Genomic DNA, 115343 nt, shown 5'->3' with positions numbered 1-115343 from the left:
TGGCATCGACAACTCTTCCTTGGCGGTGATCACGTCTACCAGCACCGGACCGTCATGGGCGAACGCCTGTTGCAGCGCGCCATCCAGCTCCGAGGCTTTTTCCACGCGGATCCCTTTGATGCCGCAGGCGGTGGCGATGGCGGCGAAGTCCGGGTTCTCCAGATCGGTGCCGTCGGTGAGATAGCCACCGGCTTTCATCTCCATTGCCACAAAGCCCAGCACGCTGTTATTGAAGATCACCAGCTTCACCGGCAGCTTAAGCTGCGCCAGCGAGATGAAATCGCCCATCAGCATGCTGAAGCCGCCATCGCCGCACAGCGCAACCACCTGACGCTGTTTATCAATGGCCTGTGCGCCAAGCGCCTGCGGCATGGCGTTGGCCATCGAACCGTGGTTAAACGAGCCGAGCAGACGGCGCTTGCCGTTCATTTTCAGATAGCGCGCTGCCCACACCGTTGGCGTGCCGACATCACAGGTAAAGATAGCGTCATCGGCCGCATAGTGGCTGATCTGCTGGGCCAGATACTGCGGGTGAATCGCCTGCTTATCGTTGGCGGTCGCCAGATCGTCCAGCCCTTTGCGCGCATCCGCGTAGTGCTCCAGTGCGCGATCGAGGTGATGACGGTCGCTGTGGCTGGTGAGCTGCGGCTGCAGCGCCTGCAGCGTGGCTTTGATGTCACCCACCAGCGCCATGTCGACGTGACTGTGCGCGCCGAGGCTGGCCGGATTGATATCAATCTGAATAATGCGCGCGTCCGCCGGGTAGAACGGGCGATAAGGGAACTGGGTGCCGAGCAGCACCAGCGTGTCGGCGTTCATCATGGCGTGATAGCCGGATGAGAAGCCGATCAGCCCGGTCATGCCGACATCATACGGGTTGTCGTACTCGAGGTGCTCTTTGCCGCGCATGGCGTGTACCACGGGTGCTTTCAGCGTTTCGGCCAGCTTTACCACTTCCGCATGGGCACCGGCGCAGCCGCTGCCGCACATCAGGGTGATATTTTTCGCTTCATTGAGCGTTTCTGCGAGGCGCGTCAGTTCACTGACCGACGGCACCACCTGCGGCAGCTGCGGCGGATACCATTCGCTGCGCGCATTCTCCGGCGCCGCCTGCAGCGCCACGTCACCCGGCAGCACAATCACCGACACGCCGCGATTGAGGATGGCTTTACGCATCGCAATGCCGAGCACCTGCGGCAGCTGTTCCGGATTGGAGACCAGCTCGCAGTAATGGCTGCACTCGCGGAATAACTCCTGCGGATGGGTTTCCTGAAAATAGCCGCTGCCGATTTCGCTGGAAGGAATGTGCGCGGCAATCGCCAGCACCGGAACATGGTTGCGATGGCAGTCAAACAGGCCGTTGATCAGATGCAGGTTGCCAGGGCCGCAGGAGCCGGCGCACACCGCCAGCTCACCGCTGATTTGTGCTTCCGCCCCGGCGGCAAAAGCGGCCACTTCTTCATGGCGCGTTGGCATCCATTCAATGGTGCCCATGCGGTTGAGGCTGTCGTTCAGCCCGTTGAGGGAGTCACCGGTTACGCCCCAAATGCGTTTTACGCCGGCGCTCTCCAGCGTTTTGGCCAGCAGGGCCGCCACTGTTTGCTTCATCGTTCGCTCCTTTCTGGTGTCGGCCATCCAGTCGGATGGCAAAAAACGTGTCAGAGAGAAAGCGTAGACGAAGCCGCAGCGCAGCGGGCGTGAAAAAATGCGCTGCGCGTCAGGCGGAAAACAGGGCGATGAGGATAGGTGCCAGCAGGTTCATGATAAAACCGTGCACGATGGCCGCAGGCACAATCTCCATTCCGCCGGCACGCTGCAGAATCGGCAGGGTGAAATCCATCGACGTGGCACCGCTCAGCCCAAGTGCCATACTGCGGTAGCGGTTGACCAGCACCGGAATCAGCAGCACCGCAGCCAGCTCGCGCAGCAGATCGTTAAAGAAGGCGGCGCTGCCGATCACCGGGCCGTACGCTTCGGTCATCAGAATGCCGGACAGCGAATACCAGCCGAAGCCGCTGGCCAGCGCCAGTCCGGTTGACAGCGAAACGCCGAGCAGCCACGCCGCCAGCACGCCGCCGCCCAGCGAGCCGCACAGGGATACCAGCGCTACCGTCATGCCACGCCGGTTCAGGGTGATCTGGCGTAGCGTCATGCCGCTGCCGCGCAGCTGCACGCCAACCAGGAACAGCAGCACGATGAGCGCGATTTCGCTGAGGGTCGATGCATGGCGCAGCGGCGCCCACTGGGTTAATCCCAGCAGGAAACCGGCCAGCACCGCCACGCACAGCTTGAGCGATTCCAGCACCATGTGCCAGCGCGATGGCAGATCCTGCTGGCGATGCTGCTGACGCCACGGCCAGCGGCGATCCAGCAGCCACAGCGCCAGCAGTGAGCAGCTGAGAATGGCACCTGCAGCAATCAGCGCGGTTTTAAACACGATCAGCAAGTTGGTGCCGAGATTGTCGAGAAAGGCGAGGCTGGTACCCATAAAAAACAGAATGGCGTAAATCAGCAAACTCAGCAGGCGGTTAACGCGCTGCAACAGCGCAGGCTGATGCCACGGCAGCAAATAGCCCACCATCAGCGGCACCAGAATGATAAGCAGTCCGGTATACATGAAAAATGACGTCCTTTTTTGCGAGACGCCACGCTAATGGAAAACGCCTGAAGTGTAAACCTTTTCTCCCGCTGCCGACTTGACCAACGCAGCGCGGCGGACCATGCTCTGGCAAAGCACGGAGGGACTGCGCGATGATTCTGGAACATATCGATATACACGGCTTTCGCGGCATTAACCGGTTGTCGCTGCCGCTGACCGACACCAACCTGCTGATTGGGGAAAACGCGTGGGGTAAATCCAGTTTGCTGGATGCGCTAACGCTGCTGCTGGCACCGGCCGCTGAGCCCTATATGTTCACGGAACAGGACTTCCATTTCCCGCCCGGTGAGGTGGAAGCACGCCTATATAAGTTGCAGCTGGTGTTTCGCTTTCGCGCGCAGGGCGATGAGCATGAAGCGCTGTTTGCGCCGTTCTGGCAGCAGGATGACGCGGGGCGCTATCTGCGCTTCAGTACGCTGGCGACGCGCCAGGGTAACGAGGTCAAAACCCGCTGGCGCTTTATTGACGCGCGTGGCGAGGTGCTGCCGCTGGCGGGCACCGACGCCGCGCTGGCGCAATTGCGCGCGTACTATCCGGTGCTGCGCCTGCGTGATGCGCGCTTTGGCCGGCGGTCGCGCCATAACGACAACGACACCCAGCGGCGCGCTGATACGCTGAGCGCGCTGGCGCAGGAGATGCATAGCCTGACGCGCGATCTGGTGGCGCGGCCGCAAACCCTGAGCGACGAGCTGTTGCGCCAGGGATTGCACACCATGCAGCAGCTGATGGCGCACTATTTTCTGGTACAGCAACCGGACACGGGCGCCGCGCGGGTTGCGCCGGAGCTGCGTGACGGCAGTCAGGGCTGGCGTTCGCTCGATCAGCTCAATCAGCTGATCGCCGGTACCGAATCGCGCAGTCGCCAGGTGATTCTGCTGCGCATGTTCTCGCTCCTGCTGCAGGCGCACGGCAGCGATGCGCTGCCCACAGGCGCGCGCCCCTTGCTGCTGGTAGAGGATCCGGAAACCCGGCTGCATCCCATCATGCTGTCGGTGGCGTGGAATCTGCTGGCGCTGATGCCGCTGCAAAAAATCGCCACTACTAACTCCGGCGAGCTGCTGTCACAGGTGGCGCTGGAGCAAATCTGCCGACTGGTGCGCGAACCCGATCGCGTGGCGGCGTGGCGTATCGGGCCGGAAGGATTAAGTGCCGAAGAGGCGCGCCGTATCGGCTTTCATATCCGCGTCAACCGTCCGTCGGCGCTGTTTGCCCGCTGCTGGTTGCTGGTAGAGGGTGAAACCGAAGTGTGGATCATCAATGAGCTGGCGCGGCAGCGCGGCTACCATTTTGCCGCGGAAGGCGTGAAGGTGATTGAGTTTGCGCAGTCCGGGCTTAAGCCGCTGCTGAAATATGCGCGCCGCATGGGCATTGCCTGGCACGTGCTGACTGACGGCGACGAGGCCGGAAAAAAATATGCCGCTACTGCGCGCAGCCAGCTACAGCCGCATGAGCAGGAGAGCGACCATCTCACGCAGTTCCCGGCGCCCGACATCGAACACTTCCTTTATAAGCAGGGCTTTAGTGATGTCTATCACCAGATGGCGCACCTGCCGTTAAACGTGCCGATGAACGCGCGGCGTATTATTACCAAAGCCATTCATCACAGCTCGAAGCCGGAACTGGCGATTGCGGTGGCGATGGCAGCGGCCGAACGCGGGCCGCAGGCGATTCCGCCGTTGCTCGATCAGCTGTTTGGCCGCGTGATGTGGCTGGCGCGCGGTCGGGCAGAGTAAAACTGCCGCGGGACGCCAAAGAAAAATGCCAGCGTCTGTGGCTGGCATTTTTTTTCGGGAGTGGTCAGAATGAGAGCAGACGCGCGCCCGTCAGGAGAGTGACGATGCTTCACAGGGCACAATCAGACTGGCATGGTTGCCTTTCGGCCCTTCATGGACATCGAACTGAACGTGCTGGCCCGCTTTCAGCGTTCTGTATCCCTCCATCTGAATCGTGGAGTAGTGTGCGAAGATATCGTCGCCGCCGCCAATCGGACAGATAAAGCCGAAGCCTTTGGCGTTGTTGAACCATTTAACAGTACCCGTCTCCATGCTTTTACTTCCCTCGCAAGACATTTTGATAAGTAGGTGAGGTCATTGAAGCTGTGAGTCGAGTTTGTTTAAAACTCAATCAGCTTGTGTAAGTAGAATGTAGAGAAACGGACCTTATCGTCAAGCAAACGGCCCTGGCGCACGGGGAGAAATTCATCAAAATTTGAGGCAGTTAACGCTATTGCAAATTTTGTGATACAGGTCGCGCATGCGCTTTCAGGACCGATTTTTGCCACAGGAAAAGCGGCTTGACAGGCGTGTTAAACTTGAGGTGAGAGCACAGAAATGTGCGCTACCGTAACGCAGAATTTCAACGGAACATTATGGCAAACACAAACGACTGGCTTAACTTTGAACATCTGGCCGAAGACAAAGTACGCGAAGGGTTAAAGCCGCCTTCAATGTATAAAGTCATTCTGAATAATGACGATTATACACCTATGGAATTTGTTATTGACGTTCTGCAAAAGTTCTTTTCTTATGATGTTGAACGTGCAACGCAACTGATGCTGAAAGTTCACTACCATGGAAAGGCAATCTGTGGTGTATTCACTGCAGAAGTGGCGGAGACCAAAGTCGCCCAGGTGAACAATTACGCGCGGGAAAATCAACATCCGTTGCTGTGTACGCTGGAAAAAGCCTGAAGCTGTCTCCATATAGGATTCAGTCCGTCAGAGCGATAATTGGGGGAGGTGCCAAATGCTCAATCAAGAACTGGAACTCAGTTTAAACATGGCTTTCGCCAGAGCGCGCGAGCACCGTCACGAGTTTATGACCGTCGAACATCTGTTGCTGGCGCTGCTCAGCAATCCGTCGGCCAGAGAGGCACTGGAAGCCTGTACGGTGGATATTGCGGCTCTGCGTCAGGAACTCGAAGCCTTCATCGAACAAACCACGCCGGTGCTGCCTGCCAGCGAAGAGGAGCGCGACACTCAGCCGACGCTCAGCTTCCAGCGTGTGCTGCAGCGTGCGGTCTTCCATGTCCAGTCATCCGGTCGCAGTGAAGTTTCCGGTGCGAACGTGCTGGTCGCCATTTTCAGCGAGCAGGAGTCGCAAGCGGCTTACCTGCTGCGCAAACACGAAGTGAGCCGCCTTGATGTGGTGAACTTCATCTCCCATGGTACGCGTAAAGACGAACCGGGCCAGCCGCAGAACAGCGCGGAAAATCCGGTTAACGAAGAGCAAGCAGGCGGGGAGGAACGTATGGAAAACTTCACCACCAATCTTAATCAGCTTGCTCGCGTCGGCGGAATTGACCCGCTGATCGGCCGCGATAAAGAGCTGGAACGGGCCATTCAGGTGCTGTGCCGTCGTCGCAAGAATAACCCGCTGCTGGTGGGCGAATCGGGCGTCGGTAAAACTGCGATTGCGGAAGGGCTCGCCTGGCGCATTGTGCAGGGCGACGTGCCGGAAGTGATGAAAGAGTGCACCATCTACTCGCTGGATATCGGTTCGCTGCTGGCCGGTACCAAATACCGCGGTGATTTTGAAAAACGTTTTAAAGCGCTGCTTAAACAGCTGGAACAGGATAACAACAGCATTCTGTTCATCGACGAGATCCACACCATTATCGGTGCCGGTGCGGCATCGGGCGGCCAGGTGGATGCGGCGAACCTGATCAAGCCGTTACTTTCCAGCGGTAAAATCCGCGTGATGGGTTCCACGACCTATCAGGAGTTCAGCAATATCTTTGAGAAGGATCGTGCGCTGGCGCGCCGTTTCCAGAAAATTGATATCACTGAGCCATCGGTTGAAGAGACGGTACAAATTCTTAACGGGCTGAAGCCGAAGTACGAAGCGCATCACGATGTGCGCTACACCGCCAAAGCGGTACGTGCGGCGGTTGAGCTGGCGGTGAAATACATCAATGACCGTCATCTGCCGGACAAGGCGATTGACGTGATCGATGAAGCCGGCGCGCGTGCGCGTCTGGTGCCGGTCAGCAAGCGCAAGAAAACCGTCAACGTGTCGGACATCGAATCCGTGGTGGCACGCATCGCGCGTATTCCGGAGCAGAGCGTTTCGGCCACCGATCGCGATACGCTGAAAAATCTCGGCGACCGTCTGAAAATGCTGGTGTTTGGTCAGGACAACGCGATTGAAGCGCTGACTGAAGCTATTAAGATGAGCCGTGCGGGTCTGGGGCAGGAGCGTAAGCCAGTCGGGTCGTTCCTGTTTGCAGGTCCGACCGGGGTCGGTAAAACCGAGGTCACCGTGCAGCTGGCGAAGGCGCTGGGCATTGAACTGCTGCGCTTTGATATGTCCGAGTATATGGAGCGTCACACCGTCAGTCGTTTGATTGGTGCGCCTCCGGGCTACGTCGGCTTTGATCAGGGCGGTCTGCTGACCGATGCCGTCATCAAGCATCCGCACGCGGTGGTGCTGCTGGATGAGATCGAGAAAGCCCATCCGGATGTCTTCAACCTGCTGCTGCAGGTGATGGACAACGGAATGCTGACCGATAACAACGGCCGCAAAGCGGACTTCCGCAACGTGGTGCTGGTGATGACCACCAACGCCGGGGTGCGCGAGACCGAGCGTAAATCCATCGGCCTGATTCAGCAGGACAACAGCACCGACGCGATGGAAGAGATCAAAAAGATCTTTACGCCGGAGTTCCGTAACCGTCTCGACAATATTATCTGGTTCCGTCACCTTGATACTCAGGTGATCCATCAGGTGGTGGATAAATTTATTGTTGAGCTGCAGGCACAGCTGGATGCGAAAGGTGTGTCGCTGGAAGTCAGCGATGATGCGCGCGACTGGCTGGCCGAAAAAGGTTACGACAAAGCGATGGGCGCGCGTCCGATGGCGCGTACTGTGCAGGAAAACCTGAAGAAACCGCTGGCTAACGAGCTGCTGTTTGGCTCGCTGGTGGATGGTGGATCGGTGTCGGTTGGACTGGATAAAGAGAAAAACCAGCTCACCTACCACTTCATGAGCGCGGAAAAACGCAAAACCGAGGGCACCGTGCATTAAGCGGGTGCGCAGATAAGAAAAAGGCCGGATTAAAATCCGGCCTTTTTTTTCGCGCTTAGTTTACATCAGCAAACGCGAGGCGAGTGCAACAACTTAGCGACTACGGAAGACAATGCGGCCTTTGCTCAGGTCGTACGGGGTCAACTCGACAGTCACTTTGTCGCCCGTCAGGATGCGGATGTAGTTTTTACGCATTTTACCGGAGATATGAGCGGTAACCACGTGCCCGTTTTCAAGCTCTACGCGGAACATGGTGTTAGGTAACGTATCCAGTACGGTACCTTGCATTTCAATATTGTCTTCTTTGGCCATCGAATCCTCTGGGTGAACTACCAAACTGTTGAACCGGCAAGATAATGCCGAATTCCATGATTTATGTAAAGAAACGTTGGCTGTTTTTGCCAACGCTTCGCCGTGCGTCGCGCCGCTGCGCGTGCATTACGGATAAATTCGGGTGTTTTTGACGTCTGCGGGGGATTAGCGGGCTAAGAATCTGCAGCAATCGGCATCGGGTGCGCAACTGAAACAGCTTCGGGAACAGGGTGAGATTCCCAGCCTGGCAATTCCGGCTCGCCACAGCGAAGCGCGGACGACATACCAAACTCGCTTATTGTATCACTTTTGTCGGGAATTGTGTGCAAAACATCTGCGGGGACAGTCAAAAAAGGGTTTGTGTTTGCCAGCAGCCGGTCTGCACCGGTTGCCACGCCAGCGTTTGCACGTATTGCAGATAATCGACGCGCGGAATTTCAACTGCGCCCAGCGAGGCGGTATGCGGATTCAGCACCTGACAATCGATCAGCCGTCCCTGATGCGCAATAAAGTGCTGTGAGAAAACCCACAGCGCGGTTTTAGAGGCGTTTTCCGCCCGGCTGAACATCGACTCGCCGCAAAAAATCTGTCCGAGCGCCAGACCATACATGCCGCCAACCAGGCGTTGATCCTGCCAGACCTCAATTGAGTGCGCATGGCCCAGCTCATACAGGCGCAGCCAGGCGCGTTTCACTTCAAAGGTGATCCAGGTGCCTTCCTGACGCCCGCTGGCGCAACCTTCCACCACCTGAGCAAAGGCGTGATTCATGGTGACGCGATAGGGCGAACGGCGATGGAAGCGCGCCATGCTGCGGCTGAGATGAAACGACTCCGGCAGCAGGACCGCGCGTGGATCTGGCGACCACCATAAAATTGGATCGCCGGGCGAAAACCACGGAAAAATCCCGCGCTGATAGGCATTCATCAGGCGGGCAGGGGAGAGATCGCCGCCCATGGCCAGCAGGCCGTTTGGCTCACGCAGCGCCATCTCCGGCGGCGGGAAATTGAGCGAATCCCGGGAAAGTTGTACCAGTCTCATGGCGTCGGTCACCCTCAGGCTAAACGCATAGACTATAGCGCAAAGCGCTGCTGGAAACGCCAGTAGCGTCCCGCTTTTGAGATTAATTCGTCATGGCTGCCGGATTCGATAATCTGCCCACCGTCAAGCACACAGATGCGATCCATTTTTTCCAGTCCGCTCAGGCGATGCGTCACCATGATCAGCGTTTTTCCCTGGCTAACCTGCTGTAGTAACGTGAGAATCTGCTGCTCGGTCGCGGCATCCAGACCTTCGGTCGGCTCATCCAGCAGCCACAGGTCGCCATCGTTCAGCAGCGCACGGGCAATCGCCAGCCGGCGCAATTCACCACCGGACAGCGGCCGGCCGCCTTCACCCATCCATGTATTTAGCCCTTCGCTGTGCTGCGTCAGATGCGCCAGCCCAACCCGCTGCAATACGTCAATCAGCTGTGCATCGCTGGCCTGTGGTGCTGCCAGCAGCAGATTAGCGCGCAGCGTCTGGCTGAACAGATGGACGCGCTGTGTGACAACGCTGATGCGCTGACGCAGGCTGGCTTCGTCCCACGCCGCCAGATCAATCCCGTTCAGGCGAATCGTGCCGCGCTGCGCTTCCCAGCCGCGCGTGATCAGCGCCAGCAGGCTGGATTTTCCGCAGCCGGTCGGACCCAGCAGTGCCAGATGTTCACCGGCTGCTAACGTCAGGGAGAAATTGTGCAGCACCGCTTCTGGCCGCTGCGGATAGCTGAAGTCGATCTGCTCCAGCGTCAGGCTGAGGCCGCGCTGCGTCGCAACCGGTTGTGTCGGGAAGTGAATGGCTGGCGGTTGATCGATGATCTCCTGCACGCGCTGCGCCGCGTGCGTCACCTGCGCCAGTGGCAGAAATGCGCCGGCCACCGGTGCCAGCGCTTCAAACGCGGCCAGCGCGCAAAACACAAACAGGGCAATCAGTGCACCCGGTGTGCTATTGGTGCCGACCCCGCTGGCGGCCAGCCACAGCAGCAGCGTAACGGTACTGCCGGCGATCAACGTAAGCAGGCTCTGCGCCACCGCCTGCAGCCGGTGTTGCTGCTGCTGCGCCTGTTGCCACGCACGTTCTTCCTGATCCAGCCGCTGTCGCCACAGCGCCGCCGCGCCGTAAATCTGCAGCTCGGCCAGTCCGCTGAGCCAGTGCGTCAGTTGCAGGCGCCAGCGAGCCTGGTAACGGGCAATGTGCGCGCCGGTGCGCGCGCCGAGTCGCCAGAAAAGCGGCGGCATCAGCAGCAGCGTCAGCAACATGATCGCCCCAAGCAGCAGCGCCAGTCGCATATCGAGTAGCGCCAGGCCACAGGTCACCACCACAATCACCACCGCCGCACCCAGCAGTGGAGAAATAACGCGTAAATAGAGATGGTCGAGGGTATCAACATCGCTGACAAATCGGTTCAGCAGTTCGCCGTGACGAAAGCGCGCCAGCTGCGCCGGTGCCAGCGCCATCAGCCGGCTGAAGGTAAAGACGCGCAGATGCTGCAGCACGCGGAAAGTGGCGTCGTGGCTCACCAGCCGTTCAAAATAGCGCGCGGCGGTGCGGGTGATTGCCGCGCCACGCACACCAGCTGCGGGCAGCATGTAATTGAAGCTGTACAAGCCGGCGACGCCAGCCAGCGAAGAGGCAGCAAGAAACCAGCCGGACAGCGTCAGCAAGCCGATGCTGGCGAGCAGCGTGACAATCGCCAGCACCACGCCAAGACCTAAACGCCACGGATGGCGGCGATACAGGCGCAGGAAAGGCAGTAACGTGCGCATCAGGCAATCTCCTTCTGACGATGCTGCGCCAGCTCGCGCAGCGGGCCGGCTTCAGCGATCAGCTGTTGCCAGTGGCCCTGCTGCACCAGTTGTCCGGCCTGCATCACCCACACCTCATCCCATTGGTCGAGGGCGTGCAGCTGATGGGTAATCATTAACGTAGTTTGCTGCTGTGCGGCCTGCTGTAGCGCGCCCATCACGTGCTGCTCACTCTGGCTGTCGAGCCCGGATCCCGGTTCGTCCAGCAGCAGCAGGCGGGCCGGTTTCAGCAGCGCCCGCGCAACGGCGATGCGCTGTGCCTGCCCAACGGACAGGCCGATGCCGCCATCGCCAACTGGCGTATCCAGCCCCTGCGGCAGACTCGACAAAAATTCGCTGACGCCAGCGCGCTGCAGCACGGCGGTCAGCGTGGCCTCGTCCACCGGCGTGTCAGTGAGCTGGAGATTGTCACGCAGCGTCGCCGCCGGCAGCTGCGGATTTTGTCCTACCCAGGCCAACTGCTGCTGCCAGCTGCTGCGGCTGATGTCGCGCAGTTCCTGGCCGTTAATGCACAGTGAACCCTGGTAGGGCAGAAAACCGAGCAGGACATTCATCAGCGCACTTTTTCCGGCGCCGCTTTGCCCGACCAGCGCCACGCGCTGACCGGGAGTAAGGCTGAAATTCAGCGGCTGTGACAGCGCCTCGCCGGTGGCGGTCATGATCACCAGATCCTGCGCCCGTAGGGAGAGTGGCGCGTCAGCACCCAGCGTCTGCGTGGCCGCCTGCGGCGCGCGCTGGGGCGTTTCGCGCAGGAAGGTATCCAGCGCGTCTGCGCCGCCCACCGCCTGCGCTTTGGCATGGTAAAAGGTGCCAAGATCGCGCAGCGGCTGGAAAAATTCGGGGGCAAGAATCAGCGCGAGGAAACCGGCAAACAGCGTCACGCCGGTGCCGTAGTGGCCAAAATTGAGTTCACCCAGGTACGAGAAGCCGAAATAGACCGCGACCACGGCAATCGCCAGCGAGGCGAAAAACTCCAGCACCGCAGAGGAGAGAAAGGCGAGGCGCAGCACTTCCATGGTGCGCTGACGAAAATCCTGCGTAGTGGCGGCAATCGCCTGCTGCTCAGCGTCCGCGCGGTGAAACAGGCGCAGCGTTTCGCGTCCGCGCAGACGGTCATAGAAATCGCCGCTCAGACGCGCCAGCGCAAGAAAATTACGCCGGTTGGCATCGGCCGCACCCATGCCGACCAGCGCCATAAACAGCGGAATCAGCGGCGCGGTCGCCAGCAGAATCAGTCCGGCAGCCCAGTTTATAGGGAAAATGGCGATCAGGATGGCGCAGGGCACAAACACCGCCAGCGACATCTGCGGCAGATAGCGCGCGTAATACTCCTGCATCTCTTCAATCTGTTCCAGCAGCAGCGTTGCCCAGCTCCCGGCCGGTTTGCCCTGAATCCAGGCCGGACCGAGCGCGTTCAGCCGGTCCAGCACCTGTTGCCGCAGTGCACGGCGAATCGCCACGCCAGCCCTGAAACCGGCCATCTCACGACCATAGTGCAGCGCGGCGCGCAGTGCGAAGCACAGCAGTAGTAACAGGAAATCACTCACCAGTTCAGCGCGGGGTTGCTGTTCCACCAGCAGTTTTTGCAGCAGGGAGGCCAGTAGCCAGGCCTGGGCGATGAGAATTAACGCCGCAGCAAAACCTGCCAGCGAGGCCAGTCGCAGGCTGCGTGCGCCATGATGACGTTGCTGGCGTAACCAGCGCAGCAGTTCGTGTTGCCGTGATTTGTTCATGCGAAGCCGTTTGATCACCGTGACGAGAGGCAAAATCCGACGCTAAATGCCGGACAGACGGGTGGCAGAACTGTAGCACGCAGGCGATAAAAAAGGCGACCAAAAGTGGCCGCCTCAGTGCAATTATGATCAGATAATTAACAACTTACTTATCGTTTTTAACCAGACCATCCAAATAACGTTCCGCATCCAGCGCGGCCATACAGCCGGTACCGGCAGAGGTAATGGCCTGACGATAGATGTGGTCCATTACGTCACCGGCAGCGAACACGCCCGGCACGCTGGTCTGCGTCGCATTGCCCTGCAGGCCGGACTGCACTTTGATATAGCCGTTTTCCAGATCCAGCTGGCCATCGAAAATCGCCGTGTTCGGACTATGACCGATGGCGACAAACAGGCCCGCCACTTCCAGCGAGATCGGAGCTTCACCTTTGGTTGACGAAAGTTTCAACCCGGTGACGCCCATCTGATCGCCTACCACCTCGTCCAGCGCGCGGTCAGTGTGCAGCACGATGTTGCCGTTACGCACTTTCTCCATCAGGCGGTCAATCAGGATTTTCTCAGCGCGGAAGCTGTCACGACGGTGAATCAGGTGCACTTCAGAAGCGATGTTCGCCAGATAGAGCGCCTCTTCAACGGCCGTGTTACCGCCGCCAATAACCGCGACTTTTTGGTTGCGATAGAAGAAACCATCACAGGTGGCGCAGGCCGATACCCCTTTGCCTTTGAATGCCTCTTCTGACGGCAGGCCAAGGTAGCGCGCTGAGGCACCGGTCGCGATGATCAGCGCATCCGCCGTGTATTCGCCGCTGTCGCCGGTCAGGCGGAACGGACGGTTCTGCAAATCAACCGTGTGAATATGGTCAAAGATGATTTCGGTGTTGAACTTCTCAGCATGCTCCTGCATGCGTTCCATCAGCGCAGGGCCGGTCAGATCGTGCGGGTCGCCCGGCCAGTTTTCGACTTCAGTCGTGGTGGTGAGCTGGCCGCCTTTTTCCAGTCCGGTAATCAATACCGGGTTCAGGTTAGCGCGGGCGGCATAAACCGCTGCGGTGTAACCGGCAGGGCCGGAGCCCAGAATGAGCAGCTTACTGTGTTTGGCCGTACTCATGCGTTCCTCAGTGTGTGTCTGACAACATAGTTTTCGATTGTAGGGAAATTACTGTCGCAAAAAAAGGTTTCAGCAATTTTGTTAACAATCACTGCAAGCGGCGTAGACGATGAATGGCAATTCTGCACGCGCGCTGCGCCAAAAGGGGGCATTGCTCGGCAATTTGTGGTGCAGCTGTATAAAAATTCTCATTTAAAAACAGCAACCCAGTACGCTGTCTGGCATCTTGTACTGAATTTGGATGTTTTACTTTGACAATCGCCTGCGCTTTTGCGAAAACATTGTCAGAAGCAGAGAAAATTTAGCGGTTCGAAACAGAATTTCAGCTCTGTTTTGCGCAATTTCGCCAAATAAACTCAGCCTGACATTGGTAATGACGCATGATGTGGACAGACAGCATGCGTCATACGGATGGTCGCGTTACTGCACAGGCTTAAAGACTTCACTTCAGTAAGGCCCTGAACATTGAACGTTTTCAGGGTTTGGCAGGTAAAGGGAAGGAATTAAGAGAGACAATAATAATGGTAGACAACAAGAAACGCCCCGGAAAAGATCTGGATCGGATCGACAGAAATATTCTGAATGAACTGCAGAAAGACGGTCGTATTTCCAACGTTGAGCTTTCAAAACGTGTCGGCCTCTCGCCAACACCTTGTCTTGAACGCGTACGTCGCCTGGAACGTCAGGGTTTCATTCTGGGCTACACCGCGCAGCTGAACCCGCACTATCTCGATGCTTCACTGCTGGTATTCGTTGAGATTACTCTGAATCGCGGCGCGCCGGATGTGTTTGAACAATTTAACGCCGCCGTACAAAAACTTGAGGAAACTCAAGAATGTCACCTCGTTTCCGGTGACTTTGACTACCTGTTGAAAACCCGCGTGCCGGATATGTCCGCCTACCGTAAACTGCTGGGTGAGACCTTGCTGCGCCTGCCGGGCGTCAACGACACCCGTACCTATGTGGTGATGGAAGAGGTCAAACAGAGCAATCGTCTGGTGATTAAGACCCGGTAACGCAGGGCAGGTGCAAAGCTTGCAGGATTTCGGTACACTCCTGTGAATTCATACAGGACCAGCGTCAGGCAAGCCTGGCGCTGTTGCCTTCTTAATTTACAGGCACCTGGAGAGTTCTCTTGAGCCAGGAATATACAGAAGATAAAGACGTTTCATTACAACCACTGAGCAGCGGACGTCGGCTGCTGGAAGCGTTGCTCATCCTGGTGGCCTTGTTTGCCATCTATCTGATGGTGTCGCTGGTTAGCTTTAATCCCTCCGATCCCAGCTGGTCACAAACCGCCTGGCACGAGCCGATCCACAATCTGGGCGGCAGCGTGGGCGCATGGCTGGCCGATACCCTGCTGTTTATTTTTGGTGTGATGGCCTACGCCATTCCGCCAGTGATTATTGGTCTGTGCTGGATTACCTTCCGTCAGCGCGATCGTCAGGATTACATCGACTATTTTGCGGTGGGCCTGCGGCTGATTGGCGTGCTGGCGCTGGTAGTGACTACCTGCGGACTGGCTGCGCTGAACGTGGACGATATCTGGTATTTTGCCTCTGGCGGCGTAATTGGCAGCCTGGTGAGCAATGCGATGGCGCCGTGGTTCAGCGGTGCCGGTGGCACGCTGACGCTGCTGTGCGTCTGGGCGGCGGGTATCACGCTTTATACCGGCTGGTCCTGGCTGGCGATTGCCGAGAAGATCGGCAGCGTGGTGATGGGCGTGCTGACCTTTGCCAGCAACCGCTCGCGCCATGATGAACCCTGGCAGGAAGAAGACGACTACGACGAGGCGCACCCCGACGACGCGGTTCCGCCACTGCGCGCTGCGCCGGCTCAGGACGACGAAGATGACGTACTGCTGGCTAAGCCCCGACAGGTAGCGGAACCTGTGGCTGAAGTCGCCAGCGACGATCCCCTGCTGGCGAAAGCCAGTGCGGCTACCGCGGCTGCGCTGGCCGCCACCAGTGACGCCGCACGTCAGGTGCCGTCCGTCGCTGCACCTGAGCCATCCGCACCGGCGGTAAACGTAGCTCCACAACCTGCGCCGTCACAGCTGGCTGCGGCTGCTCCGGCATCGATATCTGTTGCCAGCGCGCCTGCGGCGCCAGCTATTCCGCCAGCAGAGCCCGCGACAGCGGCTCCTCCGTTATACCGCTTCGAAGTGCCTGCTTCACCGGCCGCCGACGCCTTCTCGCTCGCTGAAGAAGACGATGGCCCGCGCATGGGTAACTGGCAGAGTGCCGATCAGGCCGCCACACCGCTGAATACGGCAGCCGCTGCCGCACTCGGTTCAGCGACGGCCGCCGCTGCTGCCCGCTCTGCGGCTTACACGCCAGCCTTTGATGTGGTGCCGGAGCGCGATTACAATCCGCAGGTGAAACAGGGTATTGGTCCGGAACTGCCGCGTCCTAACAAGGTTAAGCTGCCAACCCGGCGTGAGCTGGCCTCATACGGTATCAAACTGCCATCGCAACGCATGGCAGAAGAGAAGGCACGTGAAGAGGCCGACCAGCAGCAGCCGGAAATCAGCGCCAGCTGGCAAGTGCCACAGCCGCACGATGATGATAATGCTGCGCTGCAGGAAGCCCAGTTGCGCGAAGCGTTCCATTCGCAGCAGCAGCAGCGGTACGGCGACAGCTGGCAGCAGCAGCCGGCAGAGGAAGAAGATGAAGAGGCGCTGCAGCAGGCCCAGCTGGCGCAGCAGTTTGCTCAGCAGCAGCAACAGCGTTACAGCCAGCCTGAGCAGGAGAGCGCGCCGGTATTTAATCTGGATACCTCAGCCGCGTTTGATTTCTCTCCGATGAAAGATCTGGTTGATGACACGCCGAGCGAACCGCTGTTTACCATTGCCGCCACGCCAGAGCCGGACGTTCCGGCCCAGTGGCAGCAGCCAGCGGCACCTGAGCCGGCGGTACCCGCATCGCTGAGTGAGGAAACCAGCCCGTGGTCAACGCCAGACGACGAGGTTTACGCCGCGCCGGCTGAAACGCCGAAGCCTGTCGCCCCTGCGCAGGACAGCCTGTTCCACCCCTTCCTGGTGCGTCACGAACAGCCGCTGGAGAAACCTTCCACGCCGCTGCCGACACTGGATCTGCTGACGTCGCCGCCGGCCGAAGAGGAACCGGTGGATATGTTCGCACTGGAACAGACCGCGCGTCTGGTTGAAGCGCGTCTGGCGGATTACCGCGTAAAAGCCGAAGTGGTGGGCATCTCTCCGGGGCCGGTAATCACCCGCTTTGAACTGGATCTGGCGCCGGGCGTCAAGGCCGCTCGTATTTCTAACCTGTCGCGTGACCTGGCACGTTCGCTCTCTGCCGTTGCGGTGCGCGTGGTTGAGGTGATTCCGGGCAAGCCTTATGTCGGCCTCGAACTCCCCAATAAACATCGTCAGACCGTCTATCTGCGTGAGGTGCTGGACTGCGATAAGTTCCGCGACAACCCTTCGCCGCTGTCGGTGGTGCTGGGTAAAGATATCTCTGGTCAGCCCGTGGTGGCCGATCTGGCGAAGATGCCGCACCTGCTGGTGGCCGGTACCACCGGTTCCGGTAAGTCGGTTGGCGTCAACACCATGATCATCAGCATGCTGTATAAAGCCACGCCGGAAGAAGTGCGCTTTATCATGATCGACCCGAAAATGCTCGAGCTGTCAGTGTATGAGGGCATTCCCCATCTGCTGACGGAAGTGGTCACCGACATGAAAGACGCGGCCAACGCGCTGCGCTGGAGTGTGGTCGAAATGGAGCGCCGCTATAAGCTGATGTCTGCGCTGGGCGTGCGTAATCTGGCCGGCTATAACGAGAAGATCGAGCAGGCTGCCGCAATGGGCCGGCCAATTCCGGATCCGTTCTGGAAACCGGGCGACAGCATGGACACCACGCCGCCGGTGCTGGAAAAACTGCCGTACATTGTGGTGTTGGTTGATGAGTTCGCTGACCTGATGATGGCGGTGGGCAAGAAGGTCGAAGAGCTAATCGCGCGCCTGGCACAGAAAGCCCGTGCGGCAGGTATTCACCTGGTGCTGGCTACCCAGCGTCCGTCAGTGGATGTGATTACCGGCCTGATTAAGGCCAACATTCCGACGCGCATCGCCTTTACTGTGTCCAGTAAAATTGACTCGCGTACCATTCTCGATCAGGGCGGTGCGGAATCCCTGCTGGGTATGGGTGACATGCTCTACATGCCACCTAACTCCTCCATGCCGGTACGTGTTCACGGCGCCTTTGTGCGTGACCAGGAAGTGCATGCGGTGGTGCAGGACTGGAAAGCGCGTGGGCGGCCGCAGTACATCGACAGCATTACCGCCGGTGAAGAGAGTGAAAGCGGTGGTGGCGGCCTGGACGGCGATGAAGAGCTGGATCCGCTGTTTGACCAGGCGGTGGCGTTCGTGGTGGAGAAACGCCGCGCGTCGATATCCGGTGTGCAGCGCCAGTTCCGTATTGGCTACAACCGCGCGGCGCGGATTATCGAACAGATGGAGGCGCAGGGCATTGTCTCGGAGCCGGGCCACAACGGTAACCGTGAAGTGCTGTCACCGCCACCTCACGAAATGTAAGACTTTTCTCCGCAGTGTTATACCGGGCCAGTGTAAACTGGCCCGTTGTTTATCTGTGGTCCGATCCCCATATCATTGGGAGCTTTCGGCTTTTTCTCCTGTCGAACTGACGGAGCGGCGACTACGGTTAATGCAGTAAGTGTCAGGAAACCATGAATAAGGAATCGTATCAGATGAAATTTCGCGTTATTGCCTGTGGCCTGCTGGCCGGTTTTGTTGCTTCTTCTGCCCTGGCGGATGCTTCCAGCGATCTGCAGCAGCGCCTTAATAAAGTGAACAGCTTCCATGCCAGCTTCAGTCAGAAGGTGACTGACGGTAGCGGCGCAAATGTGCAGGACGGCGAAGGCGAACTGTGGGTAAAACGTCCGAGCCTGTTTAACTGGCACATGACTGCACCGGACGAAAGCGTGATTATCTCCGACGGTAAAAATCTGTGGTTCTATAATCCTTTTGTGGAACAGGCGAGCGTTAGCCTGCTGCAGAATGCCACCAGCAACACGCCGTTTATGCTGATTGCGCGTAACCAGCCCTCTGACTGGCAGCAGTACAACATTAAGCAGCAGGGGGATAATTTTGAGCTGACGCCTAAAAGCAGCGATGGCAACCTGAAACAGTTCACCATCAATGTCACTTCCGCAGGCACCATCAATCAGTTCAGCGCGATCGAGCAGGATGGACAGCGCAGCAGCTATCAGCTGAAGAGCCAGAAAAACGGCGCTATCAGCCCGGATAAATTCACCTTTACGCCGCCAAAAGGGGTAACGGTGGACGATCAACGTCAGTGAGGTGAGGGTGAGTAACCTGTCGCTGGATTTTGCACCGTCAAATGAGTTCAGACCGCTGGCTGCGCGTATGCGGCCAGCGACGCTGCAGCAATATATTGGTCAGCAGCATCTGCTCGCGGCCGGTAAGCCGTTGCCGCGCGCTATTGAAGCGGGTCAGCTGCACTCCATGATCTTATGGGGACCGCCGGGTACCGGTAAAACCACGCTGGCGGAGATCATCGCGCATTACGGCAAAGCCGATGTCGAACGCATTTCAGCGGTGACTTCCGGCGTTAAAGAGATCCGCGAGGCCATTGAGCGCGCGCGGCAGAATCGCCAGGTGGGGCGTCGCACTATTCTGTTTGTTGATGAGGTGCATCGCTTCAATAAGAGCCAGCAGGATGCGTTTTTGCCACACATTGAAGACGGCACCATCACCTTCATTGGCGCAACCACGGAAAATCCTTCTTTTGAACTGAACTCGGCACTGCTGTCGCGCGCCCGCGTTTATCTGCTTAAATCGCTGACCAGCGCGGATATTGAACAGGTGCTGGATCAGGCGATGCAGGATAAAACGCGCGGTTACGGCGACAGCGATATTCTGTTACCGGACAATACCCGGCGCATGATCGCTGAACTGGTCAATGGTGATGCACGACGCGCACTGAATACGCTGGAAATGATGGCCGATATGGCTGAGCTCAATGCGCAGGGACAGCGGGAGCTAACGCCACAGCTGCTGAATGAAGTGTCGGGTGAACGCGCGGCGCGTTTCGATAACAAAGGCGACCGCTTTTACGATCTCATCTCGGCACTGCACAAATCGGTTCGTGGTTCAGCCCCGGATGCGGCGCTTTACTGGTACGCGCGCATCATCACTGCCGGTGGCGATCCGCTGTACGTGGCGCGGCGGCTGCTGGCGATTGCTTCGGAAGATGTCGGTAATGCCGATCCGCGCGCCATGCAGGTAGCAATTGCCGCGTGGGACTGTTTTACCCGCGTCGGGCCTGCGGAAGGGGAACGTGCAATTGCCCAGGCAATTGTTTATCTGGCCTGTGCGCCAAAAAGCAATGCTGTTTATACCGCCTTCAAAGCGGCGATGCGTGATGCGCGTGAGTTCCCGGATTACGATGTGCCGGAACATCTGCGTAATGCACCGACGAAGCTGATGAAAGAGATGGGCCTCGGCAAAGAGTACCGTTACGCGCATGACGAACCCAATGCCTATGCGGCCGGCGAGGTGTTTTTCCCGCCGGAAATGGCGCAGACCCGCTACTATCAACCCACCAATCGTGGCCTTGAAAGCAAGATCGGTGAAAAACTCGCCTGGCTTGCTGAACAGGATCAAAATAGCCCGATAAAACGCTACCGCTGATAAACGCGTTACGGTAAGGTGAGCAAGGATTTCAATGCATTCCGGTGGAATGCATCCCTCCATTCGTTCAATCAACCTTTTATTACACAGGATAAGCATGCTCGATCCCAATCTGCTGCGTAATGAGCCAGACGCAGTCGCAGAAAAACTGGCACGCCGGGGATTTAAACTGGATGTGGATACGCTGCGCTCCCTCGAAGAGCGTCGTAAGGTTTTGCAGGTAGAAACTGAAAACCTGCAGGCTGAGCGTAACTCCCGCTCCAAATCCATCGGTCAGGCCAAAGCACGTGGGGAAGATATCGAGCCGCTGCGTCAGGAAGTGAACGCGCTGGGCGAACGCCTGGATGCGGCGAAAGCAGAGCTGGATACCCTGCAGAACGAAATTCGTGACTTTGCGCTTGCGCTGCCTAACCTGCCGGCCGATGAAGTGCCGCTGGGTAAAGATGATAGCGAAAACCAGGAAGTGAGCCGCTGGGGCCAGCCGCGCCAGTTCGATTTCCCGGTGAAAGATCATGTTGAGCTGGGTGAAGCGGTCAAAGGGCTGGATTTCGCCTCGGCGGTGAAACTGACCGGTTCGCGCTTTATCGTGATGCAGGGCCAGATTGCCCGTCTGCATCGCGCGCTGAGCCAGTTCATGATCGATCTGCACAGCCAGCAGCACGGTTATCTGGAAACTTACGTGCCGTATCTGGTGAACCACGAGACGCTGTACGGTACCGGTCAGTTACCAAAATTTGGTGAGGATCTGTTCCATACCAAACCGCTGGGCGAAGAAGCAGGCAGCAGCAACTATGCGCTGATCCCGACCGCCGAAGTGCCGCTGACTAACCTGGTGCGCGATGAGATCGTTGAAGAGGAATCTCTGCCGATCAAACTCACTGCCCACACGCCTTGCTTCCGTTCCGAAGCCGGTTCTTACGGCCGCGACACGCGCGGTTTGATCCGTATGCACCAGTTTGACAAAGTGGAGATGGTGCAGATCGTCGCACCGGAAACCTCCATGGACGCGCTGGAAGAGCTGGTCGGCCATGCGGAGAAAGTGCTGCAGCTGCTGAACCTGCCGTACCGTAAAGTGCTGCTGTGCACGGGTGACATGGGCTTCGGCTCAGCCAAAACCTATGACCTGGAAGTCTGGCTGCCGGCGCAGGACACCTACCGTGAAATCTCCTCCTGCTCGAATATGTGGGATTTCCAGGCGCGCCGCATGCAGGCTCGCTGCCGCAGCAAAACGGATAAAAAACCGCGTCTGGTGCACACGCTGAATGGTTCAGGCCTGGCGGTGGGGCGTACGCTGGTAGCCGTGCTGGAAAACTATCAGCAGGCGGATGGTCGCATTGCAGTGCCGGACGTGCTGCGCCCGTATATGGGCGGGCTGGAATATATCGGCTAATTTGCACTCATGCACTAACCCGGCTCAGGCCGGGTTTTTTATTTCTTAAGCGCGTCAGTCATTATTTTTTAACCGGAATTAATCAGAAATAAACGTTATCGTCATCGCTGCGCGTCAAACCATCAAAAATGTATAAATTCATGTAGATAGATTCAGATATAAGACCTTTCTGTAGTCCTGTAACCCGCTGAAGATAAAAATAATAAATTGTTCAGCAGCAAAATGTGCGGCGCTGTTTTTTTGCACATTGACTTTGCCATCGCCAATGGCAAACTGCGCGCAAATCTGTTCATTTCTTTTGGTTTTATTCCCTATGTCAACCTGGTCGCGCCCCGTCCTGCTGCTGCTTTGCGGCTTAATGCTGATGACGGTGTCTATTGCTGTGCTTAATACGCTGGTGCCGCTGTGGCTCACCCATGATCAACTGCCGACCTGGCAGGTGGGCATGGCGAGCTCTGCTTATTACACCGGTAACTTACTGGGCACCTTGCTGGCGGGCTGGTTGATTAATCGCTATGGCTTCAACCGCTGCTTTTACCTTGCCAGCGTGTTGTTCGCGCTGGCAACCATGGGCATGGTGCTGCTGGACGGCTTCTACAGCTGGACGTTGCTGCGCTTCACCGCGGGCGTAGGCTGTGCACTGATTTGGGTGGTGGTTGAGAGTGCACTATTGTGCAGCGGTACCGTGCGCAATCGCGGTCAGCTGCTGGCCGCTTATATGATCATCTATTATCTTGGCACCGTTGCCGGTCAGCTGCTGGTGAGCCGTGTCTCGACAGAGCTGCTGCAGGTCATTCCCTGGGTGAGCGCGCTGATCGTCTGCGCCGTGCTGCCCGTGGTGTTTGTGCAGGTCAACGCTGGTGCGGCTACTGAAGAAGCTTCAACCGGGCGTATCTGGAGCATGCTGCGCCGCCGCAGCTCGCGGTTAGGTATCAACGGCTGCATTATCTCCGGTATCGTTCTCGGTTCGCTTTACGGCCTGATGCCGCTTTATCTTTCGCATCAGGGCATGAGCGATGCCACCGTGGGTTACTGGATGGCGCTGCTGGTCAGTGCCGGGATTGTCGGTCAGTGGCCGGTAGGGCGTCTTGCCGACCGCTTTGGTCGCCTGATGGTGCTGCGCGTGCAGGTATTCGTGGTGATTCTGGGTGCGATTGCTATGCTGAGCGGAACGGCAATGGCACCGGCACTGTTTGTGCTGGGGCTGGCTGGCTTTACGCTTTATCCGGTGGCGATGTCCTGGGCGTGTGAAACGGTGGCGCATCATGAACTGGTGGCGATGAATCAGGCGCTGCTGTTCAGTTATACCGTTGGCAGTCTGGTCGGGCCGGGGATGACCGCGATGCTGATGCAAAACTATTCCGATCGCCTGCTGTTTGTGATGATTGCGGTGGTGGCGCTGGTCTATCTGGTGATGCTGCTGCGTAAAGCCGATCAGCACGCAACACCGGTGGCGCATGCCTGACGGCGGTGCTTAAACGGGACATTCGCAACCTGTCGCAAATGTCCCGGCGGTTACGCCTCTGTTTCTTGCCGGCGAGGCCTTAGCTACAGGCCAACCGTCTTAATACATGACGTTATGGCCGTAACCGGCAAGAATATTTTTCACCCGCTCCATGGTCTCTTTCGTTGGCGGCTTCACGCCTTCCAGCTTGTACTCTTCACCCATCGCAATCCATTTATGCTTGCCGAGTTCGTGATAAGGCAGCAGCTCGATCTTCTCAATGTTAGTCATGTCTTTAGAAAATTCACCGAGGCGATGTACCGAATCGTCATCGTCCGAATAACCCGGCACCACCACATAGCGAATCCAGGTCCTTTTACCGCGCTTTTGCAGATAGCGGGCGAAATCCAGCGTGCGGTGGTTTGACACGCCGACCAGAATCTCATGAATATCATCGTTGATCTGCTTGAGATCGAGCATCACCAGGTCAGTTGCATCAAGCAGTTCATCGATTACCGGATCGTAACGGCGCACAAAGCCGTTGGTGTCGAGGCAGGTATGGATGCCCTCGGCCTGGCAGGCGCGAAACCAGTCGCGCACAAATTCAGCCTGCAGAATGGCTTCACCGCCGGATGCTGTCACGCCGCCACCAGACGCATTCATAAAGTGGCGATACGACAGCACATCCCTCATCAGCTCATCGACGGTGATCTCCTTACCGCCGTGAGTGTCCCAGGTATCGCGGTTGTGGCAGTACAGGCAGCGCATCAGGCAGCCCTGGAAGAAGGTGATAAAACGGATGCCGGGACCGTCAACGGTGCCGCAGGATTCAAACGAGTGGATACGACCGATGGTTGACATTGCGATGTATTCTCCGGTTCAGCCTGGCGTGCAGGCGGCACAATCTGTGTTGTGCTCTGAGGATGTAAGTCGGTTTTGCCAGACTGCCTGCAAAAGCAGACTGGCAAAACTGGCTTGTGGAGAAAAGGCTCCCGCAGGAGCCTTTCGATTACAGTGAGGAGGATTACAGCGACTGAGTAAAGGTACGGGTAATCACATCCTGCTGCTGCTCTTTCGTCAGCGAGTTGAAACGTACGGCATAACCGGAAACGCGGATGGTCAGCTGTGGATATTTCTCAGGGTGCTCCATGGCATCCAGCAGCATTTCACGGTTCATGACGTTAACGTTCAGGTGCTGGCCGCCCTCGATACTGGCTTCGTGATGGAAGTAACCATCCATCAGGCCAGCAAGGTTGGTTTTACGCACGTTATCATCTTTGCCCAGCGCATTCGGTACGATAGAGAAGGTATAAGAGATACCGTCTTTGGCGTAGGCAAATGGCAGTTTGGCCACGGAAGTCAGTGAAGCGACAGCACCTTTCTGGTCACGGCCATGCATTGGGTTGGCACCTGGTCCAAATGGCGCACCGGAGCGACGACCATCCGGGGTGTTACCGGTTTTCTTACCGTATACCACGTTGGAGGTGATGGTCAGTACCGACTGCGTTGGCACCGCATTACGGTAGGTCTGCAGTTTCTGAATTTTCTTCATGAAACGTTCAACCAGGTCACAGGCCAGGTCATCCACGCGCGGATCATTGTTACCGAACTGCGGATATTCACCTTCAATTTCGAAGTCCACTGCCAGACCATCGGCGTCCCGGACAGGTTTCACTTTGGCATATTTAATCGCTGAAAGTGAGTCCGCGGCGACTGACAGGCCCGCGATACCACACGCCATGGTACGATAAACGTCACGGTCGTGCAGTGCCATCAGCGCGGCTTCATAACTGTACTTATCATGCATGTAGTGGATGATGTTGAGTGACGTGACGTACTGTTTTGCCAGCCAGTCCATGAAGTGGTCCAGACGCGCCATCACGGTGTCATAATCCAGCACATCGTCAGTGATTGGCGCTTCTTTCGGGCCGACCTGCATTTTCAGCTTCTCGTCCACACCGCCGTTGATTGCGTACAGCAGTGTTTTAGCCAGGTTGGCACGTGCGCCGAAGAACTGCATTTGTTTACCGACAATCATCGGGCTCACGCAGCAGGCGATGGCGTAGTCATCATTGTCAAAGTCCGGACGCATCAGGTCATCGTTCTCATACTGCAGCGATGAGGTGTCGATGGAGACTTTTGCCGCATACTTTTTGAAGTTAACCGGCAGTTTCTCAGACCACAGGATGGTCATGTTTGGTTCCGGTGATGGACCCATGGTGTACAGCGTGTTCAGGAAGCGGAAGGTGCTTTTCGTCACCAGCGTACGACCGTCAACGCCCATACCTGCCAGTGATTCAGTGGCCCAGATTGGGTCGCCAGAGAACAGCTCATCGTATTCCGGCGTACGCAGGAAGCGCACCATACGCAGTTTCATCACCAGATGGTCAATCAGTTCCTGTGCCTGCTCTTCGCTCAGTTTACCGGCTTTGATATCGCGCTCGATGTAAACGTCAAGGAAGGTGGACACGCGACCAAACGACATCGCGGCACCGTTTTGTGATTTCACTGCTGCGAGGTAACCGAAGTAGGTCCACTGTACTGCTTCCTGCGCGGTGGTGGCTGGCAGGGAGATATCAAAGCCATATTTGGCGGCCATCTCTTTGATCTGGCCCAGTGCGCGGTGCTGTTCAGAAATCTCTTCACGCAGGCGAATGGTGGCTTCGAGATCAACGCCATTTTCCATGTCACTCTGCAGTGAGTTGAACTGAGCCACTTTGTCTTTCATCAGGAAGTCGATGCCGTACAGCGCGACGCGACGGTAGTCACCGATAATACGACCGCGGCCATACGCATCTGGCAGACCGGTCAGCACGCCGGATTTACGGCAGCGCAGGATATCCGGGGTGTAAACGTCAAACACGCCCTGGTTGTGGGTTTTGCGGTAATCGGTGAAAACTTTCTTCAGCGCCGGGTCCAGCTCGCGGCCGTAAACTTTACAGGAGCCTTCCACCATTTTAATGCCGCCAAACGGGATAATGGCGCGTTTCAGCGGGGCTTCAGTCTGCAGACCAACGATGGTTTCCAGCGATTTGTTAATATAGCCCGCATCGTGTGAGGTGATGGTAGACGCTAAATCAGTGTCGAAATCAACCGGTGCATGGGTACGGTTTTCAATTTTGATGCCTTCCAGCACGCTGTCCCACAGTTTGGTGGTGGCTGGCGTCGCGCCGGCGAGGAATGCTTCGTCACCTTCATACGGCGTGTAGTTTTTTTGGATGAAGTCACGGACGTTGACGCTGTTCTGCCATTCACCGGCGCTAAATCCTTCCCAGGCTGACGCCATTTTTTCATTCAGTTCGGACATGATATACCTGCCTTATTTAGGGAGACTGTAACGTATGGCGCGCTGCTCAGCACGCCCGTACTTAATGACTCAGTGCGCGGACTCACCGTCGCGCAGATAGATAACCCAATAGGTCAACCCGACTAACAGACCGCCGCCAATGATGTTGCCGATGGTCACGGGAATCAGGTTATTAACAATAAAATCGCCAATGCCCAGTGCAGGAAATTGCGCCGCGCTGGCACCGGTCATTTGCCAGAATTCCGGACTGGCAAAATCGCGAATCATGATGGCCATCGGGATCAGGAACATATTGGCGATGCTGTGCTCAAAGCCGCTGGCTACGAACATCGCAACCGGTAAAATCATCGCTACCATTTTGTCGAGCAGGCTACGGCCGGAGTAGCTCATCCACACCGCCAGACACACCATCAGGTTAGCCAGTGTACCGAGGCTTACCGCTTCGATAAACGTATGATGCATTTTGTGGTCGGCGGTCTGTAAGACATTCAATCCCCAGGCACCATTTGCGACCATATGCTCACCGGCCAGCCAAATCAGCGCCACAAAAAACAGCGCGCCGCACAGGTTGCCAACGTAGACATTGAGCCAGTGACGACCCAGTTGCAGCCAGGTAATGCGTCCGCTGGCTTTAGCCACCACAATCAGCACCGTTGAAGTAAACAAATCAGCGCCACAGACGACAACCAGCATTAAACCCAGTGAAAAGCAGATGCCACCGATCAATTTGGCCATGCCATACGGCATAGTGCCGCTGCCGGTGGTGGCGGTGATATAAAACACAAAGGCAATGGAAATAAAGACGCCAGCAGTGATAGCCAGAAAGAAGGTGGTTAAGGGATGTTTAGTCGCTTTATAGACACCGGCATCTTCTGCGACTTTTGCCATCGCCGCCGGTAATAATGAATTAAAAGGGTTGTCAGCTTTCACACTAACGCTCTCCAGAAATTGTCTGTAAAGATACTAACAAAGGAGTATAGGTCAGGAGTTGATGTGGATCATATTTGCCGAAACGGCAGGGTTAAGCAAAGCCGTAAAATGGCCAAAAATTCAAGTAATCTATTGAAATTTATTAAATAAATAATTTTTAATTTATGCAAAATAAGTTGAAGTCGCGGCTGGCTTAAGGGCTATTTTGTTAAATGCTGTTTATCAATGATAGTGAATTGTTATTTATTATTTTCTGCGCCCGATGAATTTTCAGCGGCATAAAAAAAGGGCACTGGATACTGCCAGTGCCCGTTAATTTTCAGGCTAATTGGTCACAGACAAAATGCGCCGATTTATTTCGCAGACCAGTAACGACGTTTTGCCGCCTGTAATTTTTCATACGCGGCCAGCAGTGCCTGATGCGCCGGAAACGCGTGCATATCGCGGTCAACCACCTGCAGACCGTAGAATGGTGCCTCACCGCTGATGGCAGCCGAAGCGGCGTCAACGGCGGCTTCGCCATACATGCGCACAAAGGCGCGATGATACTGCAGCGGATCGCGATCTTCTTCCATCGCCAGCAGCAGCAGAGTCTGCAGGCAGCGATAGTAGTTGGCACGCTCAGGGCTGAAGATCGACTGGTTGAACTCCATGGTCCATTCCGTCCAGATCAGCGCCTGATCCAGATCGCCACCGGCCAGCGCCAGCATCGCTTTCAGCTCGCCAATACGCAGCGTGAACCAGCCGTTGTCCTTCCCGGTCGCCAGCCCCAGCAGTTCACGCACGCGGGTGAAGTCATCATGACCTTCTTCATCCAGCTGTTCGATCAGAGCCAGATACTCCTCGGGTTGCCACTGGGTTGCCGGCAGGGACAACAGCGTTTCACGCAGTGATGCACCCATGTTGTTGTTAGCCAGCAGCAGGTCTTCGGCAGGGTAAATATCAGACATGCCTGGTACGATAATGCGGCAGGCGTAAACGCCGAGGTGTTCGTAGTCGGCGATATACACTTCTTTATCTTCCGCGCGGAAGATCGCCATCAGCGTATCGAACTCTTCATGGGTGGTGCCGGCAAAGCTCCAGTCGACAAAGGGATAGTCGGCATCGTCTTTGAACATATCCCAGGAGATCAGACCGCTGGAATCAATGAAGTGGGTTTCAAGGTTAGCGTGTTCAGCCACTTCTTCATCATCGAAGGTGGGCGGGGTAAACACGTCGAGATCTTTCAGGCCGCGGCCCTGCAGCAGTTCGGTGACGGTACGTTCCAGCGCGACACCAAAGTCCGGATGGGCGCCAAAAGAGGCAAAACAGGTGCCGTTAGCCGGGTTGAACAGCACCACACAGATCACCGGATAGTTGCCGCCCAGCGAAGCGTCATAGGAGAAAATCGGGAAACCTTCCGCTTCAAGACGATTGATAGCCTCCACCACGCCAGGATAGCGCTGCATCACCGCTTCAGGAATTTCCGGCAGGCTGATGGATTCCGCAATAATGCGGTTTTTAATATGGCGCTCAAACACTTCGGATAAGCCCTGTACGCGCGCTTCATTGGCGGTGTTGCCAGCGGACATGCCGTTAGACACATACAGGTTGCCGATGATGTTCATCGGAATGTAAACAGTTTGCTGATCGGACTGGCGGGTAAATGGCAGGCCGCAAATACCGCGATCGGCATTACCAGACTGCAGATCCACCAGGTCAGACGCGCTCAGGCTCTGTTCCGGATCGTAAAACTTACGCAGGCGTGCATCCAGAATGCCTTCCGGCAGGCTGTCATCGTCGGTCAGCGGGAACCATTTCTCGTTCGGGTAGTGCACGAAGTCGCCGTTAGCGATGGTTTCGCCCAGCCAGAAATCGGCAAAGAAGTAATTGGTTGAGAGGCGCTCAAAATATTCGCCCAGCGCTGAGGCCAGCGCCGCTTTTTTACTGGCGCCTTTACCGTTAGTAAAACAGAGCGGGCAGTCGCGGTCGCGAATGTGCACAGACCAGACGTGCGGCACCGGGTTCAGCCAGGAAGCTTCTTCAATGTTGAAACCCAGATCCTGCAGTTTCTGCTGGAAGCGTGCGATGGAGTCTTCCAGTGCGGCGTCTTTACCTGGAATAAACGTTTGCGTCATGGTGGCGCTCTCTCAAGTCGATGGTTGGGCGTAAAGCGCGCAATAATACGGGTTTTGCGCCTGCTTCGCTATTGCTCCGCCAAATTTCTCAACGCATTGTTACGGCTTTTTCGCGCTCTGGCAGCTGTCTGATTTTACTTCACCGCGCTGCCTCACAAAATTCCGTGGCTTATTACATTTGTGACATAAGCTGCGGTGGAGCGGGATCTGGAAATGTGATCGCTGCCGGATAAATGATTGCAGCCATCCGGAGGCAATGATAAAACCGATGGGGTATTCATAACCGTTCGATATGACAATGGTGAGGGGAAATGGCGCAGGTTTATAATTTTAGCTCCGGACCGGCAATGCTGCCGGTGGAAGTGCTTCGTCGTGCAGAACAAGAACTGACAAACTGGCATGGCTTAGGCACCTCGGTGATGGAAATCAGTCACCGCAGCAAAGAGTTTATTGAAGTCGCGGAAGCGGCGGAGCAGGATTTTCGCGATCTGCTGAAAATCCCGGCCAACTACAAAGTATTATTCTGCCATGGCGGCGCGCGTGCGCAGTTCGCGGCAATCCCGGGCAACCTGCTGGGCGATGCCAGCCGCGCGGATTACATCGACGGCGGCTACTGGGCGCACAGTGCTATTAAAGAAGCAGAAAAATTCTGCTCGCCGAACGCCATTGACATCAAAACCACCCGTGAGGGTAAACGCGCACTGTTACCGATGCGTGAATGGCAGCTCAGCGATGATGCTGCTTATGTGCATTTCTGCCCGAATGAAACCATCGACGGTATTGCCATCGATGAAGAGCCAGACTTCGGCGATAAAGTGGTGGTGGCCGATCTCTCTTCGACCATCCTGTCCCGCCCACTCGACATCAGCCGCTACGGCGTGATTTATGCCGGCGCGCAGAAAAACATCGGTCCCGCTGGCCTGACGCTGGTGGTGGTGCGTGATGACCTGCTGGGCAAAGCGCAGCGCTGGGTGCCCTCCATTCTCGACTACAAAGTGCTGGCCGAAAACGATTCGATGTTTAACACGCCGCCGACGTTTGCCTGGTATCTCTCCGGCCTGGTGTTCAAATGGCTGAAAGAGAAGGGCGGTGTAGCAGAGATGGACAAGGTTAATCAGGCGAAAGCCGATCTGCTGTACGGCGTGATTGATAGCAGCAGCTTCTACCGTAACGACGTCGCCAGTGAAAACCGTTCCCGGATGAACGTGCCTTTCCAGCTGGCCGATGCTGCGCTGGATAAGGTGTTCCTTGAAGAATCACTGAAGGCGGGCCTGCATGCGCTGAAGGGGCACCGTGTGGTTGGCGGTATGCGTGCCTCGATCTACAATGCGATGCCGCTGGAAGGCGTTAAAGCGCTGACCGAATTCATGGTCGACTTCGAACGTCGTCACGGTTAATTATCTACTTTAGTGCCAGCCTGCCCGGCTGGCATCAGACCCTGTCACTGGACAGGGTCTCGTATTTCTGGAGATTTGGTTTCACATGCAGGACTCCCTGACTTTACAGCCGATTGCCCGCGTTGACGGCACGGTAAACTTACCGGGCTCAAAAAGCGTATCAAACCGCGCCCTGTTACTGGCCGCGCTGGCGAACGGCACCACGCGCCTGACCAACCTGCTCGACAGCGATGATGTTAAACACATGCTTAATGCGCTGCAGGCGCTGGGCGTCAGCTATACCCTGTCAGCCGATCGCACCGTGTGTGAAGTGGTCGGCAATGGTGGACCGCTGCGTGCCGAACAGCCGCTGGAATTGTTCCTGGGCAATGCCGGAACCGCGATGCGTCCGCTGGCGGCAGCACTGTGCCTCGGCGAGCAGTCGGTGGTGCTGACTGGCGAACCGCGCATGAAAGAGCGTCCGATCGGCCATCTGGTCGATGCGTTACGGCAGGGCGGCGCGCGCATTGATTACCTCGAACAAACCGACTATCCGCCGCTGCGTCTGAACGGCGGATTTACCGGCGGCGAAGTCAGTGTCGATGGCAGCGTTTCCAGCCAGTTCCTGACGGCGCTGCTGATGACCGCGCCGCTGGCACAGAACGACACCACGATCACCATCAAAGGCGAGCTGGTTTCCAAACCCTACATTGATATCACTCTGCACCTGATGCGTTGCTTTGGCGTGGACGTTGATAATCAGCACTACCAGCGCTTTGTGGTGAAAGGTCAGCAGCAGTATCAGTCGCCGGGTGATTATCTGGTGGAAGGCGATGCGTCGTCAGCGTCCTATTTCCTTGCCGCTGCGGCAATTCGCGGCGGTACGGTGCGGGTTACCGGCATTGGCCGCAATAGCGTGCAGGGCGACATCCGTTTTGCCGATGTGCTGGAGAAGATGGGAGCAGTGATCGAGTGGGGCAACGATTATATTGCCTGCACGCGTGGTGCGCTGAACGCCATTGATATGGACATGAACCATATTCCGGATGCGGCAATGACAATCGCTACCACCGCGCTGTTTGCTGAAGGCACCACGCTGATGCGCAACATCTATAACTGGCGCGTAAAGGAGACCGATCGCCTGGCGGCCATGGCGACCGAGTTGCGTAAAGTTGGTGCGGAAGTGGAAGAGGGGCACGATTTTATTCGCGTCACACCGCCTGCGCAGTTACAGCACGCCGATATCGGCACGTACAACGATCACCGTATGGCGATGTGTTTCTCGCTGGTTGCGCTGTCCGACACGCCGGTAACCATTCTCGATCCCGGCTGTACGGCGAAAACCTTCCCGGATTACTTCCAGCAGCTGGCAAAAATCAGCCACGCATCCTAATCCGCCAGCCCGGTACCGCTGTGCCGGGCTTCTGAACCCTCTGCTGGCCTCACTGGCGGGAAATTGTTCTGAAACTGTCGAAATTTCTGGCGCTGTCTACGCTAAAGGGTAACCAAGCGGACGCGGGCAGCGTATAATGCCGCGCAATCCAGACAGCCAAGAAGGCTGATCATCAGCACGCAGCAACAGGAGAGAACAATGACGGCAATCGCCCCGGTAATTACCATTGATGGCCCAAGCGGCGCGGGTAAAGGGACTTTATGTAAAGCGATGGCGGAGTCGTTGCAGTGGCACCTGCTGGATTCAGGGGCTATTTATCGCGTACTGGCTCTGGCCGCGCTGCATCATCAGGTGGATATCGAGTCGGAAGAAGCGCTGGTGCCCATGGCGGCGCACCTTGACGTGCGTTTTCTGTCGGTAGACGGTGAAATGCAGGTAGTGCTGGAAGGTGAGGATGTCACCGGCGAAATCCGCACCCAGGAAGTGAGCAATACGGCGTCGCGCGTGGCGGCATTTCCGCGCGTGCGTGAAGCCTTGCTGCGCCGACAGCGTGCTTTCCGCGAGGAGCCGGGTTTAATCGCCGATGGACGTGATATGGGCACCGTGGTTTTCCCAGACGCGCCCGTTAAAATTTTCCTCAATGCCAGCTCCGAAGAGCGTGCGCATCGCCGTATGCTACAGTTGCAGGAAAAGGGCTTTAGTGTTAACTTTGATCGCCTTTTATCCGAGATAAAGGAACGCGACGACCGCGATCGTAACCGCGCCATCGCGCCTTTAGTGCCAGCCGCTGATGCTCTGGTGCTGGATTCAACCAGCATGACCATTGAGCAAGTGATTGAAAAGGCACTAGATTATGCCCGCCAGAAGCTGGGCATTTAATCTTTTCGGCGACCGAATTATTGTAGTAACCCTGTGCCAGGGAAGCGGTGCAGGGCATGTGAAACAACCCCATCCGACAATGACGTCAGGTGGACGTTAAATTGAAGAATCCTAAGATTATCAATATGACTGAATCTTTTGCTCAACTCTTTGAAGAGTCCCTGAAAGAAATCGAAACCCGTCCGGGTTCCATCGTTCGTGGCGTCGTTGTTGCTATCGACAAAGACGTCGTGCTGGTTGATGCGGGTCTGAAATCTGAATCTGCTATCCCTGCAGAACAGTTCAAGAACGCAGCCGGCGAACTGGAAATCCAGGTGGGCGACGAAGTTGACGTTGCTCTGGATGCAGTAGAAGACGGCTTCGGTGAAACCCTGCTGTCCCGTGAGAAAGCTAAACGTCACGAAGCTTGGATCACGCTGGAAAAAGCTTACGAAGACGCTGAAACTGTTACCGGTGTTATCAACGGCAAAGTTAAAGGTGGCTTCACAGTTGAGCTGAACGGTATTCGTGCGTTCCTGCCAGGTTCACTGGTTGACGTTCGTCCGGTCCGCGACACTCTGCACCTGGAAGGCAAAGAGCTTGAATTCAAAGTAATCAAGCTTGATCAGAAGCGTAACAACGTCGTGGTTTCTCGCCGCGCGGTTATCGAATCTGAAAACAGCGCTGAGCGCGATCAGCTGCTGGAAAACCTGCAGGAAGGCATGGAAGTCAAAGGTATCGTTAAGAACCTCACTGACTACGGCGCATTCGTTGACCTGGGTGGCGTTGACGGCCTGCTGCACATCACCGATATGGCGTGGAAGCGCGTTAAGCATCCAAGCGAAATCGTCAACGTGGGCGACGAAATCACTGTTAAAGTGCTGAAGTTCGACCGCGAGCGTACTCGTGTATCTCTGGGCCTGAAACAGCTGGGCGAAGATCCATGGGTCGCTATCGCTAAGCGTTATCCGGAAGGTACCAAACTGACCGGTCGCGTGACCAACCTGACTGACTACGGCTGCTTCGTTGAAATCGAAGAAGGCGTTGAAGGCCTGGTACACGTGTCTGAAATGGACTGGACCAACAAAAACATCCACCCATCTAAAGTTGTCAACGTAGGTGATGTGGTTGAAGTTATGGTTCTGGACATCGACGAAGAGCGTCGTCGTATCTCCCTGGGTCTGAAGCAGTGCAAATCTAACCCATGGCAGCAGTTCGCAGAGACCCACAACAAAGGCGATCGCGTTGAAGGTAAAATCAAGTCAATCACTGACTTCGGTATCTTCATCGGCCTGGACGGTGGCATCGACGGTCTGGTTCACCTGTCTGACATCTCCTGGAACGCGACTGGCGAAGAAGCCGTTCGTGAGTACAAGAAAGGCGACGAAATCGCTGCCGTTGTACTGCAGGTTGACGCAGAGCGTGAGCGTATTTCTCTGGGCGTGAAGCAGCTGGCTGAAGATCCATTCAACAACTACATCACCCTGAACAAGAAAGGCGCAATCGTGACGGGTAAAGTCACTGCAGTTGACGCTAAAGGTGCTACAGTAGAATTAGCTGACGGCGTAGAAGGTTACCTGCGCGCTTCTGAAGCTTCTCTGGACCGCATCGAAGACGCCACTCAGGTTCTGAGCGTAGGCGACGACGTTGAAGCGAAATTCACCGGCGTTGACCGTAAGAACCGCGTTGTGAGCCTGTCTGTTCGTGCTAAAGACCAGGCTGACGAGAAAGAAGCTATCAACACTGTTAACACCAAACAGGAAGATGGCAACTTCTCTAACGCAATGGCTGAAGCGTTCAAAGCGGCTAAAGGCGAGTAATCGACCCGAAGCACCGGACGATGAAAATCGTCCGGTTTCGGTAAAAGCTGTCATACCTTTCCAAACAGGGATTAACCGGAGGTTACATGACCAAGTCAGAACTGATTGAAAGACTTGCTGGCCAGCATACTCATATCCCGGCGAAAGTCGTTGAGGATGCGGTCAAAGAGATGCTCGAGCACATGGCCACTACGCTGGCCCAGGGCGAGCGCATTGAAATCCGGGGATTCGGCAGCTTTTCTTTGCACTACCGCGCACCGCGCACTGGTCGTAACCCGAAAACGGGTGACAAAGTGGAACTGGAAGGTAAATACGTTCCCCACTTCAAGCCAGGCAAAGAATTGCGTGACCGTGCAAATATCTACGGCTAAGCCGTTACCGAACGATAAAAACGACACCTGCAGGTGTCGTTTTTTTTTGCCTCGCATTCAGGTTTGCGATCCTGCTTCCATGTTGCTGTTCATTTCCTGCAACCACCATAAACTGCGCGTAATCCCTCTCTGAAATCGACATTTAGCCGCATGCTTTTGCCTCTGCCAGCGCGCACAATGCGCGGCAATGACAGAAGAGGGCGTGCGCGTGACAATAACAGTGGTAGCCAGAATGATGCTCCTCGCGGCGCTGCCGCTGGGTATGCTGCCGCACATCCCCGCTTACAGCACCATTGTGCTGCTGTTAATAAGCGCACTGTTGCTGGCGTGTACGTCAGTAATGCTTTTACGCTACGCCGGACTGGGCTTGCTGCTATTGAGCTGGGCACTGATCGAGGCGCGTCAGACGGTCGATACCCTTGAGCAACTGACCGTGGCACCGGTGGCGGCTACGCTTCAGATAACTGCAGTGAATCTCGCGAAGAACCAGCTCACGGCGCAGGTAATCCGGGCAGGTGACCGCTACGTCTTTCCACCGTTGTTTGTCAGGCTGCGTAATGTCAGCGATGAGGTCGTCTGGTGTGCGGGACAGCGCTGGCAGATGCAGCTGCGGCTACGCGCGGTGCACGCCCGGCTCAACGAGGGCGAATTTGATCTGCAGCGTTTTGCCATTGCTAACCACAGCGCGCTGCAGGGGCGTATAGTCAGCCAGCAGGCTGAGTCTCTGCGCTGCAGCTGGCGGACGCGTTTTATCAATCATCATCTGGCGCGTTTCACCGGGTTAACGCAGCCCGCGATAGTACAGGCACTGGCCTTTGGCGTGCGTGATGCGATGACCCCGGCCCAGCGAGCCTTGCTGCGCGAAACCGGTACCGCGCACCTGATGGCCATCTCCGGCATGCATATCGCGCTGGGGGCCAGCGTAGGCTGGCTACTGGCGCGCATCATTCAGTTAGTGTTACCTGCCAGGCGAATCGGCTATCTGATGCCGCTGCTGATCAGCGGGTTAACAGCGGCAGCCTATTGCTGGATCTCCGGCAGTCATCCGCCGGCACAGCGCGCGATGCTGGCGTTGACGCTGTGGCTGGCGACGCGTATAGCTGGCTGGCAGCTGAGCAACTGGCAGGTATGGACGCTCTGCGTAGGGAGTTTGTTATGGCTTGATCCGCTGACGGTGCTGTCTGAGAGCTTCTGGCTGTCGGCGCTGGCCGTGGCGATGCTGATACTGTGGTTTCAGTGGTTTCCTCTGTCGCCACGTTTCCGCCAGCCGCGCCGCTGGCTCATGCTTCGACTGCTGCACCTGCAATTGGGCATGATGATTCTGATGGCGCCGCTGCAGATCTTTCTGTTCCACGGGCTCAGCCTGAGCGCGCTAGTAGCCAACCTGCTGGCAGTGCCAGTGGTGTCGCTGATTACCGTGCCGCTGATTCTGCTGGCGATGCTGTTGCCGCTACCTGCAATCGCCGTTCCGCTATGGCAGCTGGCCGATCTGTCGGTCAGCCTGGTGATGCATGGGCTGGCGTGGCTGCCCGCCGGCTGGTGGCGCTGGAGCGATACGCTGCCGGCGGTGCTGCTGCTCTGGGCCGGGTTGGCGCTGTGGCGCAGCGGCTTGTTCGCGAAGGCGCTGCTGCCCTGCTGCGCGCTGTTGCTCTCGCTGTGGTTCTGGCGCAGTAATGCCCAACAGGACGACTGGCAGATTGACATGATCGATATCGGACATGGTCTGGCGGTGGCGATCAGCCAGGGAAATGAGGTGATGCTGTATGACAGCGGACCCGGCTGGGCAGAGGACAATGCAGGCGTGCGGGTTTTGTTACCCTGGCTGCACTACACCGGGCGCCAACTGCGAGGAGTGATCCTGAGCCACAAGCATCTCGATCACCGTGGTGGATTAGCCGCGCTGCAACAGGCGCAGCCTGGTCTGCGGGTACGCAGCGCGCTCGGCGAGCCCGGGCATCTGCCGTGCTATCGCGGCCAGCAGTGGCAGTGGGGGCGTTTGCACTTTCACGCGCTATGGCCGCCGCGCGCGCAGACCGCCGGGCAAAATAACGACTCCTGCGTAGTGCGCGTGGATGATGGTCAGTTTAGCCTGTTACTGACCGGGGACATCGAGCTGGAGGCGGAGCGCAAGCTGGTCGCCCTGGAAAAGGGCGGCTTACAATCTACGGTTATCCAGGTGCCCCATCATGGCAGCCGGAGCTCCTCCGGCCCTTTACTGTTACGGAGTGTTGCCGGGCAGGCGGCGCTGGCTTCGCTGGCGCGCTATAACGCCTGGCGTATGCCCGCCATCGCCGTGGTCCAGCGTTACCGCGAGCAGGGCTATCGCTGGTATGACACTGCGCAATCAGGCCAGATTCACATCGCGATACGGCAGGGTCGCTGGCAGATTAAGGGGTTAAGAGAGCAAATAATCCCCCGCTGGTATCATCAGTGGTTTGGCGTCAAACGCGATTCCAGGTAGAATGAGCGGCTATTTCAAACAGCGTGAATAAATAATGCATCAAGACAAAGACCTCTCAACGTGGCAGACATTTCGCCGACTCTGGCCGATGATTGCACCGCACAAGGCTGGCCTGATTGTGTCCGCCGTGGCGCTGATACTCAATGCGGCAGGCGACACCCTAATGCTCTCCCTGTTGAAACCTTTACTGGATGATGGTTTCGGCAAAGCCGACAAATCCGTTCTGCTGTGGATGCCGCTGGCGGTCATCGGCCTGATGCTGATCCGCGGCGTAACCAGTTATATCTCCAGTTACTGCATCTCATGGGTCTCCGGCAATGTGGTGATGAACATGCGCCGTCGCCTGTTCGGCCACATGATGGGCATGCCGGTTGCATTCTTTGACCAGCAGTCTACCGGTACGCTGCTGTCGCGGATTACCTACGATTCTGAACAGGTGGCCTCTTCCTCCTCCAGCGCGCTGGTGACGGTGGTACGCGAAGGCGCATCGATCATTGGCCTGTTCATCATGATGTTCTACTACAGCTGGCAGCTGTCACTGATTTTGATCCTGCTGGCGCCGCTGGTCTCTTTTGCCATCCGCACCGTATCCAAACGCTTCCGCAGCATCAGCAAAAATATGCAGAACACCATGGGGCAGGTAACCACCAGTGCTGAGCAGATGCTGAAAGGGCACAAAGAAGTGCTGATTTTTGGCGGACAGGAAGTGGAAGCTGAGCGTTTTTCGCAGGTGAGCAATAAAATGCGCCAGCAGGGCATGAAACTGGTCTCGGCCTCTTCGATTTCCGATCCGGTGATCCAGCTGATCGCATCGCTGGCGCTGGCTTTTGTACTGTATGCGGCCAGCTTCCCGAGCGTGATGGATACCCTGACTGCCGGTACCATTACCGTGGTGTTCTCGTCGATGATCGCCCTGATGCGCCCGCTGAAATCACTGACCAACGTCAATGCCCAGTTCCAGCGCGGCATGGCGGCCTGTCAGACGCTATTCACCATTCTGGATAGCGAGCAGGAGATCGACAACGGCAAGCGCGAAATCACGCGTGCGAAAGGGGACGTTGAATTTCGCAACGTGACCTTTACCTATCCGGGCCGCGACATTCCGGCGCTGCGTGATATTAATCTCACGCTGCCCGCGGGTAAAACCGTGGCGCTGGTGGGCCGTTCCGGCTCGGGTAAATCCACCATGGCCAGCCTGCTGACGCGTTTTTACGATATCAACGAGGGCGAGATTCTGCTGGATGGTCACGACCTGCGGGAATACACCCTGCGATCGCTGCGTAATCAGGTGGCGCTGGTCTCGCAGAATGTCCATCTGTTCAACGACACCATTGCCAATAACATCGCTTATGCGCGCAACGGTGAATACACCCGCGAGCAAATCGAGCAGGCGGCGACCATGGCGCACGCCATGGACTTCATCAACAAGATGGATAACGGTCTCGATACGGTCATTGGCGAAAACGGCGTGCTGCTGTCTGGCGGCCAGCGTCAGCGTATCGCCATTGCCCGTGCGCTGCTGCGTGACTGCCCGATTTTGATTCTCGACGAAGCCACTTCGGCGCTGGATACCGAATCCGAACGCGCCATCCAGTCGGCACTGGACGAGCTGCAGAAGAACCGCACGTCGCTGGTGATTGCGCACCGTCTCTCCACCATTGAAAAGGCCGACGAAATCGTGGTGGTCGAGGATGGGCGTATCGTTGAGCGCGGCACCCATGAGGTGCTGCTGGCGCAGAAAGGCGCTTACGCGCAGCTGCACAAACTGCAGTTCGGTCAATGATTGAACGTATCTGGAGCGGACGCTCGCCGCTGTGGCTGCTGTTGTGGCCGCTGAGTCTGCTGTATGGCGCTATCACCTGGCTGATTCGCCTGAGCTATCAGCGCGGCTGGCGTACCCGCTGGCGCGCGCCCTGTCCGGTCATTGTCGTTGGCAACCTGACCGCAGGCGGCAACGGTAAAACACCGCTGGTGATTTGGCTGGTGCAGGCGCTGCAACAGCAGGGGCTGCGTCCGGGGGTGGTGTCGCGCGGTTACGGCGGTAAAGCGGAACGCTATCCGCTGCTGGTCAATCAGGATAGCGCGACGGAACAGGCTGGTGATGAACCGGTGCTGATCGCCCAGCGCACCCAGGTGCCGGTGGCAGTGGCACCGCAGCGCCGGCTGGCAATCGAGGCCCTGCTGGCGGCGCATCCGCTGGATGTGATTGTGACGGATGATGGCCTGCAGCACTACGCGCTGCAGCGCGATCGCGAAATCGTGGTGGTGGATGGCGTGCGCCGCTTTGGCAACGGCTGGTGGTTACCGGCCGGACCGATGCGTGAACGCGCATCGCGGCTGGCGCAGGTAGATGCCGTGGTGGTCAATGGGGGCAGCGCACAGGCTGGCGAGATCGCCATGACGCTGCAGCCGGGTCTGGCGGTCAATCTGCTGACCGGCGAACAGACTGCGCTGACGCAGCTGCCGCCAATTGTCGCGATGGCCGGCATCGGTCATCCGCCGCGTTTCTTCACTACGCTGCAGCAGCAGGGCGTGCAGCCGGTGGCAGAGATAGCCTTTGCCGATCACCACGCTTATAGCGAAGAAGAGTTACGCAGCCTGACTCAGGATGCACAGTGCCTGCTGATGACGGAAAAAGACGCGGTCAAATGCCGCCATTTTGCCCGCGCTAACTGGTGGTATCTGCCGGTGGATGCGCATCTGGCGGGCGCGCCGCTGGCCGCATTGCTGGCCGATCTGACGCAACTCTGTACGGCTGCGCGCGACGCCCGGTCGCGCTAACCATTCAAAGGGACGACGTAATGACCAGCACGCATTCCCTCTCTCTGCAAACCGCCCGCAATCTGCACCTCTCTGCCCAGGGCCTGCTACGCCCGCCGCGCCGTCAGGCGCGTTTTGCCGATATTCACGCCTGTGTGCGGCAGATGTCGCTGCTGCAAATCGATACCATTAATGTGGTCGCGCGCAGTCCGTATCTGGTGCTGTTCAGCCGCCTGGGCGCTTTTCCTGCTGAGTGGCTGGAGCAAACGCTGGCGGCGGGCGCGCTGTTTGAATACTGGGCGCATGAAGCCTGTTTTATCCCTTTTGAAGATTATCCGCTGCTGCGTCACCGCATGCTGGCTCCGCAGCGCCTGGGCTGGAAATACAATCAGCAATGGGTGGATCAGCATCAGCAGGAGATCGCCGATCTGCTGCAACATATCGCCGCCACCGGTCCGGTTCGCGCCGCTGATTTTGCCAGTGACAAGCACACCAAACCCGGCTGGTGGGCGTGGAAGCCGCACAAGCGACATCTGGAGAACCTGTTTAGCGCCGGTGAGCTGATGGTTGTCGGGCGCCGTAACTTCCAGCGCGTCTACGATCTGCGTAGCCGGGTGATGCCGCACTGGCGCGACGAGCAGCATGCGCTGAGCGAGAACGAGGCGGTGATGCAGATGCTGGATCACAGCGCGCGCAGCCTCGGCATTTTCCGCGCCAGCTGGCTGGCCGATTACTACCGGCTGAAACGTGCGCCCATCGCACTCTGGCTGGCGCAGGCCGCTGAGCAGGGAGTGATTCAGCGCGTCGAGGTTGAGCAACTGGGTGAGATGTGGCTGCACCATACACTGCTGCCGCAACTTGCGCAGCCGCAGGCCGCCACGCACAGCGCGCTGCTGTCACCGTTTGATCCGGTGGTATGGGATCGCCGCCGCGCGCTTGAGTTGTTTAATTTTGATTACCGCATCGAGTGCTATACGCCGGAGCACAAACGTAAATACGGCTACTTTGTCCTGCCGCTGCTGCACCGCGGCGTACTGAAAGGGCGCGTCGATGCCAAAATGGATCGCCAGGCGCAGCGCCTGATTCTGCGAGCCTTCTGGCTGGAGCCCGGCGTGCGGATGAGCCAGCAGTTTCTCGCCGATGTGCATAAAGCCATTAACCGCTTCGCCGCCTGGCAGGGCGCCAGCGAAGTGGTGCTGGAAAACGCGCCTGATGAGCTGCGGGCCGCCTGGTCCACGCGCTGGCACGTCAGCATATAAGCCGATGGCGGCGCGCCGTCCCTGATTGCGCTATGGTATGCTAATCCTCTGACGTATCGGTCCTGAAAGGAGAAAAGTATGGATCACCGTTTACTTGAGATTGTGGCCTGTCCGGTCTGCAACGGAAAACTGTATTACAACAAAGAGCAGCAGGAGTTGATCTGCAAACCCGACGGCCTGGCGTTCCCGGTGCGTGACGGTATTCCGGTATTGCTGGAAGTAGAAGCGCGCACCCTGTCCGTTGAAGAGATTCATCCATGAGTTTCGTGGCGATTATTCCGGCACGCTACGCCTCCACGCGCCTGCCGGGCAAACCGCTGCTGGATATTCACGGTAAACCGATGGTGGTGCACGTGATGGAACGTGCACGCGAGTCCGGCGCCGAGCGGGTGATTGTGGCCACCGATCATCCTGACGTGGCGGCGGCGGTGACCGCTGCCGGCGGGGAAGTCTGCATGACGCGCGCCGACCACCAATCTGGTACCGAGCGTCTGGCCGAGGTGATTGAAAAGTATCAGTTTGCTGACGATACCATCATCGTGAACGTGCAGGGCGACGAGCCAATGATTCCGGCCGAGATTGTGCGTCAGGTTGCGGACAATCTGGCCCAGGCGGATGCCGGCATGGCCACGCTGGCGGTACCGATTCACGAGGCAGAAGAGGCGTTCAATCCCAACGCGGTAAAAGTGGTCACTGATGCCAGCGGCTATGCGCTCTATTTTTCACGTGCGACCATTCCGTGGGATCGCGAACGTTACGCGCAGTCGCGTGAGCAGATTGGCGACACGCTGCTGCGCCACATCGGTATCTATGCCTATCGCGCCGGTTTCATCCGTCGCTATGTGGCATGGCAACCCTGTGCGCTGGAGCAGATCGAGTTGCTGGAGCAGCTGCGCGTGCTGTGGTACGGCGAAAAGATCCACGTGGCGGTAGCGGCCACCGTGCCGAGCGTCGGTGTGGATACGCCTGACGATCTGCTGCGCGTGCGAGAAGCGATGCAGGTATAATCGTCAGCGGCCAGCGACCCGGCTGGCCGCAAAGTTTGATCTGGCGCTAAGTTTCGCGCCGTCATGACCTCCAGGATGGTGCAATGAGTTAACTCCGGAGGACTCTTCCATGGAACAACTCCGTGCAGAACTGGCGCTGGTGCTGGGCGAAGGCGTCAGCCGGCTGGAAACCATCAGCGAACAGGCACAATCGCGTCTTTACGCCCTCTATGATGACCACGGTAAGCCGATGCCGCTGGTGGCCAAATATTTTCGTCATCAGGGACGCGCCGCGCTCGAAGCGAAAAAACTCACCATGCTGGCGCATGAAGGGCTGATTACGCTGCCCACGGTGTACGGCCTGGTTTTGAGTCAGCAACCGCCGGCGCATGAAATGCTGCTGCTGGCGCGCTTAAATGGCGTATCGGCCGAAGCGCCGGCGCGCACGGCAGCGCGCTGGGAGCAGCTGTGTGAACAGATTGTCGAAGGGCTGCTGGCGTGGCACCGCATTGACAGCCATGGCCTGGTCGGCAGCGTTGACAGCGTGCAGGAAAATCGCTGGCCGGCATGGTATCGCCAGCGGGTGGAAGTGCTGTGGTCCACGCTGGGCTATCTGTCGCCCCCTCGATTTACCCACGCCGATCGCCAGATTCTGTTTCGCAGTCGCGAACAGCTGGCGCAGCTGTTTGCCGGCTTTGACGACCCGTGTGTGCTGATGCACGGCAATCTGCGTCTCGCCAGTATGCTGAAAGACCCGCACAGCGATCAGCTGGTGGCGATGACCCAGCCGGGCACCATTTTGTGGGCACCGCGTGAGTATGAGCTGATGCGCCTGGCGGAAAACGGTGCTGAAGCATCGCTGCTGCAGCACTATTTACAGCGTGCGCCGGTGGATGAGGGTTTCGTCTGGCGCCGCTGGCTCTACCAGCTGTGGGATTGCGTTGACACGCTGGTCAGCAGCGGCCAGTTTGACCGGCCGCGCTTTGACCATGCCCGCGCACAGCTACTCCCCTGGCTCGGCTGAAGGTTCGCCACTGCCGCGCAGCCGCTGCCAGATCAGCCCCAGCGTTTCGTACACCGCGCGCTGGCTATGGCTGAGCCACAGCGGCGAGGGCAGTGTGCGATCCCAGACGCTGATCGGTGAGGTGATCGCCAGCTGGTTAGCCGGTGCCGGTAGCGGATTCAGGCCGGCGCTCTGGAAAAAGTGCATGGCGCGTGGCAGATGGTTGGCAGACGTCACCAGCAGAAACGGATGCTGCCCGATGGTCTGCTTCACCGCCAGCGCTTCTTCGCCGGTGTCATGCGGCTGATCCAGCACGATGATGGCATCGTCGGGCACGCCAAGGCTGCGCGCCACCTCAGCGGCAACGCTGGCGTTACTGCGCGGATTGTAGCCCGCAGCGGCACCGGTGAAGATCATTTTGGCCTGAGGATAGCGTCGCCACTGGCGAACGCCTTCGGTCACGCGCGGCAGGCTGTTGTTCAGCAGGTTGGAGCTTGGTGCCCACTGCCGGTTATAGGTGTAACCCCCGCCCAGCACCACGATATAGTCCACCGGCTCGCTGCCATTCCACGTGGCATACTGGTTTTCCAGCGGGGCCAGCAGCCGATCGGCCACCGGTTGCAGGCTCAGCAGTAACAGCATCAGCCAGCTCAATGAGATAAGGATTTTGCCGCTTTTTTGCCAGCGGCTGAACCAGAGCAGTAAAAGTCCTGCCGCCATAAGCGTTAACAGCAATGGCAAAGGCAGTAGCATCGCGCCAATCCATTTTTTTAAGGCAAAAAACATCGAAAACGTCTCCTTTTGTCCGAAAAAACAGCAGCCAGACAGTTACTGCGGCATGAAAGGTTCATTCTTGTCGAGCCTGTGACAAAATAGCACAAGTTGAATGCAGCAAAGCGGAGCCATCACCATGCAGGATCGTAACTTTGACGATCTGGCGGATAAATTCTCGCAAAATATTTATGGCACCCGTAAAGGCCAGGTGCGTCAGGCGATCATCTGGGATGAGCTGAACGCCATTCTGCCGACGCTGCCCGCTGGCCCGCTGGCGGTGCTGGATGCCGGTGGTGGTGTCGGTCAGATCTCCAGCGGTCTTGCTGCGCAGGGACATCAGGTACTGCTGTGCGACCTGTCGGGCGAGATGCTTAAGCTGGCCGCCGCCCATGCGCACAGCGCAGGTGTGAGCCACAACATGCAATTCAAACAAATTAGCGCGCAGCAGGTTGGCGAACATTTGGATAAGCCGGTGGATCTGGTATTGTTTCACGCTGTGCTTGAGTGGGTAGCGGATCCGCTGGCGGTGCTGCAGGCGCTGTGGCATACGCTGAAACCCGGTGGTGTGCTGTCGCTGATGTTTTATAACGCGCACGGCCTGACGTTCCGCACCCTGACGCTCGGCAATTTCGGCTATCTGCGCGCCAACATGAACAAGCGCAAAAAACGCACGCTGTCACCGGATTTCCCCCGCGATCCTGACGATGTACAGCGCTGGCTGACGCAGTGCGGATTTATCACCGAGCAGCGTGCCGGTATCCGCGTGTTCAGTGACTACATGAAGCCGCAGCCCGGCGCCGGGAAGAGCGTTGAGGAAATTATTGAGATGGAACGGCGCTACTGTCGTCAGGAGCCCTTTTTGAGCTTAGGGCGCTATATCCACGTGACTGCGCGCAAACCCAGGTAGAAGGATCAACTATGAGCGAATTTTCCCAGACGGTCCCCGAACTGGTGGCATGGGCGCGCAAGAATGACTTTTCCCTTGCGCTGCCGGTAGAACGTCTGGCGTTTTTGCTGGCCATCGCCACCCTCAACGGGGAGCGCATGGACGGCGAGATGAGTGAAGGTGAGCTGATTGACGCCTTTCGTCACGTCAGCAAAGCGTTTGAACAAACCCACGAAACCGTTCAGGTCCGTGCCAACAACGCCATCAACGACATGGTGCGTCAGCGCCTGCTTAACCGCTTTACCAGCGAGCTGACCGAAGGTCACGCCATCTATCGTCTGACGCCACTGGCGATCGGCATCACCGACTATTACATTCGCCAGCGCGAATTTTCCACGCTGCGCCTGTCGATGCAGCTGTCGATTGTCGCGCAGGAGCTGAAGCGCGCCGCCGACGCCGCCGAGGAAGATGGCGACGAGTTTCACTGGCATCGCAACGTCTTTGCGCCGCTGAAATATTCGGTCGCGGAAATCTTCGACAGCATCGACATGACGCAGCGCCTGATGGATGAACAGCAGCAGGCGGTAAAAAGCGATATCGCCGATCTGCTGAATAAAGACTGGCGCGCGGCCATCTCCAGCTGTGAGCTGCTGCTGTCGGAGACCTCCGGCACGCTGCGTGAACTGCAGGATACGCTGGAAGCGGCAGGCGACAAGCTGCAGGCTAACCTGCTGCGGATTCAGGACGCCACGCTGAGCAGCCCGGATCTGGGCTTTGTCGACAAGCTGGTGTTTGACCTGCAAAACAAGCTTGATCGCATTATCAGCTGGGGCCAGCAGGCTATCGATCTGTGGATCGGTTACGACCGCCACGTGCACAAATTTATTCGTACCGCCATCGACATGGATAAAAACCGCGTGTTCGCGCAGCGTTTACGCCAGTCGGTGCAGAACTATTTCGATCAGCCGTGGGCGCTGACCTACGCCAATGCCGACCGTCTGTATGACATGCGCGATGAAGAGATGACGCTGCGTAACGACGAGGTGATGGGCGAGCTGCCGCCGGAGATGGAGTACGAAGAGTTTAACGAAATCCGCGAGCAGCTGGCGGCGATGATTGAAGAAGCGCTGCAGATTTATAAGCAGCAGCAGAAGCCGCTGCATCTCGCCACGGTGATGCGTGACTATCTGGCGCAGTATCCCCGCGCGCGCCACTTCGACCTCGCACGCATCGTCATCGATCAGGCGGTGCGACTCGGCGTGGCCGAAGCCGATTTAGCCGGTCTGCCTGCGGAATGGCAGACCATCAATGATTACGGAGCCAAGGTGCAGGCACATGTCATCGACAAATATTGAACAAGTGATGCCGGTCAAACTGGCGCTGGCACTGGCAAACCCGATTTTTCCCGCGCTTGATAGCCAGTTACGCGCCGGCCGCCACATTGGTATTGAAGAGCTGGATAATCACGCTTTTCTGATGGATTACCAGCCGTTCTTAGAAGAGTTTTATGCGCGCTACAACGTTGAGCTGATCCGCGCACCGGAAGGGTTTTTCTATCTGCGTCCGCGCTCAACCACGCTGATCCCGCGCTCGGTGCTGTCCGAGCTCGACATGATGGTGGGTAAAATTCTCTGCTATCTCTACCTGAGCCCGGAGCGGCTGGCCAACGAGGGCATTTTCACCCAGCAGGAGCTGTACGACGAGCTGCTGTCGCTGGCGGATGAAAGCAGGTTGCTGAAGCTGGTTAACCAGCGTTCCACCGGGTCGGACCTGGATCGCGCCAAACTGCAGGAGAAGATGCGTGCGTCGCTCAGCCGTCTGCGCCGTCTCGGCATGGTGTGGTTTATGGGCAACGACAGCAGCAAGTTCCGCATCATGGAGTCCGTTTTCCGCTTTGGTGCGGATGTGCGCAGCGGTGACGATGCACGTGAAGCGCAGCTGCGTCTGATTCGTGACGGTGAAGCGATGACGCTGGAGAACGCACCGGTCGCCAGTGAGAGCGACGAGGCAGAAAATGACAGCGAACACGACGCGAGCGAGCGCGCGGAGGATGAACAGGCATGATTGAACGCGGTAAATTTCGATCGCTCACGCTGATCAACTGGAACGGTTTCTTTGCCCGCACCTTTGATCTGGATGAGCTGGTCACCACGCTGTCCGGCGGTAACGGTGCCGGTAAATCGACCACCATGGCGGCGTTTGTTACGGCACTGATTCCGGACTTAACCCTGCTGCATTTCCGTAACACCACCGAAGCCGGTGCCACATCCGGCTCGCGCGACAAGGGTCTGCACGGCAAACTGCGCGCGGGCGTCTGCTATGCGGTGCTGGACGTGGTCAACTCGCGCCATCAGCGCGTGGTGGCTGGCGTGCGCCTGCAGCAGGTGGCCGGACGCGATAAGAAAGTCGACATCAAGCCTTTCAGTATTCACGGCCTGCCGAGCGATACGCTGCCAACCGATATGCTGACCGAAATTCTCGGCAGCCGTCAGGCGCGCGTGCTGCCGCTGGCAGAAGTGAAGGAGCGGGTGGAAGCGCAGGAGGGCGTGCAGTTCCGCCAGTTCAGCTCGGTCACGGACTACCACGCCATGATGTTTGAGCTCGGCGTGGTGCCGCGTCGTCTGCGCACCGCCGGCGATCGCAGCAAATTCTACCGTCTGATCGAAGCCTCGCTGTATGGCGGTATCTCCAGCGCCATTACCCGCTCGCTGCGTGATTACCTGCTGCCGGAAAACGGTGGCGTGCGTAAAGCGTTCCAGGATATGGAAGCGGCGCTGCGCGAAAACCGCATGACGCTGGAAGCGATTCGCGTCACGCAGTCGGATCGCGATCTGTTTAAGCATCTCATCTCTGAAGCCACCAGCTACGTTTCTGCCGACTACATGCGCCACGCCAACGAGCGTCGCATCCATCTCGACGGTGCGCTGCAGCTGCGTAACGAGCTGTTCACCAGCCGCAATCAGCTGGCATCGGAACAGTATCGTCACATCGAAATGGCGCGCGAACTCTCTGAGCACAACGGCGCAGAGAGCGATCTGGAAACCGATTATCAGGCGGCGAGCGATCACCTTAATCTGGTCCAGACGGCGATGCGTCAGCAGGAGAAGATCGCGCGTTACGACGCCGATCTGGAAGAGCTGACTTATCGTCTCGAAGAGCAGAATGAAGTGGTGGCCGAAGCGCGTGAGGTGCAGGAAGAGAACGAAGCGCGCGCTGAAGCGGCGGAAATTGAAGTCGACGAGCTGAAAAGCCAGCTGGCCGATTTTCAGCAGGCGCTTGATGTGCAGCAAACCCGCGCCATCCAGTATCAGCAGGCGTTGCAGGCGCTGGAAAAAGCGCGGGCGCAGTGCCAGCTGCCGGACCTCACCATCGACAACGCCGCAGAGTGGCAGGAAACCTTCCAGGCGCGCGAAGAAGAGGCCACCGAACGGCTGCTGCGCCTGGAGCAGAAGCTGAGCGTGGCGGAAGCGGCGCACAGCCAGTTTGAACAGGCGCTGGCGCTGGTCACCAGTATTGCTGGCGAGGTAAGCCGGCAGGATGCGTGGCAGGTCGGGCGCGAATTGCTGCGCGATGCCGCTAACCAGCGCCATCATGCCGAACAGCTCTCTTCGCTGCGTCTGCGTCTCAACGAACTGGAAACCCGCCTGCGCGAGCAGCATGACGCCGAACGTCTGCTGGCCGACTTCTGTAAACGTCAGGGCCAGCAGTATGACGCTGACGCGCTGGAAGGCCTGCAGCGTGAACTGGAAGCGCAGATAGAACAGCTGAACGAAAGCGTGGCCGACGCCGGTGAACGCCGCATGCTGATGCGCCAGGAGCTGGAGCAGCTGCGCGAGCGTATCACTGCGCTGACCGCACGGGCACCGCACTGGCTGGCGGCGCAGGAGATTCTTACCCAGCTGAGCGAGCAGACCGGCCAGACGCTGAGCAGCAGCCAGCAGATCACCGAATATATGCAGCAGCTGCTGGAGCGCGAGCGTGAAACCACCGTTGAGCGTGATGAAGTGGCGGCGCGCAAGCGTGAAGTCGAGCAGCAGATTGCGCGACTGAGCCAGCCGGGCGGCGCGGAAGATGCGCGCCTGACTCAGCTGGCGGAGCGGTTTGGCGGCGTGCTGCTGTCAGAAATTTACGATGACGTGACGCTGGATGATGCGCCGTACTTCTCCGCGCTGTATGGCCCGTCGCGTCACGCCATTGTGGTGCCGGACCTGTCGCTGGTGCGCGAGATGCTCGACGGCCTGGAAGAGTGTCCGGAAGATCTCTATCTGATCGAAGGCGATCCGCAGTCGTTTGATGACAGCGTCTTTAGCGTTGACGAGCTGGAAAATGCGGTCGTTGTCAAAGTGGCGGAGCGCCAGTGGCGTTATTCGCGCTTCCCGAAAGTGCCGCTGTTTGGTCGCGCGGCGCGGGAAAATCAGCTGGAGCTGTTGAACAATGAGCGCGACCAGCTGGCCGAACGTTTTGCCACGCTGTCGTTTGACGTGCAGAAAACCCAGCGTCTGCATCAGTCGTTTAGCCGCTTTATCGGCAGCCACCTGGCGGTGGCCTTCGACGAAGATCCGGAAGCGCAGATGCGCCAGCTCAATAGCCGTCGTGGCGAGCTGGAGCGCGCGCTGGCGCAGCACGAGAATGACAACCAGCAGCAGCGTGCCCAGTTTGAGCAGGCAAAAGAGGGTGTGGCGCAGCTCAACCGCCTGCTGCCGCGCGTTAACCTGTTGCTTGACGACTCGCTGGCCGACCGCTGCGAAGAGATTCGTGAGCGGGTGGAAGAAGCCCAGGAAGCCGCGCGCTTCCTGCATCAGCACGGCGCGAAACTCAGCAAGCTGGAGCCGCTGGTGGCGGTGCTGCAGAGCGATCCGCAGCAGCACGAACAGCTGACGCGTGATTATCAGCAGGCGCAGCAGCAGCAGCGCGAAGCGCGTCAGCAGGCATTTGCCCTGACCGAAGTGGTGCAGCGCCGCGCGCACTTCAGCTATGAAGATTCGGCTGGCATGCTGACCGGTAACAGCGATCTCAACGAAAAACTGCGCCAGCGTCTGGAGCAGGCGGAAGGCGAACGCAGCCGCGCGCGCGAACGCCTGCGCGAACATCAGGCGCAGCTGACGCAGTATTCCCAGGTGCTGGCATCGCTGAAGAGTTCGTACGACGCCAAGCGCGACATGTTGAAAGAGTTGCAGCAGGAGATGCAGGATATTGGCGTGCACGCTGATGCCAGCGCCGAGGAGCGTGCGCGCAGCCGGCGTGACGAACTCTACACGGCGCTCAGCCACAACCGTGCGCGTCGCAATCAGCTGGAGAAACAGCTCACCTTCTGCGAAGCCGAGATGGATAGCCTGCAGAAGAAACTGCGCAAGCTGGAGCGCGATTATCACCTGATGCGTGAGCAGGTGGTCAGCGCCAAAGCGGGCTGGTGCACCGTGCTGCGCCTGGTGAAAGAGAACGGCGTCGAGCGCCGTCTGCATCGCCGCGAACTGGCTTACCTGAGTGGCGACGAGCTACGCTCAATGTCGGATAAGGCCCTCGGTGCGCTGCGCCTGGCGGTCGCGGATAATGAACACCTGCGCGATGTGCTGCGCATGTCGGAAGATCCAAAACGGCCGGAGCGCAAGATTCAGTTCTTTATCGCCGTCTATCAGCATCTTCGTGAACGTATCCGTCAGGACATCATTCGTACCGACGATCCGGTTGAAGCTATCGAGCAGATGGAGATTGAGCTGAACCGTCTGACCGAAGAGCTGACGGCGCGTGAGCAGACGCTGGCGATCAGCTCGCGCAGTGCGGCCAATATCATCCGTAAAACCATTCAGCGCGAGCAGAACCGCATCCGTCAGCTGAACCAGGGCCTGCAGGCGGTGAGCTTTGGCCAGGTGCGCAGCGTGCGGCTGAACGTCAACGTACGCGAAACGCACGCCATGCTGCTGGATACGCTGTCGGAAGAGCATGAACAGCATCAGGATCTGTTTACCAGCAATCGACTCACGTTCTCGGAAGCGCTGGCGAAGCTGTATCAGCGTCTCAATCCGCAGATTGATATGGGCCAGCGCACGGCGCAGACCATCGGTGAAGAGCTGCTCGACTACCGCAACTACCTTGAGATGGAAGTGGAAGTGAACCGCGGCTCCGACGGCTGGCTGCGCGCCGAAAGCGGGGCGCTGTCGACCGGTGAAGCGATCGGTACCGGTATGTCGATTCTGGTGATGGTGGTGCAGAGCTGGGAAGAGGAGTCACGGCGTCTGCGCGGTAAAGATATTTCACCGTGCCGCCTGCTGTTCCTCGATGAAGCCGCGCGTCTTGATGCGCGCTCCATCGCCACGCTGTTCGAACTGTGCGAGCGTCTGGAAATGCAGCTGGTGATCGCCGCGCCGGAGAATATCAGTCCGGAAAAAGGCACCACTTATAAGCTGGTACGTAAAGTCTTTAACAATACGGAGCATGTGCACGTGGTCGGACTGCGCGGTTTCTCCGCCGATCCGACGCCGGTGAAACAGGAAAATCCCGGCGCAGGCGTGGCCACTGAAAATAGCTAGCAGCAAATCTGGTTAAAAATTCAGGCTGCGGTTAATCTGTAAACGGCATCGGCCCTGCGAGGCGGATGCCGTTTTTTATTTTATACTCAATCATAAGAGTACAGGCGGTACACGGCGTTTTCAGGATGCTGTGTCTTTGGTAAGAAGGGGGCAGGGATGTTGCTGAACAAGAAGAGCAGAGTTAATCGTGCTGCAATAGCACTCAGTTTGTCACTGATGGCGGCACCGCTGGCTATCAGCCAGGCGGCAGACGTCGGCGCGCTGCCGCACAGCACGCTGTCAGTGGCTGCCAGCCAGCAGCAAATTCAGCAGGCATTTAGCCCCAGCGAACGACCCTTTTATCTGCCCGGCCTCGCCGGCATCTATGCGGCACGCAATATGGCACCGCTGTGGCAGGATCGCGACGCCGTGCAGGCTTTCCAGCAGCAGCTGGCAGAAGTGGCGCTCTCCGGCGTACAGCCGCAGTTTACCCGCTGGGTAGAGTTGCTCACTAATCCGGATATCAAAGGCTTCGCGCGGGACGTGGTGCTGAGCGACGCCATGCTTGGCTATCTGCAGTTTGTCGCTAACGTACCGACCCAGGGCGAAACCTGGCTGTACAGCAATGTGCCGTACAAGCTGACCATGCCGTCACTCTCCGCCATTAATCAGTGGCAAAACGCGGTGAACGGCGGCGGCAGCCGCGCCTTTGTGGTGTCGCTGCAACCGCAGCATCCGCAGTACGCACCGATGCACAGCGCGTTAAAAGCGTTGCTGACCGATAACCGGCCGTGGCCGCAGCTGCGCGGTAAGGGCACGCTGCGCCCGGGGCAAATCAGCGATGATGTGCCGGCGCTGCGTGAGATTCTGCAGCGCACCGGTATGCTGACCGGCACGCACAGCGCAACGCCCACGCCAGCCGACGATGCCGTCCCGACGGCGCCGCAGCCGGTGAGTCAGAGCGATCAGCCCGTGGCCGTCAGTCCGTCGGCCACCAGCGTCAGCGATCTGCCGGCGCAGGTTCCGCAGGCCAGCGGCAACATCAGCACGGTCACCCCGGCTGCCAGCAATAATGTTTACGACAACACGCTGGTGGAGGGGGTAAAACGCTTCCAGCACTGGCAGGGACTGGCAGACGACGGTGCCATCGGCCCGCGTACCCGTGAGTGGCTGAATGTTTCCCCGCAGATGCGTGCGGCGCTGCTGGCGCTGAATATTCAGCGTCTGCGTCTGCTGCCGGATGACATGCACAACGGCATCATGGTGAATATTCCCAACTATTCCCTGACCTACTACAACAACGGCAATACCATTCTGTCCTCGCGGGTGATTGTCGGTCGTCCGGACCGCAAAACGCCGCTGATGCGCAGCGCGCTCAATAATGTGGTGCTCAATCCACCGTGGAACGTGCCCACCACGCTGGTGCGCCAGGATATCGTGCCGAAGGTGAAGCAGGATCCGAGCTATCTGTATAAGCACGGCTACACGCTGCTGTCGGGCTGGAGCGCTGATGCGGAAGTGATCGATCCGTCGATGATTGACTGGCACATGGTGTCCGCCGCCAGCTTCCCGTATCGCATTCGTCAGGCGCCGGGTGCCAGCAACTCGCTGGGCCGCTATAAATTCAACATGCCGAGTTCAGATGCGATTTATTTGCACGACACGCCGAACCATGGCCTGTTCCAGCGTGATATCCGCGCGCTCAGCTCCGGCTGCGTGCGCGTCAACAAAGCTTCTGAACTGGCCGATCTGCTGTTGCAGGACGCGGGCTGGAACGACAGCCGTATCTCTGACACGCTGAAGCAGGGCGATACGCGTTACGTGCCGATTCGCCATCGCATTCCGGTCAATCTCTACTACCTTACGGCCTGGGTGGCGGATGATGGCCAGCCGCAGTATCGTACAGATATTTACAATTATGATAACCCGGCGCGCTCCGGCAGCCAGGTGCTGACCAAAGCGGGGCAGCTGCTGCTCTAAGCGTTGATTTCCCTGTTATCCTTTCCTCAAAGAAAATGGCAAGACCGGTCTGGAAAATTGATTTCAGATCGGTTTTGCGCATTCTGTGACAGATTGCGGGTTGACTGCTCTCCAGGCTGCGGTTACTGTTCGGCCTTGTGTACTTTTTGCACATATTTTTATCGTTTTAGATTAGGTAACCCCGCTTCATGGCTAATTTTGATTCTCAACGTCGTCGTTTATTGCTGCTGGGTGGCGCAGCGGCTGGATTGTCACTGCTGCCGGGTGCAGCGCTGGCGTCAGTTTCCACCTCCCGCCCCCGGGTATTAACGCTCAGTAACATGCATACCGGTGAAACCCTCAAAACTGAGTTTTTTAACGGTAAGAGTTATGACAAGGATGAGTTAGCTCGCTTAAACCACTTCTTCCGCGATTACCGCGCCAATCAGGTTAAACACATCGATCCGCATCTGTTTGACCAGCTGTATCGTTTGCAGACGCTGCTCAACACGCGCAAACCGGTGCAGCTGATCTCCGGCTACCGTACGCTGGCGACCAATAATATGCTGCGTGAATCGGGCCCTGGCGTGGCTAAACACAGCTATCACACCAAAGGGCAGGCGATGGATTTCCACATTGAGGGCATTTCTCTGAGCAATGTTCGCAAAGCGGCGTTATCTATGCGCGCCGGTGGTGTAGGATATTACCCGCGCAGCAACTTCGTACACATTGATACCGGGCCTGCAAGGCACTGGTCCTGATACCGGCAGCGCTGCGTGTGTCGGTCATGGAGCGCTATGAATTACCTGATTATTCCGGTCACCGCCTTTTCACAGAACTGTTCCGTTATCTGGGATGACGAGACGCAACAGGCTGCGCTGGTTGATCCCGGCGGCGATGCCGAAACCATTATTGCCGTGCTGGCGGAGCGAGGCTTAACGCCGTCGCAAATCCTGCTGACCCACGGCCATCTCGATCACGTCGGTGCCGCTGCGGAACTGGCGCAGCACTATCAGGTGCCGATCGTCGGGCCGCAGCCAGCCGATGCCTTCTGGCTCGATAACCTGCCCACTCAAAGCCGGATGTTTGGTTTGCCGGAGTGCGCGCCACTGACGCCAGATCGCTGGCTGGAAGAGGGCGAAACGGTACAGCTGGGCAACGTGACGCTGGAAGTGCTGCACTGTCCAGGGCATACGCCTGGCCATATCGTGTTCTTTGACCGTGCTGGCCGTCTGCTGATCTCAGGTGATGTGATTTTTAACGGTGGCGTCGGGCGCACCGATTTTCCGCAGGGCAGCCACAGCGATCTAATCGCGGCCATCCGGGATAAACTTCTGCCGCTGGGTGATGATGTGACGTTTGTCCCTGGCCATGGCCCGATTTCCACACTCGGCCACGAGCGCGTCAGTAATCCTTTCCTGCAATAAAAAAAATGGGCCATCAGGCCCATTTTTCGTTGGTTACAGCACCGCGACGATGGCTTCGCACAGCGCCGACATATTATCCGGCGTCATGCCTGCCACGTTAACGCGACCGGAATTCACCGCATACACGCCAAACTCTTCACGCAGACGCACCACCTGATCTTTGGTCAGACCGCTGAACGAGAACATGCCGTTCTGTTTGATGATGAAGCTGAAATCGCGCTGTGCGCCTTTCTCCGCCAGGGTATTCACAAACAGCTGGCGCATGCGCTGAATGCGCTGGCGCATGTCGGTCAGCTCCTGCACCCAGATGGTACGCAGCGCGTCGTTACCGAGAATGGTGGCGACCACGGCAGCACCGTGCGACGGCGGGTTAGAGTAGTTGGCGCGGATGCTGTATTTCACCTGGCTGAATGCTGTCTTCGCCACGTCGGCCGTTGCCGCTACCAGCGTCAGCGCACCGACACGCTCGTTGTACAGACCAAAGTTCTTCGAGTAGGAGCTGGCGACGATCAGTTCCTGATGGGATGCGGCGAAAATGCGCAGGCCTTCAGCATCTTCATCCAGACCGCGTGCGAAGCCCTGGTAGGCGAAATCGAACAGCGGCAGCCAGCCTTTCTCCAGCGACAGCTGCGCCAGCTGTTGCCACTGGTCAGCGGTAGGATCGATACCGGTCGGGTTATGGCAGCAGCCGTGGAACAGCACCACGTCGCCCGCCTGCGCTTCCTGCAGCGAGGCCAGCATGCCGTCGAAGTCGAGGCTGTGGGTCGCCGCATCGTAATACTGGTAATCACACACTTCCAGACCAGCGGCGTTGAACACGTTTTTGTGGTTCGGCCAGCTGGGATTGCTCACCCAGACGCGTTTGACGTTGGTTTGCGTAGCGAGGAAATCCGCGGCGACGCGCAGCGCACCGGTGCCGCCCGGCGTCTGCGCGGTGCAGGCGCGGCCAGCGCTAATCAGCGCGTTCTCTTTGCCAAACAGCAGTTCCTGCGTGCAGCGCGCGAAATCAGCCAGACCATCAATGCTGAGGTAGTTTTTGGTGGTCTCGTTCTCCAGCAGATACTGCTCAGCTTTTTTCACACTGGTCAGCACCGGCGTTTTGCCGGTTTCATCTTTATAAACACCAATGCCAAGATTGATTTTATTCGGGCGGTCGTCGGCGCGAAACAGGTCAGCCAGTCCCAGAATAGGATCGGCTGGTGCGGCAGAGATTGATTCAAACATGAGTCAGTTCCGTTAGGGTGAACTTTAGCAAAATGAGCTATCAGGTTAACGTCAGACGCAACGCTTGCCAACCGCTGACATAAAAAAGAAATAACTGTGGCGTATAAAGTAATGGCGCTAATCGGGAGCCCGATCACTGAAATGCAAAACGGAGCCCGAAGGCTCCGTTTCTGAGGTGTTACGCAGTTCGAATCGGCAGATTAGAACTGGTAAACCAGGCCAACGCCAACCACGTCGTCGGTAGAAGTACCGGTAGCGCGGGTGAAGTCGTTGTCGTCCAGCAGGTTGATTTTGTAGTCAACGTAGGTGGACATGTTTTTGTTGAAGTAGTAGTAGGTACCGATTTCGATATATTTAACTAGGTCAGCATCGCCGCCAGCGAAGGTTGAACCGTGGCCAGTCGCGCCGTTCAGGTCCTTGCCTTTAGACTGCAGGTAAGCGATGGATGGACGCAGACCGAAGTCGAACTGGTACTGAGCAACCACTTCGAAAGCCTGCGCTTTGTTGGCAGCGAAGTTGAAGTCAGGGCCGGTAGCGCCAGTGCCGTCGTTGTTATTGCCATATTGAGTCAGGTTACGAGACTCACCATAGAAGGCAGCCAGGTAGACGTTGTTGGCGTCGTATTTCAGACCGAAACCGTATGCATCTGCTTTCTCACCGTTGCCATCCAGCTGCTGCTGATTGGTACGATCTGAAGAGAAGTATGCACCCACTGCGCTGATGCCCATACCAGTGTCATAGGACAGAGAGGTACCCCAGCCGTCACCGTTGTCATAACGTGGACCGCGACCTTCGTTTTTGCCCTGATACTGAACAGCGAATGCCAGACCGTCAACCAGACCGAAGAAGTTGCTGTTACGGTAAGTCGCCAGGCCGTTAGAACGACCGGCCATGAAGTTGTCGTTGTCCTGATACAGGGTATCGTCACCGAATACTGGCAGCTGGTCAGTGTAGGACATTGCGTCGTACAGAACGCCGTAGTTACGGCCGTAGTCGAAGGAGCCTGCATCAGCAAATTTCAGACCGGCGAAGCCAACACGAGTTTTAGAACCAGAAGTGCCCTGTGATTCAGCAACGTTAGCCTGTACGTTGTATTCCCACTGGCCGTAACCGGTCAGCTGGTCGGTAATCTGAGTTTCACCCTTGAAGCCGAAACGAACGTAAGATTTGTCGCCGTCTGAGCTTGAGTCATCAGAGAACTGATGGCGCGCATCAACTTTACCGTAGAGGTCCAGTTTGTTGCCGTCTTTGTTATAGATTTCTGCTGCGTTTGCTGCGCCGGCAGCTAACAGAGCAGGGATAACCACTGCAAGAATGTTGCGCTTCATCATTATTTATTACCCTCATTGGAGTTATTTGGACATCTGCCACTGCCGTCAAGAAACCTTTACGGGAACCTTGAAAGAAGTTTGATGTCTCCTGTGTCTGCACGCATCTTTCCATCACGGGGTTGCTAATTCTAGCCCGAAAATGATTCAATTCTCGTAATTACGTATCAAAAAGCAAAATTGTATTACAATTTGTAAAATATCGGGAACTTTGTGAGAGAACTCAAAATTTACAAAAATAAAAAAAGGCCGGCAGGGCCGACCTCAATATATATATGAATTTCTTATATTTAATCTTAAATCTTAGAAATTCGCGTTACGTGGCGTGCGTGGGAACGGGATAACGTCTCTTACATTTTGTACACCGGTGACATAGGCGATCAAACGTTCGAAACCTAAACCGAAGCCGGCATGCGGTACGGTGCCATAGCGACGCAGGTCACGATACCACCAGTAATCTTCTTTATTCAGGCCCATTTCAGCGAGACGCGCATCCAGCACATCAAGACGCTCTTCACGCTGGGAACCGCCGATGATTTCACCGATGCCCGGTGCCAGCACGTCCATCGCCGCCACGGTTTTACCGTCGTCGTTCATACGCATGTAAAACGCTTTGATATCTTTCGGGTAGTTCTTCACCACCACCGGCGCTTTGAAGTGTTTCTCCGCCAGATAACGCTCGTGTTCGGAAGAGAGATCGACGCCCCATGACACCGGGTTCTCGAAGCTCTGACCGCTTTTCAGCAGAATGTCGACGGCGTCGGTATAGTCTACCTGGGCGAAATCCGTGGTGATGAAGCGCTCCAGACGGGCGATGGCCTCTTTATCCACGCGCTCGGCGAAGAACGCCATATCGTCAGCGCGCTCTTCCAGCACCGCTTTAAACACATACTTCAGCATCGCTTCCGCCAGGGCAGCCGCATCATCCAGCGTGGCGAACGCCACTTCCGGCTCCAGCATCCAGAATTCCGCTAAGTGACGGCTGGTATTCGAGTTCTCGGCACGGAACGTCGGGCCAAAGGTATACACTTTGGACAGCGCACAGGCGTAGGTCTCGGCGTTCAGCTGGCCGGAAACGGTCAGGAAAGCCTCTTTACCAAAGAAGTCTTTATCGAAATCGACTTTGCCCTGCGGGTCGCGCGGCAGGTTTTCCAGATCCAGCGTTGAGACGCGGAACATCTCGCCAGCACCTTCAGTGTCAGAGGCGGTGATCAGCGGCGTGGAGACCCAGAAATAGCCGTTTTCATGGAAGAAGCGATGCAGCGCCTGCGCCAGCGTATGACGTACGCGCGCCACGGCACCGACAATATTAGTGCGCGGACGCAGGTGCGCCACTTCTCGCAGGTATTCAATGCTGTGACGTTTAGCCGCCATCGGATAGGTATCCGGGTCGTCCACCCAGCCGGTGACTTCAACCTGGGTCGCCTGCAGTTCGAATGCCTGGCCTTCACCCGGTGACTCCACCACTTTACCGGTGACGATCACCGAACAGCCGGTGGTCAGACGCAGCACTTCATCCTGATAATTATTCAGAGAATTATTGACGACGGCCTGAACGGGATTAAAGCAGGAACCGTCATAAACGGCGATGAAGGAAAGACCGGCTTTGGAATCTCTTCGGGTACGTACCCAACCACGTACGGTGACTTCACTGTCAACCGCGACACGGCCGTGCAGTACATCCGCTACAGGCACTACGCTCATAAAAATCTCTCTATATAAATGAAGATGGAGTGAAATAAGCCCCATTCCGGGGTTTAGCTATGTTACTTGCGAGCCACCAGGAAACAAGCAAAATTGCCGGAGAATAAAGAGATTTTCTGGCGCAGAGCAGGGCGCAGGCACCCTGCTCAGGCCGATTAGCTGGCGCGTTTGACCAGCGGCAGGTCGAAGGCTTTGCGCAGGGCGCGCACGAAGGCTTTATCCTGGCAGATGGTTTTACCGGGACTGTCGGAGAGTTTGGCCACCGGTTTACCGTTGCAGCTCACCAGTTTGATCACGATATTCAAAGGCGTGACGCCGGGAATATCGCAGGTGAGGCGGGTGCCGATGCCAAATACCACGTTCGCGCGCTGACCGAAATGACGATACAGCGCCAGTGCTTTATCGAGGTTGAGATTGTCGGAGAACACCAGCGTTTTGCTGAGCGGATCAATATTCAGCCGCTGATAATGCGCAATGGCTTTTTCTCCCCACTCCACCGGATCGCCCGAATCATGGCGCAGGCCCTGATAGCGATGGGCAAAACCGGGGCCGAAATCACGCAGGAAGGCGTCCATCGTGATGCAGTCGGTCAGGGCAATGCCGAGCTGGTTATCGTACTCATCCAGCCACGACTGCAATGCCGCGCGCTGGCTGTTGGCCAGTACCGGGCTGATCTGCTGATGCGCCTGGAACCATTCATGTGCCTGGGTTCCGACCGGGTTAAGCTGCAACCGGCGCGCCAGATCGTAGTTACTGGTGCCCAGCAGCCACGGGAATTCGTTTTTCAGCGTGCTGACAATTGCTTCCTGCACCGCGCGCGAATAACGACGGCGTGTGCCAAAGTCCATCAGCTGGAAGCGCGACATATCGAGATCGCCTACCTGCTCACGGAAGTGCACCAGCTTCTGCTGCAGATGCGCCACCGCCTGTTCCGCGCCGCTTTCCGGCGTCCGGTGACGGTGTACCACTTCGCTGATCAGCGCCAGCAGCGGCACTTCCCACAAAATCACTTCACGCCACGGGCCGCGAATCTGAATGCGCAGATGTCCGTGATCGTCGCGCACCTCAACCTGCGAGGCATCGAAGCGGAACTGGCGCAGCCAGTCGAGATAATCCTGCTGGAAAAACGGTAAGCTGCTGAGGTAACGATATTCGTCATCGCTCAGCGCCAGAGATTGCATGGCAGTAATGTGCGTGCGGATGGCGTCGGCATACTGGCCGAGCTGCTCATCGCTGCGGCAGCGAAATTCTGCCGTTACCGGGACATCGTAGTAACGATGATAAACGGCCTGCTGCATGTGAAGCTTATAGGCATCGGTATCAAGCAGCGTGGTCAAAATCGGGGAAGCGTGTCCAGTCATGGTGCGTTTCAGCATCCTCTTCCGCGGAGCAGAGCCCGGTATTCAACAAAGTCATAAAGACGCAGGAGTATAAAACAGTAATCACCGCGATCACACCATAATTGCAGGTGACAGGTCGAGGGTCATTTGTGCCATTGTTAATGAATTGTAGACTTTTGGCGCAACGCACGCTTTGTGCGTGGCAACCCGGGCGCAACCCGCTTAGACTCTGAGGGTTGAATATATTAACGATGCGAGAAGGATTTATGACGCAACAGCCGCAAATTAAATATCGCCACGACTACCGGGCGCCGGACTACACCATCACCGATATCGACCTGACGTTTGATCTTGATGCGGCGACCACGCGCGTCACCGCCGTCAGTCAGGTAAAACGCCTTGGCGCGCAGCAGGCTGAACTGCGTCTGGACGGTGAGGCGCTGACGCTGCTGTCGCTGGCGGTGGATGGCAATCCGTGGCCGCACTACCGCGAAGAGCAGGGCGCACTGATCATCAGCCAGCTGCCGGACAACTTTACCCTGACCATCATTAATGAAATCCATCCGGATAAAAACACCGCGCTGGAAGGGCTGTATAAATCCGGCGAGGCGCTCTGCACCCAGTGTGAAGCCGAAGGCTTCCGGCATATCACCTGGTATCTCGATCGCCCGGACGTGCTGGCGCGCTTCACCACCACCCTGATCGCCGACGCGGCTAGCTATCCGTACCTGCTGTCCAACGGTAACAAGCTGGCGAGCGGTCAGCACGAGGATGGTCGTCACTGGGTGAAATGGCAGGATCCGTTCCCGAAACCCTGCTACCTGTTTGCGCTGGTCGCTGGCGATTTCGATGTGCTGCGTGACAGCTTTACCACCCGTTCCGGCCGTAACGTGGCGCTGGAAATCTTTGTCGATCGCGGCAACCTTGACCGTGCGGACTGGGCGATGACCTCGCTCAAAGCCAGCATGAAGTGGGACGAAGAGCGTTTCGGCCTCGAATATGACCTCGATATCTTTATGATCGTCGCGGTGGATTTCTTCAACATGGGCGCGATGGAGAATAAAGGCCTCAACGTCTTCAACTCCAAATACGTGCTGGCCAAAGCGGAAACCGCCACCGACAAAGACTATCTCGGTATTGAAGCCGTGATTGGTCACGAATATTTCCACAACTGGACCGGCAACCGCGTCACCTGCCGCGACTGGTTCCAGCTCAGCCTGAAAGAAGGTCTGACGGTCTTCCGCGATCAGGAGTTCAGCTCCGATCTCGGCTCGCGCGCGGTCAACCGTATTGATAATGTGCGCGTGATGCGCGGCGCGCAGTTCGCCGAGGATGCCAGCCCGATGGCCCATCCGATCCGCCCGGATCAGGTGATTGAAATGAACAACTTCTACACCCTGACGGTGTATGAGAAGGGTTCTGAAGTGATTCGCATGCTGCACACGCTGCTGGGTGAAGAGCAGTTCCAGCAGGGGATGCAGCTCTATTTCGAGCGTCACGATGGCAGCGCCGCCACCTGTGATGATTTCGTGCAGGCGATGGAAGATGCCTCCAACGTCGATTTGTCACAGTTCCGCCGCTGGTACAGTCAGTCGGGCACGCCGGTGCTGACGGTGCGTGATGACTACAACCCGGAACTGGAGCAGTACACGCTGCACGTCACGCAGCACACGCCACCGACCGCCGATCAAAAAGAGAAGCTGCCGCTGCACATTCCGCTGGATATCGAACTGTATGACGGCGAAGGCAAGGTCATTCCGTTGCAGCACAACGGTCATCCGGTTCATCACGTGCTGAACGTCACCGACGAGTTCCAGACCTTCATTTTCGACAAGGTCTATTTCCAGCCGGTGCCGTCGCTGCTGCGGGAATTCTCCGCACCGGTGAAGCTCGACTATAAATGGAGCGATGCGCAGCTGACTTTCCTGATGCGCCACGCGCGCAACGACTTCTCGCGCTGGGATGCGGCGCAAAGTCTGCTGGCGACGTATATCCGCCTCAACGTGGCGCGCCATCAGCAGGGCCAGCCGCTGTCGCTGCCGCTGCACGTCGCCGATGCTTTCCGCGCGGTGCTGCTGGATGAGCAGGGCGATCCGGCGCTGATGGCGCTGATCCTGACGCTGCCGTCAGAGAATGAGATCGCCGAGCTGTTCGAGGTGATCGACCCGCTGGCGATTGCCGCAGTGCGCGCGGCGCTGGTGCGCACGCTGGCGAATGAGCTGAGTGATGAATTCTATGCGGTGTATCTCGCCAACCAGAGCAGCGACTACAAAGTTGAGCATGCCGAGATCGGCAAGCGCGCGCTGAAGAATGTCTGCCTGAGTTATCTGGCGTTTGCGGACGCGGAGCAGGCCAGCAAACTGGTGCAGGCGCAGTACGACAAAGCCAGCAACATGACCGATGCGCTGGCCGCGCTGTCTGCGGCGGTGGCGGCCCAGTTGCCGTGCCGTGATGCGCTGCTGGCGGCGTACGACGAGCGCTGGCATCAGGATGGTCTGGTGATGGATAAGTGGTTTATGTTGCAGGCCACCAGCCCGGCGGCAGACGTGCTGAGCAAGGTACGTAGCTTGCTGACGCATCGCTCGTTCACCATGGGTAACCCGAACCGCATCCGTTCACTGATTGGCGCGTTTGCCTCGGCCAACCCGGCAGCCTTCCACGCCAAAGATGGCAGCGGCTACCAGTTCCTGGTGGAGATGCTGACCGATCTCAACCGCCGCAACCCGCAGGTGGCAGCGCGCATGATTGAGCCGCTGATTCGTCTGAAGCGTTATGATGCCGAACGTCAGGCGCTGATGCGTAAGGCGCTGGAGACGCTGAAAGGGCTGGAGAATCTGTCCGGCGATCTGTACGAGAAGATCACCAAAGCGCTGAACGCGTAAGAAAACAATGCGCAATAAATTGCGCCGCTACAAAGAGTTGCAATCCTCTGTAGCGGCGCGATTTATCGCGCGTCCTGAATTAGCGCTGCTGCGCGAACTGCAGGGGCTGCTCTGAGCTTCCCCGCTTCATCACCCGATCCAGCACCTCGGCCTCCAGCTCGGCGAGGCGCGCCGATCCTTTGCGGCGCGGACGCGATAAATCCACCGCCAAATCCAGCCCGATCTGACCCTCTTCAATCAGCAGCACGCGATCGGCCATCGCCACCGCTTCGCTGACATCGTGCGTCACCAGCAACACGGTAAAATTATGCTGCTGCCACAGCGACTCAATCAGGCCCTGCATTTCAATGCGCGTCAGCGCATCAAGTGCACCGAGTGGTTCATCGAGCAGCAGCAGGCCGGGACGATGAATCAGCGCCCGCGCCAGGGCCACCCGCTGTTTCTGTCCGCCGGAGAGCGCTGCCGGCCACTCATGTGCACGATCGGCCAGACCGACCGCCGCCAGCGCTTCCAGCGCGGCGCTGCGCCACTCGCGGCCTTTCAGACCGAGGCCAACGTTATCGATCACTTTCTTCCACGGCAGCAGACGCGCATCCTGAAACATCAGGCGGGTATCTTCGCGCGCCTCGGCCAGCGGCGCGTTGCCCGCCAGCAGTTCACCGTGCGTGGTGGATTCCAGCCCGGCCAGCAGGCGCAGCAGGGTACTTTTACCGCAGCCGCTGCGGCCGACCACCGCGACAAACTGGCCGGCCGGAATATGTAAATCGATATGATTCAGGATGGTGCGATTGCCATACTGCTTGGTGACGCCATTGACGCCCACCGGGGTACCGCGGTTCAGGCGCGCCGGGCTTAGCGTTGCGTTGCTCATGCGTTCTCCTCCTTCAATTGGTAAGCCGGATGCCAGCGCAGCCAGACACGCTCCAGCAGCTGTGCCGTCACGTCGGCCAGTTTGCCCAGCAGGGCATAGAGAATGATGGCGACCACCACCACATCGGTTTGCAGAAACTCACGGGCGTTCATTGCCAGATAGCCAATACCGGAGTTGGCCGAGATGGTTTCGGCCACGATCAGCGTCAGCCACATCAGACCGAGGGCAAAGCGCACGCCAACCATGATTGACGGCAGCGCGCCCGGCAAAATCACCTGAATAAACAGGCTCCAGCCGGAGAGACCATAGCTGCGCGCCATCTCCACCAGGCCGCGGTCAATATTCCGTATGCCGTGATAGGTATTGAGGTAGATAGGGAACAGCGTGCCGAGCGCCACAAGAAAAATTTTGGCTGACTCGTCGATGCCGAACCACAGAATCACCAGCGGGATCAGCGCCAGGTGCGGCACGTTACGCAGCATCTGTACCGAGGTATCCAGCAACCGTTCGCCGGTGCGCGACGTGCCGGTAATCAGCCCGAGAATCAGGCCAATCGAACCGCCAATGGCAAAGCCGATTGCTGCTCGCCAGCCGCTGATGGCGAGGTGTTGCCACAACTCACCGCTGGCCGCGAGATGCCAGAAGGTGATGACAATATTCTCCGGCGAGGGCAGGATGCGCGTCGACAGCCAGCCGGCCTGTGAGGCAACCTGCCACACCACCACCAGCAGCACCGGCAGCGCCCACGGCAGCAGGGCATTGCTCAGCTGTTTATTGACCTTTGCCATATGCGACTCCTTAACTCTGCGCGACTTTTTGCGGGGTGAAATCATTGGCGACCGCTTCACCGTGCGCCTGCACTACGCGGGGTTGCGGGATTTCCGGCACGGCCAGGTCGAGATGAGGGAACAGCAGCTCGCCCACGCGATAGGCCTCTTCCAGATGCGGATAGCCAGACAGAATAAAGGTCTCGATGCCGAGATCCTGATACTCCTGCATACGCGCCGCGACCGTCGGACCGTCGCCCACCAGTGCAGTCCCGGCACCGCCGCGTACCAGACCGACGCCAGCCCACAGGTTCGGGCTGATCTCCAGCCGATCGCGCCGTCCGCCGTGCAGCGCGGCCATGCGCTGCTGACCGACTGAATCGGTGCGGGCAAAAGCCGCCTGCGCTTTAGCAATGGTGGCATCGTCAAGATGGGCGATGAGCCGGTCTGCCGCCTGCCATGCTTCCTCATTGGTTTCACGCACAATCACGTGCAGACGAATGCCGAAGCGCACCGTGCGCCCCTGCGCCGCCGCTTTGGCGCGCACCTGTTCAATCTTCTCTTTGACCAGCGCCGGCGGTTCGCCCCAGGTCAGATAGACATCCACCTGCTCCGCGGCCAAATCCTGCGCGGCATCCGATGAGCCACCAAACCACAGCGGTGGACGTGGCTGCTGCACCGCTTTAAACATCAATCGTGCACCGCGCACTTTGACGTACTTGCCTTCGTAATCGACCGTTTCGCCTTCACTCACCCGGCGCCAGACGCGGGTAAACTCCGCAGATTCGGCATAACGCTCGCGGTGATCGAGGAAAACGCCGTCGCCTGCCAGCTCTTCCGGATCGCCGCCGGTAACGAGGTTAAACAGCGCGCGCCCGTTGGAGAGACGATCGAGCGTGGCGGCCTGCCGTGCGGCCTGCGTCGGGGAAATCACCCCCGGGCGCAGCGCCACCAGAAAACGCAGGCGCTGCGTCACCGGAATCAGGGATGCGGCCACCAGCCACGCATCTTCACACGACCGGCCGGTGGGGATCAGCACGCCACCAAAACCGAGGCGATCGGCGGCCTGCGCCACCTGTTGCAGATAACCGTGGTCCACCGGGCGCGCACCTTCGGCGGTACCGAGGTAGTGGCCGTCGCCGTGGGTGGGAAGAAACCAGAATACGGATACGCTCATGATAAATTTCCTTATGGCCGGGCCGGCTGTGGCTGCCAGATGCGATCGGCAATGGTGACTTTGACCGGCATTAAATGGTTGGCATAAAACAGATCGGCAGTTTGCTGTTGGGCCTGCGCCGTGTGGGCGCTGACCGGCGTAATGGTGGTCGGAGGACGATGGTCAAGGTAGCTGGCGATCACCGGCTTCGGCAGGCCCATCGCCTGTGCCAGCAGATCGATACTTTGCTGGCGCTGGCTGCGCGTCAGCGCATCGGCTTCGCTAAAGGTGTGCAGCACCTGCTGCACGAAGTCACCGTGATCGGTAGCAAAGCTGCGCGTGGCGAGGTAGAACGAACCGGTCTGATTCAGCTTGCTACCGTCCACCAGCACACGGACGTTGCCCTGCAGCAGCGCAGCAGAATAGTAGGGATCCCAGATCGCCCAGGCGTCAACATCACCCTGCTGAAACGCGGCGCGCGCATCGGCTGGCGTCAGATAAGTCGGCTGAATATCGTTAAAGCTCAGCCCGGCCTGTTCCAGCGCGCGCAGCAGCAGATTGTGCGAACTGGAGCCTTTCTGGAACGCCACTTTATGGCCTTTCAGTTGCGCCACGCTGTGGATGGGACTGTCCTTCGGCACCAGAATCACCTCGGCCTGCGGCTTCGGTGGCTCCGAGCCGACATACAGCAAATCCGCCCCGGCGGCCTGAGCAAACAGCGGCGGGATATCACCGGTGCTGCCCAGGTCAATGCTGCCCACGTTCAGTGCCTCAAGCATTTGCGGACCGGCCGGGAACTCGATCCACTGAATGCTGGTGGCCGGGAAGCGCTGCTCCAGCAGCCGATGCGATTTGGCCAGCACCATGCTGACCGATCCTTTCTGATAGCCGATACGGAATTGTGCTGGTGCTTCGGCAGCCTGAGCCGTGAGGGTCAGGGCAAACAGCGCGGTAACGGTCGGCAGCAGCCAGCGGGTTAACATCCTTTTCATCGCGGTTCCTTTATACAGCCTGAGCATAGGGTTGATGACGACGGTGCAGCGCCTGCCAGAAGGTTTCCAGCGCCTCATCAATGCGCTCGCTCAGCAGCGCATCCAGCTCAGGCTGGCGGTCGTATTGGGTGATTTGCGTATCACTGGCGAACACGCCGTGCAGAACTTCCTGCGCTTTCAGCGCGTTCAGCACCGGTTTCAGCGCGTAGTCAACGGCCAGCATGTGCGCCACGCTGCCGCCACTCGCCAGCGGCAACACCACTTTATGTTCCAGCGCCCGCTCTGGCAGCAGGTCGAGCAGGGTTTTCAGCGCACCTGAGAAAGAGGCTTTATAAATCGGTGTGGCGACGATCAGCCCCTCCGCGAGCGCTAAATCCGCTTTCAGCGCGGCCAGTGCCGGTGAGTCAAAGCGCGCATACAGCAAATCTTCCGGCTGAAAGTTGTGAATGTTCCACGGAATCACCTCAACGCCACGCGCTTCCAGCGCCCGCTGGCACACACTCAGCAGCGCCGTAGAACGTGAAGGAAAACGCGGACTCCCCGCCAGCGTAATAACCCGCATGGTCACTCCTTATAACTGAAAGTTATTGATTGGCAATTATTGAGAACTGATTCGTTCAATCCTGACAGAGCAGGCGGCGAGGCGTAAATGATTTATCCGGCAATGGATAGCCGTCAGGCGGGAATAGCCCGCGCTTATAAAGGAAGGGAAAAGCGCCTCTAAGGTTAATCTGAATTGCACCCGCAGATTGCCGGGTTTTCATTAGCGGCTTCCGTCACGGGCAAGGTGAGAATGATTAAAAGCGCTGTTGCCTGGTTAAATCAGAGGTGTAACCGTCGACACATATCGCCGGGCGCGCCATTGTCGTCAGGCTTAAGAAGAAATAGATGAGGTAATTTAAGGAGTAGCAAACAAACGCTGACGTAAGTTTAAAGCGGGCACCAGGATTTTTCGTAGTGGCTGTTTAGAATGTTCCATTTTAAGCTGGTCTCAAATTAGCGAGTAAGTGTGTCAAAGCGTGGCGTTTTATTAAAATCGCACCGTTTAACGCGTTTCCTGTTACCGATATTACGTATTACTTCAGCACTCTGGCCGGGATTGCTTCAGTTGCGCTTAACAATAAACGGTAAATTATCAGCCAGTCTGGCAAGGGCCAATAGTCATGCCGTCGGCGGGCTGTTTATAATTGATTGAGTTTTCTTACGCTAAAAAAAAGTCACTGCCTTATTTGCGCTTAATTGGGCGGATTTTTGTCTGGCCATTATTCAGTATTATTTTTAGGGAGAGGAATATGGGAAGGTCTGCTCTGTTAGTGCACCCGGCTGAGCCGGTTACCGCTCAGCCCGCGCGCGTCGCGGCTGATAACGTTAATCCACTATTGTGTTATCTGCTGCAGCCGGATGCCGCGCACAGCCAGTTTACCGCTGTGCCACAGCCAGCGGCGGAGAGCGTCAGCGACGACGCGTTCTTACTGTTTGCCGCCGACGGCTTTGCGCCCTCTGCTGCACTGTTGCAGGAAGTGGCAACGCTCAGCCATCAGCGCCCGGAGCTCAACTGCATGCTGGTTTCACTGGCACCACGCGCACTGAGCAGCGGCCTGCAGTCGTCGCTGCAGCTGTTCCAGCAGCTGCAGGCGCAGCGCCTGTGGCAGCAGAATAACTATGCGGTCATCCTGCGCGCCGCGCTGATGAAAAATGCCGCTCCGCTGGTACGCATTCAGGATGTGATGCTGGCCGGCCTGTTAAATACGCAAACGGTATGGCTGCTGGATGCTCGCGCTGAGCATGAGGTCACCACGGTTAATCCGCCACCCAGCTATCAGCAATTTATGACGGAGTATGAAAAGGTCACCCGTTTGTCACACTTTATTCCGGAGCGAAACCGTTATCGCCAGAGTTATTTACGCAGCGGGTTATTACAGCTGGTACAGCAGGAATTAAACGCTGAAACGCAGTTCTCTAATAATGTGCGGCACGCGGTGCGCTACTTTGCCGATCAGTTTTCACCGCAGAGCACAATGGAAAAACTGTTACTGAAACAGCCCGACCTCTATTTCTCACTGATGAAAATGAGAAAAAGCCGCTGAGATAGCGCCAGCGTTAATTTTAAGAATTACTCCCGTGGGCGCTGAGGTATTTTTGTGTCACGCTGTTAACACTGAGAAAAATACCCAGACGCCAGAGTTTTTATGTCTATCAAACGTAACGCGATTGCCAACTATGTTGGCCAGATCTATCTGACGCTGTCAGGTATTTTAGTAGTTCCCCTGTATATTCAGCATTTAGGTATGGAAGCTTACGGTCTTGTGGGCTTCTTTTCTATATTGCTGACCTGGCTGCAGCTGCTCGACGCGGGCGTTTCAACCACGCTGATGCGCGAGGCGGCACGCTACCGGGCGAATCAGGCAGAATTTGTCTGGTTTCCGGCGCTGTTTGCCACGCTGACCCGCTTCTTTCTGTTCTCCACCCTGGTGCTGGTGGTGCTCGGCTGGCTGGCGACGCCATGGATCGCCACGCACTGGCTGGATGCGCAGCACTTGCCCGCCAGCGATGTGGTGGTGGCCGTGGCGATCATGGTGATCACCGCCGCGATTCGCTGGCGTACCAGCCCGTATCGCAGCGTGATTGTCGGTTTTGAGCATCAGGTCTGGCTCAACGGCGTGAACCTGATCATTACCACGCTGCGTACTTTTGGCGCGGTACTGGTGATCCAGCTGTTCCCGAATCCGCTGCTGACCTTCTTTATCTGGCAATTGCTGGTGTCGATTGCCGAGGCCGCCTGCTGTATCTGGAAATCCTGTCAGCTGGTGCCCCGCGCAGCGCGCAAAGAGAAGCGCGACGATCTGAAAGGCGTGCTCAAACCCTTTATTCGCTTTGCGCTAAGCGCCGCCTTCTCCAGCGCCGTGTGGACCTTTATTTCGCAAATTGACCGGCTGGTGCTGTCAAAAACCCTGCCGCTGAGCGAGTACGGCTCGTTCACCGTGGTCGCCACGGCCGCGACCGGGATCCTGCTGCTGAGCAGTCCGATTATGCAGGCGATTGTGCCGCGCATGACCGGCATGAAAACCCGTCAGCAGGGCGATGCCGAATCGCTGAAGCTCTATCGCTATACCACCCAGGCGGTGGCAATTTTTATGGCCCCGCTCAGCATCACCATTGCCTGCTATGCCGGACCGCTACTGTGGGCGTGGACGCAGAAACCGCAAATTGTCGAAGAGATGGCGTTTGTGCTTAGCCTCTATGCGCTCGGCAGCGGTATCCAGGCGATCTGCGGCCTGCTGTATCACCTGCAATACGTTAACGGCAATCTGAAACTGCACATGCAGGGATTCACCTGTTTTGCCGTCGTGCTGGTGCCGCTCAACATCTGGTGTGCCGTCCATTACGGGGCGCTGGGCACCGGCTGGCTGTGGCTGGGGCAGAACATCTTCTATTTAGTTGGCTGGGCGTGGCTGGTGCATCGCCGCTTTGCGCCGGGCATCCATTTCAGCTGGCTGACGCGCGACGTAGCGCTGATTTGGGCGGTGTCGGCGCTGATTGCCTGGCTCAGCACGCTGCTGCCCATCGAGTGGAACCAGAATCGCTGGATCAACCTGCTGTGGCTGGGGCTGATCGGGGCCTTTAACCTTGGCGTGTGCTGTCTGTTACATAGCCTGGTGCTAAAACGCCTGCGCGCGCCGCTTGTTAACGCAGAGGAAAGAGGATGAGCATGACATCACGCCGCACGCCGACGGTTTCGGTAATTATCCCTAACTGGAACTGCGCGCCCTGGCTGCCGGAAACCCTGGGGTCGCTGCTTCGCCAGTCATCGCCGCCGGAAGAGATCATCATTATTGATGATGGCTCGAGTGATGACAGCGTGGCCTGGCTGACGGCGTTTGCTGCGCAGCATCCGCAGGTGACGCTGCTGAGTGGTGGACGCGGCGGCGTCAGTGCCGCGCGCATGAAGGGGCTGGCCGCAGCCAGCGGCGATTTCGTCTATTTTATGGATGCCGACGACTTCGTCTCGACAGAACTGTTCGCCGATTTCCGCCGCGTGCAGGCGCGTCACCCGGAGATTGATCTGTTCTGCTTTGGCGCGAAGATGTTTTTCGACCTGCCAGCGCCGCAGCGCCATTATCAGACCATCCATCAGCGCCACGTCAGCGGCCTGCTGCCGGGCGGCAGTGCCACGCTGCGCACGCTGATTCAGCATCAGTCGGCGCATCGGGTGATCTGGAGCAGCATCATCTCGCGTCGGCTGATTGACCAGCTCGATCTGCAGTTTCTGCCGATCCAGAACCATGAAGACGCGCCCTTTATGTTTGCCCTTTATCTGCAGGCGCGCGCGCTGTACTGCACCAGCCAGAGCTACTACTACAAACGCTTTATGCTGAGTTCACTGTCGCAGAGCACGCGCGACTTCTCATGGGTGAAAAATTACTTTATCGCCCGCGCCGGCAGTGAGCAGTTCCTGCAGCAGCAGCAACTGCCGCACGATGAGGCGCTGCTGGACGATTATTACCAGACGGTGATGCACGGCTGCCTGACGCAAATCCGCAAAAATCACATGACGGTGCCCGCCGAGTGGCAGCCGCAGGTGAATCAGCTGGTGCGTAAAGTGTTACAGCACAACGCGCGACTGAAACTGCTGTGGTATTGCCCGGCGATTTACAGCGGCTTACAGGCCTGCCGCGATCGTCTGGGACGCTATTCCGCCCGACGCTGATACCGATCAAATTGTTGCATCCCAGAGTAATTTACTTTTGCGCCAGAGCACCTTACCATTCTGGCGCACAAATTCCCGTGCACCCGACTTTCACGAAGCTTCCGCCATTCAGGAGAGTGCATGCTATATCCTATCGTCCGGCCGGCGCTGTTTAAGCTCGATCCAGAGCGCGCGCACGAACTCACCTTTCAACAGTTACGCTTCATCAGCGGCACGCCGCTGGAAGGGCTGATTCGTCAGTCGCTGCCGTCACGCCCGGTGACCTGTATGGGGCTGACCTTTCCGAACGCGCTGGGTCTGGCTGCGGGGCTGGATAAGAACGCGGAGTGCATTGATGCCTTTGGCGCCATGGGCTTTGGCTTTGTCGAGGTGGGCACGGTGACGCCACGCGCACAGCCGGGCAATGACAAACCCCGTATGTTCCGGCTGGTGGCGGCGGAAGGTATCATCAACCGCATGGGGTTTAATAATCTCGGCGTCGATCACCTGGTTGAGAATGTGAAAAAGGCGCGCTTTAAAGGCGTGCTCGGCATCAATATTGGTAAAAATAAAGACACGCCGGTGGAGCAGGGCAAAGACGATTATCTCACCTGCATGGAAAAGGTGTATGCGCACGCCGGTTATATTGCCATCAATATTTCCTCACCGAATACCCCCGGATTACGTTCGCTGCAATATGGCGAAGCGCTGGACGATCTGCTGTCGGCGATTAAATTAAAACAGCGGGCGCTGCAGGAAAGCCATCTGAAATATGTGCCGGTGGCGGTGAAGATCGCGCCGGATCTTTCTGAAGAAGAATTGATCCAGGTTGCCGACAGTTTAGTGCGCCACGAAATAGACGGCGTGATCGCCACCAATACCACGCTCGATCGTTCGCTGGTGAGCGGGCTGAAATATGCCGACGAAGCGGGGGGATTAAGTGGCCGTCCGGTACAGTCGCGCAGCACCGAGGTGATTCGCCGTCTGGCGCAGGAGCTGCAGGGACGTCTGCCTATTATTGGCGTCGGTGGCATTGATTCGCTGGTCGCGGCACGGGAAAAAATGGCGGCTGGCGCAACGCTGGTGCAGATATACTCCGGCTTTATTTATAAAGGTCCAGGTTTAATTAAAGATATCGTGACCCATCTCTAAGACATTTCTCACTTTCCCTGGCCGGGGGGTTTATTTCTCCCTCCGGCTCGTTTATATTTTGTCCTGTTCGTACAATTTTCAGCTTTTTCCTTAAAGCAATATTTTAAATTTCAGCGCCGTTTAGCGCAGCGTAAATCCACAGGGCACCCCATGAAAATCAAACCCGATGACAACTGGCGTTGGTATTTTGACGCAGAGCATGACCGGATGATGCTGGATCTGGCCGATGGAATGTTATTTCGCTCGCGCTTCTCGCGCAAAATGCTGACGCCCGATGCCTTTAATGACAGCGGTTTTTGCGTTGATGACGCTGCGCTTTATTTTACTTTTGAAGAGCGCTGTCGCCAGAGCGGTTTAAAAAGCGATCAGCGCGCCGAGCTGGTGCTGAATGCGCTGGTGGCCAGCCGTTTCCTTAAGCCGCTGATGCCGAAAAGCTGGCACTTCACCAGCCATGCGCACAGCTGGCAGCCCGTCGCGGGCGATATGGTGGCGGTAACGCTGGCTGACAGCGGCGAACAGGCGCAGCTGCTGGTGGTCGAAAGCGGCGAGAATGCCGCGCTCTGTCTGCTGGCGCAGAGTGCGCTGACGGTGGCGGGCAAAGGGATGCAGCTCGGCGATGCCATCAAGATCATGAACGATCGCCTGCAGCCGCAGTTGCAGGAGAGCAGCGCGCCCTTCGCCCGCGCGGTGTAGCGCTTACGCCAGTTCGATATCTCCGTCCGGAATACAGCTGCAGCTGAGAATGGTGCCATCGCCGCGCACCGCGCTCTGCTTCAGCGCCTTCACGTCACCCGACACCAGCGTCATTTTGCAACTGCCGCAGATTCCGGCACGACACGAATAGGGAATGCGAAAGCCCTGCATCTCCAGCTGTTCCAGTAATACCTGCTGATTATCGCCGGCAAACTGCTGCCCCTGATAGCCAATGGTCACGGCGGCTGGCGCGCTGCTGGCGGCCTGCAGCGTTTCCACCACCTCACCGGCACCGTAAGCGCGCGGCGTTTGCCGTTCCAGCACTTCAACCGTATCGCCGACGCGCACGATACCGCTGTTAAGCGCAATCAGATTCAGGCCGAAATCGATATCTCCGCTGCCGTCCTGCGCGCTGCGGAAACGCTGCAGCGTGGCGAGCGGTTCGCCCTGTGGATGCTTGCGGCCGCTTTCGGTGCCGATGGTGGTAAACACGCAGCGGCTGCACGGCTTCGGCATCTCGAAAGTGATCTCGCCGATCTTAATACGTTTCCAGCTGTCCTCATCCCAGGCGCTGGCGCCGCTGACGATCAGATTGGGGCGGAACTGTTCCAGCCGCACGCTGGCCGGACAGCGCTGCTGCAGATCCTGCAGCGACGCCATGTTGACCAGCAGGTAAGGGAAACCGTCAGCGAACCCCAGCGGGACCTGATCGAAGCGTTTTACCCGGCGTGACGGCTCAGTGCCAACCCAGCGCAGCTGCACCGGGCGCGGGAAAAAGCCGCTCAGCCACTGGTTGATGGTGTCAGGCGCAATGCGGGCAGTGAACTGGTTGCCCCACACTTCCGTCGGTGCCGGCTGGGCGCTGAAATCGCTGAAGCGGATCAGCGCCTGGCTGCCGTCCGGTGCGGTGATGAATAGCCCGTCGGGCAGCAGGGCGGGCGTGAAACGCACCATCTCCGGAAACTGGCGGGCGGTAATAAAGGTCCCGTCCGCTTCGGTCACCATAAAGATGCGATCGAAGGCCAGACCGCTTTCCAGCACCTGTGCGTGTGACAGCTGCAAACCACGCATCGATTTAACCGGGTGAATATACAGGCGAGACAGGGTAATCATCACAACTCCGTACAGACAAAAAGAAGCTAACTTTATGACATAGGACGCTGATTCGCTATAATGCGCAACAATTTTAGCAAGAGTAAAAGTGACGATATGAATTCTCTGTTTGCCAGTACGGCGCGTGGGCTCGAAGAGCTGTTGAAAACTGAGCTGGACGCGCTGGGTGCGCAGGATTTGCAGGTGGTGCAGGGCGGCGTCCACTTCCGAGCCGACGACCGCGTAATGTACCAAAGCCTGCTGTGGAGCCGTCTGGCTTCACGTATTTTGCTGCCGCTGGGAGAATTCGGCGTCTGGAGCGATCTCGATCTCTACGTCGGCGCGCAAAGCATCCCGTGGAGCGAGCTGTTTGATAGCAACACCACGTTCGCCATCCACTTCAGCGGCACTAACGAGGTGATCCGCAACAGCCAGTTTGGTGCGCTGCGCATCAAAGATGCGATTGTTGATAGCTTTACCCGGCAGAATCTGGAGCGTCCGAGCGTGGATCGCGAGCAGCCGGGCATCCGCATCAACGCATGGCTGAACAAAGATCGTGTCAGCATTGCGCTGGATCTGAGTGGCACCGCACTGCACCAGCGCGGCTATCGCCAGCAAACCGGCCAGGCACCGCTGAAAGAGAACCTGGCGGCGGCGATTGTGATGCGCTCCGGCTGGCAGAACGGCACGCCGCTGGTCGATCCGATGTGCGGCTCCGGTACGCTGCTGATTGAAGCGGCGCTGATCGCCTGCGATCGCGCGCCAGGCCTGCTGCGTTCGCACTGGGGCTTCAGCCGCTGGAAACGCCACAACAATGCACTGTGGCAGGAAGTGCGCAGCGACGCGCTGCAGCGTGCGCGCGCCGGCACGGCCGCCACCACGTCACGCTTCTTTGGCTATGATAATGATGGTCGCGTGCTGGAATGGGCACGTGCCAACGCACGCCGCGCCGGCGTGTTTGATCTGTTCACCTTCGCGCAGCAGGATGTGCTGCAGCTGAAAAATCCGCTGGCGGGCGAAGCGATGCGCGGTACGGTGCTGAGTAACCCGCCGTACGGTGAGCGTCTGGAGAGCGAGCCGGCGCTGATTGCGCTGCACAGCCAGCTGGGCCGCATCATGAAACAGCAGTTTGGTGGCTGGAATTTGTCGCTGTTCAGCGCCTCACCCGAGCTGCTCAGCTGCCTGCAGCTGCGCGCCGATCGCCAGTTTAAAGCGAAAAACGGTCCGCTGGAGTGCGTACAGAAGAACTACCAGCTGGCGGCGAACAGCGCCGAAGGCGGCGCACAGATTGCCGAAGACTTTGCTAACCGCCTGCGTAAGAACAGCAAAAAACTGGACAAGTGGGCGCGCCAGTCGAATATTGACTGCTACCGCCTGTATGACGCCGATCTGCCGGAGTATAACGTGGCGGTCGATCGCTACGCCGACTGGGTGGTGGTTCAGGAGTACGCGCCGCCGAAAACCGTGGATGCGACCAAAGCACGCCAGCGCCTGTTTGACGTGATCGGTGCCACGCTGAGCGTACTGGAGATACCGGCCAATCGCCTGGTGCTGAAAACCCGCGAACGGCAGAAGGGCAAAAATCAGTACCAGAAGCTGAGCGAGAAGGGCGAATTCTTTGAAGTGCAGGAGTTTAACGCGCGGCTGCTGGTGAACCTGACGGATTATCTCGATACCGGTCTGTTCCTCGACCACCGTATCGCGCGCCAGATGCTGGGCCAGATGAGCCAGGGGAAAGATTTCCTTAACCTGTTCTCCTATACCGGTAGCGCCAGCGTGCACGCCGGGCTGGGCGGCGCCAAGTCCACCACCACGGTCGATATGTCGCGCACCTATCTGGAGTGGGCCGAACGTAACCTGCGCCTGAACGGATTAACCGGGCGCCAGCATCGCCTGATGCAGGCGGACTGCCTGAGCTGGCTGCGCGAAAGCGATGAGCAGTTCGATCTGATCTTTATCGATCCGCCGACCTTCTCCAACTCCAAACGCATGGAAGATGACTTCGATGTGCAGCGCGACCACCTGATGCTGCTGCAGAACCTGAAGCGCATGCTGCGTCGCGGCGGCACCATTATGTTCTCCAACAACAAGCGCGGCTTCAAAATGGATCTGGACGGCTTGCAGCGTCTGGGTCTGCAGGCGCAGGAAATTACGCAAAAAACGCTGTCGCAGGACTTTGCGCGCAACCGTCAAATTCACAACTGCTGGCTGGTAAGCCACGCCGGTAAGGAATAAGTTTTATGTCACTGATCAGTATCCATGGCGCTTACCTGTCGTTCAGCGATGCGCCGCTGTTGGATAACACCGAACTGCATATCGAAGAGGGCGAGCGCGTCTGTCTGGTTGGGCGCAACGGCGCCGGTAAATCGACGCTGATGAAAATCATCAACGGCGAACAGCCGCTGGATGACGGCCGCATTATTTATGAGCAGGATTTGGTGGTCGCGCGGCTGCAACAGGACCCGCCACGCAATATCACCGGTTCGGTGTACGACTTCGTTGCCGAAGGCGTGGCCGAACAGGCTGAGCACCTTAAGGCGTATCACGCCATATCGCACCTGGTGATGGAAGATCCGAGCGAGAAAAACCTCAACGAAATGGGGCGACTGCAGACGATTCTCGACCATCACAACCTGTGGCAGCTCGACAGCCGCATCAACGATGTGTTGCAGCAAATCGGGCTGCAGGCGGACACCGAGCTGTCGTCACTCTCCGGTGGCTGGCTGCGTAAAGCCGCGCTGGGCCGAGCGCTGGTCAGTAACCCGCGCGTGCTGATGCTCGACGAACCGACTAACCATCTCGATATTGAAACCATCGACTGGCTGGAAAGCTTCCTGAAAACCTTCAACGGCAGCATCGTGTTTATTTCGCACGACCGCTCGTTTATCCGCAATATGGCGACGCGCATCGTCGACCTCGATCGCGGCAAGCTGGTGTCATGGCCGGGCGATTACGATCAGTTCCTGCTCGGCAAAGAGGAAGCGCTGCGCGTTGAAGAGATGCAAAACGCCGAATTCGACCGCAAGCTGGCGCAGGAAGAAGTATGGATTCGCCAGGGCATTAAAGCGCGTCGCACCCGTAACGAAGGCCGCGTGCGCGCGCTGAAAGCGCTGCGTCGTGAACGCTCCGAACGGCGTGACGTGATGGGCAAAGCCAATATGCAGGTCGGTGAAGCGGCGCGTTCCGGCAAAATCGTCTTTGAGCTGGAAAACGTGGATTACGGCGTTGACGGCAAAACGCTGGTGAAGGATTTCTCCACCCAAGTACAGCGCGGCGACAAAATCGCCCTGATTGGCCCGAACGGCTGTGGTAAAACCACGCTGCTGCGCCTGATGCTCGGCCAGTTGAAGGCAGATGCCGGTCGCGTGCACTGCGGCACCAAACTGGAAATCGCCTACTTCGATCAGCACCGCGCGGAGCTCGATCCGGATAAAACCGTGATGGACAACCTGGCGGAAGGCAAACAGGAAGTGATGGTCAACGGCAAGCCGCGCCACGTGCTCGGCTATCTGCAGGACTTCCTGTTCCACCCGAAACGCGCCATGACGCCGGTGCGTGCGCTGTCCGGCGGCGAGCGTAACCGCCTGCTGCTGGCGCGTCTGTTCCTCAAGCCCAGCAACCTGCTGATCCTTGACGAACCGACCAACGACCTCGACGTCGAAACGCTCGAGCTGCTGGAAGAGCTGGTGGATGGCTATCAGGGAACCGTACTGCTGGTGAGCCACGATCGTCAGTTTGTGGATAACACCGTGACCGAATGCTGGATCTTTGAAGGCAACGGCGAGATCGGTACCTTCGTCGGTGGCTACCATGATGCGCAGCAGCAGCGCGCCGCTTACAAGCAGACCAAAGCTGCACCGGTCAAAAGCGCAGCGACTAAACCGGCAGAAAAAGCCGACGCCCCCAAACGCAGCGCAGGCAAGCTAAGCTATAACCTGACGCGTGAACTGGAACAGCTGCCGCAAAAGCTGGAGCAGCTGGAGACGCGTATCTGTGAGCTGCAGGCGCAGATGAGTCATCCGGACTTCTTCAGCCAGCCGCACGACAAAACGCAGCCGGTGCTGGATGCGCTGGCGCAGGCGGAGCAGGAGCTGGAAACCACCTTTGAACGGTGGGAAGAGCTGGAAGCGCTGAAAAACGGCGCATAACGCAGAGGGAGTCAGCATGTGTGCCACGCATCAGACGCAGCACTGGATGCTCTGTCCGCAGTGTGATTTAACCGTAAAACTGCCCGCCGTACCGGTGGGCAGCCGTGCGCGCTGTCCGCGCTGTCACACCACGCTGGTGGCTAACTGGCACGAACCGCGTAAACGTCCCACCGGCTATGCGCTGGCGGCGCTGTTTATGCTGTTGCTGGCCAATCTGTTTCCGTTTATCAGCATGCATGTGGCCGGGCTCAGCAGCCAGATCTCGCTGATGGCTATCCCGCAAGTGATGGATCGTGAGGATTATCGCAGCCTCGCCACGCTGTTCCTGCTGTTTGTGCAGGGCATTCCGGCTTTCTGCATGATCGCCATTCTGCTGCTGGTCAATCCGGTGCGCCTGCCGCACAGCCTGCGACTCGGGCTGGCACGCATTCTGTTTCAATTGCGCAGCTGGGGTATGGCGGAAATTTTCATGGCCGGCGTGCTGGTCAGCTTCGTCAAACTGATGGCGTACGGTGAAATTGGCCTTGGCAGCAGCTTCTGGCCGTGGTGCCTGTTTTGTCTGCTGCAGCTGCGTGCGTTTCAGTGCGTCGATCGCCGCTGGGTCTGGCAGCGGATCGATCCTCTGCCGCCGCTGGCGCAAACGCCGCAGGCGGGCATCAGCGGACTGAAACAGGGGTTGCGCAGCTGTCCGTGCTGCACCGCGATTCTCCCGGCCGCGCAGAAAACCTGTCCGCGCTGCGGTGTAAGCGCCGCGCCACGCAGGCAGCACAGCCTGCAGTGGACGCTGGCGCTGCTGATCACCTCGGTGATGTTGTATATCCCGTCGAATATTATGCCGATCATGGTGACCGAAACGCTCGGCTCGCAGTATCCGTCCAACATTATGGCCGGCGTGATTTTGCTGTGGAGCGATGGCTCCTGGCCGGTCGCGCTGGTGATTTTTATCGCCAGTATAATGGTGCCTTCGCTGAAGATGGTGGCGATTGGCTGGCTGTGCTGGCACGCCAGCGGCCGCGGCCGGCGCGACAGCGAGAAGATGCACCTGATTTATGAGGTGGTGGAGTTTGTTGGCCGCTGGTCAATGATTGATGTGTTTGTGATCGCTGTGCTTTCCGCGCTGGTGCGCATGGGCCAGCTGATGAGTGTTTACCCTGCGCCAGGCGCGCTATTGTTTGCGCTGGTGGTGATCCTGACTATGTTCGCCGCCATGACGTTTGATCCGCGCCTGATTTGGGATCGCCTACAGGAAACTGAACGTAAGGAGCCGCGTCTTGACGGACAACCAACACGGCATTGCTAACGTCGACCAGATTAAACGCTGGTCGCCGGTGTGGATCGTACCTATCGTCACGCTGTTAATCGGCGGATGGATTCTGTTTTATCACTTCAGCCATCAGGGACCGCAGGTCACGCTGATCACCGAAAACGCCGAAGGCATTGTTGCCGGTAAAACCACCATTAAAAGCCGCAGCGTCGACGTGGGCACCGTCGAAAGCGCGGTACTGACGGACGATCTGCACCATGTGGAGATCACCGCGCGCCTGAATGCCGGCATGGAAAAACTGCTGCATAAAGACAGCGTGTTTTGGGTGGTGAAGCCGCAGATTGGCCGGGAAGGGGTGACGGGCCTCGGTACGCTGCTCTCCGGCGCCTACATTGAACTGCAGCCGGGCGCTAAAGGGGATAAGCCAGAGCATTATCAGCTGCTCGACGCGCCGCCGCTGGCCCCGCCGGATGCCAAAGGTATTCGCGTCATCCTCGACAGCAAAAAAGCCGGCCAGCTTAATCCGGGCGATCCGGTGCTGTTCCGCGGCTATCGCGTCGGCACGGTGGAAACCAGCACCTTTGATACCGACAAGCGCATGATGACCTATCAGCTGTTCATCGCCGCGCCTTACGATCGCCTGATTACCACCAATGTGCGCTTCTGGAAAGACAGCGGCATTGCGGTGGATATGTCCGCTTCCGGCATGCGCGTCGAAATGGGCTCGCTGACGACCCTGTTCAGCGGTGGCGTGAGCTTTGACGTGCCGGACGGCTGGGAACTCGGCGAGCTGGCCAAAAACCAGGACGACTACCATCTGTATGATGACCAGCGCAGCATTCAGGATTCGCTGTACACCAAACACACCGATTTCCTGATGTTCTTCAGCGACTCGATTCGTGGTCTGCAGGTCGGCGCTCCGGTAGAGTTCCGCGGCATTCGTCTTGGTACCGTGGCTCAGGTGCCTTACATGATCCCGGGCGTGAATCAGGCGCTGAACACCGATTACCGCGTGCCGGTGCTGATCCGCATCGAGCCGGACCGCTTTATCAGCCGTCTGGGTGGCGACTTCAATCTTGAACAGCATCTGCAGGATGGCAAGAAACGCGGCCTGCGCGCCACGCTGAAAACCGGCAACCTGCTGTCCGGTGCGCTGTTTGTCGATCTCGACTTCTATGACAATGCACCGGCTTACAAAGGACCGAACGAAGTGGCGGGGCTGGAAGTGATTCCGACCGTAAGCGGCGGTCTGAGCCAGATTCAGCAGAAACTGATGGCGGCGCTGGATAAGATCAACGCGCTGCCGCTCAACCCGATGATCAACCAGGCCACCGGCACGCTGAAAGAGAGCCAGCGCACCCTGCAGCAGCTGCAGAAAACGCTGGATAACCTCAATCAGATCACCGCCAACCCGGCGATGAAAACGCTGCCGGCCGATATGCAGCAAACCCTGCGCGAGCTTAATCGCAGCATGAAGGGGCTGCAGCCGGGATCGCCAGCCTATAACAAACTGGTGGGCGACATGCAGCGCCTTGACCAGGTGCTGCGCGAATTGCAGCCGGTGCTGAAAACGCTCAACAGTAAGAGCAACGCGCTGGTATTTGAAGCCAAACCGGGTCAGGATCCGCAGCCAAAGAGGGCGAAACAGTGAAAAAAGGGCTGATTATCGGTGCTGTGCTGCTGCTGGCGGGCTGCAGCAGCACTATCGACACCACTTATTACCAGCTGCCTGCGGGCAGCAATATGGCGCGCGTCAGCAGTGACGCCTCCGCCAGCCAGCCGATGATTTGGGTTGAACAGGTGAGCGTGCCGGATTATCTCGCCGGCAACGGGCTGGTTTATCAAACCAGCGACGTGAAGTACGTGATTGCCGCCAATAATCTGTGGGCCAGTCCGCTCGACCAGCAGCTGCAGCAGACACTGGTGAGTAACCTCGGGCAGGCGTTGCCCGGCCGGCTGGTGGCCAGTCAGCCGCTGGGTGACACGCACGATACGCTCAGCGTGCACGTCACCGGCTTCCACGGCCGTTATGACGGCAAGGTGGTAGTAAGCGGTGAATGGCTGTTGCAACATCAAGGCCGGCTTATCAAACATGGCTTTAATCTGACGCTGCCGCAAACCGAAGATGGCTACGATGCGCTGGTGCGCACGCTGGCGCTCGGCTGGCAGCAAACGGCACAGCAGATCGCTAACAGCGTAGTGACGCTAAATTAGGATTTGTTCGATGTTTATGCTAAGTCCCTGATTTGCCGTTATGTGACGGCGCGCAAATCAGGGGCTTTTTTATTGCGGAATCAGCCAGATATGGCGGCGGCACAGAGGGGTTTGTGTCGATTTCACGGCAAATTGATGACATTGGCGTGAATTTTGCGCATTGACCTTTCACCCACCACAGGTTAGAACATTACTGTGGTTGAACATTAATTCACCACTCTTTCTTTCCACCAGATTCCACCAGACCTGAAATGAGGGAAACGAGGTATGAAGAGACAGAAGAGAGACCGCCTGGAACGAGCACATTCACGAGGCTATCAGGCAGGCATTACCGGCCGCTCAAAAGAGATATGCCCTTATCAAATGATCGATGCCCGGTCTCACTGGTTGGGAGGTTGGCGACAAGCCATGGAGGACAGGTCGGCGGTGGCTTAGGCACCGTCGGATGTCTGTAAACAGGAAAAAAAACCTCCGCTGCGTGCGGAGGTTTTTGTTGGCGGGTCAGAACGCTGAAGTGTCTTTAAACAGGCCCACTTTCAGGTCAGTCGCGGTGTAAATCAGGTTACCGTCGACGAACACTTCGCCATCGGCCACGCCCATCACCAGCTTGCGGTTGATGACGCGTTTGAAGTGAATTTTGTAAGTAACCAGCTTCGCCGTCGGCAGAACCTGGCCGGTGAATTTCACTTCACCCACACCCAGCGCACGGCCTTTACCTTCCGCACCCAGCCAGCCGAGATAGAAGCCAACCAGCTGCCACATAGCATCCAGACCCAGACAGCCTGGCATCACCGGATCGCCTTTAAAGTGGCAATCAAAGAACCACAGGTCAGGGCGGATATCCAGTTCGGCTTCCACATAACCTTTATCGAATTTGCCGCCGTCTTCGGTCATTTTGACCACGCGGTCCATCATCAACATGTTGTCAGACGGAAGCGGTGGGCCATTCTCGCCAAACAGTTCGCCGCGACCAGAGGCAATCAGGTCTTCTTTGCTATAGGATTCGCGTTTATCTACCATGTTCTCAATATGCCTTCTTTTAGTGAAGCCCGAATATTAGCGAACAGTTGTACGCTGGGCAATGTAATCAGCTGTGGTTGAACCAGTTGAGCCAGCGTAATGGCCAGGGCCGCGGTCGGTTTTCCTGCTGATTGAGCTGAGTAATGCGCTCCTGAATGGAGCTCAGCAGCGAGTCGCCGCTTTCGCTCTGCCAGGCAATACCGGTTAACAGCGGCAGCGCTTCGTCAACGCGCTCAATCGCCCAGATATGGAACTGGCCCTGCTGTACCGCTTCTACCACGTCGTCGCTGAGGCTGAGATGGCGCACGTTGCTGGCAGGCAGAATGACGCCCTGTTTTCCGGTCAGTTCACGCGACTGGCAGATATGGAAGAAGCCTTCGATTTTCTCATTCAGACCACCCACCGGCTGCACGTTACCAAACTGGTCCACCGAACCGGTAACGGCAATCTGCTGGTTCAGCGGCTGGTTTGCCAGCGCGCTGATCAGCACGCACAGCTCGGCCAGCGAGGCGCTGTCACCGTCGACTTCGGAGTAAGACTGCTCAAACACCAGCGATGCCGAGAAGGGCAGCTGCTGTTCCAGCTCCAGCTCCGAAATCAGATACGCCTGCATGATCATCATGCCTTTGGCGTGGATGTTGCCGCCAAGCTCCGCTTTGCGCTCCACGTCGGTAAATTCGCCATCGCCCGGGTGCACAACACAGGTGATGCGTGATGGCTCGCCCCACGGACGTGGATGACCAGGGAATTCAATCACCGACAGGCCGTTGATCTGACCAACTACTTCGCCTTCCGTTTCGATCATGATCTGATTTAACAGGATCTCATCGCGCATCCGGTCGGCAAGGAAACTCTCGCGCCACTGGCGTGCTTCCAGCGCCTCTTTCAGCGCCTCACCATTCAGCGTCTCACCGTGCAGCGCGGCTTCCTGCAGCTGACGGCGCAGCCAGCGCGGACACAGCGGCAGCGTGTCCTGATCGCCGGTCAGACGCACCGCTTCCTGGATCAGCAGCGGCCAGAAATCAGCTTCGGGTGGCGTCAGGCCGGCCAGTTCCGCCTGGCATAGCGTCCAGCGGCACCAGTTGGCCATGTCATCCTCATCGACCAGTTGCAGATTCTCTTCGAACTCGCTGTAAAGCGCCATTTCGTGCACTTCAACGTCCAGTTCCTGGAAGCTGGCCAGCGCCTCGCGATCGCCACATAAAATCAGACGCAGCTGCAGCGGCAGTGGGGGAATGGTCACCGGCAGGGGACGACGCTCGTCCGGTGAGTACCAGTCGAAGCGGCCCAGTTCGATCACTTTGCGCAGGCGTAGCCACAGCAGCGGCTGCGCCAGCAGGGTATTGATCGACAGAATCAGCGTGCCACCGTTAGCCTGATGCAGCAGACCGGGCTCCAGCTGTACGCGATCTTTATACTGACGCACGCAGCCAAACAGCTGCTCGGACTCAATCCAGTCGGCGTAATGCACGCCACCGGTGCTGGTGAAGGGACGGCTGGCGTCGGCTGGCGGTTGCAGGCTGACGTTGTCGCCCATCACATGGTAATCACCGCCGTACAGCGCGTCCTCGTCAGGCTGAAAGCGCTGCGCCGCCTCGGCAATCCACGCCAGATAATCACTGTTTTCCTGGCTGCGTAACAGCAGCAACGGAAAGCCCAGCGTTTGATGATGTAAATGCGCCAGCGCATTCAGCAGACGCGGCTGAACCGCGGCAAGCGTATCGCTATCTTCCAGAGAGACGGTTGAGAAAAGTGATTGGTAGCGTGAGCTATCCGGCTGCAGGGCTTGCCACGTAAGTTGAGTGCTGGTCAAAATATTCGCATTAGTCTGGTTCAGGAAAAGCGCGATTATACAGGATTCAACCCGGTTAAGCACGGCGCACTTCCGGCCTGAACTGTGATGGCCGCAACATGTTTTTCCTTGCTGCATCCGGGAAAAAAGCTGTTATTCTTAGTTTGTTACGTGATCACGATGAGATTCCGATGAAATACCAGCAACTCGAAAATCTTGAAAGTGGATGGAAGTGGAAATACCTGGTGAAAAAGCATCGGGAAGGTGAGCTGATCACCCGGCATATTGAGCTGAGCGCTGCGCAGGCGGCGGTAGAGACGTTGCTGGCGATGGAGAATAACCCGGTTGAGGTCGGTGACTGGATCGCAAAGCATATCCATCCGGAGCTGGAAAACCGTCTGAAACAGACCATACGCGCGCGGCGCAAACGTCATTTCAACGCAGAGCATCAGCACACGCGGAAAAAATCGATCGATCTGGAGTATCTGGTGTGGCAGCGTCTGGCCGGTCTGGCGCAGCGTCGTAACAGCACCCTGTCAGAGACCATTGTTCAGCTGATCGAAGATGCAGAACGCAAAGAGAAGTATGCCAGTCAGATGTCGACGCTGAAGCAGGATCTGCAGGCGATTCTGGGTAAAGGCGGCGCGGATAACGAATAGCAAAAAATTGCGTGTGATAAAAAACCAAAAAAACCCCGCCGAAGCGGGGTTTTTTATTGCGCGATAACTTAAGCCTGAGGCTGAGTTACAACGTCTTTGATACCTTTCACGTCGATTTCAACGCGACGGTCTGGCGCCAGGCAGTCGATCAGGGCATTGCGGCCTTTCACGCTGTCACAGGTGTTGCCAGTAACTGGGTTAGATTCACCCATGCCACGTGCAGAGATCTTGTTAGCCGGGATACCTTTAGATACCAGGTAGTCGACAACAGACTGAGCACGTTTCTCAGACAGCTTCTGGTTGTACTGGTCTGAACCGATGCGGTCGGTGAAGCCCAGAACCACAACAGAACCGTCTTTCGGATCCATTGAGCTCAGCTGGCTGTACAGCTGATCCAGAGCCTGCTGGCCTTCTGGCTTCAGGGTAGATTTGTTGAAGGTGAACAGCACGTCAGACTTCAGAGTGAAACGCTTGGTTTCAACAACCGGAGCCGGAGCTGGCGCTGGAGCAACAACTGGTGCAGCAGCTTCGTCCTGACCGAAACGGTAAGAAACGCCGACGCTCAGCATGCTGTTGTCTGGACGCGCACCAACGGTACCTGCGTCACCGATGTTGTTAACCCACTGGTAGTCCAGGCGAGTCGCCCAGTTTTTGGTCAGTGCGTATTCAACACCAACAGCAGCCAGCGGAGAAACGCCGGTGTCGTGGTTGCTGATGCGAGTGCCGTCAGCTACGTTAGCCTGAGTTGAGTCTGCACGCCAAACCATGCCACCCAGACGGGTGTACACGTCCAGATCGTCAGCAATTGGGTAGCTCAGTTTAGCTGCCAGCTGTACGCCCTGTGCTTTGAATGCGCCGTTAACTTGGTTGCCTTTGTTCGGCATACGGCCCAGCCAGTCGTAGCCCAGCTCGAAGCCCAGGTATGGGTTAGCCTGGTAGCCCAGGAAAGCACCTGCGCCCAGCTGAGATTCGTGGGTTGGACCGTCGTTATTTACGTAACCGTTACCGTAGTAACCAGTATCGTGATACTGAGACCAGCCCAGTTTAGCACCGGTGTACCAGGTGTCATCTTTAGGAGCGGCCTGCGCTACGGTAGCGAAGCCAGCCAGTGCCACTGCAATTGCGATAGCTGTCTTTTTCATTTTGCGCCTCGTTATCATCCAAATAGGCAATGAGCAAAAAGGTTGCTCTTGGTTGTAATCCTTCGCCGGGTCTAAACGCTCGCTTATGACTCTACCGAAAAAACGGAGGTTATTGAGCACCCTGGCGAGGTAAAGTCTACAACGAGATTGGAAACTTACAAGTATGATGTGACGTCAGCGGATAAAAAAACAGGGATTTATACACACATTTTAACAAATGACATGGCAAAATTTTCGCTACCAGAAAAGAAAAATGCGGCTAAGCCATTGTCATAGCTGGCGGGAAAAGAATCAGTGGCTTAGCCGCAACTTTGTGAAAAAATAGCGTGAGAAAAATCTTAGTTTTACTTAATGAAACAAATCAGAGGGAATTTTTGCGCTGTTTGGCTGTCTGGACAGAGCAAGATCCCGCCCCTGAGGACGCATAATCAATCCCAGCGCTTCGCCTTCGGCGGCTGCCTGCTCAAGTTCCAGGCGCTCTTCATTGCTCAATTCATAAGGAATCCAGGCGAGTACCACGCTGTAGTTGCCGGTGCGCAACGCTTTCACCATGCTCTCAACCGTGCTTAAACGCTCGGATTCCGTAATATGCATACTCTTTTCCAGCGGTAATCCTGACTGCTGCATCCAGCTGCGGTTCAGTTTGTGCGCTGGCGTCAGCCACAGCTGCCAGCGTGACTGGGTGCTCAGCTGCTTGAGGACCGGCAGTAACAGCAGCGGCATGATGCCGGGCTGCTCGCTATAACGCAGTTCAGTAATACCACCCAGAGAAGGTTGCGTTAAGCCCGTCGCAGCGAAACGGTGAGCACGATCAGCAGGGCCAGAGTATTGAGTACGCATATTTTAATCACTCAGTAATGAACTGTATGAATATACAGTAATGAGTTCCTGGATAAAGATCAACCTCAATTTCTGAAAATGCCTCGCAAATTCCGCACAAGATCCGCGCGTTGCCGCTTTTATTCATTGAACAGCTAAATCGTTTTTTCTATCTTCTAACCAGATGAATCTCTGAGCTTTTTATAGGAAATTTCCCGCGCAAGGAATGAGGAAAAGGGGACGTTATGAAGAAAAATAATCCGGTGGTTGAGCAGTCCAAAGCCCAGTTAGCGGCATTGGGAAAAATTGAATCGCGCACCCAGTTTGGTGGTTACGCGCTGGCGGTCGAAAAGGTGGTGTTTGCTTACATCAATGAGGATGCGCTCTATCTGCGCGCCAGTGAGGCGCTACAGCACTATGCCGCACAGCGCCCGCTGGAACCGTTGATATACCGCAAGCGCGGCATGCCGGTGACGCTCAGCTACTACAAAGTGGATAAACAGCTCTGGCAGGACGCCGATCAGCTGCTGCGCTTATCGGCCAGTTCGCTGTCTGCGGCGCGCGCCGAGGCGGCGAACAGACTTGTCTTGCTCAGGCTGAAAGATCTGCCCAATCTCAGCCTGCGCATGGAGCTGATGCTGCACAAAGTCGGGATCAATTCTGTTCGCTTACTGTATGAAATGGGCTCGCGTCAGAGCTGGCTGAAGTTGCGGGCGGTGAATAAAGACATCGGCCTGAAAACGCTGCTGGCGCTGGAAGGGGCCATTTCCGGCCATCACCAGGCCGCTTTGCCGGCGGCGGTACGTGAAGAGTTGAGCGCCTGGTATCAGGAAACGCTCCGCCAGCACGCCGCGGCGGAGCGCCTGTTGCCTTAAGCGGCGGCGAGGGTACGGCGCAGGCGGGCAATTTCCGGCAGCAGCGCAACCAGCAGCCCCAGCTGCTGCAACACCAGCGGTGCCTGCGCCTCCTCACTGGTTTTCAGCGCGCTCAGGCGCTGCATCAGTGTCTGCTGCATCGTTTCCGCCTGCGCTTCGCTGACGCGATCGATCTGCAGCACATCCTCGACGAAGCATACCGCGTCATCTAAAAGCGTCAGCAGTTCGCCCTGCGTCAGCCGCTCCCGGTGCGCGCCCAGCGCCGAGATGTAGCTGAGAAACGAGTGATTGAGGCACATCAGACGGAACGCATTCTCGCGCAGCGGCGGCTGTTGCTTCAGTTCGCCGCTGATATTGGACACCACGGACGCCAGTTCCGCATCGGCGTTGTGCGCGTCACGGCGCGCCACACGGTAGGCGAGACGGTTATCTTTACCCTGATGATACTGTTCCAGGATGGCATCAAGATAACGACAGTTGGCATTCAGCGTGCGATCGGCAACCGTCGTCAGCTGACGGAAACGCCAGTCAGGCCAGACAAACGCTACCGCCAGCCAGGCCAGGCCACAGCCGAGCAAGGTATCCACCACGCGCGGCAGGGCGACATCAAAGCCTTCACCCAGCAGATTGAAGCACAGCAGCACCAGCAGGGTGATGAACAGCGTCGCCTGCGCGTACTGAATCTGGCGGAAGGCAAAAAACAGCACGCCGCTCAGCACAATCAAAACCAACTGGCCCTCGATAGAGGGCACCAGCCACAGCACCGGCAGGCCAATCGCAATACCGGCCAGGGTTCCGCCAATACGCAGCGCCAGCCGCCGCCGTGTGGCGTTATAGTTGGGCTGGCAGACAAACAGGCTGGTCAGCAGGATCCAGTAGCCGCGATGCAGGCCGGTAAGCTGAATGAAGGCGTACCCCACGCACAGCACCAGCGACATGCGCACCGCGTGGCGGAACAACGCCGAGGTCGGACTCAGATGGCGACTGAGGCGCAGGCGGATATCCGCCCAGCCACTCAAGCCTTCGCGCGACAGATGGTGATCGCTCTGCGTCAGCGGTTCTGCCAGCCGCTGCTCTGATTCGATCGACGCCAGCTGCGCATCAATGGCGCGTAAGTTGCGCAGCAACCAGAACAGCGGACGAATGTGCGTCGCCTGCGGATCGTTATGTTGCAGGCGCTGCAGGGCGGTCTCCAGCCGTTCAAAGCTGCGCGCAAAATGGCTATCGTGGTGCCACGGCTGGCGCAGCACGATATTCTCTGCCAGCTGGCGACAGGCCTGCGCCTGCATGTTCAGCAGTCGCTGAAAGCGAAACAGCACCTCGTTGTAGCGCCAGTCATCGCGCAACAGGTGATATTGCAGATGCGACGAGCTGGCGCGCTCGTGAATATCCTGCGCCACAAAATAGTAATGCAGGCTGCGCCGCGTGCTGCGCGAGCCGCGGTCGCCGCGTAAACGGCTCTGAATGGTGGTTTTCGTCAGGTTGAGCTGCGCCACCAGCTGGCTATTGACCATCGCGGTGGCGATCAGCGCCGCGTCATCCTGCTCACCGCCGTCGGGATCAAACAGGTTGGCCTTGGCTTCCAGATAGCGCGCCAGCTGGGAAAAGCTGGCGGCCAGCTGCTCCTGCACCGGGCGCACCGGAAACATCAGGTGGCCGATAAAGGTCAGCAGGTTGTACCACAGCGCGCCAATCAGCAGCAGCGCCGGCTGCATCCACCACTGCGGAAACAGGCCAATGCCCAGCATGGTGTACACCGCGATCAGCAGGGCACCAAACGCAATGGTGGCGTAGCGCTGCCCCAGCGCGCCCAGCAGAATAAATCCCCAGCTGGAGAGCGCCAGACCGATAGCAAACAGCCACGGATGCGGAAACAGCAGCTCAACTGAAACCGAGGCAATGCAGAAGCACACCAGCGTGATGAGCAGGTTGCGCACGCGGCCGGTCCAGCGATCGTCAAGATCGGCCAGCGCCGCCGCCACGACACCGAGCGTCAGTGGAATGGTCCACTCAATCTGCTGCAGCCACCAGGGAACGGCGGCACAGCCGGCCAGCGCGAAGAAGATGCGCAGCAGGTAGCGCAGGCTGCTGTTGAACAGATAACGGCGCCAGCCGGGTAGAGCGTCAGGCATCATCTTCAGCCTCAGTAGCGGCGCCGCGCGTTGGCTTCACGCGCCGCCTGCGCTTCTTCCACTGACACCACGCGACGACCTACCGGCCACAGCGCGATAGCGGCGATTTTGAAGTGGGCAATGCCGGTCGGAATACCGATGATGCTCAGACACTGCAGGATGCCGGTCGAGATGTGCATCAGGCACAGCCACCAGCCAAAGAAAATCAGCCAGAACAGGTTGAGGAAGGTACCACCGGCGTTCAGCACGTGGCTTTTGCTCTCCGGGCGCAGCACGTCAACGTGAACCGCTTCGTTGCCAAACGGCAGCAGGGACAGTTTGGTGATCTCCCAGCAGGAGCGGGTCAGCGGCAGGGTAAAGATCAGCACGATGCTGATCAGCGTGGCCAGCAGCCAGCCGAAGGTGGTGATAAAGCCGCCAAGAACAAAATTCAGAATATTAAGCACGGTACGCATAACGCGATTTTCCTTTTGCAATCCGCAATATGTGTCGCCCAGTTTAGCGTGTTTTAAGGCTGGAGCGCTAAGGGTCTGACAGGTAAACTGCGCGATAATTGAATTCCACATGACGGTGCGGAGATGGAACTAAAAGCAACATCCATGGGCAAACGGCTGGCACAGCATCCCTTTAACCGGGTGCGATTGCTGGCTGCCGGTGTGGAAGTCAGCGGCGATCGTCACGAATACCTGATCCCGTTCAATCAGCTGATCGGTATCACCTGCAAACGCGGCCTGGTGTGGGGCGAGCTGGAGTTCTTATTACCGGAAGAGAAAGTGGTGCGGTTGCACGGCACCGAGTGGCAGGAAACCCAGCGTTTTTATCATTACCTGCAGCAGGCGTGGCAGCAGTGGAGCCTCGAAATGAGCGAAATCAGCGCGCAGGTGCTGAGCGCGCTGCAGCAGGAGATCGTCGCGTTTACCGGCCAGGATCGCTGGCTGAAGCGCAGCGAACTGGCCGCGGTGAAAGAGACCATCACGCGCCAGTTTTCCGCCTTACCGCTGCCGCTGGCAAGGCTGGAGGAGTTTGATAACTGCCGCACGCTGTGGCGCTTTTGCCAGCAGTGGCTCGAGCACGGCGAGAGCGCGATTCGGCAGCGCAACCGTGAATGGAGCGCGCGGGTGATCAGCGATAATCACGCCTTCTTCTCCACCGTCGAAACCACGCCGCTCAATCCATCGCAGTGTGAGGCGGTGGTCAACGGTGAAGACGCGCTGCTGGTGCTGGCTGGCGCGGGCAGCGGTAAAACCTCGGTGCTGGTGGCGCGCGCCGGCTGGCTGTTACAGCGCAAGCTGGCGCAGCCGGAGCAAATCCTGCTGCTGGCTTTTGGTCGCCAGGCGGCGGAAGAGATGAACGATCGGATCCAGACGCGGCTGGGTGAGAGCGCGATTCAGGCGCGTACGTTCCACGCGCTGGCGCTGCACATCATTCGTGAAGGCAGCAATAAGCAGCCGGTCATCAGCCGGCTGGAAAGTGACAGCAGCGCGCGACGTCAGTTGCTGATCGAAAACTGGCGTGAGCAGTGCAACAGCAAAAAGGCGCAGGCCAGCGGCTGGCGACAGTGGTTGCAGGAAGAGCTGGCGTGGGACGTGCCGGAAGGTCCGTTCTGGCAGGATGACAAACTGGCGCAGCGTCTTGCGGTGCGGCTGGAGCGCTGGCTCGGCCTGATGCGCATGCACGGCGGCGCGCAGGCGGCGATGATTGCCGATGTGCCGGAACCGCTGCGCGACAATTTCACGAAGCGCGTCAGGCTGATGGCACCGCTGCTCAAAGCATGGAAAAGCGCACTGAAAGCCGAGGGCGCGGTGGATTTCTCCGGGCTGATCCATCAGGCGATCGCTGTGCTGGAGAAGGGCCGCTTTATCAGCCCGTGGAAACACATTCTGGTGGATGAATTCCAGGATATTTCACCGCAGCGGGCGGCGCTGCTCAGCGCGCTGCGGCAGCAAAATAAGCGCACCAGTTTGTTTGCGGTCGGCGATGACTGGCAGGCGATCTATCGCTTTAGCGGCGCGGAGATGAGCCTGACCACCGCGTTTCATCACTATTTTGGCGAAGGCGACCGCTGCGTGCTGGATACCACCTACCGCTTCAACGATCGCATCGGTGACATTGCCAACCGCTTTGTGCAGCAGAATCCGCATCAGCTGCGCAAGCCGCTCAACAGCCTGAGCAAAGGGAACAAGAAATCCATTACGCTGCTGCCGCAGGAGCAACTGGAAGCGCTGCTCGACAAGCTGAGCGGTTACGCGAAGCCGGACGAGCGCGTGCTGCTGCTGGCGCGTTACCATCATCTGCGTCCGGCCATGCTGGATAAAGCCAAAACCCGCTGGCCGAAACTGCGTATCGACTTCATGACCATCCACGCCAGTAAAGGTCAGCAGGCGGATTTTGTCATCGTGCTGGGGCTGCACGAAGGGCGTGACGGTTTCCCGGCGCAGGCGCGCGAGTCGATCATGGAAGAGGGGTTGCTACCACAGCCGGAGGATTTTCCGCATGCCGAAGAGCGGCGTCTGGCCTACGTGGCCATCACGCGCGCGCGTCAGCAGGTGTGGCTGATGTTTGATAAAGAGCGGCCTTCCGTGTTTGTTGAACACCTGCGCGAACTGGGCGTTGCGCAGAGCCGGAAGGCCTGAGATATCAGGCTTTTAGGCGTTCCGTCAGGTAGCGCTGATAATCGGGGATCTGGATGGTCACTTCGCTGGCAAACATCGGCGAATGGATAATGAAATCCGCGGTGGCGCGGTTGGTCGCCACCGGGATATTCCATACGGTGGCGAGGCGCAGCAGCGCTTTGACGTCCGGATCGTGCGGTACTGCATTGAGCGGATCCCAGAAGAAGAACAGCACATCAATTTTACCTTCAGCAATCAGCGCGCCGACCTGCTGATCGCCGCCCATCGGCCCGCTGAGCATGGCATTCACATCCAGTCCGGTGTGACGATTGATCAGGTTGCCGGTGGTGCCGGTGGCATACAGCACGTGAGGTTGCAGCGCATTTTGATTGATTTTTACCCAGTCCAGCAGCGAGGCTTTGCAGTGGTCGTGGGCAACGAGGGCGATGTGTTTCTGAACTTTCAGGGTACGAACGGTCTGCTCCATGGGGCTTCCTGTTTCGGCGCGTGCAAACGTAGTGAAGGCACGAGTTTACCCCTGGCGTTCAGCTGCTATCAACTTGCGCGTAGGGTTTTCACCCAACTGATAAAACGCTGCCGCGTGGCGGCATCAACACGCTGCAGCCAGCGTTGCAGCGCGGGCAAATTACTGGCGTCCTGCCATACAATATCCAGACTGAGACTGGCGTCCGGTACGCTGGCCGCCTGCAGCGCAAAGCGCGGCACGCTGGCCGCCTGCGCCGTACGGTTGTAATTGATCATCGCCTGTTCAACATTGCCGCTGCTCTCACCCGGCAACCGATCGCGAATACTGGCTATTTCATTACCACGCTCATCAATCAGCTGAAAATTTAACGATTTATCAAACAGGCTGCGTTCGCGGCGGTTATTCAGCGCTGGCAGGCGAATCGCTACGGAATGGGCGTCGGCGGTGAAGGTGACGATCATTAGTTCTGAGCGGAAGTGGGTGGCATCGGCGCAGGGTTTATCCACGCGAAACAAAAACTGATGCTGACCGCGCTCCAGCTCAAGGCTGTCCGCGCCTTTCAGCAGCGAACCTGAGATTTTGCGCCCATCCAGCACCAGCAGGTCGATCTGCGGATCGAGCTTCAGGGTGATGGCATGGCAGGTTGCCGATACGAGCAACAACAGCAAACCCGTAACAGCCAGAGACAGCTTCATTTCAACTCCCGGAACAGGGAAAAAGGGCGATGTGTAGCAAATTATTACATTATGGCAGTTAATTTACATTTTAACATATTTATTCGTGTCGCCGCGCAAACTTTTCGTGCGCTGCGCTTGCACTTTAGCGCGCAATGGCATCTACACTCAGGCGAGTGAACAAGGAGAAAAACATGAACGATCAAACGATTCGCGATGTCCTGATGCAAACCCAACGCATCGCGCTGGTCGGTGCCAGCGATCGCACTGAGCGTGCCAGCTATGGCGTAATGAAATACCTGCTCGATCAGGGTTATGACGTGGTGCCGGTGAGCCCGAAGCTGGCGGGACAGCAGCTGCTGGGCCAGACCGTGTATGGCACGCTGGCGGAGATCCCGGGCAAGATCGACATGGTGGATGTGTTCCGCAATTCCGAAGCGGCATGGGGCGTGGCGCAGGAAGCGATTGCTATCGGAGCCAAAACCCTGTGGCTGCAGCTGGGCGTGATTAATGAGCAGGCGGCGGTGCTGGCGCGTGATGCCGGGCTGACGGTGGTGATGGATCGCTGCCCGAAGATAGAAATTCCGCGGCTGGGCGTGACGCGTTAAAGACAAACGGCGACGCGGCGTCGCCGTACCCTTAATGCCGCAGGCTGGGTGCCTGCAGCTGCTGGCGGATCGAGGCGGCCAGCTCATCCATGGATGGCTGTTCCGGATGTTCGAGCGAGGTTTCGCCGGCCAGCTGAATCTCAGCGATATAGGTATGCACCTGTTCGCCTTCCTCATCTTCCATCACCACGTGATACCAGGGGGCCGCACGCAGCGATTCCGTCGCGCCAACCTCATCCAGCTGCGGATCGTCCAGCGAATACTCCGGGTCGACATCCACAATCACGCCGAGCACCCCGGAGAGACGGTGCCGGACCTGCTGTCCAATTCCAAATTTACTGGCAATCATTGTGACCTCCCAAAACTTTGCCCTGCCACCGATATGGGGGCAGGGACAGCGTTTTCAAGTCACAGCACGCGACAGGCAAAGCCTTTCAGATAAAGCCCTTCAGGATAGCTGGCGATCACCGGATGGTCGGCTGCCTGACGGAACTGCTCTATAAATTGTACATCACGACCGGCATCAACAGCGGCATCGGAGATAATTTTCTGGAACAGCTCGGTGGCCATCAGCCCGGAACAGGAGAAAGTCAGCAGAATGCCGCCCGGATTCAGCAGCTGCATTGCCAGCATGTTGATGTCTTTATAGCCGCGGCAGGCGCCCATCAGCTGGTTTTTATTCTCAACGAATTTCGGCGGATCCATGACGATCATGTCGAACTTCTCGCCGCTGTCGCGGTAGCGACGCAGCAGTTTGAACACATCGTCACGCAGGAACTGCGCGCGTGAGACATCCAGCCCGTTAAGCGCCACGTTCTGTTTTGCTACGTCAAGGGCGTCCTGCGAGGTATCCACGCTGATCACTTCCCGGCAGCCGCCGAGCAGAGCAGAGACCGCAAAACCGCCGGTGTAGGAGAAGCAGTTAAGCACCCGGGCATTTTCTGCGTAACGACGGGTGGCAAAACGGCTGTCGCGCTGATCGAGGTAATAACCGGTCTTGTGACCGCCCTGAATATCCACCAGCAGCTGCATGCCATGCTCGGTTATCGGCAGCAGCGCAGGCGGCAGTTCACCGCTTACCGGACCCTGCGCCAGCTCCAGTCCCTCTTTCTTGCGCACTGCCACGTCAGAGCGGTCGTAGATGGCGCAGTCGGGATAGCACTGCTGCAGCGCCGAGACGAGAGCCGGACGCTGATACTCCGCCCCGGCCGACAGCAGTTGCAGCACCAGGAAGTTACCGAAGCGATCAATCGTGACGCCCGGCAGTCCATCGGACTCGCCGGCAATCAGGCGATAGCTGTCCAGCCCGTCGCGCTGTGCCAGCCAGTCGCGCCACTGCTGGGCTTTTTGTAGCGTGCGCACAAAGAAGGCGATGTCGATTGACTCATCCTGCTGCCAGCTCCAGACGCGCGCGCGAATTTGTGACTGAGGAGAGTAGGCGGCGCGGGCCAGCCATTTGCCGTTGCTGTCACAGATATCAATGGTTTCACCCGACTGGGCTTTACCTTCCATACGGGCAACGGCCCCGGAGAACACCCACGGATGGCGGCGGAGCAGGGATTTTTCACGTCCCTTAGCGAGAATCAATCGAACGGTCATGTTTGCTATGCTTACCTGAAAAAATGAGGCGCCATTTTCCGGTGGATGGCGGCAAAATGCAACGCACAAAGGGGAGATCACCATGGCGACGACAGGTTATAAAATCTGGGTTCACGGCAGGGTGCAGGGCGTGGGCTTCCGTTATTACACCCAGGCGCAGGCGAACGTGCTAGGCGTCACCGGCTATGCGCATAATCTGGCCGATGGCAGCGTGGAGGTACTGGCCGCAGGAGAGGCACAGCAGGTAGAGTCTCTGATTGCCTGGTTAAAGGCGGGCGGACCGCCCAGTGCCCGGGTCGATAAGGTGCTGGTGGAGCCGCATCAGCTGGCGGAGCGGCCGACGCGGTTTACTACCGGATGATCACAGACACTTCGCCGGTTTTGGCAGGCCAGCAATTTTTGTGGCCTGTTTGGCCGGACCTTCCGGGAACAGGCGAAACAGATAGCGGCTGTTGCCTTTCTCTTCGCCATATTTTTGCGCCATGGCTTTGACCAGCATGCGCACCGCCGGCGAGGTATTAAACTGCTGATAAAAATCACGCACAAAGTGCACCACTTCCCAGTGCGCTTCACTCATCTCAATCGCTTCCTGCTGGGCGATGGCCTGCGCCAGCGCTTCATTCCAGTCGGCGCTATTTTTCAGATAGCCTTCTGCGTCAGTGGCAATCTCTTTACCGGCAAAAATCACATTATTTCCTCATATCGTCAGCGCGCCCATTGTAAAGGCGGCGGCGGATAAAAAGCAAAAACCCCGCCGGAGCGGGGTTTAACGGTGCGTGCGTTACGTCTTAGTCGCGGTTGGCGAAGCCCAGCAGGCTCAGCAGGCTGACAAAGATGTTGTACAGCGAGACATACAGGCTGACGGTGGCGCGAATGTAGTTGGTTTCACCGCCCTGAATGATGTTGCTGGTTTCCCACAAAATGGCACCGGCAGAGAACAGAATAAACAGTGCGCTGATCGCCAGGTGCAGCGCAGGCAGCTGCAGGAAGATATTGGCAACCACGGCCACCAGCAGCACCACAAAGCCGGCCATCATCATGCCGCCAAGGAAAGACATGTCGCGACGCGTGGTCAGGACATAGGCGGAACAGCAGAAGAACACCAGCGCGGTGCCGCCCAGCGCCATGGCGATAACATCACCCATACCGGCGGTAAGGAACGAGCTGAGAATCGGACCGAGGCAGTAACCGAGGAAGCCAGTGAAGGCAAACGCGGCCAGAATACCCGCGGGGCTGTTCGCCAGGCGATAGGTCAGGAACATCAGCCCGTAAAAGCCCACCAGCATCAGAATCAGTCCCGGCGAGGGCAGGGCGTAAACGGTGCTGAGCGTGGCGGTGACGGCGGAAAACGCCAGCGTCAGGCCAAGTAAGAAATAAGTATTACGCAGCACTTTATGGGTGCTGAGTAGCGACTGCTGCTGTGATGAGCTAATTATTCTGTCCATCATGCGCTCCTGTTAGAGAGAGAACACCAAACATGGCCTGAGAATACGCAACGGTCAGAGGACAGAAAAGGCGTTTTACCCATCTTTACGCGATAAATTGCTGTTTCACTGAGCAGAATGACGATTAAGACGGCAAAAAAATCATTTTTGACTGTTTTTCAGGCGAACGAATCATCGGATGCTTTACATCGTTCGGGGGGATGTTTATAGTGCGCCTCATTGCGGAGGGGTGGCCGAGCGGCTTAAGGCAGCGGTCTTGAAAACCGCCGATGGGAAACCATCCGAGAGTTCGAATCTCTCCTCCTCCGCCACTTCACACTATCGCAGTGTGAGGTGACAAAATGATTTCAGGAGGGATGGCCGAGTGGCTTAAGGCAGCGGTCTTGAAAACCGCCGATGGGAAACCATCCCAGAGTTCGAATCTCTGTTCCTCCGCCATATAAGAGAAGCCCGCAGCGATGCGGGCTTTTCGCTTTTCTGCTTTCCATCCTTCTGAAAAACATCCTGAAGCTTTTCAATCTGCTGCCGTAACCCGACGGCCAGCGCGTTTACTGCTATAGTCGATGCACGGTTTTTGCAAACATCTGGCGATTTTCTCAGGCAAGCTGGGTTACACTGTGCGGTAATTCGCTCTTTGGCGAGCTAATCGCTTGAATGCCAGAGTGTTTCCCTGATGAATTATGGAATAGGCACAATGATCAAGAAACTGAGTCTTTGCGCGCTGTCAGTGATCGCGGCGCTGCCGATGGGTATGAGCGCTTACGCCGCGGATGGCGACATGCAACTGCAGCAGGTCCTGATGCTGAGTCGTCACAACCTGCGTGCCCCGCTGGCCAACAACGGCAGCGTGCTGGAGCAGGCGACGAAAAAAAGCTGGCCGCAATGGGATGTGCCCGGCGGTGAGCTGACCACCAAAGGCGGCGTGCTGGAAGTCTACATGGGTAACTACACCCGTCAGTGGCTGGCTCAGCAGGGGCTGGTTCAGAACGGCACCTGTCCGGACAGCAGCAACATTTTTGTCTATGCCAACAGCCTGCAGCGCACCGTCGCGACGGCGCAGTATTTCGTCACCGGGGCTTTCCCGGGCTGCGATATCGCTGTCACCCATCAGGATGCGATGGGCACTATGGACCCGATCTTCAATCCGGTAATCACCGATGGCAGCGAAGCGTTTAACAAGAAAGCGCTGGCGGCGATGACCGCAGCTAATGAGAAGCTGGCGCTGAAGCCGGCCTTCCAGCGGCTGGAAAAAATCGTCGATTACAAATCAGCCCCGGCCTGTAACGGCAAGAAACAGTGCGACCTGAGCAGCGGCGACAACACCTTTAGCGCGGAAAACGGCAAAGAGCCCGGCGTCAATGGCCCGCTGAAAGTGGGTAACTCGCTGGTCGACGCCTTTACGCTGCAATATTACGAAGGTTTCCCGGCGGATCAGGTTGCCTGGGGACAAATCAAAACGCCGGAACAGTGGAAAGAGCTGGCGGCGATCAAGAATGGCTATCAGGATGCGCTGTTTACCGCGCCGGAAGTGGCGCGTGACGTTGCCGCCCCGCTGGTGGATTACATCCGCAGTCAATTGGTCGATCAGGATAAAGCCACCGCGCCAAAAGTCACGCTGATGGTCGGACACGATTCGAATATCGCGTCATTGCTGAGCGCGTTGCAGGTTAAGCCGTACGAGCTGCCGGGTAACGACGAGAAAACCCCGATTGGCGGCCAGGTGGTGTTTGAACGCTGGCACGATGCGAAGAACAATAAAGACCTGCTGAAAGTGGAGTATGTCTATCAGACGGCGGATCAGCTGCGTAATGCCGATGTGCTGAGCCTGAAGAACCCACCGAAGCGCGTTACGCTGCAGCTGGCGGGTTGTGACACTGACGCCAACGGCTACTGCAGCTGGGATCAGTTCACCAGCGCGCTGAACAACGCGCTGCAGGGTACACCGCTGCAGCCAGCCGCACCGGCACCGGCACCGGCCGCCCAGCCTGCTGCCGCGCCGGCAGCCAGCGATGACGCACAGGCCAAAGCGGATCAGGCCAGCGCAGATAAAGCGGCAGCTGACAAAGCGGCGGCTGATAAAGCTGCAGCGCAGAAAGCCGCTGACGCCAAAGCCGCTGAGGAAAAAGTGAAGGCGGACAAGGCCGCGGCGCAAAAAGCGGCGGACGACAAAGCCAAAGCTGAGAAGGCCAGCGCTCAGAAGGCCGCAGAGGAGAAGGCGAAAGCCGATGCCGCAGCGGCGCAGAAAGCGCAGGCTGAGGCAGCGCCGGCGAAGCCGGAGGCGGACGCTAAACCCGCGCAACAGCCGGCAGCGGCCAGCAACTAAAACGCCAGCAGGGTCGCCATGCACGGCGACCCTGCTGTGTTGTTACCGGCTGCGCATTGACGCACACCGCAGTGAATCGAAAAAACCACCGTTCAGTTCAACGGTGGTTTTATGCCGCTTAACCGGCTACCACGACCAGTTTCTGGTTAGCAAACTCCTTCAGCCCGAGATCCGATAGTTCACGGCCATAGCCGGAACGCTTCACGCCGCCGAACGGCAGCTCAGCCGCGGTATCGCTCTGCGAATTGATAAACACCATGCCGGTCTCAATCTGCGAAGCCATGTTGCGTCCGCGCGCAATGTCCCGCGTCCACACGGAACCGCCCAAACCGTAGTGTGAGTCGTTGGCCAGTGCCACGGCAGCACGATCGTCCGCCACCACATATACCTGCGCCACCGGGCCGAAAAACTCCTGATAGTAAGCCGGGTTATCCGGCGTCAGGCCGGTCAGGATGGTTGGCTGGTAGTAGCAGCCGACGCCGTCGATTACGCGTCCGCCGCATTCCACGCGTGCGCCATGCGCCACCGCCTCGTCCACCTGTTTCACCAGTCGGTCACGTGCATCCTGTGACGACAGCGGCCCCAGCGTGGTTTTTTCATCTAACGGATCGCCAGGCGTCGCGGATTGCAGCGCCGCGCTAAACTTAGCCATAAAGCGATCGGCAATCTTTTCATGCAGAATAAAGCGCTTGGCCGCGGTACACACCTGACCGCAGTTGCTGAGCCGCGCCTGCGCCCCCTGGCGCACCGCTTCATCGATGTCGGCATCGTCCAGCACCACAAACACATCGTTACCGCCCAACTCGAGCGTGGATTTTTTCAGGTGCTTACCGGCCTGCTCAGCCACCGCGCTGCCGGCGCGCTCTGAACCGGTGAGCGCCACACCCTGCACGCGCGGATCGGCAATCAGATCGGCCACCTGCTGGTTAGAGATAAACAGATTGGTCCACGCGCCCTGCGGCGCACCGGCTTCCAGCACCAGCTTTTCAAACACGTCGGCGCAGTGCGGCACAATGTTGGCATGTTTCGCCAGCACCGGGTTGCCCAGTGCCAGGTTCGGTGCCAGCACGCGCATCAGCTGATAATACGGGAAATTCCACGGCTCGACGGCCACCACCACGCCAATCGGATGGTATTCGAGCCAGGCATCACCGACATCGCTGGGATAGGGCTGGGCCTGTAACAGCCTTGCCGCGTGTTCGGCATAATAGCGCGCGATGCTGGCGCAAATTTTCACTTCGCCGCGGCTCTGGCCAATCAGCTTACCCATCTCTTTGCTGGCGATGGTGGCCAGCTCTTCGCTGCGCTGGTCGATCAACTCTGCCAGACGCTGCAGCACCTGCAGACGCGGCTGAATATCGCCTTTGCTCCACGGCGAATGGTAGAGCGCATCGGCGGTATGCAGCGCCTGCTGCGCGTAGCTGTCATCGTGTGATGGCCAGGTTTTCAGCAGCTGATTATTGGCCGGATTAATGCTTTGATAGGCTGACATAAAGGCTCCCTGACGGCTAAAAATGAGAAGGCGGGACATGCCCGCCTGTGCTTCAGATGTTTTTACGTTCGACCGGCTTATCGTCCCACGTCAGGACGTCCTGGTCGGTTTTCTCAAACGCGCGGAATAACACCTCATCGCTGCCTTGCTGGCGCCAGATCTCTTCGGCAAGCCGTTCGTCATAATTCGCCACTTCGAAAATTGCTTCAGCGATTTCCGGTGAAGTGTGACGTAAGGTCGCCCATTCGCCCACGTGGTGAGCTTTAAACTGTTCTGTTGCCATAACTCTCTCCTGTTGGGAATTTATCCTTTCAGTTTTACCGCCAGACCGGCGACGTATTGGCCCTGATAACGGGCAATTTCCAGTTCTTCCGCCGAGGGCTGGCGCGATCCATCACCGCCCGCCAGCGTGGTTGCGCCATACGGCGTACCGCCACGCACCTGCGAAATATCAAACAACTCCTTGGTGCCGTAGCCGATGGGCACAATCACCATGCCGTGATGTGCCAGGGTGGTCCACACCGAGGTGATAGTCTGCTCCTGACCGCCGCCGGTGCCGGTAGACGCAAACACGCTGGCAATCTTGCCGTACAGCGCGCCAGAGGCCCACAGGCCGCCGGTGCGGTCCCAGAAATTACGCATCTGACCGGACATGTTGCCGAAGCGCGTCGGGGTGCCGACGATGATGGCATCGTACTGCGGCAGGTCGTCCGGTTTGGCTTCCGCCGCCGGCTGATTAACCTTCCCGCCGACCTGAGCAAACCGTTCGGCATCCATACTTTCCGGCACGCGCAGAATGGTGACTTCGGCACCGCTCACGCTCTTCGCACCGTCCGCCACCGCGTTAGCCATGGTCTCGATATGTCCATACATGGAGTAATAAAGCACCAGAATTTTTGCCATCGTGTTTTCATCCTGTGGTGTAAGGAACAGAAAGAAGTATAGAAGAGGCTGCGCGCTATGCTGGTCAGCCATTGAACAGTCACGGAGATCGCGCTGCGACTTCTGCCGCTAACCGCTTGTTTTTCAGCTTAATATCTTGCCATAAAAACGATGCTAAGCGGTTTATCTGTTGCAAAGTATGAATATGTGCCTGATCGTGCGCATCCATTGGCTATGCTTTAAGCGGGTGTGGCGAGATATTACGCACCTGACCAGACACTGTTAGCGCAGTGAAATGTCTTCACCACCTATGCTCAATACCTGGAGGAAATGATGGCTCAACATCGTGGAGGATCAGGCAACTTCGCGGAAGATCGCGAAAGGGCCGCGGAAGCGGGTCGTAAAGGCGGTAAAAACAGCGGCGGGAATTTCAGAAATGATCCGCAGCGTGCTGCCGAAGCAGGTGAAAAGGGGGGACGCAGCCGCGCGAAAAAATAGTGCGTCTGTGACGGTATCCCCGGCCGCCGGGTACGCCCGGCGGTTACAATGATTGCAATTTGCCCGGCTAATCAGCAAAAATGTGCGCCAGTCCTCTATTCTGGTGCGTTATGTCTGCTTCCACTTCCCGCCTCAGCCTGCGTATTACGCGTCAGGAGCTGGTACTTATTTTTATCACTATGGTCTGGGGTGGCACCTTTCTGGTGGTGCATCGCGCCATGGCGCATTCGGGGCCGTTCTTTTTTGTCGGGCTGCGTTTCGCTACCGCCTCGCTGCTGCTGGCCTTTTTCTTTCGCCGCTATTTGCGTCACATTACCTGGCTGGAAATCAAAGCGGGTGCGCTGATTGGCGTGGCGATTGCCGGCGGTTACGGATTGCAAACCTGGGGTATGCAAACCATTTCCAGCAGCCAGTCGGCGTTTCTGACGGCACTTTACGTGCCGGTGGTGCCGCTGTTGCAATGGCTGTTTCTGCGCCGGCCGCCGGGCCTGATGGCGTGGCTGGGCATTTTGCTGGCGTTCACCGGTCTGGTGCTGGTGGCGGGTCCGCAGGATGGCAGCCTGACGCTGAATGCCGGTGAGATCGCCACGCTGCTCAGCACCCTCGCCATTGCCGCCGAGATCATTCTTATCAGCCGCTACGCCGGGCAGGTCGATGTGCGCCGCGTAACGCTGGTACAGCTGCTGGTGGCTTCGGCCTGCGCCTTCGTGCTGATGCTGCCCAACGGCGAATCTTTACCCACGCTATCGGCGCCGCTGTTGTTCAGCGCGCTGGGCCTCGGCGCGGCCAGCGCGCTGATTCAGGTCACCATGAACTGGGCGCAGCGCAGCGTCTCGCCGACGCGCGCCACAGTGATTTATGCCGGCGAGCCGGTGTGGGCCGGTGTGGTCGGACGTATTGCCGGCGAACGGTTACCGGCCGCGGCGCTGCTGGGCGGCGCACTGATTGTCTGCGGGGTGATTGTCAGTGAACTGCGCCTGCGGCGCAAAAAAGCGGTGCCGGAGCAGGCACCGCAGAAGCCTTAAGGCTGCGGGCGCGCCGCCGGCTGGGTCAGCGCGGCACCGCGCCGCTGCAGAATGGCGTTGAGGATGATGGCACCGAAGGTGGCCGTGCCGATGCCGCCGAGGGTAAAGCTGCCAATCTTCAGCGCAAAATCCCCGGCACCGAGCACCAGCGTGGTCGCCACCATAATCAGATTGCTGTTCTGGCTAAAATCGACATGGTTTTGCACCCAGATACGTGCGCCGGCCACGGCGATTAAGCCAAACACCACAATTGAAGCGCCGCCAATCACCGGGCCGGGAATGGTGTGGATGAGCGCGCCGAACTTAGGCGAAAAGCCCAGCACCAGCGCAATCAGCGCCGCAGCGACAAACGCCAGCGTGGAGTAGACTTTGGTCACCGCCATCACGCCAATGTTTTCGGCATAGGTGGTGACGCCGCTGCCGCCGATGGAGCCGGACAGCATGGTTGCCAGGCCGTCGCCGACGAACGCGCGTCCCATCCACGGATCGAGATTACGCCCGGTCATGCCCGCCACCGCTTTAATATGGCCGAGGTTCTCTGCCACCAGAATAATCGCCACCGGTGCGATCATCACGATTGCCTGCATATCAAATACCGGCGCGGTGGTGTGCGGCAGACCAAACCACGCGGCGCTGGCCACGCGGCTGAAATCCACCGGCTTGCCGAAGCCCATCACATTGGTCAGCAGGGCGTACAGCGCCCAGGCGACAATCAGTCCGACCAGAATCAGCAGCCGCTGCACCATGCCGCGGGTGAACACCGCCACCAGCCCGATGCACAGCACCGTCATCACCGCCATCCAGCTATCAAACATCGAGGCGGAGACGCTGTGCACCGCAATCGGTGCCAGATTAAGGCCGATGGCCATCACTACCGCACCGGTGACCACCGGTGGCATCAGCCGTTCAATCCAGCCGGTACCGACTTTCATCACCACCAGGCCAATCAGCGTGTAGAGCGCGCCGCAGGCAATAACGCCGCCCAGCGCCAGCGCCAGGTTGGGATTGAGCCCCTGACCGTTGAAGCCGGTAATGGCGATCACCACGCCGACAAACGCGGCGCTCGATCCGAGATAACTCGGCACGCGACCACCGGTAATGACAAAGAACAGCAGGGTGCCGATACCGGAAACCAGAATCGCCAGATTGGGGTCCAGCCCCATTAGCAGCGGCATCAGCACCGTTGCGCCAAACATTGCTACCGCATGCTGCAGGCCCAGCACGAACGTCTGCCCGAGCGGCAGGGTTTCGTCGGGGGCAATCAGCCCGTTATCGCTCATGGCTGACTTTTTCTGCCAGCGGGGGAACCAGGAACTCGCCATCGTCTTCTCCAGGGTAGTGGTCGAACCGGGCCGCACGGTGCGGCGTTAGCGGGCGTCCTGCCGTGAAAGGGCATGGTAGCGACGGTCAAACCACATCAGACCGGGCTGGGCATCATGGCGCTCCAGCGCCATCACGTTGCAAAACAGAATGTCGTGTGTCGCCACGCTGACGACCTGCGTGATGGTGCAGTCGAACGCCATCAGCGCCCCCTGCAGCAGCGGGGCGCCGCTGTGCTGCGTGTGCCAGTGGGCGGCGGCAAAACGTTCCGCCATCGGGGTTTTACCGCCAAACAGCGTTGACAGCGATTCCTGGCCAGCGGCCAGCGTGTTCACACACAGCACGCCGTTGTCGCGGAAGATCGGCCACACCGATGCATTACGATTGAGGCAGACCAGCAGCGTCGGCGGCGTATCACTGACGCTGCACACCGCGGTGGCGGTAAAACCGGCACGTCCGGCCGGCCCGTCGGTGGTGATGATATTGACCGCCGCGCCCAGGCCGGACATGGCATCGCGGAAAGCCTGCTGGCTCACTTCGGGCAGCAGAGGCAGTTCATGTACGCTCATCATCGGCTCCGTGATTAGCTGGCGCGGCGAGCCGGCGTGGCGGTGTCCGCCAGCCAGCGCAGCAGCAGCGCATTAAAGTTGTCGGCATCGGTCACGCTCATGGCATGGCCGCCCCACGGCATCTCAATCAGGCTGCCGTTGGGCAGCGCCTGCGCCAGCTGCGGCGAGCAGCTCCACGGCACCAGCAGGTCATCCTGACTGCATATCGCCAGCACCGGCTGGGTGATTCGCGAGGCGTGCGGACGGAAATCGACCGATTTCAGCGCGTGCAGACGCCGCAGCAGGTTCTCCATGCCCTGGAAATGCGCCACGTGATGCACATCCTCCGCGCTGATGCGCGACTGATGGCGTGCCAGCCATTCGGCCGGATAAAGAAATAGCGGCTGCGCGCGCACAAACGCTTCAACACCAACGTTGAGCAGCAGATCCTGACGCACCTGGAAGCAGCGCTCGGTGTGGGCATCCAGCGCCAGCCAGCCGTTGATCACCACCACGCGTCCCACGCGCTGCGGATAATCGAGCGCCAGCTGCAGGCCAATCAGCCCGCCAAGCGCATGGCCCACGATGTCATACTGTTCGATGCCGTGCTCCGCCAGCGCGTCGGCCAGTTCCGCTGCCATCATCGCCATGCTGTAACCTTCCGGCAGCGTATCGGGGCTGCGACCGGTGCCGCGCTGATCGTAGGTCACCACGCGATAGTGCGGCGTCAGTGCCGCCAGTTGCGGTTGCCAGAACGCGGCCACGCCGCCCAGCCCGGACGACAGTACCAGCGTCGGCGCGTCGGGCGCGCTTAATCCCTGAATGTCCAGATGCATTACGCCTCCTGCCGGGCAATGTGTGCCACGCTGGCGATTTCAATCAGCGCATCGGGTTTCACCAGACCGCACTGAATACAGAAGCGCGCCGGTTTGTCGCCGGGGAAATAGTCGGCATATACCTGGTTTACCGCCGCGTAGTTGCTCCAGTCGGTGATGAAAATCGAGTTGAAAGTGACGTCCTGCAGGCTGCCACCGGCGGTCTCGATCACTTTTTTGATGGTTTCCAGCACGTGGCGGGTTTGCGCCGCCGCATCCCCGACGTGCACCACGTTGTTGTCGGCATCGAACGGCAGCGTACCGGAAACGTACACCACGCCATCGGCTAAGGTGCCGGGTACAAACGGAGCGATCGGCGTCGTGGTGCCGGGAGGAATAATCACTGTTTTAGGCATGACTCAGAGTCCTTATTATTAAGCGTGCAGGTGAAACGGCGGTTATGACTTCAGCGCCTCGCAGAAGGTGTCGGTATCGCTGACCCAGCCAAAAAAGGTTTCAATGTTGAACAGCGCCGCCTGCTGAGCAAACGACGGTCCGGCCTGGTGGGTGGCATCGGCCAGCACCACGCCGAAATACTCGAGGAAAAAGCCGTCGCGCAGCGTCGATTCCACGCAGACGTTGGTGGCAATGCCGGTAAACACCAGATGACGAATACCGCGGCTGCGCAGCATGCTGTCGAGCGGCGTGTTGAAAAAGCCGCTGTAGCGCGGTTTGGGCAGCACGATATCGCCGGCTTGCGGTACCAGCTCATCCACCAGCGCATAATCCCAGCCGCCTTTTGCCAGCAGCGTGCCGTGCAGCTCCGGCCGCTGGCGCATGGTTTTCAGCGCGTTGGATTTATGGAAATTGGGCGAACCGGCGTCACCGGCTTCGACATACTGATTATCCCAGCCGTTCTGGAACCAGATGATCTGCATCCCTGCCGCGCGGGCGGCGGTGACCGCCTGATGAATCCGGGCGATAACCGGCTGCGTGGCGGAGACATCAAACCCGGCCAGATCGAGATAGCCGCCCTGGCTGGCGTAGGCGTTCTGCATATCCACCACAATCAGCGCGCTTTGCGCCGGCGGCAGGGCGATGGCTTCCGGGCGCGCCGGCAGAGTCACTGCAGGCTGGCTGCTGCTGTGGGCACAAACGACGGTATTCATTATGCAACCTCCTTGTGGGCGTCAATCAGCGCGCGGCGGCACGCCATCAGCGGCTGGATACGTTCACCAAAATCTTCAATGCCCTGCAGGAAATCATCAAAGGTCAGCAGCACGCCTTCGGTGCCTTCCACCAGCGCCACTTCATCCAGCATGCGTGCCACGCTGGCATAAGAACCGACCAGCGTGCCCATATTGATGTTGACGGCTGAGGTCGGATCGGCCATCTGGCGCACATTGGTGTCGCTGCCGGATTTGGTGTCCTGCTGGCTCTGCGTGGTGAGCCAGGCGAGGGCTTCATCGTCTGCGCCGGCTTTGTAGTGTTCCCATTTGGCGCGCGCGGCTTCGTCGCTTTCGGCGGCGATAATCATAAACAGCACGTAGGAGCCGACGTCGCGCCCGGTTTTGTCCGCGGCCTGTTTCATGCGTGCGGCGGTGGGTGCAAAGGCGGTCGGGGTATTGACGCCCTTGCCGAAGCAGAAGTTGTAATCAGCGTATTGCGCCGAAAAGGCCATGCCGGCATCACTTTGACCGGCGCAAATCACCTTCATCGGCTTCTGCGGCTGCGGACTGACGCGACAGTCGTTCATGGTGAAGAACTCACCTTTGAAGTCGCTCTGGCCAGTGCCCCACAGGTCGCGCAGCACCGTGACGTACTCCGTCAGGTAGTTGTAGCGGCTGGCAAAATATTCATCGCCCGGCCACAGCCCCATCTGCTCATACTCCGGCTTCTGCCAGCCGGTCACCAGATTGACGCCGAAGCGGCCGCCGGAGATGGAGTCGATGGTAGCGGCCATGCGCGCCACGATAGCGGGCGGCAGCGTCAGGGTGGCGGCGGTGGCGTAGATTTCAATGCGTGAGGTCACCGCGGCCAGCCCGGCCATCAGGGTGAAGGACTCCAGGTTGTGGTCCCAGAATTCGGTTTTGCCGCCGAAGCCGCGCAGCTTAATCATCGACAGGGCAAAGTCGAAGTGATAGTGCTCAGCCTTGAGCACAATCGCTTTGTTGAGTTCAAAGGTCGGCTTGTATTGCGGGGCATGCGTGGAGATGAGCCAGCCATTGTTGCCAATCGGAACGAAAACGCCAATTTTCATGTGAAACCTCTCTGCATTGAACATGGATTGCTTCACGCGCTGCGTTGCTTCCTGCACGCATCCTGCGGGCGGCGCTCGATCACAAAATTGCAAAGCCTGTGCCACAATTTTAAAAGTTATACATAACAATCAGTTAAAATTGGCTACGTAGTGAATCCTGAGTGACTGGTCCAAAACAGACCATCTGGTCAAAACAAATTGCACGTTTTTCATGCGTCACCTGAGCGAAAAAGGTGCAGGGCACAGCATTAGGCAGGAAACAGGGCGTTTGTTATGATGCGATTTCGCAGGATGGAAGAGGTAACATTGTGAAAAGCGATGAAAAAAAGCCAGGACGCCGATCGCGGGCCGTTGCGGCGAAACGGGCAGCTATTCTGGAAGCGGCATTGGCCTTCTTCTCGCAGTTTGGCATTCACGGCACCAGTCTGGATAAGGTGGCTGAGCGCGCGGACGTCTCAAAAACCAACCTGCTTTACTACTATCCGTCAAAAGAAGTGCTGTATGTGGCGGTACTGAAAGAGATTCTTGATGTGTGGCTGGCGCCGCTGCGTGCGCTGCGTCATGACCAGGATCCGCTGGTGGCCATCCGCAACTATATTCGTCTCAAGCTGGAAGTGTCGCGTGACCACCCGCAGGCATCGCGCCTGTTCTGTCTGGAGATGCTGCAGGGCGCGCCGCTGCTGAAGGGCGAGCTGGCGGGGGATTTAAAAGCGCTGGTGGATGACAAAGCGGCGATTATCGAACAGTGGATCGCCGAAGGGCGTATTGCCGGCGTGCAGCCGCAGCATCTGTTCTTTCTGCTGTGGGCGACCACGCAGCACTACGCTGATTTCGCGTCCCAGGTGGAAGCCATCACCGGCCAGACGCTAAACGATGCGGAATTTTTTGCCCAGACGCTGGATAACGTTCAGCGCATGATCATTGAAGGGATCCGCGTGCGCTGATCCCCGTGGCTGACCAGGAGAGTGCATGGATTCGCTATCACAACTAACGCTGGGCGCGGCGGTGACCGTGGCCGTAATGGGCAAACGCGTGCCGCTGTGGCAGGCGGCGCTGGCGGGGGCGGTCGCGGGCACGCTGCCGGACCTCGACGTGTTTATCGACCACGGCGATGCCATCCGCAACATGACGCTGCACCGCACTGAGAGCCACGCGCTGCTGTGGCTGACGCTGGTGGCACCGTTATTTGGCTGGCTGGTGGCTGGCGCGACGCGCAGCCGGCAGCACTGGCGCGCCTGGTGCCTCGCCATCTGGCTGGCATTGATCACGCATCCGCTGCTGGACCTGACCACGGTGTACGGCACACAGCTCGGGCTGCCGCTGACCGATTACCCGTTCGCCATCGGCAGCATGTTCATTATCGATCCGCTCTACACGCTGCCGCTGCTGATCGCCCTGATCGTCGCACTGTGGCGGCGGGATGCTTGCGGGCTGCGCTGGAATCAGGCCGGATTGCTCATCAGCACGCTGTACCTGGGCTGGAGCATGGTGGCGCAAAGTGTTGCTACCCGGCATATTGAGCACCAGCTGACGCAGCAGGCCGTGCAGCCGCAGCAACTGCTGGTGACGCCCACCGCGTTTAATACGCTGGTGTGGCGTACGGTAATTATCACGCCGCAGCGCTACGGGGAAGCCTGGTGGTCGCTACTGTCGCCCAATCGTCCCTTACAGATTCGCTGGTACGATCGCCATCCCGCGCTTTTTGCCCCGTTTAAAGGCCAGTGGCACGCCGAACGCGTTGCGTGGTTCAGCCATGGATTTTATGCCATGCGCCAGCAGGGCAACGACACGCTGATCGTGGATTTGCGCATGGGGGAAGAGCCGGATTACACCTTTACCTTTAATCTCGGTTCCGCCGCAGCGCCGGCAGCAGCACCACAGCGGGAAGATTCGCTGCGGCCGTCGCTGGCGCAGGCGTGGCACAAATTCACAGAGCGCTTATAACGAAAAAGGCCCGGATAACCGGGCCTGTTCGTTTAGGTGGATCAGGCTTTACGCCGGCGTAGCAGCCAGCCCATGGTCAGCACCACAAACCACAGTGGCGTCACCATCAGCGCCTGGCGGGTATCTTCCTGCAGCGTCAGCAGCACCAGCACAAAGGCAAAGAAAGCCATGCACACCCAGCACATCAGCTTGCCGAGTGGCATTTTGAAGCGTGACGCCGCATGCCGCTGCGGATGCTGTTTGCGGTAGGCCAGATAGCTGCACAGGATAATGGTCCAGACAAACATAAACAGAATCGCCGAAACCGTGGTCACCATGGTGAAGACCGTCATCACATCCGGAATCAGGTAGATCAACGCCACGCCAGCCAGCAGACACAGGCAGGAGAAGAACAGGCCGGTGGTCGGCACCGCGCGCGCCGAGAGACGGCCAAACGCCTTATGCGCCACGCCCTGTTCCGCCAGGCCATACAGCATGCGGCTGGTGGAGAAGATGCCGCTGTTGGCTGAGGAGGCCGCGGAGGTCAGCACCACAAAGTTAACGATGCTGGCAGCGGCCGGCAGGCCAATCAGCACAAACATTTCAACGAACGGACTGCGATCCGGCATGACCTGGTTCCACGGCGTCACCGCCATGATCACCAGCAGCGCCAGCACGTAGAACATGATGATGCGCAGCGGGATCGCATTGATGGCACGCGGCAGAACTTTATGCGGATCTTTGGTCTCCGCCGCCGCCGTACCCACCAGTTCAATGCCGACAAAGGCAAACACCGCAATTTGGAAGCCGGCAAAGAAACCGCTCAGCCCTTTCGGGAACATGCCGCCGTGATCCCAGATATTGCTCAGCGCCGCGTGGCTCCCGTTCGGCGAAGGGTAATGCAGGCTGACCAGCACAATCCCGGTGATGATTAACGCCACGATGGCGACAATTTTGATAATGGCGAACCAGAACTCCATCTCGCCAAACAGTTTTACCGTGGCGATGTTCAGGGCAAGGAAAACAAACACGCACAGCAGCGCGCTCATCCAGATCGAGAAGTCCGGGAACCACAGCTGGAAATAGGCGCTGATCGCCACCACGTCGGCGATGCCGGTCACCACCCAGCAGAACCAGTAAGTCCAGCCGGTGAAATAACCGGCCCACGGACCGAGCAGATCGGCGGCAAAGTCGCTGAAGGATTTGTACTCAAGGTTGGAGAGCAGCAGCTCACCCATGGCGCGCATCACAAAGAACAGCATAAAACCGATGATCATATAGACGAAGATGATCGACGGACCCGCCAGGCTGATGGTTTTACCGGAGCCCATGAACAGACCTGTGCCAATGGCACCGCCGATGGCGATAAGCTGGATGTGACGGTTATGCAGGTTGCGCCGGAGTTTTTCCGGCTGTTCGGCCTCAATGGGCGCCGCTTTAGATTGATCAACCATAAAAATATCTTTCCTGTCTTGATGTTGTGTCAGCTCTGCTGGCTGTTGAATAACGTGCTGTTGCACAGGGCAAGAGGGCATAAGATAGAGGAAAGGCGGCCACTCTCGGTAATGGTTTTTAAACCTTTGTGCCCTTTTGCGTGCTTTACCGTGTCAGTAAATATTTACATGGCGCGCCGTGCCGTCATTTTGCGTAAATGTTCTGCAAATGAGCCGCTTGCACCACGCAGCGCTGCGCAGGGTTCTACACTTGTCATTTCGATGAACCCGGAAAAAGTGAGGCAGCGTGCGCGCATTGCTCGCGATAGTGCTGCTGGCCCTGTGCGGCTGGTGGAGTTTACCCTGGCTGAAAACGCATCTGCCGCCACAGTGGAATCCGTTTATACCGCTCCAGGTTACCGATCCGCCAGGCTGGATGACGCGCTATAAGCTGCAGCGGCTGAGCAGCGATCCGGCCGCGTGTCTGGCGGTGATGCGCGCGGCCAGCGCGCAGGGCAGAGTCAGTTTCCGTGAGGTGCCGCCGCTGCAGGGCGATTGTCCGATTGATCAACCGCTGCGCATCAGCCGCTTCGGTGAGGTCACGCTGAGCAGCAGTTTTCTTGCCAGCTGTCCAATGGCGGTGGCCAGCACGCTGTATGTTACGCGCAGCAATGCGGCGCTGCAGCAGGCCGGCATTAGCTCGCCGCTGCGCCGCATCGCGCACGTTGGCAGTTACGCCTGCCGCAATATTTATCACCGCCAGGAAGGACGCCGCAGTGAACACGCGACGGCGGAGGCGTGGGACATCACGGGGTTTCAGCTGGCGGACGGGCGCTGGCTACAGGTAGGCAAAAACTGGCAGCAACCGCCGCAGGCCGCTGCCGGTTTGCATGCGTTATGGCGCAACGGCTGTGCCAGCTTCGGTAATGCGCTGGGGCCGGATTACAATGCGGCGCATGCCAGCCATTTCCACCTTGGCATGCGCGGCGCAGGCTTTTGTCGCTAAACTACACCGCCGGGTTTAATCCGCGTTTGATGAGGAAATGATTTGCCGGCCAGGAGAAAATAAATCCGGTGAGCATCGCCAGCTGTAACATAAACCAGAAGGCGCTGAGCAGGGGATTGAGCTGTTGATTAAGCACATATTTTAGGGCCAGCGTCATAAAGATAAAGATTCCCGTTTGATAAATCAGCAGCGGAAAGGTTTCTGTTTTCAGCGCTAATAATAACGTATGGACAATAGAAAGTTGTTCCCGCTGGCGAATGGCCAGAAACTGAAAAAATAATCCCGCCAGTAACGAAATTATCACGCAAATAACCGCCTGTAACCACAGCGCGGGGCTAATTGCAAAATGCTTGAGCAGAGTGACTATTGGCAGGGTGATGATGTCGCCGAATATACAGGCGGCGGCAGAGAGCGAGGTGGAAATAAAAATGGTTTGCCAGCTGGCATAACCGGTTAATCCGGATGGCAGCAGCAGCGCCAGTTTTCGCTGACGTGACGGTTTACGCCCGAGATACCACCATGCCAGCCAGCCGAAAAACGGCATGTACAGCCCGGTGAGCGGCCAGATGATATTCATGACCGCCAGCGGATGCGGGTGACGCAACAGATCTTTAGCGATCATCAGGGCGGTACACATGCCCACGACCAGAAAGGGTAATGCCAGCTGGTTTAACATAGTCAGTCCCACTCAGTTTGCTGAAATCGCGCCAGCCTGCGGAGCTATGCTGGTGCCTGCCACCTTGCGCCTCTGCTAAAGCGTAGCTGGAAAAGACGGTGCCGGAAATGTCTGCCACAGGTGCAAAGCAGGGAAACACTGCAGAAATAACTGGAATTAAGCCGCGCTGCGGACTTAATCAGCAGGAAGATTATGACGGGCGGTATAAAAAAGGGGAATGGCAAAGATAATAGCGATTAATGATGAGGCGAATGTTTTATCTGCGAAGTCTGGCGTTTAATCAACAGGACGATTGAAAATTCTTCAGAAAAATCTTATTCTGATTCGCACGACTTATCATCCTGATGGTGCCGCTGGCAAACG

97 protein-coding genes and 2 tRNA genes (1 of these 99 cut by a window edge) are annotated in these 115343 nt (G+C 57.9%); 53 read left to right on the top strand and 46 right to left on the bottom strand.

What is annotated here, in order from left to right; translation table 11 throughout:
• Both poxB and AC6I8F_RS12580 read right to left on the bottom strand, forming a co-directional pair.
• On the bottom strand, nucleotides 1–1608 hold the 5' portion of the coding sequence (gene poxB, locus AC6I8F_RS12585) for a ubiquinone-dependent pyruvate dehydrogenase (protein WP_021508366.1). It extends 114 nt beyond the left edge of the window; only the first 1608 of its 1722 coding nucleotides appear in the window; it begins with the start codon at nucleotides 1606–1608; the stop codon falls past the left edge of the window.
• A 109-nt stretch (nucleotides 1609–1717) separates the two neighbouring features.
• Nucleotides 1718–2617, bottom strand: a complete 900-nt coding sequence (locus AC6I8F_RS12580) for a LysO family transporter (RefSeq protein WP_058775361.1) — start codon at nucleotides 2615–2617, stop codon at nucleotides 1718–1720.
• Between the two features lie 134 nt (nucleotides 2618–2751).
• On the opposite strand from AC6I8F_RS12580, the gene AC6I8F_RS12575 reads away from it, so the two are divergent.
• Nucleotides 2752–4392, top strand: coding sequence for an ATP-dependent nuclease (locus AC6I8F_RS12575; RefSeq protein ID WP_058775362.1), 1641 nt, complete (start codon nucleotides 2752–2754; stop codon nucleotides 4390–4392).
• Nucleotides 4393–4482: 90 nt separating this feature from the next.
• On the opposite strand, the gene cspD is transcribed toward AC6I8F_RS12575, so the two are convergent.
• A complete protein-coding gene (gene cspD / locus AC6I8F_RS12570; RefSeq protein WP_058757774.1) occupies nucleotides 4483–4704 on the bottom strand; it encodes a cold shock-like protein CspD in 222 nt (73 codons plus the stop codon).
• Between the two features lie 323 nt (nucleotides 4705–5027).
• Here cspD and clpS point away from each other — a divergent pair, with 323 nt between their 5' ends.
• Together clpS and clpA are read left to right on the top strand one after the other, a co-directional pair.
• The gene (clpS, locus tag AC6I8F_RS12565; RefSeq protein WP_021508363.1) at nucleotides 5028–5348 is read left to right on the top strand and encodes an ATP-dependent Clp protease adapter ClpS; all 321 of its coding nucleotides are present in this window, start codon (nucleotides 5028–5030) and stop codon (nucleotides 5346–5348) included.
• A 55-nt stretch (nucleotides 5349–5403) separates the two neighbouring features.
• Entirely contained in the window at nucleotides 5404–7683 is a 2280-nt protein-coding gene (gene clpA, locus AC6I8F_RS12560) for an ATP-dependent Clp protease ATP-binding subunit ClpA (RefSeq protein ID WP_021508362.1), read from the top strand.
• A gap of 93 nt (nucleotides 7684–7776) precedes the next feature.
• On the opposite strand, the gene infA is transcribed toward clpA, so the two are convergent.
• From infA to trxB, 5 genes are all read right to left on the bottom strand, one after another.
• Nucleotides 7777–7995: a translation initiation factor IF-1 gene (infA, locus tag AC6I8F_RS12555; RefSeq protein ID WP_002211347.1), complete on the bottom strand. Its 219-nt coding sequence runs from the start codon at nucleotides 7993–7995 to the stop codon at nucleotides 7777–7779.
• A gap of 346 nt (nucleotides 7996–8341) precedes the next feature.
• Entirely contained in the window at nucleotides 8342–9034 is a 693-nt protein-coding gene (gene aat / locus AC6I8F_RS12550; RefSeq protein WP_058769537.1) for a leucyl/phenylalanyl-tRNA--protein transferase, read from the bottom strand.
• Between the two features lie 32 nt (nucleotides 9035–9066).
• On the bottom strand, nucleotides 9067–10797 hold the full coding sequence (gene cydC, locus AC6I8F_RS12545) for a heme ABC transporter ATP-binding protein/permease CydC (protein ID WP_498028081.1): 1731 nt from the start codon (nucleotides 10795–10797) through the stop codon (nucleotides 9067–9069).
• Nucleotides 10797–12569, bottom strand: a complete 1773-nt coding sequence (gene cydD / locus AC6I8F_RS12540; protein WP_498028080.1) for a heme ABC transporter permease/ATP-binding protein CydD — start codon at nucleotides 12567–12569, stop codon at nucleotides 10797–10799. The genes cydC and cydD overlap by 1 nt, the downstream gene beginning before the upstream one ends.
• A gap of 145 nt (nucleotides 12570–12714) precedes the next feature.
• Complete coding sequence (trxB, locus tag AC6I8F_RS12535; RefSeq protein WP_141496496.1) at nucleotides 12715–13680, bottom strand: thioredoxin-disulfide reductase; 966 nt, start codon at nucleotides 13678–13680, stop codon at nucleotides 12715–12717.
• Between the two features lie 521 nt (nucleotides 13681–14201).
• Between trxB and lrp the strand changes: the two genes are divergently transcribed.
• The 6 genes from lrp (at nucleotide 14202) to AC6I8F_RS12505 (ending at nucleotide 23229) form a co-directional block, all read left to right on the top strand.
• Nucleotides 14202–14696 (top strand): leucine-responsive transcriptional regulator Lrp, encoded by a 495-nt coding sequence (gene lrp, locus AC6I8F_RS12530; RefSeq protein WP_006118610.1) that lies wholly within the window; start codon nucleotides 14202–14204, stop codon nucleotides 14694–14696.
• Between the two features lie 119 nt (nucleotides 14697–14815).
• Complete coding sequence (locus AC6I8F_RS12525; protein WP_498028079.1) at nucleotides 14816–18235, top strand: DNA translocase FtsK 4TM domain-containing protein; 3420 nt, start codon at nucleotides 14816–14818, stop codon at nucleotides 18233–18235.
• A gap of 173 nt (nucleotides 18236–18408) precedes the next feature.
• A complete protein-coding gene (gene lolA / locus AC6I8F_RS12520) occupies nucleotides 18409–19020 on the top strand; it encodes an outer membrane lipoprotein periplasmic chaperone LolA (protein ID WP_010618286.1) in 612 nt (203 codons plus the stop codon).
• Between the two features lie 7 nt (nucleotides 19021–19027).
• A complete protein-coding gene (locus tag AC6I8F_RS12515; protein ID WP_021508355.1) occupies nucleotides 19028–20374 on the top strand; it encodes a replication-associated recombination protein A in 1347 nt (448 codons plus the stop codon).
• Between the two features lie 97 nt (nucleotides 20375–20471).
• On the top strand, nucleotides 20472–21764 hold the full coding sequence (gene serS, locus AC6I8F_RS12510) for a serine--tRNA ligase (protein WP_021508354.1): 1293 nt from the start codon (nucleotides 20472–20474) through the stop codon (nucleotides 21762–21764).
• A 313-nt stretch (nucleotides 21765–22077) separates the two neighbouring features.
• Nucleotides 22078–23229, top strand: coding sequence for an MFS transporter (locus tag AC6I8F_RS12505; protein WP_498028078.1), 1152 nt, complete (start codon nucleotides 22078–22080; stop codon nucleotides 23227–23229).
• Between the two features lie 99 nt (nucleotides 23230–23328).
• Here AC6I8F_RS12505 and pflA read toward each other — a convergent pair whose 3' ends face one another.
• From pflA to ycaO, 4 genes are all read right to left on the bottom strand, one after another.
• Nucleotides 23329–24069, bottom strand: coding sequence for a pyruvate formate lyase 1-activating protein (gene pflA, locus AC6I8F_RS12500; protein WP_494260317.1), 741 nt, complete (start codon nucleotides 24067–24069; stop codon nucleotides 23329–23331).
• A gap of 163 nt (nucleotides 24070–24232) precedes the next feature.
• Complete coding sequence (pflB, locus tag AC6I8F_RS12495) at nucleotides 24233–26515, bottom strand: formate C-acetyltransferase (protein ID WP_058769544.1); 2283 nt, start codon at nucleotides 26513–26515, stop codon at nucleotides 24233–24235.
• Nucleotides 26516–26584: 69 nt separating this feature from the next.
• Nucleotides 26585–27445 carry a formate transporter FocA gene (focA, locus tag AC6I8F_RS12490; RefSeq protein WP_021508350.1) on the bottom strand — a complete coding sequence of 287 codons (861 nt, stop codon included), beginning with the start codon at nucleotides 27443–27445 and terminating at the stop codon, nucleotides 26585–26587.
• A gap of 353 nt (nucleotides 27446–27798) precedes the next feature.
• Complete coding sequence (gene ycaO, locus AC6I8F_RS12485; RefSeq protein ID WP_021508349.1) at nucleotides 27799–29562, bottom strand: 30S ribosomal protein S12 methylthiotransferase accessory factor YcaO; 1764 nt, start codon at nucleotides 29560–29562, stop codon at nucleotides 27799–27801.
• Between the two features lie 311 nt (nucleotides 29563–29873).
• Between ycaO and serC the strand changes: the two genes are divergently transcribed.
• From serC to AC6I8F_RS12425, 12 genes are all read left to right on the top strand, one after another.
• Entirely contained in the window at nucleotides 29874–30959 is a 1086-nt protein-coding gene (gene serC, locus AC6I8F_RS12480) for a 3-phosphoserine/phosphohydroxythreonine transaminase (RefSeq protein WP_021508348.1), read from the top strand.
• A gap of 85 nt (nucleotides 30960–31044) precedes the next feature.
• Nucleotides 31045–32331 carry a 3-phosphoshikimate 1-carboxyvinyltransferase gene (aroA, locus tag AC6I8F_RS12475; protein WP_498028077.1) on the top strand — a complete coding sequence of 429 codons (1287 nt, stop codon included), beginning with the start codon at nucleotides 31045–31047 and terminating at the stop codon, nucleotides 32329–32331.
• Nucleotides 32332–32529: 198 nt separating this feature from the next.
• Complete coding sequence (cmk, locus tag AC6I8F_RS12470) at nucleotides 32530–33210, top strand: (d)CMP kinase (protein ID WP_498028076.1); 681 nt, start codon at nucleotides 32530–32532, stop codon at nucleotides 33208–33210.
• A 125-nt stretch (nucleotides 33211–33335) separates the two neighbouring features.
• On the top strand, nucleotides 33336–35009 hold the full coding sequence (gene rpsA / locus AC6I8F_RS12465) for a 30S ribosomal protein S1 (RefSeq protein WP_021508345.1): 1674 nt from the start codon (nucleotides 33336–33338) through the stop codon (nucleotides 35007–35009).
• An 86-nt stretch (nucleotides 35010–35095) separates the two neighbouring features.
• Nucleotides 35096–35380 (top strand): integration host factor subunit beta, encoded by a 285-nt coding sequence (gene ihfB, locus AC6I8F_RS12460; RefSeq protein WP_010618275.1) that lies wholly within the window; start codon nucleotides 35096–35098, stop codon nucleotides 35378–35380.
• Between the two features lie 232 nt (nucleotides 35381–35612).
• Complete coding sequence (locus AC6I8F_RS12455; protein ID WP_498028075.1) at nucleotides 35613–37841, top strand: DNA internalization-related competence protein ComEC/Rec2; 2229 nt, start codon at nucleotides 35613–35615, stop codon at nucleotides 37839–37841.
• A 34-nt stretch (nucleotides 37842–37875) separates the two neighbouring features.
• Entirely contained in the window at nucleotides 37876–39624 is a 1749-nt protein-coding gene (msbA, locus tag AC6I8F_RS12450; protein WP_021508343.1) for a lipid A ABC transporter ATP-binding protein/permease MsbA, read from the top strand.
• The gene (lpxK, locus tag AC6I8F_RS12445) at nucleotides 39621–40622 is read left to right on the top strand and encodes a tetraacyldisaccharide 4'-kinase (RefSeq protein ID WP_241797775.1); all 1002 of its coding nucleotides are present in this window, start codon (nucleotides 39621–39623) and stop codon (nucleotides 40620–40622) included. Before msbA ends, lpxK begins: the two co-directional genes overlap by 4 nt.
• Before the next feature lie 20 nt (nucleotides 40623–40642).
• Complete coding sequence (locus AC6I8F_RS12440) at nucleotides 40643–41860, top strand: winged helix-turn-helix domain-containing protein (protein ID WP_498028074.1); 1218 nt, start codon at nucleotides 40643–40645, stop codon at nucleotides 41858–41860.
• Between the two features lie 78 nt (nucleotides 41861–41938).
• Nucleotides 41939–42121, top strand: a complete 183-nt coding sequence (locus AC6I8F_RS12435) for a Trm112 family protein (protein ID WP_010618270.1) — start codon at nucleotides 41939–41941, stop codon at nucleotides 42119–42121.
• On the top strand, nucleotides 42118–42867 hold the full coding sequence (gene kdsB / locus AC6I8F_RS12430; RefSeq protein WP_104186987.1) for a 3-deoxy-manno-octulosonate cytidylyltransferase: 750 nt from the start codon (nucleotides 42118–42120) through the stop codon (nucleotides 42865–42867). The genes AC6I8F_RS12435 and kdsB overlap by 4 nt, the downstream gene beginning before the upstream one ends.
• A 109-nt stretch (nucleotides 42868–42976) precedes the next feature.
• A complete protein-coding gene (locus tag AC6I8F_RS12425) occupies nucleotides 42977–43870 on the top strand; it encodes a YcbJ family phosphotransferase (protein WP_262256084.1) in 894 nt (297 codons plus the stop codon).
• Here the strand turns inward: AC6I8F_RS12425 and elyC are convergent.
• Complete coding sequence (elyC, locus tag AC6I8F_RS12420; protein WP_104186983.1) at nucleotides 43850–44635, bottom strand: envelope biogenesis factor ElyC; 786 nt, start codon at nucleotides 44633–44635, stop codon at nucleotides 43850–43852. The two genes, AC6I8F_RS12425 and elyC, sit on opposite strands and share 21 nt — an antisense overlap.
• A gap of 124 nt (nucleotides 44636–44759) precedes the next feature.
• On the opposite strand from elyC, the gene cmoM reads away from it, so the two are divergent.
• The 7 genes from cmoM (at nucleotide 44760) to AC6I8F_RS12385 (ending at nucleotide 55401) form a co-directional block, all read left to right on the top strand.
• A complete protein-coding gene (cmoM, locus tag AC6I8F_RS12415; protein ID WP_104186981.1) occupies nucleotides 44760–45530 on the top strand; it encodes a tRNA uridine 5-oxyacetic acid(34) methyltransferase CmoM in 771 nt (256 codons plus the stop codon).
• 11 nt (nucleotides 45531–45541) lie between these two features.
• Complete coding sequence (gene mukF, locus AC6I8F_RS12410; protein WP_058757757.1) at nucleotides 45542–46864, top strand: chromosome partition protein MukF; 1323 nt, start codon at nucleotides 45542–45544, stop codon at nucleotides 46862–46864.
• On the top strand, nucleotides 46845–47573 hold the full coding sequence (gene mukE / locus AC6I8F_RS12405; RefSeq protein WP_031279857.1) for a chromosome partition protein MukE: 729 nt from the start codon (nucleotides 46845–46847) through the stop codon (nucleotides 47571–47573). The genes mukF and mukE overlap by 20 nt, the downstream gene beginning before the upstream one ends.
• The gene (gene mukB, locus AC6I8F_RS12400) at nucleotides 47570–52036 is read left to right on the top strand and encodes a chromosome partition protein MukB (protein ID WP_262263953.1); all 4467 of its coding nucleotides are present in this window, start codon (nucleotides 47570–47572) and stop codon (nucleotides 52034–52036) included. The genes mukE and mukB overlap by 4 nt, the downstream gene beginning before the upstream one ends.
• 156 nt (nucleotides 52037–52192) lie before the next feature.
• On the top strand, nucleotides 52193–53995 hold the full coding sequence (ldtD, locus tag AC6I8F_RS12395) for a L,D-transpeptidase (RefSeq protein WP_498028073.1): 1803 nt from the start codon (nucleotides 52193–52195) through the stop codon (nucleotides 53993–53995).
• 188 nt (nucleotides 53996–54183) lie between these two features.
• Entirely contained in the window at nucleotides 54184–54735 is a 552-nt protein-coding gene (gene mepK, locus AC6I8F_RS12390; protein WP_031279855.1) for a peptidoglycan L,D-endopeptidase MepK, read from the top strand.
• Between the two features lie 36 nt (nucleotides 54736–54771).
• A complete protein-coding gene (locus tag AC6I8F_RS12385) occupies nucleotides 54772–55401 on the top strand; it encodes an MBL fold metallo-hydrolase (RefSeq protein WP_021508331.1) in 630 nt (209 codons plus the stop codon).
• Nucleotides 55402–55434: 33 nt separating this feature from the next.
• Here AC6I8F_RS12385 and AC6I8F_RS12380 read toward each other — a convergent pair whose 3' ends face one another.
• The 4 genes from AC6I8F_RS12380 to pncB all read right to left on the bottom strand — a co-directional run bounded on the left by AC6I8F_RS12380 (nucleotide 55435) and on the right by pncB (nucleotide 61018).
• On the bottom strand, nucleotides 55435–56625 hold the full coding sequence (locus AC6I8F_RS12380) for an amino acid aminotransferase (protein ID WP_021508330.1): 1191 nt from the start codon (nucleotides 56623–56625) through the stop codon (nucleotides 55435–55437).
• A 200-nt stretch (nucleotides 56626–56825) separates the two neighbouring features.
• On the bottom strand, nucleotides 56826–57956 hold the full coding sequence (gene ompC, locus AC6I8F_RS12375; RefSeq protein WP_104186977.1) for a porin OmpC: 1131 nt from the start codon (nucleotides 57954–57956) through the stop codon (nucleotides 56826–56828).
• Between the two features lie 300 nt (nucleotides 57957–58256).
• Nucleotides 58257–59657 (bottom strand): asparagine--tRNA ligase, encoded by a 1401-nt coding sequence (asnS, locus tag AC6I8F_RS12370; protein WP_031279853.1) that lies wholly within the window; start codon nucleotides 59655–59657, stop codon nucleotides 58257–58259.
• A 155-nt stretch (nucleotides 59658–59812) separates the two neighbouring features.
• Nucleotides 59813–61018: a nicotinate phosphoribosyltransferase gene (gene pncB / locus AC6I8F_RS12365; RefSeq protein WP_058780857.1), complete on the bottom strand. Its 1206-nt coding sequence runs from the start codon at nucleotides 61016–61018 to the stop codon at nucleotides 59813–59815.
• 245 nt (nucleotides 61019–61263) lie between these two features.
• On the opposite strand from pncB, the gene pepN reads away from it, so the two are divergent.
• Nucleotides 61264–63879 (top strand): aminopeptidase N, encoded by a 2616-nt coding sequence (gene pepN, locus AC6I8F_RS12360; RefSeq protein WP_498028072.1) that lies wholly within the window; start codon nucleotides 61264–61266, stop codon nucleotides 63877–63879.
• Between the two features lie 79 nt (nucleotides 63880–63958).
• Here pepN and ssuB read toward each other — a convergent pair whose 3' ends face one another.
• Genes ssuB through ssuE form a run of 5 tightly spaced genes read right to left on the bottom strand, consistent with a single transcriptional unit; the run spans nucleotide 63959 to nucleotide 68227 of the window.
• Nucleotides 63959–64750, bottom strand: a complete 792-nt coding sequence (gene ssuB, locus AC6I8F_RS12355) for an aliphatic sulfonates ABC transporter ATP-binding protein (protein WP_498028071.1) — start codon at nucleotides 64748–64750, stop codon at nucleotides 63959–63961.
• The gene (ssuC, locus tag AC6I8F_RS12350; RefSeq protein ID WP_058769561.1) at nucleotides 64747–65538 is read right to left on the bottom strand and encodes an aliphatic sulfonate ABC transporter permease SsuC; all 792 of its coding nucleotides are present in this window, start codon (nucleotides 65536–65538) and stop codon (nucleotides 64747–64749) included. Before ssuC ends, ssuB begins: the two co-directional genes overlap by 4 nt.
• A gap of 10 nt (nucleotides 65539–65548) precedes the next feature.
• Nucleotides 65549–66694, bottom strand: a complete 1146-nt coding sequence (gene ssuD, locus AC6I8F_RS12345) for an FMNH2-dependent alkanesulfonate monooxygenase (protein WP_058775379.1) — start codon at nucleotides 66692–66694, stop codon at nucleotides 65549–65551.
• A gap of 11 nt (nucleotides 66695–66705) precedes the next feature.
• Nucleotides 66706–67665 (bottom strand): sulfonate ABC transporter substrate-binding protein, encoded by a 960-nt coding sequence (locus AC6I8F_RS12340; RefSeq protein ID WP_166709885.1) that lies wholly within the window; start codon nucleotides 67663–67665, stop codon nucleotides 66706–66708.
• 10 nt (nucleotides 67666–67675) lie between these two features.
• Nucleotides 67676–68227 (bottom strand): NADPH-dependent FMN reductase, encoded by a 552-nt coding sequence (gene ssuE / locus AC6I8F_RS12335; protein WP_127833883.1) that lies wholly within the window; start codon nucleotides 68225–68227, stop codon nucleotides 67676–67678.
• 730 nt (nucleotides 68228–68957) lie between these two features.
• On the opposite strand from ssuE, the gene AC6I8F_RS12330 reads away from it, so the two are divergent.
• The 5 genes from AC6I8F_RS12330 to AC6I8F_RS12310 all read left to right on the top strand — a co-directional run bounded on the left by AC6I8F_RS12330 (nucleotide 68958) and on the right by AC6I8F_RS12310 (nucleotide 74197).
• The gene (locus AC6I8F_RS12330; protein ID WP_477529610.1) at nucleotides 68958–69752 is read left to right on the top strand and encodes a hypothetical protein; all 795 of its coding nucleotides are present in this window, start codon (nucleotides 68958–68960) and stop codon (nucleotides 69750–69752) included.
• A 102-nt stretch (nucleotides 69753–69854) separates the two neighbouring features.
• Entirely contained in the window at nucleotides 69855–71372 is a 1518-nt protein-coding gene (locus AC6I8F_RS12325; RefSeq protein WP_021508319.1) for a lipopolysaccharide biosynthesis protein, read from the top strand.
• Nucleotides 71369–72373, top strand: coding sequence for a glycosyltransferase family 2 protein (locus tag AC6I8F_RS12320; protein ID WP_058780800.1), 1005 nt, complete (start codon nucleotides 71369–71371; stop codon nucleotides 72371–72373). Before AC6I8F_RS12325 ends, AC6I8F_RS12320 begins: the two co-directional genes overlap by 4 nt.
• A 120-nt stretch (nucleotides 72374–72493) precedes the next feature.
• Nucleotides 72494–73504, top strand: a complete 1011-nt coding sequence (gene pyrD, locus AC6I8F_RS12315) for a quinone-dependent dihydroorotate dehydrogenase (RefSeq protein WP_021508317.1) — start codon at nucleotides 72494–72496, stop codon at nucleotides 73502–73504.
• Between the two features lie 150 nt (nucleotides 73505–73654).
• A complete protein-coding gene (locus tag AC6I8F_RS12310; protein ID WP_058759732.1) occupies nucleotides 73655–74197 on the top strand; it encodes a cell division protein ZapC in 543 nt (180 codons plus the stop codon).
• 3 nt (nucleotides 74198–74200) lie between these two features.
• Here AC6I8F_RS12310 and AC6I8F_RS12305 read toward each other — a convergent pair whose 3' ends face one another.
• Nucleotides 74201–75310 carry a YcbX family protein gene (locus AC6I8F_RS12305; protein ID WP_498028070.1) on the bottom strand — a complete coding sequence of 370 codons (1110 nt, stop codon included), beginning with the start codon at nucleotides 75308–75310 and terminating at the stop codon, nucleotides 74201–74203.
• Nucleotides 75311–75406: 96 nt separating this feature from the next.
• On the opposite strand from AC6I8F_RS12305, the gene rlmKL reads away from it, so the two are divergent.
• The 6 genes from rlmKL (at nucleotide 75407) to rmf (ending at nucleotide 83350) form a co-directional block, all read left to right on the top strand.
• Nucleotides 75407–77524, top strand: a complete 2118-nt coding sequence (rlmKL, locus tag AC6I8F_RS12300) for a bifunctional 23S rRNA (guanine(2069)-N(7))-methyltransferase RlmK/23S rRNA (guanine(2445)-N(2))-methyltransferase RlmL (RefSeq protein WP_152391154.1) — start codon at nucleotides 75407–75409, stop codon at nucleotides 77522–77524.
• Between the two features lie 5 nt (nucleotides 77525–77529).
• Nucleotides 77530–79437 (top strand): ABC transporter ATP-binding protein, encoded by a 1908-nt coding sequence (locus tag AC6I8F_RS12295; protein ID WP_498028069.1) that lies wholly within the window; start codon nucleotides 77530–77532, stop codon nucleotides 79435–79437.
• A 16-nt stretch (nucleotides 79438–79453) separates the two neighbouring features.
• Nucleotides 79454–80737: a membrane integrity-associated transporter subunit PqiA gene (pqiA, locus tag AC6I8F_RS12290; protein WP_059008936.1), complete on the top strand. Its 1284-nt coding sequence runs from the start codon at nucleotides 79454–79456 to the stop codon at nucleotides 80735–80737.
• Entirely contained in the window at nucleotides 80709–82352 is a 1644-nt protein-coding gene (gene pqiB / locus AC6I8F_RS12285; RefSeq protein WP_021508311.1) for an intermembrane transport protein PqiB, read from the top strand. Before pqiA ends, pqiB begins: the two co-directional genes overlap by 29 nt.
• Nucleotides 82349–82915, top strand: coding sequence for a membrane integrity-associated transporter subunit PqiC (gene pqiC, locus AC6I8F_RS12280; protein WP_021508310.1), 567 nt, complete (start codon nucleotides 82349–82351; stop codon nucleotides 82913–82915). Before pqiB ends, pqiC begins: the two co-directional genes overlap by 4 nt.
• A 267-nt stretch (nucleotides 82916–83182) precedes the next feature.
• Nucleotides 83183–83350, top strand: coding sequence for a ribosome modulation factor (rmf, locus tag AC6I8F_RS12275; protein WP_013508548.1), 168 nt, complete (start codon nucleotides 83183–83185; stop codon nucleotides 83348–83350).
• Between the two features lie 66 nt (nucleotides 83351–83416).
• On the opposite strand, the gene fabA is transcribed toward rmf, so the two are convergent.
• Together fabA and AC6I8F_RS12265 are read right to left on the bottom strand one after the other, a co-directional pair.
• Nucleotides 83417–83935 (bottom strand): bifunctional 3-hydroxydecanoyl-ACP dehydratase/trans-2-decenoyl-ACP isomerase, encoded by a 519-nt coding sequence (gene fabA, locus AC6I8F_RS12270; protein ID WP_010616565.1) that lies wholly within the window; start codon nucleotides 83933–83935, stop codon nucleotides 83417–83419.
• 67 nt (nucleotides 83936–84002) lie between these two features.
• Complete coding sequence (locus AC6I8F_RS12265) at nucleotides 84003–85865, bottom strand: AAA family ATPase (RefSeq protein ID WP_498028068.1); 1863 nt, start codon at nucleotides 85863–85865, stop codon at nucleotides 84003–84005.
• A gap of 53 nt (nucleotides 85866–85918) precedes the next feature.
• On the opposite strand from AC6I8F_RS12265, the gene matP reads away from it, so the two are divergent.
• Nucleotides 85919–86386, top strand: a complete 468-nt coding sequence (matP, locus tag AC6I8F_RS12260) for a macrodomain Ter protein MatP (RefSeq protein ID WP_021508308.1) — start codon at nucleotides 85919–85921, stop codon at nucleotides 86384–86386.
• Between the two features lie 68 nt (nucleotides 86387–86454).
• Here the strand turns inward: matP and ompA are convergent, their stop codons facing one another.
• Nucleotides 86455–87528 (bottom strand): porin OmpA, encoded by a 1074-nt coding sequence (ompA, locus tag AC6I8F_RS12255; protein WP_136545689.1) that lies wholly within the window; start codon nucleotides 87526–87528, stop codon nucleotides 86455–86457.
• Between the two features lie 348 nt (nucleotides 87529–87876).
• The gene (gene sulA, locus AC6I8F_RS12250) at nucleotides 87877–88368 is read right to left on the bottom strand and encodes an SOS-induced cell division inhibitor SulA (RefSeq protein ID WP_031279848.1); all 492 of its coding nucleotides are present in this window, start codon (nucleotides 88366–88368) and stop codon (nucleotides 87877–87879) included.
• A 224-nt stretch (nucleotides 88369–88592) separates the two neighbouring features.
• Between sulA and AC6I8F_RS12245 the strand changes: the two genes are divergently transcribed.
• Entirely contained in the window at nucleotides 88593–89222 is a 630-nt protein-coding gene (locus AC6I8F_RS12245) for a TfoX/Sxy family DNA transformation protein (protein WP_058759726.1), read from the top strand.
• Here the strand turns inward: AC6I8F_RS12245 and yccS are convergent.
• Nucleotides 89219–91357 (bottom strand): YccS family putative transporter, encoded by a 2139-nt coding sequence (gene yccS, locus AC6I8F_RS12240; protein ID WP_264239579.1) that lies wholly within the window; start codon nucleotides 91355–91357, stop codon nucleotides 89219–89221. The two genes, AC6I8F_RS12245 and yccS, sit on opposite strands and share 4 nt — an antisense overlap.
• A gap of 8 nt (nucleotides 91358–91365) precedes the next feature.
• Nucleotides 91366–91809, bottom strand: a complete 444-nt coding sequence (locus AC6I8F_RS12235; protein WP_104186958.1) for a YccF domain-containing protein — start codon at nucleotides 91807–91809, stop codon at nucleotides 91366–91368.
• Nucleotides 91810–91932: 123 nt separating this feature from the next.
• On the opposite strand from AC6I8F_RS12235, the gene helD reads away from it, so the two are divergent.
• Nucleotides 91933–93987, top strand: coding sequence for a DNA helicase IV (gene helD, locus AC6I8F_RS12230; RefSeq protein WP_498028067.1), 2055 nt, complete (start codon nucleotides 91933–91935; stop codon nucleotides 93985–93987).
• 4 nt (nucleotides 93988–93991) lie between these two features.
• Here the strand turns inward: helD and AC6I8F_RS12225 are convergent, their stop codons facing one another.
• Nucleotides 93992–94453 (bottom strand): methylglyoxal synthase, encoded by a 462-nt coding sequence (locus AC6I8F_RS12225; protein ID WP_021508301.1) that lies wholly within the window; start codon nucleotides 94451–94453, stop codon nucleotides 93992–93994.
• A 68-nt stretch (nucleotides 94454–94521) separates the two neighbouring features.
• Complete coding sequence (locus AC6I8F_RS12220) at nucleotides 94522–95148, bottom strand: YccT family protein (RefSeq protein WP_058780793.1); 627 nt, start codon at nucleotides 95146–95148, stop codon at nucleotides 94522–94524.
• A 173-nt stretch (nucleotides 95149–95321) separates the two neighbouring features.
• On the opposite strand from AC6I8F_RS12220, the gene AC6I8F_RS12215 reads away from it, so the two are divergent.
• Entirely contained in the window at nucleotides 95322–95735 is a 414-nt protein-coding gene (locus tag AC6I8F_RS12215) for a CoA-binding protein (protein WP_498028066.1), read from the top strand.
• A 31-nt stretch (nucleotides 95736–95766) separates the two neighbouring features.
• Here AC6I8F_RS12215 and hspQ read toward each other — a convergent pair whose 3' ends face one another.
• Complete coding sequence (hspQ, locus tag AC6I8F_RS12210; RefSeq protein ID WP_058780792.1) at nucleotides 95767–96084, bottom strand: heat shock protein HspQ; 318 nt, start codon at nucleotides 96082–96084, stop codon at nucleotides 95767–95769.
• Between the two features lie 59 nt (nucleotides 96085–96143).
• Nucleotides 96144–97334: a 23S rRNA (cytosine(1962)-C(5))-methyltransferase RlmI gene (gene rlmI, locus AC6I8F_RS12205; protein ID WP_150360649.1), complete on the bottom strand. Its 1191-nt coding sequence runs from the start codon at nucleotides 97332–97334 to the stop codon at nucleotides 96144–96146.
• 82 nt (nucleotides 97335–97416) lie between these two features.
• On the opposite strand from rlmI, the gene yccX reads away from it, so the two are divergent.
• A complete protein-coding gene (yccX, locus tag AC6I8F_RS12200; protein ID WP_150360650.1) occupies nucleotides 97417–97695 on the top strand; it encodes an acylphosphatase in 279 nt (92 codons plus the stop codon).
• Here yccX and tusE read toward each other — a convergent pair whose 3' ends face one another.
• Entirely contained in the window at nucleotides 97696–98022 is a 327-nt protein-coding gene (gene tusE, locus AC6I8F_RS12195; RefSeq protein ID WP_150360651.1) for a sulfurtransferase TusE, read from the bottom strand.
• Nucleotides 98023–98122: 100 nt separating this feature from the next.
• Nucleotides 98123–98779, bottom strand: coding sequence for an FtsH protease modulator YccA (yccA, locus tag AC6I8F_RS12190; RefSeq protein ID WP_021508295.1), 657 nt, complete (start codon nucleotides 98777–98779; stop codon nucleotides 98123–98125).
• 223 nt (nucleotides 98780–99002) lie between these two features.
• On the opposite strand from yccA, the gene AC6I8F_RS12185 reads away from it, so the two are divergent.
• The 3 genes from AC6I8F_RS12185 (at nucleotide 99003) to agp (ending at nucleotide 101102) form a co-directional block, all read left to right on the top strand.
• A tRNA-Ser gene (locus tag AC6I8F_RS12185) sits at nucleotides 99003–99090 on the top strand.
• 39 nt (nucleotides 99091–99129) lie between these two features.
• Nucleotides 99130–99217: transfer RNA gene (locus tag AC6I8F_RS12180), tRNA-Ser, on the top strand.
• A 256-nt stretch (nucleotides 99218–99473) separates the two neighbouring features.
• Nucleotides 99474–101102, top strand: a complete 1629-nt coding sequence (agp, locus tag AC6I8F_RS12175) for a bifunctional glucose-1-phosphatase/inositol phosphatase (RefSeq protein WP_498028065.1) — start codon at nucleotides 99474–99476, stop codon at nucleotides 101100–101102.
• A gap of 118 nt (nucleotides 101103–101220) precedes the next feature.
• Here agp and AC6I8F_RS12170 read toward each other — a convergent pair whose 3' ends face one another.
• Genes AC6I8F_RS12170 through wrbA form a run of 3 tightly spaced genes read right to left on the bottom strand, consistent with a single transcriptional unit; the run spans nucleotide 101221 to nucleotide 103497 of the window.
• The gene (locus tag AC6I8F_RS12170; RefSeq protein ID WP_058775396.1) at nucleotides 101221–102594 is read right to left on the bottom strand and encodes an NAD-dependent succinate-semialdehyde dehydrogenase; all 1374 of its coding nucleotides are present in this window, start codon (nucleotides 102592–102594) and stop codon (nucleotides 101221–101223) included.
• Between the two features lie 52 nt (nucleotides 102595–102646).
• The gene (locus AC6I8F_RS12165) at nucleotides 102647–102877 is read right to left on the bottom strand and encodes a YccJ family protein (RefSeq protein ID WP_021508292.1); all 231 of its coding nucleotides are present in this window, start codon (nucleotides 102875–102877) and stop codon (nucleotides 102647–102649) included.
• 20 nt (nucleotides 102878–102897) lie between these two features.
• Complete coding sequence (gene wrbA / locus AC6I8F_RS12160; RefSeq protein WP_021508291.1) at nucleotides 102898–103497, bottom strand: NAD(P)H:quinone oxidoreductase; 600 nt, start codon at nucleotides 103495–103497, stop codon at nucleotides 102898–102900.
• 312 nt (nucleotides 103498–103809) lie between these two features.
• Between wrbA and AC6I8F_RS12155 the strand changes: the two genes are divergently transcribed.
• On the top strand, nucleotides 103810–103974 hold the full coding sequence (locus tag AC6I8F_RS12155; RefSeq protein WP_010616548.1) for a con-10 family general stress protein: 165 nt from the start codon (nucleotides 103810–103812) through the stop codon (nucleotides 103972–103974).
• 110 nt (nucleotides 103975–104084) lie between these two features.
• Entirely contained in the window at nucleotides 104085–104999 is a 915-nt protein-coding gene (locus AC6I8F_RS12150; RefSeq protein WP_021508290.1) for a DMT family transporter, read from the top strand.
• On the opposite strand, the gene rutG is transcribed toward AC6I8F_RS12150, so the two are convergent.
• From rutG to rutA, 6 genes are read right to left on the bottom strand one after another with little or no spacing between them, the layout of a single operon-like run.
• Nucleotides 104996–106321, bottom strand: coding sequence for a pyrimidine utilization transport protein G (rutG, locus tag AC6I8F_RS12145; protein WP_021508289.1), 1326 nt, complete (start codon nucleotides 106319–106321; stop codon nucleotides 104996–104998). The genes AC6I8F_RS12150 and rutG overlap by 4 nt on opposite strands.
• 45 nt (nucleotides 106322–106366) lie before the next feature.
• Entirely contained in the window at nucleotides 106367–106888 is a 522-nt protein-coding gene (gene rutF, locus AC6I8F_RS12140; protein WP_166710250.1) for an NADH-dependent FMN reductase RutF, read from the bottom strand.
• A gap of 14 nt (nucleotides 106889–106902) precedes the next feature.
• On the bottom strand, nucleotides 106903–107703 hold the full coding sequence (rutD, locus tag AC6I8F_RS12135) for a pyrimidine utilization protein D (protein ID WP_421039350.1): 801 nt from the start codon (nucleotides 107701–107703) through the stop codon (nucleotides 106903–106905).
• Nucleotides 107703–108098, bottom strand: a complete 396-nt coding sequence (gene rutC, locus AC6I8F_RS12130) for a pyrimidine utilization protein C (RefSeq protein ID WP_498028064.1) — start codon at nucleotides 108096–108098, stop codon at nucleotides 107703–107705. Before rutC ends, rutD begins: the two co-directional genes overlap by 1 nt.
• Nucleotides 108099–108140: 42 nt before the next feature.
• A complete protein-coding gene (gene rutB / locus AC6I8F_RS12125; RefSeq protein ID WP_141496467.1) occupies nucleotides 108141–108851 on the bottom strand; it encodes a pyrimidine utilization protein B in 711 nt (236 codons plus the stop codon).
• Nucleotides 108851–109942, bottom strand: coding sequence for a pyrimidine utilization protein A (gene rutA, locus AC6I8F_RS12120; protein ID WP_059008914.1), 1092 nt, complete (start codon nucleotides 109940–109942; stop codon nucleotides 108851–108853). The genes rutB and rutA overlap by 1 nt, the downstream gene beginning before the upstream one ends.
• Nucleotides 109943–110250: 308 nt before the next feature.
• On the opposite strand from rutA, the gene rutR reads away from it, so the two are divergent.
• Nucleotides 110251–110886 carry an HTH-type transcriptional regulator RutR gene (rutR, locus tag AC6I8F_RS12115; RefSeq protein ID WP_031279844.1) on the top strand — a complete coding sequence of 212 codons (636 nt, stop codon included), beginning with the start codon at nucleotides 110251–110253 and terminating at the stop codon, nucleotides 110884–110886.
• Between the two features lie 25 nt (nucleotides 110887–110911).
• Entirely contained in the window at nucleotides 110912–111886 is a 975-nt protein-coding gene (locus AC6I8F_RS12110) for a metal-dependent hydrolase (RefSeq protein WP_498028063.1), read from the top strand.
• Between the two features lie 41 nt (nucleotides 111887–111927).
• Here AC6I8F_RS12110 and cycA read toward each other — a convergent pair whose 3' ends face one another.
• A complete protein-coding gene (cycA, locus tag AC6I8F_RS12105; RefSeq protein ID WP_021508281.1) occupies nucleotides 111928–113319 on the bottom strand; it encodes a D-serine/D-alanine/glycine transporter in 1392 nt (463 codons plus the stop codon).
• Nucleotides 113320–113605: 286 nt separating this feature from the next.
• On the opposite strand from cycA, the gene AC6I8F_RS12100 reads away from it, so the two are divergent.
• Nucleotides 113606–114304, top strand: coding sequence for an extensin-like domain-containing protein (locus AC6I8F_RS12100; RefSeq protein WP_031279843.1), 699 nt, complete (start codon nucleotides 113606–113608; stop codon nucleotides 114302–114304).
• Nucleotide 114305: 1 nt separating this feature from the next.
• On the opposite strand, the gene AC6I8F_RS12095 is transcribed toward AC6I8F_RS12100, so the two are convergent.
• The gene (locus AC6I8F_RS12095; RefSeq protein WP_498028062.1) at nucleotides 114306–114980 is read right to left on the bottom strand and encodes a DUF4396 domain-containing protein; all 675 of its coding nucleotides are present in this window, start codon (nucleotides 114978–114980) and stop codon (nucleotides 114306–114308) included.
• Nucleotides 114981–115343: the final 363 nt, after the last annotated feature.

It is taken from the genome of gamma proteobacterium symbiont of Axiagastus rosmarus, from assembly GCF_059730925.1.
Note: the sequence above shows the minus strand (reverse complement) of the source record. Positions and strands in the feature narration are given on the sequence as shown.

Coding starts and splice junctions, on each gene's coding strand:
- mepK (WP_031279855.1), top strand. CDS start 54,184: ATGGCTAATTTTGATTCTCAACGTCGTCGTTTATTGCTGCTGGGTGGC.
- asnS (WP_031279853.1), bottom strand. CDS start 59,657: ATGAGCGTAGTGCCTGTAGCGGATGTACTGCACGGCCGTGTCGCGGTT.
- wrbA (WP_021508291.1), bottom strand. CDS start 103,497: ATGGCAAAAATTCTGGTGCTTTATTACTCCATGTATGGACATATCGAG.
- cycA (WP_021508281.1), bottom strand. CDS start 113,319: ATGGTTGATCAATCTAAAGCGGCGCCCATTGAGGCCGAACAGCCGGAA.
- matP (WP_021508308.1), top strand. CDS start 85,919: ATGAAATACCAGCAACTCGAAAATCTTGAAAGTGGATGGAAGTGGAAA.
- rutC (WP_498028064.1), bottom strand. CDS start 108,098: ATGCCTAAAACAGTGATTATTCCTCCCGGCACCACGACGCCGATCGCT.
- elyC (WP_104186983.1), bottom strand. CDS start 44,635: ATGTTTTTTGCCTTAAAAAAATGGATTGGCGCGATGCTACTGCCTTTG.
- ompA (WP_136545689.1), bottom strand. CDS start 87,528: ATGAAAAAGACAGCTATCGCAATTGCAGTGGCACTGGCTGGCTTCGCT.
- cmoM (WP_104186981.1), top strand. CDS start 44,760: ATGCAGGATCGTAACTTTGACGATCTGGCGGATAAATTCTCGCAAAAT.
- cmk (WP_498028076.1), top strand. CDS start 32,530: ATGACGGCAATCGCCCCGGTAATTACCATTGATGGCCCAAGCGGCGCG.
- agp (WP_498028065.1), top strand. CDS start 99,474: ATGATCAAGAAACTGAGTCTTTGCGCGCTGTCAGTGATCGCGGCGCTG.
- yccX (WP_150360650.1), top strand. CDS start 97,417: ATGGCGACGACAGGTTATAAAATCTGGGTTCACGGCAGGGTGCAGGGC.
- clpA (WP_021508362.1), top strand. CDS start 5,404: ATGCTCAATCAAGAACTGGAACTCAGTTTAAACATGGCTTTCGCCAGA.
- cydD (WP_498028080.1), bottom strand. CDS start 12,569: ATGAACAAATCACGGCAACACGAACTGCTGCGCTGGTTACGCCAGCAA.
- lolA (WP_010618286.1), top strand. CDS start 18,409: ATGAAATTTCGCGTTATTGCCTGTGGCCTGCTGGCCGGTTTTGTTGCT.
- AC6I8F_RS12110 (WP_498028063.1), top strand. CDS start 110,912: ATGGATTCGCTATCACAACTAACGCTGGGCGCGGCGGTGACCGTGGCC.
- rmf (WP_013508548.1), top strand. CDS start 83,183: ATGAAGAGACAGAAGAGAGACCGCCTGGAACGAGCACATTCACGAGGC.
- serC (WP_021508348.1), top strand. CDS start 29,874: ATGGCGCAGGTTTATAATTTTAGCTCCGGACCGGCAATGCTGCCGGTG.
- aroA (WP_498028077.1), top strand. CDS start 31,045: ATGCAGGACTCCCTGACTTTACAGCCGATTGCCCGCGTTGACGGCACG.
- lpxK (WP_241797775.1), top strand. CDS start 39,621: ATGATTGAACGTATCTGGAGCGGACGCTCGCCGCTGTGGCTGCTGTTG.
- ycaO (WP_021508349.1), bottom strand. CDS start 29,562: ATGACGCAAACGTTTATTCCAGGTAAAGACGCCGCACTGGAAGACTCC.
- rpsA (WP_021508345.1), top strand. CDS start 33,336: ATGACTGAATCTTTTGCTCAACTCTTTGAAGAGTCCCTGAAAGAAATC.
- lrp (WP_006118610.1), top strand. CDS start 14,202: ATGGTAGACAACAAGAAACGCCCCGGAAAAGATCTGGATCGGATCGAC.
- AC6I8F_RS12215 (WP_498028066.1), top strand. CDS start 95,322: ATGAACGATCAAACGATTCGCGATGTCCTGATGCAAACCCAACGCATC.
- serS (WP_021508354.1), top strand. CDS start 20,472: ATGCTCGATCCCAATCTGCTGCGTAATGAGCCAGACGCAGTCGCAGAA.
- AC6I8F_RS12325 (WP_021508319.1), top strand. CDS start 69,855: ATGTCTATCAAACGTAACGCGATTGCCAACTATGTTGGCCAGATCTAT.
- ssuB (WP_498028071.1), bottom strand. CDS start 64,750: ATGAGCAACGCAACGCTAAGCCCGGCGCGCCTGAACCGCGGTACCCCG.
- AC6I8F_RS12575 (WP_058775362.1), top strand. CDS start 2,752: ATGATTCTGGAACATATCGATATACACGGCTTTCGCGGCATTAACCGG.
- ssuD (WP_058775379.1), bottom strand. CDS start 66,694: ATGAGCGTATCCGTATTCTGGTTTCTTCCCACCCACGGCGACGGCCAC.
- AC6I8F_RS12295 (WP_498028069.1), top strand. CDS start 77,530: ATGTCACTGATCAGTATCCATGGCGCTTACCTGTCGTTCAGCGATGCG.
- rutA (WP_059008914.1), bottom strand. CDS start 109,942: ATGAAAATTGGCGTTTTCGTTCCGATTGGCAACAATGGCTGGCTCATC.
- rlmKL (WP_152391154.1), top strand. CDS start 75,407: ATGAATTCTCTGTTTGCCAGTACGGCGCGTGGGCTCGAAGAGCTGTTG.
- rutG (WP_021508289.1), bottom strand. CDS start 106,321: ATGGCGAGTTCCTGGTTCCCCCGCTGGCAGAAAAAGTCAGCCATGAGC.
- clpS (WP_021508363.1), top strand. CDS start 5,028: ATGGCAAACACAAACGACTGGCTTAACTTTGAACATCTGGCCGAAGAC.
- pncB (WP_058780857.1), bottom strand. CDS start 61,018: ATGACTGGACACGCTTCCCCGATTTTGACCACGCTGCTTGATACCGAT.
- kdsB (WP_104186987.1), top strand. CDS start 42,118: ATGAGTTTCGTGGCGATTATTCCGGCACGCTACGCCTCCACGCGCCTG.
- aat (WP_058769537.1), bottom strand. CDS start 9,034: ATGAGACTGGTACAACTTTCCCGGGATTCGCTCAATTTCCCGCCGCCG.
- rutB (WP_141496467.1), bottom strand. CDS start 108,851: ATGAATACCGTCGTTTGTGCCCACAGCAGCAGCCAGCCTGCAGTGACT.
- AC6I8F_RS12380 (WP_021508330.1), bottom strand. CDS start 56,625: ATGTTTGAATCAATCTCTGCCGCACCAGCCGATCCTATTCTGGGACTG.
- pqiA (WP_059008936.1), top strand. CDS start 79,454: ATGTGTGCCACGCATCAGACGCAGCACTGGATGCTCTGTCCGCAGTGT.
- ldtD (WP_498028073.1), top strand. CDS start 52,193: ATGTTGCTGAACAAGAAGAGCAGAGTTAATCGTGCTGCAATAGCACTC.
- yccA (WP_021508295.1), bottom strand. CDS start 98,779: ATGGACAGAATAATTAGCTCATCACAGCAGCAGTCGCTACTCAGCACC.
- AC6I8F_RS12310 (WP_058759732.1), top strand. CDS start 73,655: ATGAAAATCAAACCCGATGACAACTGGCGTTGGTATTTTGACGCAGAG.
- hspQ (WP_058780792.1), bottom strand. CDS start 96,084: ATGATTGCCAGTAAATTTGGAATTGGACAGCAGGTCCGGCACCGTCTC.
- AC6I8F_RS12095 (WP_498028062.1), bottom strand. CDS start 114,980: ATGTTAAACCAGCTGGCATTACCCTTTCTGGTCGTGGGCATGTGTACC.
- AC6I8F_RS12385 (WP_021508331.1), top strand. CDS start 54,772: ATGAATTACCTGATTATTCCGGTCACCGCCTTTTCACAGAACTGTTCC.
- AC6I8F_RS12150 (WP_021508290.1), top strand. CDS start 104,085: ATGTCTGCTTCCACTTCCCGCCTCAGCCTGCGTATTACGCGTCAGGAG.
- fabA (WP_010616565.1), bottom strand. CDS start 83,935: ATGGTAGATAAACGCGAATCCTATAGCAAAGAAGACCTGATTGCCTCT.
- AC6I8F_RS12220 (WP_058780793.1), bottom strand. CDS start 95,148: ATGAAGCTGTCTCTGGCTGTTACGGGTTTGCTGTTGTTGCTCGTATCG.
- pflB (WP_058769544.1), bottom strand. CDS start 26,515: ATGTCCGAACTGAATGAAAAAATGGCGTCAGCCTGGGAAGGATTTAGC.
- mukB (WP_262263953.1), top strand. CDS start 47,570: ATGATTGAACGCGGTAAATTTCGATCGCTCACGCTGATCAACTGGAAC.
- AC6I8F_RS12265 (WP_498028068.1), bottom strand. CDS start 85,865: ATGCAGCAAGGAAAAACATGTTGCGGCCATCACAGTTCAGGCCGGAAG.
- cspD (WP_058757774.1), bottom strand. CDS start 4,704: ATGGAGACGGGTACTGTTAAATGGTTCAACAACGCCAAAGGCTTCGGC.
- AC6I8F_RS12435 (WP_010618270.1), top strand. CDS start 41,939: ATGGATCACCGTTTACTTGAGATTGTGGCCTGTCCGGTCTGCAACGGA.
- AC6I8F_RS12340 (WP_166709885.1), bottom strand. CDS start 67,665: ATGAAAAGGATGTTAACCCGCTGGCTGCTGCCGACCGTTACCGCGCTG.
- AC6I8F_RS12305 (WP_498028070.1), bottom strand. CDS start 75,310: ATGATTACCCTGTCTCGCCTGTATATTCACCCGGTTAAATCGATGCGT.
- infA (WP_002211347.1), bottom strand. CDS start 7,995: ATGGCCAAAGAAGACAATATTGAAATGCAAGGTACCGTACTGGATACG.
- msbA (WP_021508343.1), top strand. CDS start 37,876: ATGCATCAAGACAAAGACCTCTCAACGTGGCAGACATTTCGCCGACTC.
- yccS (WP_264239579.1), bottom strand. CDS start 91,357: ATGATGCCTGACGCTCTACCCGGCTGGCGCCGTTATCTGTTCAACAGC.
- AC6I8F_RS12170 (WP_058775396.1), bottom strand. CDS start 102,594: ATGTCAGCCTATCAAAGCATTAATCCGGCCAATAATCAGCTGCTGAAA.
- AC6I8F_RS12425 (WP_262256084.1), top strand. CDS start 42,977: ATGGAACAACTCCGTGCAGAACTGGCGCTGGTGCTGGGCGAAGGCGTC.
- pflA (WP_494260317.1), bottom strand. CDS start 24,069: ATGTCAACCATCGGTCGTATCCACTCGTTTGAATCCTGCGGCACCGTT.
- trxB (WP_141496496.1), bottom strand. CDS start 13,680: ATGAGTACGGCCAAACACAGTAAGCTGCTCATTCTGGGCTCCGGCCCT.
- AC6I8F_RS12330 (WP_477529610.1), top strand. CDS start 68,958: ATGGGAAGGTCTGCTCTGTTAGTGCACCCGGCTGAGCCGGTTACCGCT.
- mukE (WP_031279857.1), top strand. CDS start 46,845: ATGTCATCGACAAATATTGAACAAGTGATGCCGGTCAAACTGGCGCTG.
- mukF (WP_058757757.1), top strand. CDS start 45,542: ATGAGCGAATTTTCCCAGACGGTCCCCGAACTGGTGGCATGGGCGCGC.
- AC6I8F_RS12155 (WP_010616548.1), top strand. CDS start 103,810: ATGGCTCAACATCGTGGAGGATCAGGCAACTTCGCGGAAGATCGCGAA.
- ompC (WP_104186977.1), bottom strand. CDS start 57,956: ATGATGAAGCGCAACATTCTTGCAGTGGTTATCCCTGCTCTGTTAGCT.
- ihfB (WP_010618275.1), top strand. CDS start 35,096: ATGACCAAGTCAGAACTGATTGAAAGACTTGCTGGCCAGCATACTCAT.
- sulA (WP_031279848.1), bottom strand. CDS start 88,368: ATGCGTACTCAATACTCTGGCCCTGCTGATCGTGCTCACCGTTTCGCT.
- AC6I8F_RS12320 (WP_058780800.1), top strand. CDS start 71,369: ATGAGCATGACATCACGCCGCACGCCGACGGTTTCGGTAATTATCCCT.
- rutF (WP_166710250.1), bottom strand. CDS start 106,888: ATGAGCGTACATGAACTGCCTCTGCTGCCCGAAGTGAGCCAGCAGGCT.
- helD (WP_498028067.1), top strand. CDS start 91,933: ATGGAACTAAAAGCAACATCCATGGGCAAACGGCTGGCACAGCATCCC.
- AC6I8F_RS12235 (WP_104186958.1), bottom strand. CDS start 91,809: ATGCGTACCGTGCTTAATATTCTGAATTTTGTTCTTGGCGGCTTTATC.
- rlmI (WP_150360649.1), bottom strand. CDS start 97,334: ATGACCGTTCGATTGATTCTCGCTAAGGGACGTGAAAAATCCCTGCTC.
- AC6I8F_RS12505 (WP_498028078.1), top strand. CDS start 22,078: ATGTCAACCTGGTCGCGCCCCGTCCTGCTGCTGCTTTGCGGCTTAATG.
- AC6I8F_RS12225 (WP_021508301.1), bottom strand. CDS start 94,453: ATGGAGCAGACCGTTCGTACCCTGAAAGTTCAGAAACACATCGCCCTC.
- rutD (WP_421039350.1), bottom strand. CDS start 107,703: ATGCATCTGGACATTCAGGGATTAAGCGCGCCCGACGCGCCGACGCTG.
- AC6I8F_RS12440 (WP_498028074.1), top strand. CDS start 40,643: ATGACCAGCACGCATTCCCTCTCTCTGCAAACCGCCCGCAATCTGCAC.
- cydC (WP_498028081.1), bottom strand. CDS start 10,797: ATGCGCACGTTACTGCCTTTCCTGCGCCTGTATCGCCGCCATCCGTGG.
- AC6I8F_RS12580 (WP_058775361.1), bottom strand. CDS start 2,617: ATGTATACCGGACTGCTTATCATTCTGGTGCCGCTGATGGTGGGCTAT.
- ssuE (WP_127833883.1), bottom strand. CDS start 68,227: ATGCGGGTTATTACGCTGGCGGGGAGTCCGCGTTTTCCTTCACGTTCT.
- pepN (WP_498028072.1), top strand. CDS start 61,264: ATGACGCAACAGCCGCAAATTAAATATCGCCACGACTACCGGGCGCCG.
- AC6I8F_RS12165 (WP_021508292.1), bottom strand. CDS start 102,877: ATGGCAACAGAACAGTTTAAAGCTCACCACGTGGGCGAATGGGCGACC.
- ssuC (WP_058769561.1), bottom strand. CDS start 65,538: ATGGCAAAGGTCAATAAACAGCTGAGCAATGCCCTGCTGCCGTGGGCG.
- AC6I8F_RS12245 (WP_058759726.1), top strand. CDS start 88,593: ATGAAGAAAAATAATCCGGTGGTTGAGCAGTCCAAAGCCCAGTTAGCG.
- AC6I8F_RS12455 (WP_498028075.1), top strand. CDS start 35,613: ATGATGCTCCTCGCGGCGCTGCCGCTGGGTATGCTGCCGCACATCCCC.
- pyrD (WP_021508317.1), top strand. CDS start 72,494: ATGCTATATCCTATCGTCCGGCCGGCGCTGTTTAAGCTCGATCCAGAG.